This window comes from Halorubrum sp. ASP1 (assembly GCF_005435135.1).
Classification (GTDB): domain Archaea; phylum Halobacteriota; class Halobacteria; order Halobacteriales; family Haloferacaceae; genus Halorubrum; species Halorubrum tropicale.
In genome coordinates, this window is the sequence record NZ_SGUA01000012.1 from 1 (window position 1) to 87,177 (window position 87,177).

Sequence of the window (87,177 nt, forward strand, 5' to 3'; positions counted from 1 at the left end):
CCCCGGCCATCGCGCGGTCGCGGCCCTGCGCCTCGAGGACGCGCTCGACCGGACGGTCGCCCGCGGCGGCGGGCCGGCGTGGGTCGACGGCGAGATATACGCCCGGATCGCCGACGAGAGCCAGACGCGGCTGGTCCGCCTCGAGACGGACGGCACCGTCGAGCGCGTCTTCGAGGCGCAGGGCCGCGACCGCGCGATGGCCGGGGTCGACGTGGCCGACGACGGGTCGACGGCGGTCGTCGTCCTCTCCGACCCGACCGAGGGCACCGACCTGTACGCGGTCGACGTCGACGACCTCGACGCGGCCACGGAGCCCGACTCCTTCCGGCGGCTCACCCGCGTCAACGAGTCGCTCGTCGACGAGTTCGCGGTCCCGGAGGCGCGGCGCGTCGAGTGGGAGTCCGACGGCTGGACGCTCGACGGCGTGCTCTACCACGACCCCGAGATCGACCCCGAGTCCGGCGACCACCCGCTCGTGGTGGCCATCCACGGCGGGCCCATGTCGTACGACGAGCCCGTCTTCAGCTTCGGTCACGCGGCGCTGACGAGCCGGGGCTACCTCGTCTTCCGCCCGAACTACCGCGGCGGCACCTCGCGCGGCCGCGAGTTCACCGCCGAGCTCACCGGCAAGTGGGGCACCGCGGAGGTCGACGACATCGCCGCGGGCGTCGAGTCGCTCGCGGACCGCGGCTGGGTCGACCCCGACCGCGTGTTCGGCCACGGCTTCTCGTACGGCGGCATCGCGCAGGGGTTCCTGGTCACGCAGGAGCCGGACCTCTTCGCCGCCGCGGCGCCGGAACACGGGATCTACGACATCCGGTCGGCGTTCGGCACGGACGACACGCACGTCTGGATGGAGGCGGAGTTCGGGCTCCCGTGGGAGAACCCCGAGGCGTTCGACGCGTCGACCGCGATCCTCGACGCCGGGAACATCGAGACGCCGCTGCTCGTCATGGCCGGCGGCGAGGACTGGCGCTGTCCCCCGTCGCAGTCGGAGCAGCTGTACGTCGCCGCCCGCAAGCAGGGGGTCGACGCAGAGCTGGTCGTCTACCCGGACGAACACCACAACATCGGCGACCCCGACCGCGCGATCCATCGGCTGGAGAAGATCCTCGACTGGTACGAGGCCCACGACCCGGCGGTCGAGGCCGAGTCCAGGGACTGAGCCGCGCCGTCGGCTTCTCGGGGGCGGCCGTGGGCCGCCTCAGTGCTCGACGAACTCGACCAGCACGCCGCCCGTCGAGCGCGGGTGACAGAAGGCGACCTCGTGGCCCCACGCGCCGGGGCGCGGCTCCTCGTCGACGAGGTCGATGCCGAGGTCGCGGGCGTCGTCGAGCGCGGCCGGGAGGTCGTCGACCGCGAGCGCGACGTGGTGAACGCCGGGTCCCTCGCGGTCGAGGTAGTCCGCGATAGTCCCGCCGGCGTCCGGTTCGAGCAGCTCGAAGTAGCCGCCGCCGTCGAGTTCGAGGAAGACGACGCGCATCCCGTCGAACGTTTCCTCGTGAGCGACCGGGGCGTCGACCAGGCCGCCGAACAGGTCCGCGAGCGCCGTGGCGTCCCGCGTCGCGACGCCGACGTGATCGAAGCGCATACCCGACCGTCGCGGCGCGCGGACATAAATGGCCCCGGGCGGCGCGACCGAGCGGGAACGCGGTCGGGAGACGTGGGCGACTGTCGGTCCCGGCAGCCCGGTCGACCGATGGAAAGTGTTGGGTAGCTCCAGTGACAACGGGCGGCAGAGCCATCCCGTGAGCGACCAGAACCCCGACACGGCCTTAGAGCAGAAGACGTCGCGGACGATCCTCGACTCGATCCTCGACAGCGCCGTCCACGAGATGAACCGCGAGCGGTCCGGGCTGCTGCTCTCCGGGCTGTCCGCCGGGCTCGACATCGGGTTCGGTCCCCTCCTGATGGCCGTCGTACTGACGCTGTCGCCGGGCGGATACGGCGACCTCGGGACCGAGCTGCTGCTGGCGACCGTCTACTCCGTCGGGTTCGTCTTCGTCATCCTCGGTCGGTCGGAGCTGTTCACGGAACACACCATGCTCGCCGTGATCCCCGTGATGGACGGGCAGGCCTCGCTCGGCCAGCTGGGCCGCCTCTGGGGGCTGGTGTACGTCGGGAACCTGATCGGCGGCCTGTCGTTCGCCCTGCTCGCGACCCTGTTGACGCCCGGGCTCGGCGTCGTCGAGGCCGCGGCGTTCGAGGAGATCGCGCTCAAGCTGGTCACCCACGACCTCACGTGGCTGTTCGTCGGCGGCGTGTTCGCCGGGTGGCTGATGGGGCTGCTGGCGTGGCTGATCACGGCCGCCCAGGAGACGACCGGTCGCCTGCTGCTCGTCTTCATCGTCACCGGTACCATCGGGGTGCTCCACCTGCCGCACTCGATCGCGGGCAACGTGGAGGTGCTGTTCGGGCTGTTCTCCTCGCCCGCGATATCGATCGCCGACTACCTCTCGTTCCTCGCGCTCGCGACCGTCGGCAACGCGGTCGGCGGCGGGGTCTTCGTCGCGGCGCTGAAGTACGGCCACGTCGTCAGGGGCGCGGACTGAGCGCGCCGCCGGGGGCGGCTCGGAACCGTCGCCGCCGCCTTCCCGCTCACCGCCCGGGCTTGTACTCGCCGAACTCGTCGCGGAGCACGTCAGATATCTCCTGGACCGTCGCGTACGCCTTCACCGCGTCGACGACGTGGGGCATCACGTTCTCGGACCCCTGCGCGGCCTCGCGGAGCCCCGCGAGCGCCTCGTCGACCGCGTCGTCGTCGCGCTCGGCCTTCACCCCGTTCAGCCGGTCGCGCTGGTTCTGCTCCTGCTCGGGGTCGACCTCTTCCAAGTCCATTTCCGGCTCCTCGTCGACCTCGAACTCGTTGACGCCGACGATGATCCGCTCGCCCTCCTCGATCTCCCGCTGGCGCTCGAAGGCAACGTCCTGGATCTGCCGCTGGACCCAGCCGCTCTCGACGGCCTCTAACATCCCGCCGCGGCGGTCGACCTCTTCGAGGATCTCGAACGCCTCCTCCTCGATCCCGTCGGTGAGGTCCTCGACGTAGTACGAGCCCGCGAGCGGGTCGATCGTGTCGGCCGCACCGGACTCGTGGGCGAGGATCTGCTGCGTGCGGAGCGCGGTGCGCACGGACTTCTCGGTCGGGAGCGCGAGCGCCTCGTCTTTCCCGTTCGTGTGGAGGCTCTGGGTGCCGCCGAGGACCGCCGCGAGCGCCTGATACGAGACGCGGACGACGTTGTTCTCGATCTGCTGGGCGGTGAGCGTCGACCCGCCGGTCTGGGTGTGGAACTTCAGCTGCTTCGACTTGGGGTTCTCCGCGCCGAAGCGCTCGTCCATGATCTGCGCCCACATCCGCCGTGCGGCGCGGAACTTCGCGGCCTCCTCGAAGATGTTGTTGTGGGCGTTGAAGAAGAAGGAGAGCTGCGGGGCGAACTCGTCGACGTCGAGGCCCGCGTCGAGGGCGGCCTCGACGTACTCGATGCCGTCGCCGAGGGTGAAGGCGATCTCCTGGGCCGCGGTCGAGCCGGCCTCGCGGATGTGGTAGCCGGAGATGGAGATGGTGTTGAACTTCGGCGTCTCGGCCGCGCAGAACTCGAAGATGTCCGTGATCAGCCGCATCGACTGCTTCGGCGGGTAGATGTAGAGGTTCCGCGCGATGTACTCCTTCATGATGTCGTTCTGGATGGTCCCCCGGAGCTGGTCGCGCGGGACACCCTGCTTGTCGCCCATCGCGACGTACATCGCGAGGAGGACGGCCGCCGGGGCGTTGATCGTCATCGACGTGGAGACCTCGTCGAGCGGGATGGAGTCGAAGACGGTCTCGAAGTCGTCCAACGTGTCGATGGCGACGCCCGACCGCCCGACCTCCCCCTCGGCCATCGCGGCGTCGGAGTCGTATCCCATCTGCGTCGGGAGGTCGAACGCCATCGACAGGCCCGACGAGCCCTCGTCGATGAGGTAGCGGAAGCGCTCGTTCGTCTCGGCGGCGGTGCCCATCCCGGCGTACTGGCGCATCGTCCACAGCCGCCCCCGGTGCATGGTCGAGTAGACGCCGCGGGTGTACGGCTCCTCCCCGGGGTAACCGAGGTCCTCCCGGTAGTCCACGTCGACGTCGGCGGGCGTGTACAGCGGGTCGACCTCCTGGCCCCCGGTGTCGGTGGTGAACGTCTCCTCCCGCTCGCCGAACCGGTCGACAGTGTCGCCGTAGGTCCCGTCCTCCCACGACTCCTTGGCCTCCCGGATCGCGGCGAGTTCCTCAGGATCGTACATTATTCAACCGGTCGACCGAGCGGGACTTAACAGTTTTCAGGGTCGCCAAGCGCCCGGGCCGGGCTCGGCCCGGCCGGCCCGCCGGTCCGATTTAAGTTTCACGCGTCCGAGACGGCGGTATGGACGTGCTCACCGACCCCGCGCGTCGGTTCTTGGCCGCGACGGCGCCGGAACACACCGAGACGCAGGCGGAGATGGCCGACCTCGCCGACGAGTGGGGCTTCCCGATCATCGGGCCGGAGGCGGGGGCGGTCCTCCGCCTGCTCGCGCGACTGACGGACGCCGACCGCGCCTTCGAGTTCGGCTCCGGCTTCGGCTACTCCGCCACCTGGTTCCTCCGTGGCGGCGCCGGGCACGTGGTGTGTACCGAGTTCGACGCAGACGAGGCCGAACGCGGCGTCTCGTTCGCCGCCGAGGGCGGGTACGCCGACCGCGTCACCTTCGAGGTCGGGGACGCGATGGAGACCGTCGACCGCTACGACGGCCCCTTCGACGTGGTGCTGATCGATCACCAGAAGGAGCGGTACGCGGACGCCTACCGGGCCGTCCTCTCGAAGGTCCGGTCCGGCGGCGTGGTCGTCGCCGACAACATCGCCCGGGGCCCGATCGACTTCGGCGACCTCGTCGACCACTTCGAGGCCGGCGAGCCGCTCCCGGACGCCGCCGTCGACGCCCAGACGCGCGGCGTCGGCGAGTACGTGGGGACCGTCCGCTCGGACGACGCCGTGGAGACGGCGGTCCTCCCCGTCGGCTCCGGCATTTCTGTTTCGACGGTCGTCCGATGAAACCGAGCGAAACGGTTATCATGTCGAGTAGAAAACAACTACGCAGATGAGTCAAGCGGACGGAGCCGGCGGCGACGAGGGGGGACGAGGGGCGTCGCTCGTACGCGTCCTCGTGGTCGACGGCGAACCGGCGTTCGCCGAGACGGCGGCCTCGCGGCTCGAAGCGCGCGACGACCGGTTCGAGGCGGTCACGGTCGAGGGCGCCGAGTCGGCGCTGGACGCGCTGTCGTCGGCGTCGTTCCACTGCGTGGTCTCCGGGTACGAGCTGCCCGAGGCCGACGGCGTCGGGCTGTTAGAGACGGTCCGCGACCGCCACGGCGACGTGCCGTTCGTGCTCTTCACCGGGTCGGGGTCGGAGGCGGTCGCCAGCGACGCCGTCTCGGCCGGCGTCGACGAGTACGTCCGACGGGACGAGCCGGCGGACGAGTTCGCGCGGCTCGCGAGCGCGGTCGCGGACGCGGTCTCCGAGGCGCGCGGCGGTCGCCGCCTGGCCGCGCACCTGGAGCGCACCAGCGACGCGTTCTGTCAGGTCGACCCGGAGTGGCGGCTGACCTACCTCAACGAGCGGGCCGCGGGGTTCGTCGAGCGCGACGCGGACGCGCTGCTCGGCGAGCGGATCTGGGAGCTGTTCCCGGAGGTCGCAGGCACCGAGGCGGAGGCGGCGCTCCGCGAGGTCGTCGAGACCGGCGAGGCGACCGAGTTCGAGCACCACGTCGACCGCCTCGACGCGGAGCTCGCGGTGAACGCCTACCCGACCGCCGACGGGCTGGCGTTGTACTTCCGCGACGTGACGGAGCGCCGGGAGCGCGAGCGGGAGCTCCGGGAGGTCTCGGAGCGGCTCCAGCTTGCCGTCGAAGGGGCCGACGTCGGCGTCTGGGACTGGAACGTGCGGACGGACGAAGTCCGGTTCGACGACCGGTGGGCGGGGATGCTCGGCCACGACATCGACGAGATCGACTTCGACCTGTCGACGTGGGAGGACCGCGTCCACCCCGACGACATCGACGACGCCTGGGACGCCATCGAGGCGCACTTCGCCGGCGAGACCGACCCCTACCAGAGCGACTTCCGCATGCGGACCACGTCGGGCGACTGGAAGTGGATCCGCGACCGGGGCCGCGTCGTGGAGCGGACCGAGGACGGCGAGCCCCTCCGGGCCGTCGGGATCCACATCGACGTCACCGAAGAGAAGGAGCGCGAGCGCGAGCTCGAACGCTACCGCCGCATCGTCGACGAGCTGCCGGAGTCGGTGTGTATCTACGACGCCGACGGCCGCATCGCGCTCGCGAACGACCACATCGCCGACGTGTTCGGCACCGACCCGGAGTCGCTCGTCGGCCGCGAGAGCCGCCTCGTCGAGCGCATACAGGCGGCCGACGGCGACAAGTACGGCGAACTCGTCGAGGGCGAGCGCGACTCGCTGACCGGGACGGTCGAAGTCGACCTCCCGGACGAGCCCGCTGCGATCGTCGACTACGGGCTGACACGGCTCGTCATCGACGGGGAGTTCGACGGGGTGCTCGGCATCTCCCGCAACGTCACCGCCGAGCGGCGCCGACAGCGTCGGCTCGAACGCACCTCCGCGCGCCTGGAGGCCCTCTTCGAGCGCTCGCCGGACATGGTCGACATCCACGACGAAGCGGGGTCGATCGTCGACGCCAACCGCGCGATGACCGACGCGCTCGGGTACGACCGCGAGGAGATAGTCGGGATGGACGTGTGGGAGGTCGACGCCGAACTCGACCCCGAGGAGGGGGTTCGGCTCTGGGAGGGCCTGGAGGTGGACGAGACGGTCCGACTGGAGACGACGTTCGCCCGCGCCGACGGCTCGACGTTCCCCGCCGAGGTCCACGTGCGGCGCATCGACGTCCAGGGCGAGGACCGGTTCCTGGCGAGCAGCCGCGACATCTCCGAGCGGAAGGCGTACGAGCGCCGCATCGAGCGGGAGAACGAGCGGCTCGACGAGTTCGCGAACATCGTCTCGCACGACCTCCGGAACCCGCTCAACGTCCTCTCGGGGTACCTCCGGCTCGCGCGCGAGACGGGGACCGACTCCTACTTCGACCGCTGCGAGCGCGCGCTCGACGAGATGGAGCGGCTGATCGAGGACGTGCTCGCGCTCGCCAAGCAGGGCGAGGCGGTCGGGTCGTTCGACCCCGTCAACCTCGGCGACCTAGCCGCCGGGTACAGCGACGACGCCTTCGGATCGGCGGACGGCGAGGACCCGTTCGGCGACGACGCGGCCGGCGGGGACGAGCCGGACGCGCCGGTCGAGGTCGTGGTGGAGGCCGACGGGGAGATATGCGCCGACCCGGGCCGGGTCCGGCAGCTCCTCGGGAACCTGTATCGAAACGCCGCCGAACACGGCGGGCAGCGCGTCGTCGTCGGCGACCTCCCGGACGGGTTCTACGTCGAGGACGACGGCCCCGGGATCGACGCCGACGAGCGGGACCGGGTGTTCGAGAGCGGCTACACCACCTCCGAGACGGGCACCGGCTTCGGGCTCTCCATCGTCCAGCGCATCGCCGAGGCGCACGGCTGGGAGGTGGCCGTGACGGAGGGGGAACGCGGGGGCGCTCGGTTCGAGTTCACCGGGCTCGACCGCCCGGGGGCGGACGCGGACGGGCCCGCGCCGCCCGCCGACCCCTCGGGCCCGGTCGCCGAAGAGGCGGAGCCGCGGGACTGAGCGGGCGGGGACGGTCGAAAAAAAGCGGGCGTCGACGCGGGAGTCCGGCCTCAGAACGCGCCGGGGTAGACGCTGACGTCGGCGTGGAGCTCCTCGCGGAGCGCGCTGTGGACGTGGCAGATGCCCTCGGCGCGCTCGGCGATGTCGGCGGCGGTCTCGTCGTCGAGGTCGGCCTCGACGTGGACGTCGAAGGCGATCGATTCGAGGTCGTCCTCGTCGTCGAGGTCGGCGCTCGCGTCGATCTGGATCTTGCCGAGGTCCTCCTCGCCGCGCTGGCTCCCGCCGACGCGGAGCGCCGGGAGGTAACAGGAGGCGTACGTCGCGACGAGCGTCGCGTTCGGGTTCGGGCCCGTCTCGTCGGTGGCGTCGATCTGGAGGTCGAACTCGCCGACCTGGCTGGTGCTGGCGTACCCTTCCTCGGAAACCGTGGACGTCTCGATGTCTGCCATAGTCGACCGACCCTTCGTCCTCCCGCCGCTAAAGGCTGCCGACACGGGACGTGAGTGCCGGGGGACGGACGGGGTCGATACAGCGCGGTCGCGTCGCTCCGGACGGGAACGCTGCGAAAAATGGCGGAATCACCGGTGGGGTCGTCGCCCCCTCAGTCGAGCGTGTACGTCTCGTCGCCCTCTAAGACGACGGGTTCGGCGGCGGCGCCCGCGGCCGTCACCTCGTTGACGAACTCGCGGGTCTCGATCTCGATCGGCCCGAACGAGTCGTAGTGCATCGGGAAGACGACGTCGGCGCCCACCCAGTCGGCGGCGATGCCGGCGCCCGCGGGCCCCATGGTGAAGTGGTCGCCGGCGGGCAGGGCGGCGGCGTCCGGTTCGAGGTACGGGGCGATCACGTCGACCATCTCGGACATCAAGCCCGTGTCGCCGGCGTGGTAGAACGTGGTACAGTCGGGGTCCGACTCCTGGGTCGGCTTCTTGTCGCCGACGACGAATCCGGTCGGCATGCCGGCGGAGTAGTCGGGGTCGTTCTCGATGCCGTTCGAGTGGTCCGCGCGGACCATCGTCACCCACGCGTCGCCGCACTCGGCGGTGCCGCCGATGTTCATGCCGCCGGCCGGGAGCGTGTGCTCGTGGCCGAAGTTCTCCTGGACGTAGCCGGTCAGCTCCGGGGTTGCGACCACCGTCGCGTCCGGGAACTCGGCGGCGTCGCCGATGTGGTCCGCGTGTCCGTGGGTCAGGAGGAGGTAGTCGGGGTCGAGGTCCGCGGGGTCGACGTCGGTCTTCGGGTTGTCGAAGAACGGGTCGATGAGCAGCTCCGTGTCCTCGACGACGACGTGCCACGTGGAGTGGCCGTGCCAGGTGAGTTCCATAGTCCGTTCCGTACGTCTCGGCGCGTCGTAATAAAACTCGACGCCGCGGAGGCCGTCGCCCGTCGGCGAAAGCGATTAACCGGAACGGACGCGAACGTCCGGTAGATGCCCTCCCAGACCAGCGAGCCCGGCGGCCCGCCGCCCGCCTGCCCCGCCTGCGGCGAGGCGGTGCCGGACGGGGCGAGCTTCTGCCCCGACTGCGGCGCCGACCTCGACGGCGCCGCGGGCCCCGCGTACTGCGCCGACTGCGGCGCGGCGTTCGACGACGACGACCGGTTCTGTTCGAACTGCGGCGCGTCGCGGTCCGGCGGCGAATCCGCGGCGTCCGAGCGGTCGAGCGGCCGGTCGAAGCGGTCGGACGACCGGTCCACGTCGCGCTCGACCTCGTCGCCGGACGAGAGCGAGCGCGCTTTCCGCCGCCGCGTCCAGGACCACCTCGACGCCGGGTGGGACATCGAACAGGACGCCGGCGACCGGGTGATCCTCGTCGACAGGGGAATCGGCTCCGTCGGCGTCCACGTCCTCCTGTTCCTCTTCACCAGCGGGATCGGGAACCTGCTGTACGGCTGGTGGCACTACTCCAAGCTGGCCGAGCGACGGCGGCTCGTGCGCGGCGACGAGACGCGCGCTCGCCTTCCGTCGAGCGTGGAGAGCGGGGGGACGGTCGAAACCGTCTCCGCGTACCTCCTGAGCGGGTTACTGCTGCTGATCGGCGGCTGGATCGCGTTCCTCTCGTTCGAGTCCGGCACCCCGCCGGTGGCGCTGGTCGGGCTCGCGTTCGCCCTGCTCGGGGCGGGGGCCGCGCCGGCCGTGAGGCGCCGCCTCGGTCGACGGCACGGACTCACCGATTTCGGCCGGCAGCGGACGGTCGATCACCGGGTCGTCCGACCCCCGGAGTCCGTCGACGAGTCCTGCGTCGTCTGCGGCGAGGCGTTCGAGCGCGGCCTCGTCAGGCGTCGCCGCGACGAGACGGTCGTCGCCGGCGTGCCGGTCCGCACCCACGCGATCCGCCACAACCACTACTGTGCCGACTGCGCGCGCTCCGAGCTGTTCGGGGACCGCGTCGGGGCGCCGTCGCTCGACGAAGTAACGGGCGAGGCGGGGGAAGCCACCGACTCGCGCTTCGCCGACGAGGGCTCGGAGACGGACGCCGCGGACGAGGATACCACCGTCGACGCCGCGGACGGCGACGCGACGGACGCGGCGGCGACCGACTCGGTCCGCGAGGCGACCGACTCGACCGAGTGAGCCCGCGAGCACGCCCTGTCACGGTCGTCGCTTGCCTCTCCGGGAACGCTTTTCGGGGGGCCGCCCGTTCGGCCGCGTATGTACCGCGCACGGTTCCGCGACCCGGCCGGATCGATCCGCGAGGGCGAGTACGACCCGGCGACCGACACGGTCGCCTTCGGCGGCGAGGAGTACGCGCTCTCCGACCCCGACATCGACGTGCTCACGCCGACCGACCCGTCGAAGATCGTCTGTATCGGGCGCAACTACGCCGACCACGCCGAGGAGCTCGGCAACGACGTGCCCGACCGCCCGCTGCTCTTCCTCAAGCCGCCGAACGCGGTGGCGAGCCACGGCGACACCGTGACCGTCCCCGCCGGCAAGGACCGGATCGACTGGGAGGCGGAGCTCGCGGTCGTGATCGGCGAGCAGTGTAAGGCGGTCGACGCCGCCGACGCGATGGACGTCGTCGCCGGGTTCACCTGTATGAACGACGTGTCGAACCGCGACGACCAGAACCGCGAGCAGAACTGGGTGCGCGGGAAGGCGTTCGACGGCGCGGCGCCGCTGGGCCCGGTCCTCGCGACGCCCGACGAGGTGCCCACTGACGCGGGCGTCGAGCTCCGCGTCAACGGCGAGACGAAGCAGTCGAGCGACCGCGAGCACATGATCTTCGACGTGCCGACGCTGATCGAGGAGATCACGACGTACCTCACGCTCGAACCCGGCGACGCGATCGCGACGGGCACCCCCGAGGGGGTCGGCGCGCTCGCCGACGGCGACACCGTCGAGGTCGAGGTCGAGGGCGTCGGTACGCTGGAACACGACGTTCGCATCCCCTGACCGGCGCGCCGTTCTGACACCCACGTTTCCGCGTCTCGGTACCACACCGCGTTTCCGGTGAACGCTTATGTGCGAGCCCGCGGAGTCGGAGGTATGGAGACCAGTTCGTTCGTCGACGGCTGCTGACGGTACCGCCGCGGCGCGACGCGGCCGCCCCGTCCGCGAAGCGGGGTCGGTCGCCCGCGCCGCAGCACAGCGACCGGAGCGCGAGACGCTCCCCTCTCCGGGCCGACGCGAGCGCCCGACCGAATGTCACGAGACGACGCCACGACGAACGAGACCGCCGAATCGATCGACACCTCCCCTCTCGACCCCGCCGATCCCGACGCGACCCCCGCCGTCGTCGCGGCCCGGTCCGAGGGCGAGCCGCCTGACACGGCGGAGATCCGGGACCTCGCCGCCGCGGCCGGCTACGCGGTCGTCGGCGAGGTCACACAGCGGCGCCGCGAGGACCCGACCTACGACCTCGGCCGCGGGAAGGCAGAGGAGCTGATGCGGCTCGCGGCCGACGCGGGCGCCGAGGCGGTGATCTACGACGGGGGGCTGTCACCGGGACAGACGTTCTCGCTCGGCGACCTGCTGCCGTCCGGGACCGCGGTGATCGACCGCCCGCGCCTCGCGTTGGAGCTGTTCGCCGACGCCGCCGACTCGCGCGCGGCCGACCGTCAGCTGGAGCTGGCGCGGCTGCGCTACGAGCTCCCCCGGCTCCGGGAGGCGGTCGCCCGCGACGCGAGCGAGGACGTGCGCCTCCAGCCGGAGGGCGACAGCCGCGTGCTCGACGTCGAGAAGCGGATCGAGTCGGCCGAGCGCGCGCTCGACGAGATAGCCGACGACCGGGCGGCCCGACGGGCGGAGCGCCGCGACGCCGGGTTCGACCTCGTCGCGCTCGCGGGGTACACGAACGCCGGGAAGTCGACGCTGGCCCGCCGGCTCGCCGACGAGGTCGACGACCCCGAGTTCGGCGACGGGGGCGGGCCTCGTGACGCCGACCGCGACGACAACGGCGAGGGCGACCCGGCCGAGGGCGACGGGCCGCTCACGGTCGCGGACCGGCCGTTCGAGACGCTCTCGACGATGACGCGCCGGGCGACGGTCGGCGGGCGGCGCGCCCTCGTCACCGACACCGTCGGCCTCCTCGACGGGCTCCCCCTCGAGGCGGTGCGCTCGTTCCGGACGACCATCGACGCGGTCCGAGCGGCCGACTGCGCGGTGCTCGTCGTCGACGCGAGCGACGACCGTGCCGACCTCCGCCGGAAGCTCACGGCGTCGCTGTCGGCGATCGAGGCGACCGACGGGCCCGTGATCCCCGTGCTGTCGAAGGCCGACGAGGTCGGAGCGGACGGGCTCGCGGCCGCGGTCGAGGCCTACGAGGACGCGGTCGCCGACCTGGACCCCCGGGACGCCCCCGTCGTCGACGCGCTCCGCCCGCCGGTCCCGGTCAGCGTCCGCGACGGGACCGGGCTCGCCGACCTCGCGGACGCGGTGGCCGACGCGCTGCCGACGGCGACCGCGACGGTCGAGGCGCCCAACGGCGGCGCCGCCCAGGCCGCGCTCTCGTGGGCGTACGACCGCGGCGTGGTCGCGGGCGTCGACTACGGGAGCGAGACCGTCGCCGTGGAGCTCGCGGGGCGCCCCGACGTGGTCGCCGAGGCGGAGCGGCGGTTCGCCGACGGCCGGTCGTCGTGAACCGCGGGGCGGCCCCGTCGCGAGCCCTCGACCGCCAAGACCACGCTTAAGCCCGCCGGTCCCCGACCCGGTGACATGGAACCACGGGATCTCTCCGATCACTCGCCGTACGTGCCCGGGCGGGGCGTCGAGGAGGTCGCCCGCGATCGCGGGCTCGACCCCGACGACCTCATCAAGCTCTCCTCGAACGAGAACCCGCACGGGCCGAGCCCGGCGGCCGTCGAGGCGATCCGCGAGCACGCCGACCGCGTGAACCAGTACCCGAAGTCCTCGCACACGGACCTCACCGCACGGATCGCCGAGAAGTGGGGCGTCGACGACGGGCAGGTGTGGGTGTCGCCCGGCGCCGACGGCTCGATCGACTACCTCTCGCGGGCCGCCTTAGAGCCCGGCGACGAGGTGCTGGTGCCGAGCCCCGGCTTCGCCTACTACGCGATGTCCTCGCGGTACCACCACGGCGAGGTGACGGAGTACGAGCTCTCCCCGGCCGACGGGTTCGCGCAGGACGCCGAGACGGTGCTGTCCGCCTACGGCGGCGAGCGGATCGTCTACCTCACCTCGCCGCACAACCCCTCCGGCTCGACGATCCCGCTGGACGAGGTCGAGGCGGTCGCCGACGCGACCGCCGAGGAGACGCTCGTCGTCGTCGACGAGGCGTACGGGGAGTTCACCGACGTGGACAGCGCGATCCCGCTCGCCGACGAGCGCGACGACGTGGCGGTCCTCCGCACCTTCTCGAAGGCGTACGGCCTCGCCGGGCTCCGGATCGGCTACGGCGTCGTCCCGGAGGCGTGGGGCGAGGCGTACGCCCGCGTCAACACGCCGTTCGCGGCCAACGAGCTGGCCTGCCGCGCCGCGCTCGCCGCGCTCGACGACGAGGGGCACGTCGAGAAGTCCGTCGAGTCCGCGCGCTGGGCCCGCGAGTACATCGCGGACGAGCTCGACGCGCCCACCGTCGACTCCGCGGGGAACTTCGTCCTCGCCGCGGTCGGCGACGGCGAGCGCGTCGCCGAGGCCGCTCAGGAGCGCGGCGTCATCGTCCGCGACTGCACCTCGTTCGGCCTCCCGGAGCACGTCCGCGTCTCCACGGGGACGCGCGAGGAGACCCGCGAGGCGGTCGCCCTCCTCAACGAGACGCTGGCGGACCTCGAACTCGGTGTCAGCGCGTGAGCGACGACGCTGAGGCCGCGGCGCGGGCCGACGCGGAGGAGAGAACCGACCGCGGCCGGGCCGACCGCGTCGCCGTCACGGGCACCCCCGGAACCGGCAAGTCGACCGCGACGGCGCTCTTAGAGGACGAGTACGACGTGATCCACCTCAACGAGCGGATCAAGTCGGACGACGACCTCTGGACCGAGCGCGACGCCGACCGCGACACGCTCGTCGCCGACCTCGACGCGGTCCGCGATCACCTCGGCGACTGGACCGGCGTCCTCGACTCCCACCTCGCGCACCGGTTCGACGTCGACCGCGTCGTCGTGTTGCGCTGTCGCCCGGAGGCGATCGAGTCCCGCCTCGCCGAGCGCGGCGAGTCGTCGGAGACGGCCGCCGAAAACGCGGAGAGCGAGGCGCTCGACGTGATCCTCTCCGAGGCCGTGGCGGAACACGGCGCGGAGAACGTCTACGAGGTCGACGCGACCGACCGCGAGCCCGCGGCGGTCGCCGACGCGATCCGCGCGGCGGTCGAGGGCGAGCGCGAGCCGAGCGCCGGCACCGTGGACTTCATCGATTATATATGAGCCGGCCGCGAGCGTCGAGACGGTAGATGACCCTCGACCAGTACCGCTCGGTGGCGGACCGCCTGCTCGGCCCGTGGGTGTCGGCGGCCGACAGGCTCGGCCTCTCGCCCGACCAAGTGAGCGTGATCGCCTTCCTCGTCGCGGTGGGGGCCGCCGCCGCCTTCGCCCTCGGGTCGGCGCCCCTGTACGCGACCGGCGCGCTGCTCGTCCTCCTCAACGGCTGGCTCGACGTCGTCGACGGCGCGCTCGCGCGGCACCAGGGCGTCGCCTCCGACGGCGGCGACTTCCTCGACCACGTCCTCGACCGCTACGCCGACGTGGCGATCATCGCCGGGCTCACGGCGGGCGTCGAGGCGTACGCGCTCGGCTTCGCCGCGGTCACGGGCGTCCTCCTCACCTCGTACCTCGGCACGCAGATCCAGGCGGTCGGCATCGGCCGCGAGTACGGCGGGCTCCTCGGCCGGGCCGACCGCCTCGCGCTCGCCGGGATCGTCGGCGTGGTCGCCGCGGTCTACTCCGCGCCGATCGTCGCCGGACTGAACGTCGTCGGCCTGCTGCTCGCGCTGTTCGCCGCGGTCGGCCACCTCACCGCGGTCCAGCGGTTCCTCGGCGCCTGGCGGGACCTGTAACCGGCCCCGCGACGAACTCGTCGTAGCCGTCGAACAGGTCCTCGTCGTCGGCGCCGAAGGGCGACGGGAAGCCCGGCATACTCGAGTCCTGTCACCCCGTCGGGGGACCCTTGACCCCGCAGATGTTCGGGCCGTCGCGGCCGGTCGGCCCTCAGCCGCTCTCGTCCGCTTCCGAGCGCAGGTCCCGCGCCTCTGCCTGAGCGCTGTCGACGGCGTCGCGGACGATACGACGGCCGCCGTCGGCCGCCTCGATCACCGTCTCGCCGCCGTCGGTCGCTGTGATCCCCCTCCGTAGACGCGCCACGCAACGAGGGAACGATTTAAAAGCGTCCGGTCGGAACGAGGGGTATGCCCACTTTCGAGCTGAACCTCTCGGACGACGTGTACGCGGAGTTTCAGCAGCTGGCGGACGAGGAGTTCGTCTCCGAGGAGCAGGCCGCGGAGGACCTGATCGCGTCCGGTATCGAGGCGTACAACGTGAGCGTGGTCGACGAGGAGCCCCGCGACGAGATGCTCGACGGCGCCGAGAACAACATGTTCGACACCGCGGAGGACCCGGGCAGCATCGAGGACGACCGCCTCTGAGGCGGCACGGGGCTCTCGCGGCTCGCCTTTCTCCGGCTCAGTACTTCGTCCCGAGCAGCCGGTTCGCCGACAGCGTCGCCAGCCCCAGCGCCATCACGCCCGCGAGCAGCCCGAACGCGACGGGCCACCCGGCGGCGTCCGAGACGGCGCCGACGACGACGCTGCCGGTGGCGCCCGTCACCATGTAGGCGGTCCGGACGAGCCCGAAGCCGGCGCCCCGCTCGGCGTCGGACAGCAGGTCCATGAACCGCGACTGGATCGGCGCGCCCCACGACATCGCGAGGCCGACGAGGCCAACGGCCGGGACCGACACGAGGAGGCCCAGGTCGAGCGTCGCGGCCGCGGCGAGGGCCCCGTAGCCGACGACGCCGGCGCCCATCGTCACCATCGCCGTGGCGTCGCGTCCGATCCGGTCGGACACCGAGCCGGTCACCGGCTGGGTGCCGCCGTGGACGAGGAAGTACGCGGAGAACAGCAGCGCCGACAGCGCGCTCGACAGGCCGGTCCCGACCTCGAGGAACGTCGGGAGGAACGAGGCGGTCGCCTGCCACGTGAACGCCCCCATCGTCGCGAGCGCGGTCGTGTAGAGGATCCGCGGCCGCGAGAGCAGTTCGACGAGCGGGCCGACGGCGAACCGCTCGCCGATCGGCTGGTCCGGCCGGAGGGGTTCGGTCGGTCGGACCCGCCACGCGAACAGGACGAAGACGGGGACCGCCACCGCGGCGCCGAGGAGCACGCCGGCGCGCCAGCCGTACCGCGACCCGACGAGCGCGGCGGCGGGCGGCGCGGCGAGCCCCGCGAGCGGGCCGCCGGCGACGTGGACGCCGATGGCGCGGCCCGTGTCGTCGAACTGCCGGGTGAGGAACGTCGTCGCGACCGAGTAGTGGAGGCCCGCGCCGACGCCGAGCGCGGCTGCGAACAGCCCGAAGGCGAGCATCGAGGGCGACGCGGCGAGGAGGACGGAGGCGACCGCGGTGGCGCCGACGGCGGCGAGGATGACGCGGCGCTCGCCGTAGCGGTCGCCGAGGACGCCGGAGGGGAACTGCGCCAGCGCGTAGGTGAGCCACATCCCGCTCAAGGCGAGCCCGACCGTGCCGTTCGTCACGCCGAACCGGGCAGTGATCTCCGGGACGAGCGGGCTCACGACGAGCCGCGCCACCATCGTCCCGGTGAACGCGAGCGTACAGAGCGCGAGCGCCGTGTGTTCGTACCGCCAGTTCACGGTCGCCGTACCGGGTACGGGTCAAAGCGGCTTCCGATCGCGGTCAGACGGGCCGGATGTCGCGCGACGCCGGCGGCGGTCCGGGACGCCCCCCGGCGCCCAGCAACGGTTCACTCCGCGACGAACTCGATCGGGTAGTCGGTGAGGTTCTCGTACCCGTCCTCGGTGACGACGACGAGGTCCTCGATCCGGACGCCGCCGACAGCGGGGTCGTAGAGGCCGGGCTCGACGGTGATCACGTGGCCCGGCTCCAACTCCTCGCCACCGCTCGCGAGCCGCGGCGACTCGTGGACGTCGAGGCCGATCCCGTGCCCGGTCGAGTGGATGAACCCGGTCTCGGTCTCGGGGTCCGTGCGGAACGTCGGCTCGCCGGCCTCCTCGTACACCTCGCAGGCGGCGGCGTGGACCTCCTCGCCCGTGGCGCCCGGCTCGACCGCGTCCAGCGCGGCGCCCAGCGCGCGCTCGGTGAGGTCGTACCACTCGCGGAGGGTCTCGCTCGGCTCGCCGACGCAGAACGTCCGCGTCATGTCGGCGTTGTACTTCGACGCCTTCGAGCGCGGGAAGATGTCGACGATGATCGCCTCGTCCGCGCGGAGCGGGCCGGAGCCGCGGTCGTGCGGGTCGGCGGCCTGCGCGCCGCCGGCGACGATCGTCTCGTCGAGCGCGCAGCCGTGGCGCAGCAGCGTCACCTCTATCTCCTCGGTCACGCGCTCGCTGGTGAGCGGCTCGCCGTCGCGGAGGAGGACGCCCGCCTCCGCGTCGTCGCCCTCGCCCGCCACGTCGGCGCCGGCGATCAGCTCCTCGGCGGCCCGCATCGCGGCCTCGTTCGCCTTCTGCGCGTCGCGGATCGCGTCGACCTCGTCGTCGGTCTTCACGGCGCGGACCGCTTGGAGCCGGTCGTCGGCGTCGACCGCGACCTCGATCCCGCGGTCGCGGAGGGCGTCCGCGGTACCGACCGGGCCGCGCGGCGGCATCGAGACGGACTCGACGCCCTTGTCGCGGACGAACGCCGCGTACATGTCGTTGCGCTCCTCGCGCCCGCCGTACTCGTAGTCGTAGTCGGCGTGGCGTTCGACGGTGTCGGCCGCCGCCTCCGTCGTCGCCCGGCCGTACTCCAGCCCGCTGACGAGGACGTGGACCTCGCCGTCGGCGTAGAGGGTGAGGAACGGGTCGGGGCCGGTGAACCCGGAGAGGTACAGCTGGTTGGCGTCCTCCTGCGAGGCGTCGAGGAGGTAGCCGTCGGTGTCGAGGTCCGCGAGGCGGTCGTCGAGCCGCGTTCGGTTCATAGGCGTGCTGCTCGCGCGACGCCCAAAGCGGTTGTCCTCGCGGAACCGATCGCCGCTCCGCCCGCGGCCCGTGAGAAGACATATCCCGCTCGCTCGGGAACGCCGGAGCGAGATGGCGACCGACGGCAGAACGACGGTCGGCTCGCTGGTGTCGCTCCCGGCGGGGTGGTTCCCCGTCGCCGCCGCCTGCGGGGCCGGCGCGGCGCTGCTCGGACTCGGGCTCACGCGGGTCGGACTCGCGGTCGCCGGCGTGTCGCCGGGGGACTCGGCGGTCGCCCGGTGGATGGTCGGGGGACCGGTCTCGGCGGTCGAGGGGTCGATCTGGTTCCTCTTCGACGCGCACTGGGTCCGGACGCGGACGGGTCCCGGGCTGTCGGACCTCGTCGTCTTCGGGCGCCCGCTGATACAGGCCGACGCCGCGCTGTGGCCGCTCCGGGCCGTCCCGCTCGTCGTCGCCCTCGGCGGCGCGGCCACCGTCCGATACCTCGGCGTCGGCGACACGCTCGCCGGCGCCGTGACCGGCGCGGGCACGGCGCTCGGGTACCTCCCGGCGATGCTCGCGCTGCGGGCGCTCTCCCGCGTGCCGCTCACGCGCCACGCGTCCGACGGGCGGGTACCGATCTCCGACGCCGACGGGATCCCGGCCTCGGAGGCGGCCGGCGTCGCCGCCGGCCCCGACCTCGCCTCGAGCGTCGCGCTGGTGACCGGGCTGGCCGTGATCCTCGGCTCCCTCGCCGGCGCCGTCGCGGCCGCCGCGACCGGGGAGTGACCGGCGGGCCGGCGGCCTCGAACGCCGCCCCGTCCGGCGCGAAACGCCTATATACCAACTCCCGCGTTCGCGCCGTCGATCGCGCTTCCAGCGCGGGTCAGTCGGTCCCGTCGAGAATTCCGAATTGTACAGGGTTCTACACGCCGTTTTCGGCCGTGTCCTCGCGACGCCAGATACGCGAACATTTAAGTGCGTCGGTCACTTACCCGAAGGTGAGGAAACCACCGAGACCCGTCTCTCGGTTTCGTTGTTCCCTCCACGCACCAAACCAATGAGCGAGAACCTTCGAACGTACACGACCGAGAACGTCGACGACGAGAGCGAGACCGAGTCGACGACCGAAGACGAGGAGCTGCGGTGCCCCGAGTGCGGCGGGCAGTTAGCGACCGACACGGAGCACGGCGAGACCGTCTGCGTCGACTGCGGGCTCGTCGTCGAGGAGGACGAGATCGACCGCGGGCCGGAGTGGCGCGCGTTCGACTCCAAGGAGAAGGACAACAAGTCGCGCGTCGGCGCCCCGACGACGAACATGATGCACGACAAGGGGCTCTCGACGAACATCGGCTGGCAGGACAAAGACGCCTACGGCAAGTCGCTGTCCAGCCGCCAGCGCGAGAAGATGCAGCGGCTGCGGACCTGGAACGAGCGCTTCCGCACCCGCGACTCCAAGGAGCGCAACCTCAAGCAGGCGCTCGGCGAGATCGACCGGATGGCGAGCGCGCTCGGGCTCCCGGACAACGTCCGCGAGACCGCGTCGGTCATCTACCGCCGCGCGCTCGACGAGGACCTCCTCCCCGGCCGCTCCATCGAGGGCGTCTCCACCGCCTCGCTGTACGCCGCCGCCCGGCAGGCGGGGACGCCGCGAAGCCTCGACGAGATCGCGGGGGTCTCCCGGGTCGAGAAGGACGAGATCGCCCGGACGTACCGCTACGTCGTTCGCGAGCTCAAGCTGGAGATCCAGCCCGCCGACCCCGAGAGCTACGTGCCCCGGTTCGCCTCCGACCTCGGCCTCTCCGACGAGGCCGAGCGCCGGGCCCGCAGCCTGCTCGACACGGCGAAGGAGCAGGGGATCCACTCCGGCAAGTCGCCGGTCGGGCTCGCCGCGGCCGCCGTCTACGCCGCCTCGCTGCTCGTCAACGAGAAGGTGACCCAGAGCGAGGTCAGCGAGGTCGCGAACATCAGCGAGGTCACCATCCGGAACCGTTACCACGAGCTCCTCGAGGCCGAGGACTCGGTCGCGCTGAACTGACGCCGCCGCTGCGCGGCCGCCCGTCGCCGCGTTCGAAGGACGCTCGCCGGTTCACCCGCTTTCTTCGCCGTCCCAGTACCCCACGTCGTCGCCGATCCGGTAGTACCCCGACAGCGACCGTTCGGCGTCGCCCCCGGGCGGCAGCTCGTAGAGGCTACGGCCGAGGTCCGCGCCGCCCGCCGCGGCGTCCGGCCGCTTCCGTCGCCACGCGGCGTCGTCCGCGTCGGTCGTCGTCCACGACAGGTCGTCCGCGTCGAACGGCGGCATATCTAACGGTCACGCCGGACCCTCAATGGCGTTCGCGTCGCCGGAGCGGAGTCGGCCTCGCGCCGGGAGCCGAAACCGCGAAGGCGACGCGTCGCCACCCGGAACCATGGAGACGACTCGCCACTTCACGGCGACGACCTACATCGTCAACGACGGGGCGACCGCCCTTCACGAGCACGAGCGGCTGGGGATCACGCTGCCGCCCGGGGGCCACGTCGACCGCGACGAGCTGCCGCACGAGGCCGCGCGGCGCGAGGTCCGCGAGGAGACGGGGCTGACCCCCGAGCTGGTCGCGACGGAGTCGGCGATCACGGGCCCGAACACTCGGGGGCTCCCGGAGCCGGCCCACCTCATGCTCCACGACATCAACGTCCACGAGGACGGGTCGGTGGGCCATCAGCACGTCGACCACCTCTACTACGCCCGCGTCGACTCGCGGGAGATCGCCCCCGACGGCGACGACGAGGTGGACCCGGCGCGCTGGCGCTGGTACACCGCCGCGGAGCTGGCGGCGAGCGACCTCCCGGACGACGTCGTCGACCTCGGCCGCGAGGCTATCGCCGCCGTCGGCACGGACTGACCGGGCCGGGCGTCGCGCCGAGACGTCCGGCCCGCCGTCGAGCGGTTCGGTCCGCCGCGCGCGGCGTCAGACGGCCGTCTCACGCTCCGGAAGGTATTTGAGTCGGTGTTGGCGACGTAAACGCAAGGATGGACGCACAGCGACGGGAAGCGATCGCCGAGTGGGACGACCGCTCGTTCTCCGACGGGTTCGCGGGCCTCCGGCGGGTCGTCGACGACGGGTTCTCGGGGGCGGCGACCGACGGGACCGGATGGCTGTTCCTCGTCGACGGGCGCGTCGTCGGCGTCGTCGACGCGGCGCTCGACGCCTTCGCCGAGGCCTCCGGGACCGTCTATCGGGCCCCGGACGACGCGCTCCCCGTGCTCTTCGCCATGCAGGAGCTCGGCGGCGAGCCGCGGGCGAAGTACTACACCAAGGACACGCCGCTGGACGAGGCCGACCGCAAGCTCTCGCAGGGGGGATTCACCGGGTACATCGAGCTCTCGGAGAACGTCCTCTCCGGCGACTACTACGTCGCCTACACCGGCGGCGAGTCGATGGCGGCGGCGTACGTCGGCAACGCCCGGCGGCTGGAGACGGGCGACGACGCGTTCGACCTCGCCGCCGACGAGGTCGGGATCTACACGGTGTACGAGGTCGACCTCGACGTCCGGCCGCTCCCGGACGGCGACGGCGCGGGCGAGTCCGGCGCGGCCGCCGGATCCGACGCGGCGAGCGACGAGGCCGACGAATTGACCGACGAGCCGGCGAGCCCCGGGGCCGCCCCCGAGGCCGACGAAACCGACGATCAATCCGAGGCCCCCGGCGAGCCCGGCGACGACGGCGGGCGGGAAGACGGGCCGTCTCCGACGAACCGCTCGGACGAACCGAACGGCGTCAACGTGCGCACCGCGGAGAGCGACCGCGACGGCGCGGACCCGAGCGACGGCGCCGACGAGACGGACGGGCCGGCGTCCGACGCCGTCCGGATCGGTGACGCCGACTCGGACGGCCGCGACGGCGCGGCGGGCGCCGACCGGACGGGACGGGCGCCGGCCGATTCCGACGGCGCGGCCGCGTCGGACGCGGGCGCAGCGGACGGCGACGCCCCGGACTCCGACGACGTGTTCTCCGAGGAGGCCGAGTGGCGTGAACAGAAGTCGATCCCGGCGCTCGACCCCTCCGAGGCCGGCGGCGAGCCGCGTTCCGGCGGGGGGCGGCGCGGGGCGTCGTCGCAGCGCTCCCGTTCGGCGAACGACCGCGCCCGGACCGGGCGGAGCGGATCGGACGCGAACGGCGGCTCGCCCTCGCCGCGCGCCACCGAGACGCCGTCGTCGACCCCGTCGGCGGTGTCGAAGCGCGAGGCGGCGGCCGACGCCGACCCCGAGCGGGTGCGGAAGCTCGAGGCGGCCTTGGAGGAGACGGAGACGGAGCGACAGTCGCTCGCCGACGAGCGCGACCGCCTGGCGGCCGAGCGCGACGAGATCGAGTCGGAGCGCGACGAGCTGGCCGAGGCGGTCGACCGGCTCGAGTCCGAGGTCGAGGACCTCCGCGAGGAGCGCGACCGGCTCCGGGACGAGCTCTCGAACGCCAGGGAGCGGCTCCCGGACGCGGAGCGGACGCTCACGCCGGGCGAGGCGCGCGAGGGGACCAACCTGTTCATCAGGTACGACTCGAAGGAGGGCACGACGCTCGCCGACGCCCACGAGGGCGCCGCCGACCGGGAGGCGCTCCGCGAGAACCTCCGGGTCGAACACCACACGAGCTTCGAGACCGACGGCCTCGCGGTCGACGGCCGACCGTTCGAGGAGTTCCTCCAAGACACCATCGAGTACGGGTTCACCCGCTGGCTCGTCGAAGACCTCCCGTTCGAGGTCCGCGGCACCGGCAACGAGGGGACGCTCCGCGACCTCTACGACGCGCTCCCCGAGGTCGACCGCGCCGAGATCGGCGGGACGGTGTCGATCGCGATCCGGGAGGGGGGCGAGGAGACCCGCGAGCAGCGGGCGTTCGACCTCGTGTTGCGCGACCGGATGGGCCACCCGCTGTTCGTCGCGGACCTGAACGACAGCCGGGACCCGACCGCGGAGGGGACGCTGGAGTCGCTCGTCGAGAACGGGCGCGACATCGCGGCGTCGAACGAGACGTTCGCGGGGGCGTTCGCGGTGACGGAGAGCTTCTTCGAGCCGGGGGCCCTAGAGACAGCGAGCGACGCGGTCGGCGGGGGCCTGTTCAGCCGGTCGAAGCGCGCGAGCTTCGTGAAGCTCTCGCGCAAGCAGGGGTATCACCTGTGTCTCGTGGAGGCGCGCGACGGCGGGTTCCACATGACGGTCCCCGACCTGTAACCGCGGGGAAAGCGTCGGGAGTAGCTCGCGGAGAACGGAAGCGCGGCAGGTGCGTCGGCGGGCGAAATCGAAGTTCCGATCAGTTCTCGAGCTCGGCGGCGTCGTCGATCCGCATGGACCCGAGCTTATCGACGGTCTCGTCGAGCTTCTCGTCGAGCTCGTCGACGAACTCGTGCGTACGCTCCGTGGTGATGGCGCCCTGACTGGACGGCTCGATGAGGTTCTCCTCCTCGAGGACGCGCAGCGAGTACCGGACCTTGTGGTGCGGGTAGCCGGTCTCGTTCGACATCTTCACGATGCCGATCGGCTCGTTTTCGATGACCATCCGCAGGACCTGGAGGTGACGTTCCAGCATGTCTACCTCCTTCTCTAGTCGATCTATCATGGCACATGTTAACTCGTCATGCCCCCGTTTAAAAGTTGCTGTCGACGGCCGCGGAGGCCCGCTCAGATCGCACGCTTTCACGTGGGAGTAATTAACGTGTTCGATCGCGGCGCGGCTGCGGAGAACACGCACGGTCCGAGCGCGAACGGTAACACCGATCGCGAACGATGCGGGGAGTAAATACACAAACAAGCGTATTCTCTCTGATATACGGGCTTTTCGATCCACATTTGTGGTAGTCTCACGGTCACAGACCGTAATCTGTTTTACCCCTCGCGGGGAATCGGCAGGTCGTATGACACTCACCATCGTCGGCTCCCAGCTCGGCGACGAGGGCAAGGGCGCCCTCGTCGACCGGTGGGGAGGGGACGCGGACGTCGTAGTCCGTTATCAGGGCGGCGACAACGCCGGCCACACCGTCGTCGAAGGCGGCGCGGAGTACAAGCTCTCCCTGGTTCCCAGCGGCGCGGTCCGGGGAACGGTCGGAGTCTTGGGCAACGGCTGCGTCGTCAACCCGCGCACGCTGTTCACCGAGATCGACGACCTGCGCGAGCGGGGGCTCGACCCCGACGTGCGCGTCGCCCGCCGGGCGCACGTCATCATGCCGTACCACCGCGTGCTCGACGGCATCGAGGAGGAGGTGAAGGCCGACGACGACGCCGGCGACGAGGTCGGCACGACCGGGCGCGGCATCGGCCCGACCTACGAGGACAAGGCCGGCCGCCGCGGGATCCGGGTCGCGGACCTGCTCGATCCCGACGCGCTCCGCGAGAAGCTCGACTACGTCGTCCCGCAGAAGCGCGCGCTCGTCGAGGACGTGTACGGGATCGGCCTCGCCGCCGACGACCGCGCCGAGGCCTTCGACGTCGACGCGCTCCACGAGGAGTTCGCCGCGATCGGCGAGCGCCTCGCCGACGAGGGGATGACCGTCAACTGCTCGGACTTCCTCCACCGCCGCCGCGAGGCGGGCGACGCGATCGTCTTCGAGGGCGCGCAGGGGACCCACATCGACGTCGACCACGGGAACTACCCGTTCGTCACCTCCTCGAACCCGACGGCCGGCGCCGCCGCGGTCGGCTCCGGCGTCGGCGTCACGACCGTCGGCGACGGCGAGGTCGTCGGGATCGTGAAGGCGTACCTCTCGCGCGTCGGCGAGGGCCCGCTCCCGACCGAACTCGACGGCGACGCCGACGAGGAGACGCTCGCCGACGAGATCAGGGAGAAGGGCGGCGAGTTCGGCACCGTCACCGGGCGCCCGCGCCGGATCGGCTGGCTCGACCTCCCGATGCTCCGGCACTCCGCGCGCGTCTCCGGATTCACCGGCGTCGCCGTCAATCACGTCGACGTGCTCGCCGGTCTCGACGAGCTGAAGGTCTGTACGGGCTACGAGCTCGACGGAACGGAGCTCGACACCGTGCCGACCACCACCGACCGGTGGGGGCGGTGCGAGCCGATCTACGAGACGCTCGACACGTGGGAGCCGTTCGACTCGGCCGCGGTCGCCGAGGCGGGCTACGACGCCCTCCCCGAGGCCGCCCGCGAGTACTTGGAACTGCTCGCCGACGAGATCGACACCCCGGTGTACGCCGTCGGCGTCGGTCCCGACCGCGAGGAGACGGTCGAGCTGACGAACCCGTTCGACGAGTAGCTCGGTCGCCGGCACCGCCTCCGTCGCCTCGCGCCGAAGCCGTTTTCAGTTCCGCGACGCCCAGTCGTCGGTATGTCGCAGCCCTCCAGCGGTCCCGCCGCCCCCGACCCGCCGGACACGCTCGTCGAACGTGTCGCCTCGCAGCTCCCCCGGGTGCTCCCGCTCGCGCTGGTTCCGCTCGCGACGGCGCTGCTGCGCGCTCGGGACCTCGTCGCGACGGGGCGAACGAACGGGTTCTCCCTGCGCGCGTCGTTCCCGGTGTACCGGTACGACCTCTGGAGCTTCGTCGACGCGCCCCGCGGCGGCGGGGTGACGGTGTCGCTCCCGTACGGGTCGCTCGACCCCCTGCCGCTCCTCGTCCCCGTGATCGGCGCGTACGTCGTCGTCTCCGGCGCGCTCAGCGCGGGGTACTTCGGGAGCGTCGCGGCCGCGATCACGACCGGCCGGTACGACTTCGTCGCGGCCGTCCGCCGGTTCGGCGTCCGGTTCGTCCTCCTCGAAGCGCTCGTCGTCGTCGCGCTCGGGGGTCTCTTCATCCCGCTGCTCCTCTTCCCGCCGCTGTTCGTGGTCGCGGTGTTGGCGGCGCTCGTCGTCTCCTACCTGTACTTCCCGACCGCCTACGTCCTCACGCTGGAGGACAGAGACATCGCGTCGGCGGCGCGGCGGGCCCGGGCGCTCGTCGACGACCACCGACCGCTCGGGTTCTTCCTCGCCGTCGCGGTCGTCACGGCGGTCTGTTCGGTCCCCGTGAGCCTGCTCGCGCACGCCGGTCCGGGCGGCGCGGTCGCGGCCGCGGTCGCCGCCGCGCCGCTCGGACTCGCGTTCAACGTCGCGACCGCGCTGAAGGTCGCCGAGATGGCCGGGACGGAGACCGTCGAGTGAGCGACGAGGGCGGGTCTCGGCGCTTACTGCGGGTCGACGTCGTTCAGCGCCGTCAGGTCCTCGTCGGTCAGCGACAGCTCCGCAGCGGCGAGGTTGGATTCGAGGTGCTCGACGCTCGACGTGCCCGGGATCGGAAGCGTCACGTCGGAGTGGTCGAGCAGCCACGCGAGCGACACCTGCTGGGGCGTGGCGTCCCGCCGCTCGGCGACCTCGTCGAGCACCGGCCCGGCCTCGTCGTCGTCGACGGCGTACATCGGACCCCACGGGATGAATCCGACGCCGTGGTCCTCGCAGGCGGCCAGCACGTCCTCGTCGTCGCGGTGGCCGACGTTGTAGCGGTTCTGGACGGTGGCGACGTCGACGATCTCCAGCGCCGTCTCCAGCTGCTCGACGGTGACGTTCGAGAGGCCGACGTGCGCGACCTGCCCGGCGTCTTTCATCTCCGCGAACGCGTGGACCGAGTCCTCGAAGTCGGTGTCGGGGTCCGGACGGTGGTACTGATAGAGGTCGATCGTGTCCGTCCCGAGCCGGTCGAGGCTACACAGCACCTGATTCTTCAGGAAGTCCGGGTCGCCGTGGGGGAGCCACTCGCCCTCGCGGTTGCGGAGCAGCCCGGCCTTCGAGGCGACGACCACGTCGTCGGGGTCGCCGAGCGCCTCGCCGATCAGCCGCTCGGAGACGCCCGGCCCGTAGGAGTCGGCGGTGTCGACGAAGTCGACGCCGCGGTCGACCGCCCGCCGGAGCACCGCCTTCGCCGCCTCCTCGTCGTCGGGGCGCCCGATGATGTCCTCGCCGGTGACCCACATCGCGCCGAAGCCGAGCCGGTTGACCGGGAGCTCGCCGCCGATGTCGAACGTCTCGCTCCTGCCGGTGGTGTCTGAAGCCATGGGCGGCGGTTCGCGTGCCATTCGGAAAGCGGTGAGGGTGCCGGAAACGGACGCGCCGTGACGGCGTCGGGCGCCGCCCCGGGACTCGCCCGTGTTGCGTCCGTCGCTACTCATAAACCGCCCCCGCGCGATCGTCGGGTATGGACGCCGAGCGCGAGGTACTCGACGTGTTGGCGCGGAACGCCCGCGAGGACATCGACGACATCGCGGCCCAGACGGGCCTCGACGCGGCGGCGGTAGCGGACGCGATCGACGCGCTGGAGGCGGACAACGTCGTCCACGGCTACCAAGCCGTGGTCGACTGGGACCGCGTCGAGGAGGGGAAGATCCGCGCCGTCGTCGAGATCAACGTCGAGCTCGACCGCGAGACGGGGTACGAGCAGGTGGCCGACCGGATCGCGAAGTTCCCCGCGGTCGACGCCTTACACCTCGTCTCCGGCGACTACGACTTCGCCGTCGAGGTGCTCGGCGAGACGATGCAGGACGTCTCCGAGTTCATCTCCGAGCAGGTCGCGCCGATGCCCGAGGTCACCCAGACGGTGACCCACTACATCATGGAGACGTACAAGGACGGCGGGATCCGGTTCGAGGACGGCGACGACGACGACCGCCTCTCCGTGTCGCCATGAGGCTCTCGAACCGCGCGCGCACCCTCCCGGAGTCGGGGATCCGGAAGTTCTTCGAGCTCGCGGAGGCGCGCGACGACGTCATCTCGCTGGGGGTCGGCGAGCCCGACTTCTCGGCGCCGTGGGCCGCCCGCACCGCCGCGATCGACTCGCTGGAGCGGGGCAAGACCTCCTACACCGCGAACCGCGGCATGGCCGCGCTCCGCGAGCGGATCGCCGCGCACCACGAGCGCTACGACCAGTCGTACCAGCCCGAGTCGGAGGTGCTCGTCACGACCGGCGCGAGCGAGGCGGTCGACCTCGCCTTCCGGGCGCTGGTCGACCCCGGCGACACCGTCGCGGTCCACGAGCCGACGTACATCTCCTACGGCCCGGGGATCGAGCTGGCGGGCGGCGAGCGGCTGACGGTCCCGACGCGCGCCGCGGACGACTTCGCGCTCACCCGGGAGTCGCTGGCGGCCGCGGGCGCCGCCGAGGCCGACCTGCTCGTGCTCTGTTACCCGAACAACCCGACCGGCGCGACGATGACCGACGAGCAGCTCGCCGAGGTGGCGGCGTTCTGTCGGGACGAGGACCTCCGCGTCGTCGCCGACGAGATATACGCCGCGCTCACCTACGGGACCGACCATGCCTCGATCGTCACGCAGCCGGGGATGCGCGAGCGCACCGTCGTCGTCAACGGGTTCTCGAAGGCGTACGCGATGACCGGGCTCCGCCTCGGGTACGCGCTGGGCCCGACCGACGCGATCGACGCGATGAACCGGATCCACCAGTACACGATGCTGTCGGCGCCGACGACGCCGCAGTACGCCGCGGTCGAGGCCTTGGACCGCTGCGACGACGAGGTCGCGGAGATGGTCGAGGAGTACAACCGCCGCCGCCGCCTCGTGGTCTCCCGGTTCAACGAGATGGGCCTCGACACGTTCGAACCGGGGGGCGCGTTCTACGCGTTCCCCGAGTGCGGCGGCGACGACGAGGCGTTCGCCGAGGCGTTGCTGGAGGCCGAGGGCGTTGCCGTCGTCCCGGGATCCGTCTTCGGCGCGGGCGGCGAGGGCCACCTGCGCGTCTCGTACGCCACCTCGATGCGCGAACTGAAGGAGGCGACCGACCGGATCGCCGCGTTCGTCGAGGGTCGCTGACCCCGCAACGCGGCTCCGGGCACGAGTCGGTCGCCGCGGTCTCTCCGTGCCCCTGCGAACCTAAACGAACAACTCTTCGCAGATTGTTCCACGTTCGCTAACGATTATCACGCTCGATCCTGATAGTCCGCGTATGGAGTTCCAGCTAACGGACGAGCAGAAGCAGCTGCGCGAGGAGGTCCGGAAGTTCGCCGACGAGGAGATCCGACCGGTCGCGACCGAATACGACGTCGAGGAGTCGTACCCGCACGAGGTCATGGACGAGGCGGCCGACATGGGGCTGCTCGCGCCGCACGTCCCGGTCGAGTACGGCGGGATCGGCTACTCGTCGCTGGAGAACGCCATCCTCACCGAGGAGCTGTTCGCGGCCGACCCCGGCATCGGGCTCTGTATCTCCAGCGCCGGCTTCGGCGCGGAGGCGCTCATGGAGTTCGGCACGGAAGCGCAGAAGGAGCGCGTCCTCCCCGAGGTGACCGCGGGCGACGCGGTGATGGGCTCGGCCATCTCGGAGCCGCAGGCGGGCTCGGACGTGACGAGCGTCGCCACCCGCGCGGAGAAGGACGGCGACGAGTGGGTGATCAACGGCTCGAAGATGTGGATCACGAACGGCACCGTCGCGGACTACTTCGTCGTCGTCTGCGAGACGGACCCGGACATCGACGACCGCTACTCGGGCTACTCGCAGATCCTCGTCGAGGGCGACCGCGACGGGCTCACCCGCGATAAGATAACCGGCAAGCTCGGGATCCGCGCGAGCGACACCGCCGAGCTGCGCTTCGACGACGTGCGCGTCCCGGAGGAGAACCTCATCGGCCAGCGCGGGATGGGCTTTTTACAGCTCATGCAGTTCTTCGACGAGACCCGCACCGCGGTCGCCGCGCAGAGCGTCGGCATCGCCCGCGGCGCCGCCGAGCGGGCGCTGGAGTACGCCGAGGAGCGCGAGCAGTTCGGGCGCTCCATCTCCGACTTCCAAGCGATCAAACACAAGCTCGCGGAGATGCACACCAACACCGAGGCCGCGCGCTGGCTCACCTACCGCTCGGCGTGGGCGGTCGACAACGAGGCCGGCGACCTCACCGCGCTCGCGTCGATGGCCAAGGAGTTCGCCTCCAGGACCGCGGTCGAGGTCGCCGACGAGGCGGTTCAGATCCACGGCGGCGCCGGCTTCGTCAACGACCACGACGTCGAGCGGCTCTACCGCGACGCGAAGATCACCCAGATCTACGAGGGCACCACGGAGATCCAGAAGAACATCGTCGCCCGCGAGCTGCTCGACGAGGGGATGTAGCCTATCGTCGGAGCGCCCCCCACCGGATCGGTATGTAAAAGCGACGAGGGTCCGTACCGTCCCGTATGGGCGAGGAGGCGAACGCCGACGTGGACGCCGACGGGGCGGCCGAGGCCCCCCGCGATCAGGACCCCGAAGAGCGGCTCAAGCGCCAGCGCGACGACTTACGGCTGCTGAACCAGGTGATGCGCCACGACATCCGCAACGACCTCCAGCTCGTCGGGGCGTACGCCGAGCTGCTCGACGACCACGTCGACGAGGAGGGGGAGAAGTACTTAGACGTGATCAAGCGCAACACCCAGAGCGCCGTCTCGCTCACGACGACGGTCCGCGACCTCGCGGAGGTGATGCTCCGCGAGGACGCCGAGCCGAGCCGAGTCACGCTCGACCGGGTCCTCTCGCAGCAGGTGGAGGAGGTCCGGTCGGGGTACTCGGAGGCCGTCTTCACCGTCGAGGGGTCGTACCCCGAGGTGGAGGTCGTCGGCGACGAGATGCTGAGCTCCGTGTTCCGCAACCTCTTGCGGAACGCGGTCCAGCACAACGACAAGACGCCGCCGACGGTGGCGGTGTCCGCGTCCGTCGACGAGGCCGCGGGCGTCGCCGAGGTCCGAGTCGCCGACAACGGGCCGGGCGTCCCCAAGGACCAGCGCGACGAGATATTCGGGAAGGGAGAGAAGGGGCTCGACAGCCCGGGCGCGGGGATCGGGCTGTACCTCGTGCGGTCGCTCGTCGAGACCTACGGGGGCGACGTGTGGGTCGAGGACAACGACCCCGAGGGCGCCGTCTTCGTCGTCAGGCTCCCGCTGTGTGAGTCCTGACGGCGACGCGGAGCGCCCCGTGGGTCTCGCCTCCTCCCGCCGCGCTTACTCCTCGTCGTACTCCATCGCGACCGAGTTGATGCAGAAGCGCTTCCCAGTCGGCTCCGGGCCGTCGTCGAACACGTGTCCGAGGTGGGAGTCGCAGTTCGCGCACCGGACCTCGGTGCGGCGCATCCCGTGGCTGGTGTCGACGTGCGTCGTCACGGAGTCCTCCTCGGCGGCGTAGAAGGCCGGCCACCCGCAGCCGGACTCGTACTTCGTCTCCGCCTCGAAGAGGACGGTGCCGCAGGCGCGACAGCGGTACTCCCCGTCGTCGGGCTGGTGGTCGACGTACTCGCCGGAGAACTTCGCCTCCGTGCCGCTCTCGCGGAGCACGCGGTACTCCTCCTCGGAGAGTCGCTCGCGCCACTCGTCGTCCGTCAGCTCGCTCGGGTCCCGCTCGTCGGTCTCGCTCATACCACCGATACGGACCCCACGGGCAAGGGGGTTGCGGCGGTCGGGCGGCGAAGGCGGCGCCTCGACGCCGCCGCAACCGGTTTCCCGCTCGGGCCGGATCGGTCGACATGGCGCGCGAAGTCACGCACGAGGAGCGGGGCCCGGCGGTTCTCGACGACGAGGACAAGGGCGACGACGGCCTGATCTACGTCTGTCGGTGCGGCCTGTCGGACTCGAAGCCGCTCTGTGACGGGTCCCACAGGGCGACGGCCGACGAGGCGGACGGCGTCGTCTACAAGTACGCGGACGACGACCCCGACGGCGAGCGGCGGGAGATAGCGGGCATCGACTACGAGGACGAGTAGCGCGGGGCGCCGTCGAGGACGGCGGTCGCGCCTACAGCACGCCCATCTCCCCGAGCCGCTCGGGGAGGTAGGTGTCGGTGACGAAGTCGAGCCCGCGGCTCGCGAGCGACTGCTGCTCGGACTTCTTCCCGATGTCGAGCTGGAGCTCGATCTGTTCCTCCCAGTAGTCGGTCTGGAAGCGCGGGTCCTCTAACTCCGATTCGAGGGCGTTGATGTCGGAGTCGGAGAGCGGGTCCGAGGGGAGGTCGTACTCGACGATGTCCTCGGGCTGGATCCCGATGAACCGCGCCTCGGGCGTCGCGAGGTACTTCGAGAGGTGCGCGGACTTGATCGAGCCGTACGCCACGGAGCCGTAGATCCGGTACGACCACGGGTCGCCGTCGGTGAACACAACGACCGGGAGGTCGAGCTCGTCGCGGAAGCGCTTCGTCAGCCGCCGCGTGGCGCGCGCCGGCTGCCCGCCGAGGTGGACGACGAGGGCGTCGTGTTCCTCGTCGAACCCGTTCTCGACGAGCCGGTCGCGCATGCCGCCGGTCTCCACGCAGAGGACGAACTCGGCGTCGTTGTCGAGGAACTCGATGGTGTCGGGGTTGTTGGGGATCTGGTAGCCGCCCTGTCCCACGTCGAGCTGGCAGTGGATCTCGCGGTCGCCGCGGTTGGTCTGCTCGCGGATCTCCAGCGGGCCCATCACCTTCGCGCCCGACTCCTCCGGGCGCATGTGGAAGTCCTCGCGGGTGACGCCCGTGACGATTTCGAGGTCCTCCACGAGGTCGTTCGACTCGTCCTGCGAGGAGAACTGCGCCTCGTCGTTGTCCCACGACTCGGAGAGGTAGTACAGCTCACGCAGCGTCGACGAGCGGTCGTCGTCGAGCTGGTTCGCGAGGAACTCGATGGTGTAGGCGGCCTTCAACAGCTTGCGCGCGCCTCGCACCGAGTTCGCGCTGCGCGTCGACGTGCGGTCGCCGTAGGTCCAGACCCCGCTCTCGTCGTCGTACTCGATGTTGCTCTTCGTCCGCGTGGGGAGCGTCATCTCCGGGATCGACCCAGACGCGAACTGGTCGTAGAAGTCCGCCGCCAGGTCGATCAGCTCGTCTCGTGCGTCGCTTTCTGTCGTCATTTAGGCGTTCACCGTCAGTTTCTCCGTCTCCACGCCGCCGACGCTGACCTCGAACTCCGCGTCGCCGTCGACCGCGTACGTCAGTTCCCGCTCGTCGCCCGAGGGCACCTCGGGCTTCCACTGAACGAACCACTCGCCGTCCATGTCCACCGCCGTCCCGTCCGAGAGGTCGGTCGGCTCGGTCGAGACGATGTCCGTGATCTCCAGCCGCTCGTTCACGTCGGAGTGGTTCTCGACGACGAGCGTCACCGTTTCGCCGTTCACCTCGCGCTCGACGCTCACGTTGTTCATGATCCGCGCCAGGGCCCCGTCGATGTCGGGGCGCGGTCGGCCCGTGACCTCCGAGACCTTGTCGGCCATCTCGGGGAGGATCCGACCCAGCACGTCCTGTTTCTCCCGGCGCTGTTGCATCGAGCGCCGCTTGCTGAGGTACGACTTCAGCTCGCGGGCGGCCTCACGCACCGCGAGCTCTATCTCGTCTTCGATCTCCGGGACGTTCGCGAGCGCGTCCTTCGACTCGCTCGTGAACGGAACGTTGGTGGAGGCGACGTGAACGCTGATGACGGCCGGTCCGTTCGGCATCCCGGAGCCGCCGGGCTGGTCGAGCCCGTAGTTCCGCCACCCGATCCCCTTTATCACGTCCGTCGTCGCGCAGGCGCCGCGCTGGTAGACGAGCGGGACGCGGTTCGCGAACCGGAGCAGCTCCACCGAGCCGTCCGACGGGATATCCCCGCCGTAGGCGATGCCGGCCTCGACGATGAACGGGTCGCCGCCGTGGACGTCGGCGTCTCGGGTCGCGGCCGCGTAGAAGTCCGCGTCGTACTCCTTCCGGAGCCCGGCCTCGACCAGCTCCGCCGTGATCGGCGCGAGGCAGTCGGTCGGGGGGGCGAGGATGTCCGTGGTCCGCATCGCCTCCAGCAGGTCGGCTGCGGCGTCGCGGTCGCCCGCGATCGCCGTCACCTTCGGCGGGTCGTCCGGCACCGTCCGCGCCCGCGACCAGAACGCCTCGACCACGTTCTCGCGCGCGGTCTCGCCGAAGGTCGCGTCGCGCTGCTCGGCGACGAACGACGCCGCGTCCGCGACGAGCCGTTCGAGGTCGTCGCGGGTGATCCGGAACGCCTCGCCGTCGAGGTTCTCGAACCGGCGCGCGAGCGCCTCCGCCATCGCCTGGACCGCCGCGTCGTCCTTCCGCGTCGACGTCGCCTCGTCGACGAGCGCGTACACGTCGGGGACGAGCGGCGACTCCGCATCGCCGTCCGACCCGCCGTCGTCCGCCTCGTCGCCGAGTCCGGTGACCGCTCGCCACGCGGCGTCGACCGCGTTCTCGCGGACGGTTCCGCCGAACGTCTTGCCGGTGTCGTCCGCGACGGTCTCGGCGGTGTTGTCGACGATCTCGGCGACCTCGGACCGTGCGACCCGGTCGTTGTTCCCCGCCGTCTCGGCGACGCCCTCGGCGAAGGCGGTCGTCGCCGCCTCGCCCTTGTTCGCGACGGCCGCCGAGACCGCGGCCGCGACGTCGCGGTCGTCGTGGGCGCGCGGCGGCGACCAGGCGAGCTCTCGACCGTAGTACACGTCGCGGAAGTTGCCGATCACGCTGTCGGCGGTCTTCTTGCCGACCCGGGTGAACTCCTCCTGGAGGAACCCGGAGACGGAGTACGACTCGGTCGCCTCCAGCATCTTGATCAGCGTCCCGAGCTCGACGCCGTGCGGGTGCGGGCGGATCTCGTTCGTCTCCGCCGGCAGCTCGTCGGTCGCGCGCTCGAACTTCATCGGCTCGTCGAGCCCCGGCTCGCGGAGTTCGAGCCGCGCGTGCGGGTTGACGACCGCGGTGTGTTTCACGTAGTCGTGGAGCTGCTGGCGGGCGCGCATGTTCGCCTCCATCTCCAGCTCGATCCGGGTGCCGTGGGGGCGGTCCCACGTCGTCTCCTCGTCGGCCTGGATCTCCGGCTCGTTCGTGTCCGTGTCGATGATGAGCTCGAAGTACTGCGCCCGCGACTGGCCCTTCGGGCGCGAGGTGATCTTCGCCGGCTGACCGGAGGTCAGCTGCGAGTAGAGCACGGCCGCCGAGATGCCGATCCCCTGCTGCCCGCGCGACTGCTCGCGCGCGTGGAACCGGCTGCCGTACAGGAGCTTCCCGAACACCTTCGGGAGCTGTTCCTTCGTGATTCCCGGCCCGTTGTCCTCGATGACGAGCCGGTAGTAGTCGCTCACCTCCTCTATCTCGATGTAGATGTCGGGGAGGACGCCGGCCTCCTCGGTCGCGTCGAGGGCGTTGTCGACCGCCTCCTTGACGGCGGTGACGAGCCCGCGGGCGCCCGAGTCGAACCCGAGCATGTGTTTGTTCTTCTCGAAGAACTCGGCGATGGAGATCTCGCGCTGGCCCTCGGCCAGCTCCTCCGCGATCCCCTCCTCGTCGCCGATCGTCGACTGGAAGGACGTCATTCGGTATCCCTCCCTTCCCCCGAGGCACCTAAAAACGCACCGGCGGCGCAGTGGAAGTGGAGCCCGGCGTCAGACGCCGTCTCCTCCGGGTGTGTGGGTCGCTCTCGCGGAGGGGATCCGGGCGCCGCGAACCGCTCCCGCCGACGACGCCCGCTACGGCCCGCCCGTCGTTACTTTGAAATAATTTAAAATTATTTATCTGTGTGGCGCGGTGACGTGTTACGTGGTGACGACCGTGCCGGGAGGGAGTACACAGATGACCGACGACGACGCGAACGGCGAGGCGAATCGGGCGCGAAGCGCGGCGCTACCGCCGGCCGCGAACCGACGAGCGGTGCTCCGGGGCGTGGCCGCGACCGGCGCCGCCGCTATCTTGGGGTCGGGAACCGTCGCGGGCGACCCCGGACGGGGGCGAGGGAACGACCCGGACGGGGCGCCCGGCGGCGGGTTCCCGCCGAAGGGGATCACGACCTACGGGCGGAGCGTCGACCTCGGAAACGGGTCGGTCAGGCCGTTCACGACCGAGACGCCGTCGGGCGAGCCGAAGTACCACGGCGTGGAGTTCGAGCGGGCGGCGCTGGAGGGGCTTCCGAGCGCCGACGCGCTCGCGGCGGCCGACAACCGGGCCGAGACCGACAAGTACCGCACCGGCGGCCAGGCGACCGAGGTCCACTTCAAGCAGTCGCTCCAGTTCTTCGTCCCGTTCCCGGACGCGGCGGAGACCCCGTTCACGTTCCTGGGGCTCAACTGGAACCCGGGCGGGCACTTCGGCGGCGCGGGCGCGTGGCTGAAGCCGCACTTCGACGTTCATTTCCACATGCTCGACCCGGCGAGAATCGACGCCGTCGAGGGGCCGCGACTTCCGCCGTACGACACCGGGAACGGAGAGTACGAACCCGGTACCCCGCAGCCGGACTTCGACGGAGAGGTGACGGAGACGAACTTCGACTACGCCCAGCTTCCGGAGGGGTACGCGCGGTCGCCGCAGCCGGTCGCCGACCAGCGCTACATCACGGACATGGGCGAGCACACGGCCCCCGCGGACGCGCCGGAGCTCCCCGACGCTCCGGGCGAGCCGGGCGACCCCGACGCCTTCGACAACACGCTCATCCAGGGGTTCGTCGGCGACGCCGACTCGTCGCGGCTGGCGTTCGTCGAGCCGATGGTCACGCGCGAGTTCCTCCGGGACGCCGACGGAAACGAGACGTACGAGGTCCCGCAGCCGGATGTGTACCCGCACGAGCAGCGGCATCCGACCCAGTACGGGGTCCGCGACGTACCCTCGAAGGACGCGGTCGCTGTGATGTTGAGCGGGTTCGAGCCGGTCTGATCGCGGAGCCGCCACTCGTTCGTTTCAGAGCGTCGCCCGTAGGCGTCGGTTCGCCCGCCGACAGGTTTCTCACTGCGACGCCCCATTCTCGATCCATGACGGACTGGACGGCCGACGAGATGCCGCGACTGGACGGGAAGACGGTGGTCGTCACCGGCGCGAACAGCGGGCTCGGCTACGCGGGCACGCGAGAGTTCGCCGCGAAGGGCGCGACCGTCGTGATGGCGTGTCGGAGCGTCGAGCGCGCCGAGGACGCGGCCGACGAGATCCGGTCCGAGGTCCGGGGAAGCCTCGACGGCGACCTCGACGTCCGCGAGTGCGACCTCGCCTCGCTCGACTCGGTGCGGGCGTTCGCGGAGGGGCTGGCGGACGACTACGACGCCGTCGACGCCCTCTGTAACAACGCCGGCGTGATGGCCATCCCGCGGAGCGAGACCGAGGACGGGTTCGAGACGCAGTTCGGCGTCAACCACCTCGGCCACTTCGCGCTCACGGGGCGGCTGTTCGACCTCCTCGCCGACGCCGAGGGAATCGGCGGCGACGCGCGCGTCGTCACCCAGTCGTCCGGTGCCCACGAGCAGGGCGAGATGGACTTCTCCGACCTCAACTGGGAGCGCTCCTACGGGAAGTGGCGGGCGTACGGGCGCAGCAAGCTCGCGAACCTGCTGTTCGCCTACGAGCTCCAGCGCCGCCTCGACGCGGCCGACGACGAGGGGGACGGTCCGGGGATCCGCAGCGTCGCCTGCCACCCGGGTTACACGGACACGAACCTCCAGCTGCGCACCGCCGAGGAGAGCGGGAACCCCCTGATGAAGGTCGGGATGAAGGCCGCGAACGCGGTGCTGGGCCAAGACGCCGACGTCGGGGTCGAGCCGATGCTGTACGCGGCGACGGCCGACGTCGACGGCGGCGCCTACGTCGAACCCGGCGGGCTGATGAACATGCGCGGGCACCCGACCGTGGGGCGCTCGAACGACGCCTCCTACGACCGCGACGACGCCCGGGAGCTCTGGGCGTACTCGACCGAGGCGACCGGCGTCGAGTACCCGTTGTAGGCGGTCGTCGAGCGTCGCCGCAACCGGCGCGGTCCCCGCGCACCGGTCCGTGGCGTCAGTGAAGCGTCCCCTCCCGGACGTGTGCGTCGTGCGCGAACAGCGCGTACCCTACGTCGACCGCGCGGTGTCCGGTCTCGGCGGCGATGTCGCGGATGGGTTCGATCATCGTCACGTAATCGTCGGCGTCGAACGACTCCTTCCGGCCCTCGAGGTAGCCGAGCCGCTCTAACGACGCCCAGACGCGCGTGTCGACGACGGCGTGGCGGTCGCCGTCGAGCGCCGCGAGCACGCACGAGGCGGTCGGCGCCTTGAAGCCGGCGAGACCGGTGATCAGGTGGATCGTCGAGAAGTCACCGTCCACGGCGCGGGCGTTCCGCGTCACCTCGCGGCACCGGGACTCGGGGTTCTTCTCGACGTGATAGGCGCTCCGAGTCGAGGACTCGTAGGCGATCTCGTACAGCTGCTCGCGCGTGAGGTGTCCCTGCGACCGGTACGCCTCGCCGAACTCCGCTAAGCGCTCCGGGAGGACGCCCTGGGTCTCGGCGTAGCGGTCGAGGTTCTCGGCGACGAACGCGTCGCGGTCGGCGGGCTCCATGGCCGGCGATTCGGGTCCGGCGACCAAAACGGCGGCGCCGCGGCTCGCGGTGATGATATACGGGGAACGCGTTTCGAGAGCTGTCCGAGTTCGTCGGTAGCGGATGCCGCGACCGAGCTACAGCCGAGTGAGGTTCGTCGCGCGCGGACCCTTGTCCGCCTCCTCGATCTCGAACTCTACCTCCTGTCCCTCCTCGAGGTCCGGGCCGCCGACGTCTTCCATGTGGAAGAACACGTCCTCGTCAGCGTCGTCAGTCTCGATGAATCCGTAGCCGCCGGTGTCGTTGAAGAAGTCGACCTTGCCTGTCGCCATCGCGTCCTAACTCTCTCCCGACGTGGTCATAAGTGTTGTGTGCTGCGGCAGACCGCAGTCACACGCGCTGTGGCGCGCGTATTCGGCCCATACGAAGGTCTCCGCCGCTCGATCGGCGGCGCTCGAGTGACGAGGCTCACTCGCGGACCGCGACCTCGTCGCCGACGCGGATCGTCTCCCCGCGGTGGCGTTCCGGGATCCGCGCGATGGTCGTCAGCGAGTAGTAGTGGTCGAACGCGTCCGCCTCGGCCCACTCGGGGAACGTCGCCTCGCGGCGCCGCACGAACCGCTCGCGGAACTCGGGGGTCGGCTCGCCGGTGTCGGGATCGCGTTCGGGGACGACGCACCGCCCGCACGGCGTCACGCCCTCGACGCGGACGCCGCCTATCTCGAACGCCGGCGCCCCCTCGCCGACGAACCGGTCCTCCCAGAACGCCGGGACGCCCGAGACCTCCACGTTCGCCCGGAGCCGGCGACGCGCGCCGTCGACGGTCACCCCGTCGAACCACGACGCGACCGCCTCCAGCGTCGCGGTGCTGACGACCGACGGGCCCATGTCCCGGCGGTCGACGTACCCGAGCGACTCGTCCCGCCTGAGCCGGAGGTCCGCGTCGAAGAAGTCGCCGAACCACGCTGCGGCGCGGGCCGGCTCAGCCTCCAGATCGAACCGCCGAACGGCCCCGTCGGGCGTCTCGACCCGCAGCGCGCCCGACTCGGGGTCGAAGTCGGTCGCGAGGTCGTGGACCCGGTCGGTCCGCTTCCCGTTGACGACATCGCCGTCGGCGTCGAACAGCGCGAACTCGCGGTCGCGTTCCAGCGTCCCGCCGTCGAGGACCCGTGCGGCCTCGACGTCGACCCCGTCTAACCCCTTCACCGGAAACACCGTGAGTCGCTCCACGCGAGCCATACCTCGGGGAGGGGCGCCGCGTCCAATAGCCTTCCGTCGACCGCGGTTTCGAAGACTCGCTCCCCCGCGGAGGCGGCGTCGTTCCGCTCGATCCCGGGCTCGGCGGATCTCGATCAGGCTCACGGCACCGAGATCGCTTTCGATCCGAAGAAATCGGCCGCTCGAACCTTTGGTTTCGAAGTGGAAAACGCACTAAGGGTGTAGCCCGTAAGACTACCCAAGATGAGCACCAGGACCACCCACCTCGACATCACGGGGATGAGCTGCGCCAACTGCTCGGCGAGCGTGTCCGACGCCGTGGGGTCGCTCGACGGCGTCTCGCGGGCGGACGCGAACTACGCGACCGACGAGGCGACGGTCGAGTACGACCCCGAGGCGACCTCGCTCGCCGCAATCTACGACGCGATCGAGTCGGCGGGCTACGGCGCGGTGGCCGAGACGGCGACCGTGGCGATCACCGACATGACGTGCGCGAACTGCGCGGACGCCAACCGCGACGCCTTGGAGTCCGTGCCCGGCGTCGTCGAGGCCGACGTGAACTACGCGACCGACGAGGCGCAGGTGCGGTACAACCCCGCCGAGACCTCGCTGTCGGCGCTGTACGACGCCGTCGAGGACGCGGGCTACTCCCCGGTCCGAGAGGGCGACGGCGAGACGGCCGACGGCGAAGGCGAGGGATCGGGCGAGAGCGCGCGGGACGCCGCGCGAAACGCCGAGATCCGCAAACAGCTCCGGCTGACGCTGTTCGGCGCCGCGCTGTCCGCGCCCCTCCTCTTTTTCATGGTCGACAAGCTGCTCCTCGGTGGCGCGGTGGTGCCCGACCGCATCTTCGGCGTCAGAGCCGTATGGGCCCAGTTCGCGCTCGCGACGCCGGTACAGGTCGTGCTCGGCCGGCCCTTCTACGTGAACTCCTACAAGGCGCTCGTCACGAACGGCCGCGCCAACATGGACGTGCTGATCGCCTTGGGCTCGACGACGGCGTACGTCTACTCCGTCGCCGTCCTCCTCGACCTGGTCGCCGGGAGCGTCTACTTCGACACGGCGGCGCTCATCCTCGTCTTCATCACCCTCGGCAACTACCTCGAAGCCCGCTCGAAGGGGCAGGCCGGCGAGGCGCTCCGGAAGCTGCTGGAGATGGAGGCCGACACCGCCACCCTCGTCGACGGGGACGGGACCGAACGCGAGGTGCCGATCGAGGAGGTCGAGGTCGGCGACCGCATGAAGGTCCGCCCCGGCGAGCAGGTCCCGACCGACGGCGTCGTGGTCGAGGGCCAGTCCGCCGTCGACGAGTCGATGGTGACCGGCGAGTCCGTCCCCGTCGAGAAGTCGGAGGGCGACGAGGTCGTCGGCTCCACCATCAACGAGAACGGGCTCCTCGTGGTCGAGGCGACGAAGGTCGGCGCCGACACCGCGCTCCAGCAGATCGTCCAGACCGTCAAGGAGGCGCAGTCCCGTCAGCCCGACATCCAGAACCTCGCGGACCGGATCTCCGCGTACTTCGTGCCCGCGGTCATCGCGAACGCGCTGCTGTGGGGCGTCGTCTGGTTCCTCTTCCCCGAGGCGCTCGCCGGGTTCGTCGACCGGCTCCCGCTGTGGGGCCAGGTCGCCGGCGGCCCCGTCGGCGGGACCGTCTCGACGTTCGAGTTCGCGGTCGTCGTCTTCGCCTCGTCGGTCCTGATCGCCTGCCCCTGCGCGCTGGGGCTCGCGACGCCGGCCGCGACGATGGTCGGGACCACCATCGGCGCGCAACACGGCGTCCTGTTCAAGGGCGGCGACGTGCTCGAGCGCGCGAAGGACGTCGACACCGTCGTGTTCGACAAGACGGGGACGCTCACGGCTGGCGAGATGGAACTCACCGACGTGGTCGCCGTCGGTGACGACGGCGGGACCGTCGCCGACGGCGGGACCGTCGCCGAGCGCGGCGACGCGGCGGACGAGGGCTCGGCGGCCGGTGGCGGCGCCGAGGCCCCCGAGGACGAGGTCCTCCGGCTCGCCGCGAGCGCGGAGCGCGGCAGCGAACACCCGCTCGCCCGCGCCATCGTCGAGGGCGCCGAGTCGCGCGGCCTCGACCTCGCCGACCCCGAGGAGTTCGAGAACGTACCCGGACACGGCGTGCGAGCGACCGTGGACGGGGACGAGGTGCTGGTCGGCAACCGGAAGCTGCTGCGGGACGCCGGCGTCGACGCCGCGCCCGCCGCGGAGACGATGGAGCGGCTCGAACGCGAGGGCAAGACGGCGATGCTCGTCGCCCGCCTGCCCGCCGGCGACGAGGACGGGGAACTCCTCGGCGTCGTCGCCGACGCGGACACGGTGAAGCCGAGCGCGGAGCGCGCGGTCGGCCAGCTCCGCGAGCGCGGCGTCGACGTGATGATGATCACGGGCGACAACGAACGCACCGCCCGCGCCGTGGCCGAGCGGGTCGGGATCGACCCCGACAACGTCCGCGCGGGTGTCCTCCCCGAAGACAAGTCCGACGCCGTCGAGGCGATCCAGGCGGACGGCCGCCGGGCGATGATGGTCGGCGACGGCGTCAACGACGCGCCCGCGCTGGCGGTCGCGTACGTCGGCACCGCCATCGGCTCCGGGACCGACGTGGCCATCGAGGCCGCGGACGTGACGCTGATGCGCGACGACCCGCTCGACGTGGTGAAGGCGATCCGCGTCTCGGACGCGACGCTCCAGAAGATCAAACAGAACCTCGTGTGGGCGCTCGGCTACAACACCGCGATGATCCCGCTCGCGTCGCTCGGGCTGCTCCAGCCGGTCCTCGCGGCCGGGGCGATGGCGGTCTCGTCGGTGTCCGTGCTCACGAACAGCCTCCTGTTCCGCCGGTACGACCCCGAGGGCGACTACCGGCTCCTCGGGTTCCTCCGCCGCTGACCGGCGCCGAACGGCGCTTTCCTCCCCCGCGCGGCGTCCCGAAGCCCCAAGGCGGGGCGGCGCATATGCCGCGACATGGCCACCCTCCTCGTCGTCGGCGGCAGCGGCTTCATCGGGCGCGACGTCTGCCGGTTCGCGGTCCGCGACGGCCACGAGGTCCGCAGCGTCTCGCGGAGCGGCCGCCCCGACGTCGACGCCGAGTGGGCGGACGCCGTCTCGTGGACGAGCGCCGACCTCTTTCGCCCGAACGCCTGGCGCGACCGCCTCGACGGCGTCGACGCCGTGGTCCACGCGGTCGGGACGCTCACCGAGTCGCCGAGCGACGGGGTCACCTTCGAACGGGTCAACGGCGACGCGGCCGTCCTGACGGCGCTGGAGGCGGAACGCGCCGGCGTCGACGCCTTCGTCTTCCTCTCCGCGGCGGCGAAGCCCCCCGGCGTGCGGAGCGCCTACCTGACGGCGAAGCGCCGCGCCGAGTCGTCCATCGCGGACCTCGACCTCGACGTCGTGACGCTCCGCCCGGGCCCGGTGTACGGCGAGGGACAGCCGCACCTCCCGGGCGTCGCCGACCGCGTGCTCCGGTTCCTCGCGAGCGCGCGGCCGATCGCTTCGCGGCTGGGCGAGGCGCGGCCGCTGGCCGTCGGCACGGTCGCCCGGGCGTCGTACCGCGCCGCGCTGGACCCGGACGAGCGGCTGCTCGACGTGTCGGACATCCGTGAACTCGCCGGGTGACGCGCGGGTGACGCGACCCGAGCGTCGCCGAGCGCCCCCGCTACCGGGCGCTGCGCTCCTTGGCTACCTCCAGCGAGATGAAGAAGCCGAAGTACGCCGGGATCCCCGCGAGCATGAACATGTACAGCACCCACCGCGGGGCCGTCGGAAAGGCGAAGTCGTACAGCAGCGACGCGAGCCCCACCCACGCGAGCGCGAACAGCAGGTCCTGCGCCATGCCGGTGCCGTTCTCGCTGAGCACCGTCCGGGCGCGGTCGGCGACGCTCGGGTCGGTCTCGTCGTTCGGCGTCTCCGCGGCGTCCGAGTCGGGCATGGATAGAGTGTGCGTGAAGGGGTACGTCGGCCTTGCGGAATCGCGCGGGGCCGTCCGCGCGACGAAGCGGTTCTCGGTCCGGGAGAGGCGGTCCCGGCGCGGCGACCTCAGTCTTCTTCGAGGTAGTCGACGACGAGGACGGGGACGTGCGTCGAGCGCAGCGTGCGCTCGGTGACGCTGCCGAGCAGCGCGCGGCGCACGCCGGCCCGGCCGTGACTGCCCATCACGATGAGGTCGATACCGTGCTCCTCTGCGTAGTCGCCGATCACCTTGTGCGGGCGACCGCCGGAGACGTGCTCGACGACGTCGACCGCGCGCTCACCGGCGCGGTCGGCGACGGCGCCGGTCGCCTCGTCGGCCCGCTCCTTCAGCTCGCCCATCTCGTCGAACCGACCCTGCTTGAGCCGGTCGACCTGTTCGGTGCCGAGGCTGAAGTTCACGGAGTCGATGTCGACCACGTACAGCGCGTGGACCTCCGCGTCGTACCGCTCGGCCAGGTCGAGCGCGTGGTCGACCGCGGCCTCCGCGACGTCGCTACCGTCCGTGGGCACGAGGATGCGTTCGTACATCACCGCTCCCCCTCCGTGGTGTCGTCGGGGGCAGCGCCGTCCACTGCGCGGTCACCCTCGGCGGCCGCGTCGTCCACTGCGCGGTCACCCTCGGCGGCCGCGTCGTCCACTGCGCGGCCGCCATCGGTCGCCACGTCCTCGCCGCCGTCCGCGGCGACGACGTCCTCGGCGGTCTCCTGTTGCCCCATCGGCTCGGGGCTGTGACACTGCCGGACGATCCGCTTCGTCTCGAGCGACGGCTCGTCCGTGGCCATCGAGACGACGATGGTAACGACGAACACGATCGGGAGCGTGATGAGCGCAGAGCCGATGGCGGGCATCCACGTCGCGAGCCCCGTCGACAGCGGCGCCTCCAGCGAGCCGATGTACGTCGGGACGATCTGGTTGATCATCGGGATCGCCCAGAGCGTCAGCCCGGTCGTCATCCCGGCGAGCGCGCCCTGCCGGTTGGCGTTCTCCCACCACATGCCGAGGAAGAACATCGGGAACAGCACGGAGCCGGCGAGCGAGAACGCGTAACCCACGAGCGCCGCGATCGACGAGGCGGGGTTGAGCGCTGCCAGCGTCGTCAGCGCGCCCAGGGCGACGATCGAGAGGCGGCCGACGAGGATCTGCTGGCGCTGCGTCGCGTCCTCGTTGATGATGTTCGTGTAGATGTCGTGGCTGATCGCCGACGAGCCGGCGATGAACAGCCCCGCGACCGTCGCGATGGCCGCGGCGATACCGCCCGCCGCGACGATGCCGACGAACCACTCCGGCAGCCCGGACAGCTGCGCCGCCAGCACGACGATGACCTCGCTGGCCGCGCTCGTCATGCCGGGGTCGCCGTACGTGGCGCCGACGTTCTGCGAGTAGAGGTCGGTGCCGAACGCCGCGAACGCGGGCGCGCTCCAGTAGAGGATACAGATGAAGAACAGCCCCCAGACCGTCGACCAGCGGGCCGTCCGCTCGCTCTCGACCGTGTAGAACCGGACGAGCACGTGCGGGAGCCCACACGTGCCGACGATGAGCGAGAACGTCGTCGCGACCCAGAGGTAGTAGCTCGACCCGGCGAACGGCTCGGAGAACTCGCTGCCGAGCTGGCTGATCAGCGCGCCGTACTCCAGCTGCGGCAGCACCGTGGAGTAGCCGTTCGTGTAGCCGACGACGAACAGCCCGACGACGAACGCGAGGATGAGGATGACGTACTGGACCGCCTGATTCTTCGTGGCGCCCAGCATGCCGGACAGCGTCAGGTAGCCGACGGTGACGACCATCATCGCGACGACCATCACCTGGTACCCGTCGAGGCCCGGGATGAGCCCCCCGTAGTTGCCGAAGATGTACAGGCCGACCAGCGCCATCCCCTTCGCCTGCCCGATGGCGTAGACGAAGCCGATGAGGAACGTCGTCACCGCCGCGATGGCGCGCGCGGTGTCGGAGTTGAACCGGTCGCCGACGAAGTCGGGCGCGGTGTACTTCCCGAACCGGCGCAGCTGCGCCGCGAGGAAGATGAGGAGGATGAAGTAGCCCGTCGTCCAGCCGACGACGAACACCAGCCCGTAGAAGCCCGCCAGCGCGATCGACGCCGCCATCCCGAGGTACGACGCCGCGGACATCCAGTTCGCGCCGATCGCCATCCCGTTCTCGACGTTCCCGATGGACCGGCCGGCGACCCACATGTCGTCGGTGTCGGCCACGCGGAAGACGAACCCGATCGTCAGGAACAGCCCCAGCATCCCGATCACGAGCAGCGCCGGCCCGATTTTGAACGAGATGTCGAGCGCCTCGGGGAGGAGTTCGCTCTGAAGGGGCAGCGAGCCCGCCGTCATTCGTCGACCCCTCCGTCGGTCGCCGCGACGTCATCGTGCTCGATGCCGTACTTCTCGTCCAGCGCGTCCCGCTTTCGCGAGTACCAGAACGCCAGGACGAGGGCGCTGGTCGGCGCGCCGAACGCGACGAGGAAGTAGTGGAGCGGGAACTGTAAGATCGGCATCGTCTGCGTCATCACGCCGGGCGCGAGGTTCGTCAGGGTCACCGGCCCCCACACCGCGAGGACCCAGATCGCGAACCCCGTCCAGACGATGCGGAGGTGATCGCGCATGTACGGCGTGCTCGGGTTCAGGATGTTCACTTCCGCCCCGAGGTAGTCGGTGTTGCTGTGCGCCTGTGCGGCTCCCGACGTCGCGACGCCGCCGTCGGTGGCAGCGTCGCCGGTCGCGCTGCCGCCGTCGGTGGCTGCTTCGCCGGCCGCGCGGCCACTATCGGTGACCGCGTCGCCTTCTTCGCGTGAGGTATTATCTGTCATGTTTTGGTCCGTTGTGAGCTTGTCTGTGTGGTTTTTTCGTGATGGTTTCCGTCGTGCGGTCCGCCGTGGTCGCGGACGGAACAAACGGAAAACGGCTCGCCGAGCGCTACTCGGCGTCGGCCTTCTTCTGGATCTCCTCGACGATCTCGGGGTTCCGAAGCGTGCTGGTGTTGCCGAGCTCCTCGCCGTCGGCGATGTTCTCGAGCAGGCGCCGCATGATCTTGCCGGACCGAGTCTTCGGCAGGTCCGGCGTGAACACGACCTGTTCGGGGCGGGCGATCGGCCCGATGGCGTCCTCAACGCCGGCGACGATCGCCTCGCGGAGCTCGTCGGTGCCCTCGTAGCCGTCCTCCGTGGTCACGTAGGCGTACACCGCCTCGCCTTTGATTTCGTGGTCGCCGCCGACCACTGCGGCTTCGGCGACGCCCTCGACGCCGACGATCGCGGACTCGATCTCCATCGTCCCCAGCCGGTGGCCGGAGACGTTGAGCACGTCGTCGACGCGGCCGAGGACGGTGATGTAGCCGTCGTCGTCGATCTTCGCCCCGTCCTCCGGGAAGTACACCCAGTCGTCGGGGTCGTCGCTGTCGGTGTCGGAGTACTCGGCCCAGTACTCCTCGATGTAGCGCTCGTCGTTGTTGTACAGCGTCCGGAGCATGCCGGGCCACGGCTTCTGTACCGTGAGGTAGCCGGCCTTGCCGGGATCCACCTCGTCGCCGAGCGTGTCGAGGATCTGGACGTCGAGCCCCGGCAGCGGCGGCCCCGCGGCGCCGGGCTTCATGTCCTTGACGCCGGGCAGCGTCGTCACCATCATCCCGCCGGTCTCGGTCTGCCACCACGTGTCGACGACGGGGCACTCCTCGTCGCCGATGTGCTGGTAGTACCACTTCCAGGCGCGCGGGTTGATCGGCTCGCCGACCGTGCCGAGCAGGCGCAGCGAGGAGAGGTCGTGGCGGTCCGGGTACTCAGCGCCCCACTTCATGAACGCGCGGATCGCGGTGGGCGCGGTGTACAGCTGGGTCGCCTCGTGCTCCTCGACGATCTCCCAGAGCCGGTCGCGCTCCGGGTGGTCGGGCGTGCCCTCGTACATCATCGTCGTCGTCCCGAGCGCCAACGGTCCGTAGACGATGTACGAGTGGCCGGTGATCCAGCCGATGTCGGCCGAGCAGAAGTACGTGTCATCCGGCTCGATGTCGAGGACCGACTGCGAGGTCCACGACACCCACGAGAGGTAGCCGCCGGTCGTGTGTTTCACGCCCTTCGGCTGCCCCGTCGTGCCCGAGGTGTACATCAGGAACAGCATGTCCTCGGCGTCGCGGGTGACCGGCTCGACCTCGGCGCCCTCGTGGTCGGCCACGAGGTCGTCGTAGTCGACCTGGTCGTCGCCGAGGTCGTGGCCGAAGCCGTCGCCGTTCGGCCCCAGCCGGTCGACGACGACCGTGGTCGTGTCGTGCTCGACGCCCGCGAGCCCCTCGTTCGCCTTGTCGAGGTGGTCGAGCGGGTCGCCGCGGCGGTAGTAACCGTCGCAGGTGACGAGGAACTCCGACTCCGCGGCGTTCATCCGCGTCGCGAGCGCGTCGGCCGAGAACCCGGCGAACACGACGCTGTGCGGCGCGCCGATGCGCGCACACGCCAGCATCGCGATCGGCAGCTCCGGGATCATCGGCATGTACATCGTGACCACGTCGTCCTCCTCGACGCCCTGCTCCCGAAGGGCGGCCGCGAACTCGTTGACCTCGCGGTGGAGTTCCGCGTACGTGTACGTGCGGTCGTCCTCGTCGACGGGCTCGCCGACCCACTCGATGGCGGCCTCGTCGCCGCGCTCGTCGAGGTGTCGGTCGAGGCAGTTCGCCGACGCGTTCAGCTCGCCGCCCGTGAACCACTCGTAGAATGGGGGGTTGCTGTCGTCGAGCACTTGGTCGTAGTCGGTTTCCCACTCCAGCAGGTCGGCGGCCGTCTCCCAGCACTCGGGCCAGTTCTCCTCGAACTCCTCGTATATCTCCGGGTCGGACACATTCGCCTGCTCGACGAACGACTCCGACGGCTCGAACACCTCTTGCTCCGCTAATCTCGCTTCCAGTTGGCCGTCTCCCTCTGTCATGGTACGGTCGTATCCAACCAATATCGGCATATAAACGCTGACGCTAAATACGAAAAATCGTGAAGGATTCCGCCCCGGAAGCGCGGGGCTCGCACCGTCGGACCCCCTCGCGACCCGGGCGCCGACCGCTCACTCGCCGGGCGGGGTCGCCCGCCCGTCGTCCCTCCGGGTCGGCCGGTCGGCCTCGTCCTCGAAGACGCCGTCGAGGAGGGCCCGCTGGGCCTTCCGGAGGTGGTTGTGGAACGTCGGCGACGAGACGCCCATCGCGTCGGCCACCTCCTCGGCCGTGCTCCCGCGCGGCCAGTCGAAGTAGCCACCGTGGTACGCCGCCGACAGCGCCGCCCACTGCCGGTCGGTGAAGCGGTCCGCGACCCCGTCCCGCAGCGCCGACTCCGTGCGCGGCGAGCGCGCGACCGACTCCTTGCTCGCGAGCCTGACGTCAGCGAACCGGTCGCGGAGCCCGTCCGCGACCGGGCGGACGTTCGTTCCCTCGGGGAAGTCGGCGACGACGCGGACCCGCCCTTCGGCGGCGGACGCGTCGCGCACGGTCGCGCCGTGGTCGACGAGCGCCCTGACCAGCGACCCGTCCGCGAGCCGGACCGACGCCGAACAGCCCTCTTCGCGGGTCTCAATCACCCGGAAGTCGGAGACGCCCGGCGACGCCTCGACGGCCGTCGCGACGTCCTGCGGGCGGGCCCCCTCGACGGAGAGGTACGCGCGGGACACGTCGTCGTCGACGTCGACCGTCGACGCCAACTCGATCCGACAGCCGAGGCGGTCGCTCGCCCGGGCGAGGAACGCACCGTCGTCGCCGGTGTGGAACTCGACCTCGGTGACCGCGTCGGAGTGGAGCAGTTCCCGCCACCGCTCGGCGGTGATCGCGCGGCCGAGGCAGCCGCCGAGGGCGGCGAGCGCGCGGCGCTCCGACTCGTCGACCGCGTCGCCGTCGGCCGCGACGGCGCAGAGCGCGCCGTGAATCGCGCCGTCGGAGGCCGCCGGCACCGCCACCGCGGGCCGTCCGTCGGTCTCCTGGCGACCGTCGGTCGTCGCCGGCGCGCCGTCCGTGACGGCGTCCAGCCACGGACCGGCGGCGGCGACGCCGCGGTCCGCGAGCGCCTCGCGGTCGACGCCGGCCGCGGCGGTCACGTCCGCCCGCCCGCCGCCGACCGCGCGGCGGACGACCCACGCCTCGGCCCAGCGGTCGGCGTCGACCAGCCCCTCGACGACGGCCGCGGCGGGGGCGGCCGCCCCCGGGTCTGCGAGCGCCTCGAACCCCGGTAACGCGGTCGTTCCGCCCCGTTCCGCGCTCCCGTCGTCGGACCGCCCGTCGCCGGCGATGGCGGTCGCGAGGGCCTCCCCGTCGAGCGGGTCGAGGTACGGGTCGAGGGTGCCGAGCGACTCCCAGCCGCCGGCGTCGCGGACGGCCCGCGGGTCGACGCCGCGGTCGACGAGCTGGCGCCGGGCGAACGTCTTCCGGAGGGCGCTCGGGGTGACCCGCTCGTCGACCGCGCCGTCGGTGAGGCCCGCCGCCCGCGCCGCTGTCTCGCTCACGATCATCTGGACGCGCCGCGGCGAGACGTCGACGTACGACTCGTCGTCGGCGAGCTCCTGGCTCGTCGCGTACCGGTCGAGGTCGGCGGCCAGCGAGGCCGGTACCACGGTCTCGCGGTCGATCTGTTCCCCGCCGAGCGCGGTCGACCCGGCGTCCCCGCCCTCGTCGCCGTCCGCCGCGGGCACCGCGAGGAGGCGCGCGCCCGCGACCGAGTCCGGCTCGCGCAGGTGGCGCGGGGCGACGCGGGTGATCTCCTCGGTCCGGAGGCCGGCCTCGCCCGCCAGCCTGACGACGAGCGCCGCGCGATACGTCTCCGCGGCGGTGACGAGCGCGTCGTAGGCGTCCGCGTCGAGGCCGTCCACCATTTGTTTCGGAACTCAACAAGCAGCCGAAACAAAACTGTTCCGGAAGTCGGTCTTTCTTGTCGGTCTCGACCGTATATCCTCGGAACCCCCGTCGCATGAAGACAAACAGCGGAATGATTAGTTTCGTTTCTTTGTTGTATTCCGAAACTACGTCCGCCGGTCACCCGGAGGGACTCACGCCCCAGGCGACGCGGTCCCACAGGCGCTCGTAGCCGTAGTACGTGAGCGTCTTCACGGCGTTCGTCACGAGGCCGATGCTCGCCGCCTGACCGACGTCGCCGACGACGAGCCACGCGACCGCGACCGTGATCGTCACCATCAGCGCCCGGTAGCACAGCGTCTTGACCACCGCGCGGCGACGGGCGTGGACCGCGTCCGCCGCGAAGACGTTCGTTCCCATACCCTCGATACGGACCCCACCGGCAAGTAACCACGACACGCTTCATAGCCGAAAAAGAGAAACCGCTATCAGTTTCTCGTCTCTCGGACGGTCGACTCGATCTCCCCCACGACCTCCGGGTTTCGCAGCGCGCTCACGTCGCCGAACTCCTCGCCGCGGGCGATGTCCTCCAGCAGCCGCCGCATGATCTTCCCGGAACGCGTCTTGGGGAGCTCCGGCGTGAACACGATCCGGTCGGGGCGGGCCACGTCGCCGACGGCGCTCGCCACCCGGTCCGCGATGGCGTCGCGCAGGCGCTCGCCGGGCTCGACGCCGCTCTTCGTCGTCACGTACGCGACGATCCGGCCGTCGTCGTCGCCGACGACCGCCGCCTCGGTCACGCCCTCGGCGTCGACGATCGCCGCCTCGAGTTCGCCCGTGTTGAACCGCTGCGCACGGACGTTGATCACGTCGTCGACGCGCCCGAGGATCGTGACGTAGCCGTCCTCGTCGACGGCCGCGCCGTCGCCGGTGCGGTAGCGCCAGCCGTCCTCGCCGTTCAGCCAGTACTCGCGCAGGTAGCGCTCGTCGCCCTCGCGGAGCCCGCGCAGCATGCCGGGCCACGGCGAGGCGATGGTGAGGTAGCCCGACTCGCCGGGGTCGGCCGGGTCGCCGTCCTCGTCGACGACGCGGGCGTCGATCCCGGGCAGCGGCGGGCCGACCTTCCCCGGCTTCATCGGCGTGACCCCGGGCAGCGTGGCGAGCGCGATGGCGCCGGTCTCGGTCTGCCACCAGGTGTCGACGACCGGCGCGTCGCCGCCGCCGACGTGGTCGCGGTACCAGCGCCACGCCTTCGGCGTGATCGACTCGCCGACCGTGCCGAGCAGGCGGATCGACGAGAGGTCGTGGGACTCGGGGTACTCCGCGCCCCACTTCATGAACGACCGGATCGCGGTCGGCGAGGTGTAGAAGACGCTCACCGCGTTGCGCTCGATCAGGTCCCAGACGCGGTCCCGGTCCGGGTAGTCGGGCGAGCCCTCGTACAGCACGGTGGTCGTCCCGGTCGCGAGGGGGCCGTACACGCCGTAGGAGTGGCCCGTGATCCAGCCGATGTCGGCCGCGCACCAGTAGGTGTCGTCGGGCCGCACGTCCAGGACCGTCCGCGTCGTCCACGCGACGTGCGCGAGGTACCCGCCCGTCGCGTGCTCGACCCCCTTCGGCCGCCCGGTCGTCCCCGAGGTGTACATCACGAACAGCAGGTCGGTCGCGTCGCGGGCCACGGGCTCGACCGTCTCGCCGTCGTGCGCGGCCACGAGCGCGTCGTACTCGTGCTCGTCGTCGCCCAGCGAGACGGCGAGCTCGTCGCCGAGGCGGTCGACCACGACCGCGGCCGACAGCTCGCTCTCGGCGCGGATCCGGGCGTTGTCCGCCTTCGACTTCTGGTTGAAGGCGTCCTCGCGGCGGTAGTAGCCGTCGCAGGTGACCAGGTACTCGGAGTCGGCGGCGTCGATCCGCGTTGCGAGCGCCTCCGCGGACAGCCCCGCGAAGACGACGTTGTGCGGCGCGCCGATCCGCGCGCACGCCAGCATCGCGATCGGGAGCTCCGGGATCATCGGCAGGTACAGCGTGACCACGTCGTCCTCCTCGACGCCGAGGTCGCGGAGGCCGGCCGCGAGGGCGTTCACCTCGCGGTGGAGGTCGAGGTAGGTGTACGACCGCCGCTCGCCCCGCTTCCCGAACCAGCGGATCGCGAGCTGGTTCCGGCGGTCGTCGAGGTGGCGGTCGACGCAGTTCGCCGACGCGTTCAGCTTCCCGCCGGTGAACCACTCGTAGAAGGGCGGCTCGGAGTCGTCGAGGACGGCGTCGTACTCCCGGTCCCACGTCAGGAGGTCGGCCGCCTCGCGCCACGCCTCGGGGCCCTCCCGGTCGAACCGCTCGTACACCGAGGGGTCGTTCGCGGCGGCCTCGTTCCGGAAGTCGGCCGGCGGCGGGACGGCGTCCCCGTCGCCGTCGACGAGTCCCTCCTCGTTCCCGGAGTCGTCCATGACATCGTATGGCCGGCGGAGACTCGTATACTTTGTCCGCGCCTTCGCCGAGCGACAGCCGATCGCAGCTGGCCGTCGACCGCCGCCGGGCGGTCGCGGTCAGGCCGACTCCTCGGCGGGCGGCGCCGAGACCTCGGCCGCCTTCGCCCGGGCGCGGGCGACGATCGAGGGCTTCGCCTCGAAGTCCACGGTCACCTGGTCGCCCGCGTACGTCTCCTCGGCGACGTACCCATGGTCGTGGACCCACGAGACGAGGCTCATCGCGTCGTCGGAGACGGGGAGCACGAGTCGCTCGCGCTCCCAGTCCGGCAGTTCGTCCTCGACGCGGTCCCGGAGCTCGGCGACGCCGGCGCCCGTCTTCGCCGAGACGGCGATCGGGTCCGGCGCCACGCCCGAGAGCGCGGCGCGCTTCTCCGCCAGCTCGCCGGGCGCCAGCCGGTCGACCTTGTTGAACACGGTGACGACCGGCGCCTCGTTGCGCTCGTAGAGGGTGTCGTGGCTCGTGACGAGCTTCTCGCGCATCTCCGCGACCGGCTCGCTCGCGTCGACGACGAGCAGCACGAGGTCGGCCCGGTAGACGGAGTCGAGCGTCGACTCGAAGGACTCGACCAGCCAGTGGGGGAGGTCCGAGATGAACCCGACCGTGTCGGTGAGGAGGACGTCGCGCTTCTCCATCTCGGCCCGGCGGGTCGTGGTGCCGAGCGTCGTGAACAGCATGTCCTGCGACTCGGCGGTGGTGTCGAGGTCGCGGTGTCGGTCGTCGTTCTCGTCGACCGCCAGCTCGTCGGCGAGCCGGCGCATCAGCGTCGACTTCCCGGCGTTGGTGTACCCGGCGAGCGCGACCAGCTCGAAGCCGGAGTCGCGGCGCTGCTCGCGGCGCGCCTCCTCCTTCTCCGCGATCGATTCGAGCTCGTCGCGGATCTCCGATATCTGCCGTTTGATGTCGCGCTCGACGCTCTCGTCGTACTCGCCGAGCCCCATGAACCCGGGCCGCTCGTCGCGCTTCGCGAGGCTCGCCTTCGCCTCCGCGCGCGGCAGCTCGTAGCGGAGCTCCGCGAGCTCGACCTGGAGCTGTGCCTTCCGAGTGTTGGCGCGCTGGCCGAATATCTCCAGGATGAGCGTGAACCGGTCGACGACCTCGACGCCCTCGGGGAGCACCCCGCCGATGTTGAACGTCTGGTACGGCCCCACGTCGTTGTCGACGATGACCGCCTCGGCGTCGGTCCGGCGGACCAGGTCGCGCAGCTCCGCGACCTTCCCCTCGCCGAACATGAACGCGGCGTCCTCGGTGCGCGTCTGGGTGAGCTCGCCTGCCACCTCGTACCCCGCGGCGGCCGCGAGCTGCGATATCTCCGCGAGGTCGGCCTCGCCCGAGTCGACGCGCTTGGCGACGATCGCGCGGCGGCTCCCGGTCGGCGCCTCGGCCTCGCCGTCCGCGTTCCCGGCGCTCCCGCTCATAACAGGAGTTCGCGCGCGGCGTACGCGGCGTGGTGTGCTGCCTGCACTGTCTCGCGCTCGCCTATGCTCTCGACGTATTTAAACTCGGGCTGGAAGCTCAGCCCGACGCGGGCCGCCGGCTCCTCGTAGAACTCGCCGCCCTCGGCCACGACCGGTCCCTCCGGCGGCGTCGGGAGGTCGCCGACCGCCTCCGCGGCGAGCGCGACGGTCGCCTCCAGCGTCGGGCCCTCGCGCGCCGCGGCGAAGCCCATCCCCTCGACCGACCGGATCCGCGAGGAGTCGATCCGCGCGTGGACCGCGGCCGCGACCATCAGGTACTCGCCGCCCTCCTCGTGGCGGCCGCTGATGTCCACGCCGACGACCTCAGGGGCGGGCGCCGTCCACCACGGTTCGACCGGCTCGGGTTCGCGGGGCGGCTGCTCGTGCGTCCATGGTCCGCCGTAGGTCGCCCGCCGAATTGAACGTTTCCGTGCGGGCTCCGAACGGGCCGTCCACCCGCGTCGGCGGAGCCGGCGGCCCGTTACGCCCGTAGCTCGTCGACGACGGCCGCGATCCGGTCGATCGCTTCGTCCACGTCCGCCTCGTCGACGTCGAGGTGCGTGGTGAACCGCGTCGCGTAGTCGTCGAACTCGACGCAGCCGACGCCGGCCTCCTTACAGGCCGCGTAGAGCGACTCGGCCGGGATCCCGGGCGCCTCCGTGTTCGCGACGACGATGTTGGTGTCGGGCGCGGGCGCGTCGACGCCGTCGAGCGCGTCCAGCCCGGCCGCGAGCCGCTCCGCGTTGGCGTGGTCCTCGGCGAGGCGGTCGACGTTCTCCAGCGCGCGGAGCGCGGGCGCGGCGATCATGCCCGCCTGGCGCATCCCGCCGCCGAACAGCTTGCGGACGCGGCGGGCGTCCTCGACGAACGCCTCGTCGCCGGCGAGGATCGATCCGACCGGCGCGCCGAGCCCCTTCGAGAGGCAGAAGGTGACGCTGTCGACGGGGGCGACGACCTCGCTCGCGTCGACGCCGAGCGCGACCGCGGCGTTGAACACGCGCGCGCCGTCGAGGTGGACCGGCACGTCGGCCTCGCGGGCGACCTCGGCCGCGTCGGCGATCCGCTCGACCGGGACGGCGACCCCGCCGCGGTAGTTGTGGGTGTTCTCTAAGGAGAGCAGCCCCGTTCCGGGGCGGTGGAGGTCCTCGTCGACGAGCCCCTCGCGGACCGCGTCCGGGGTCGGAACGCAGCGCTCGCCGGCGTCGATCGTCCGCGTCTGGACGCCCGAGAGCTTGGCGGCGCCGGCCAGCTCCCAGCGGTAGATGTGCGACTCGCGCTCCAGGAGGAGCTCCTGGCCCGGCTCCGTGTGCGCGTGGACCGCGATCTGGTTCGCCATCGTCCCGGAAGGGACGTACAGCGCCGCCTCCGTGCCGACCGCCTCTGCCGCGCGCCGTTCGAGCTCGTTGACCGTCGGGTCGTCGCGGTACACGTCGTCGCCGACCTCGGCGGTCGCGGCCGCCTCGCGCATCTCTTCCGAGGGCGCCGTGACGGTGTCGGACCGCAGGTCGATGAAGTCGTCGTCGGACATCCGTTACCCGCCCTACCGCGGCGGCGGGCATATATCCCGCGCTCGGCGACCCGCCGCGGCGACGAGTGAATTCCCGCGGCTCCGCGCGGCGAGCGAGGGGTTCCGAGTTCGGTCCCTTCTTAACGTGCGCGCCCGATCCGTGACGCATGGCAACGGAAGCCGCACCAGACGACGCAGCGAACGCACCGGACGCCTACGACGCCCTCCTCGACCGCGTCGAGCGGTGGAACGCGGTCGGCAGCGCCTCCGGCGTCCTCGGCTGGGACCAGCAGGTGATGATGCCCGAGGGCGGCACGCCAGCGCGCTCGAAGCAGCTCTCGGCGCTCTCCTCCGTCCACCACGACATGGTCACCGACGACGAGACGGGCGAGCTGCTCGACGAGCTCAACGACGCCGACCTCACCGACGAGCAGGCGGCGGTCGTCCGCGAGGTCCGCCGCGAGTACGAGCGCGCCGACGCCGTCCCGGTCGAACTGGTCGAGGAGATATCCGAGACCGGCTCCGAGGCGCTCCAAGCCTGGGAGGAGGCGAAGGCCGAGGACGACTTCGAGACGTTCGCGCCGTACCTGGAGAAGCACGTCGAGCTGAAACGCGAGTACGCCGAGCACATCGACCCCGACCGCGACCCCTACGAGGTCCTCTTCGAGGAGTTCGAGCCGTGCCTCTCGATGGAGCGCGCGGAGTCGATCCTCACGGAGCTCCGCGAGGCGCTCGTCCCGATGATCGAGGACATCCGCGCGTCCGACGTGGAGCTCGCGGTCGACACCTTCGAGGGGACCTTCTCGGAGGACGAGCAGGAGGCGCTCTCCCGCGACGCGCTCGAACTCGTCGGCTACGACTTCGACCGCGGCCGCCTCGACGTCTCCTCGCACCCGTTCACCGCCGGCAATCAGTTCGACTGCCGCGTGACGACCCGGTTCGACGAGGAGGACCCGCTCGGCGCGGTCGGCTCGACCATCCACGAGTTCGGCCACGCGCAGTACAACCTCGGACTCCCCCAGGAGCACTTCGGCACGCCGCTTGGCGAGTCGCGCGACCTCTCGGTCCACGAGTCGCAGTCGCGCCTCTGGGAGAACCACGTCGGGCGCAGCGAGGCGTTCTGGCAGGAGTTCCTCCCCGTCTTCCAGGAGCACTTCCCGCAGACCGAGGAGGCCAGCGTTCGGGACGCGTACGAGGCGTTCAACCAGGTGTACGAGGACAACCTCATCCGCGTCGAGGCCGACGAGCTCACCTACCACCTCCACATCGTGATCCGGTTCGAGATCGAGCGCGACCTGATCCGCGGCGACCTCGACGTCGAGGACGTGCCCGAGGTCTGGAACGACAAGTACGAGGAGTACCTCGGCATCCGCCCCGACACCGACAGCGAGGGCTGCCTCCAAGACATCCACTGGAGCCACGGCAACTTCGGCTACTTCCCCACCTACTCGCTCGGATCCGTGATGGCCGCCCAGCTGTTCGAGGCCGCCGAGGCGGACATCGACGACCTCGACGCCAAGATCGCCGACGGCGAGTTCGGCGACCTCCACGACTGGCTCGGCGAGAACGTCCACCGACACGGCTCTCGCTACGAGACGAACGAGCTCGTGAAGCGCGCGACCGGCGAGGACTTCTCGGCGGACGCCTTCCTCGACTACGTCGACGAGAAGTACGGCGAGCTGTACGGGATCTGAACCGGAAGACAGGTCGTCCGTCCCCGTTTTTACGAGAGCACCTGGACCAGCGACAGCGCCGCGAGCGGCACGTGGAACGCCGCGTGCGCGACCATCGCCGCCTCGAGGCTGCGCCGCCAGTAGAGCCACCCGAACGCGACCCCGGCGACCGCGTTCAACAAGACTGTCCGCGCGATCAGCGCCGGCGTCAGCCCCACCGCCTGCGCCAGCGCCGGGAGGTGGCCGACGCCGAACAGCACCGCCGAGACCCCGATCGCGGCCCACGCGACCCCCGGTCCGGGCGCGTCGCCGTGGCGGCCGGCGAGGACCCAGCCGCCGAGCGCGAGCGCGGACATGAGCCCGAACCGGAGCAGCAGCTCCTCCGTGACCCCGCCGTAGAGGAACCGGACCGGCGCGTACGCGAGCACGTTGACGACCGTCGGCCGCCCCGCGCCGATCGCCGACCCCGGCAGGTCGCGCGCGACGAGCGGCGCCAGCGCGACGTCGAGCGCGATCACGACCAGGCTCCCGGCGACGCCGACCGCGGCGGCGAGTCCGGCCTCGCCGCGGACCCGTCCGAGCGCCTCGGCGTCGCCGCCCGCGCGGTCGAGGAGGTGCGAGCGCAGGCGGGCCCGCGGGGCCGCGTAGGCACCGACCAGACACGCGACGACGAGCAGCAGGAGCGGGTTGACTCCGGTGAGGACGGCGAGGAGCGGGCGGGACAGCCCCGGCGGGACGGCGGCCGGCGGGGTCGTGCGGTAGACGTACCACACGAGCGCGGCGACGCCGGGGAGGCCGGCCAGGAGCGCGACGCCGAACCGAGCGCGGAGGGACGAACTGGGTGTCGAGGCCATGCTCGGAGCGACGCCTCACGACGAGATAACGGTTCGGCAGCGTCTCAGCGCGCCCGACTGCGGGCGCGTCTGCCGCGCGACGCTCCCGCTATCCGAGTCGGAAGCCGGTCATCAGGACGATCAGCGCGAGCATCATCGCGCCCTCGAACAGCCCGACGACGAGGTTCTTCTTCTCGATCGATTCCAGTCGGTCGGCGTCCGGGTCGGGCGAGACCGTCTCGTAGTACGCGCTGAGGTGGAGCCGGTGGGGGACCGCCAGCCCGAACGCGAACAGCCCCCAGCCCAGGCCGAGCGCGAGCCCCGACCACGTCCCGCCGAAGCCGTACCCGAGCCCGATGTCGGGCGTCAACAGGACCGTCCCCGACAGCACCGTCGTCAGCGAGAAGCCGACGAGGAAGAACACCGCCTTCGGGATCAGCGTCCTGTTCACCGCGGCCGCGGCCGCCTCGTCGAGGCCGCCGAGCGTCGGGCCGATGACCGCGGGGAAGATCAGCGCGAACCCGAACCACACCGCGCCGGCCGCGACGTGCGTGTAGAAGAGTAGTTCGGTGCTTCCCAGCGCGAGGCTCGCGGCGAAGAAGGCCAGCGGCACGAGGAGGCTCCCGGCCGCGAACGCCGGGTTCGCGGCGTCCGCGAGGTGTTGAACCCGATCGATGCACCCCTGTTCGGCGACGCGACGGTTCCCCTCGTTAGCAACTGCCATGAGGTAAGATCACATGCCGACGGAAAATGATTTGTGGTCGATGCGATTCCGGCCCCGGGACTCGACGGCTACTTCTCGATGATGCTCTCCTCGACGGCCTCGCCGAAGTGGCGCGCCACGTCCTCGTAGAAGACGAGCGCCTCGTCGCCGGGCTCGACCTCGGTGACCGCCTTCCGGCCCTCGCTCGTGGCTATCTTCACGGTCTCGGCGTTCTGGATGAGCGTCTCGATACGATCGGTACCGTCGTCGGTCTCGATCTCCGCCTGGATCCGGAACATCGGGCGCTTCTCGATCTTCACCCGACCGACCACCGCCTCGCGGGTGTGCCCGTCGGTGTCGACAACCTGGACCTCGTCGCCGCTCGACAGTTCCGCGAGGTAGTTGGTGCCGCCCTCGGGGTCGCGGACGTACGCGTGGACCGCGCCCGCGTTCACGCGGAACGGGCGCGACTCGACGTACGGCGACTCCGCGGTCTCCGCGTGGACGAAGAACAGCCCCCGCGACATCGAGCCGACCAACATCCCCTCGCTGTCGTCCATCAGCGACCCGGTGTCGATACAGACGCGGTCCGCCATCCCGGTCTGTTCGATCTCTGTCACCTCGGCGTGTCGGAGGTCGAGCGTCTCGCGGTCGGCCGCGTCGCGGGCCTCGACCGCGCCGCGGATCTCGTCGGGGGAGTCGGAATCGAGGAGGACGCCGTCGGCGCCGATCTCCAGGGTCTCGAAGGCGGTCCGGGCCTCCGCGGCGGTCGTCGCGCCCGCGACGAGGTGGGTCTCCTCGCCGACGCGGGCGATGAGGTTCTCCAAGGGGATGATCGACCAGTCCTCGCCGACGACCACGGTGTAGTCGGCGTCGTCGGCCGCGGCCTCGGCGAACGCCTCGTACTCCGTGCCGAGGACGCGGACGTACGCCCCCTGCGCGCGATCGTCGCGGCGGCGCAGCGTGGTCAGGTCGGCCGACCCGGAGAGGTCGTCGGGCATGTCGATCGTCCCGTCGCCCTCGCCGCCCTTCCCGACGAAGTACGCGTCCGCTTCCGCGTCGCTCTCGGCGTCGTCGATCACGTCGGCGTCCGACCGGAACGCCGCGACGTTCACGTCGCCCAGCTCCCGGACGCGCCCGACGTCGCCCTCGTCGACGAGGACCCAGTCCGCCCCGGCCTCGATGGCGGCCGTGACCCGTCGCTTGCGCGCCTCCCAGTCGCCGACCGCGCCGTCGGCTTTGACCCAGACCGTGCGTGTCATTACCGACACCTCACGGCGCGCCGGCTTGAAAACTGCGAAATGAGCAGTCGCGTGCGCCCGTCCGCGGCCCCGCGACCGCGGGGGCGGACCTCAGGCCTCGACGAACCCGCCCGCCCGCAGCGCCTCCTCGACGCCCGCGTCGTCGTGGACCACCGCGGAGACCGCGCGGGCGATCCCCTCGGGGTCGTCGTGCTGGAATATCGACCGCCCCATCGAGACGCCCGCCGCCTCGCCGTCCATCGCGCCGCGGACCATCTCGACGGTCTCGCGGTCGGTCCCCTTCGAGCCGCCGGCGATGACCACCGGGAGGCGGGTCGACTCCGTGACGCGCTCGAAGGAGTCGCCGTCGCCGGAGTAGCCGGTCTTCACCACGTCGGCGCCCAGTTCCTCGGCGAGCCGGACGGCGTGGCCGAGCGCCTCCGGATCGCTCTCGTCGACGCCGGGACCGCGCGCGTACGCCATCGCGAGGACGGGGAGCCCGAGCCGCTCGGCGTCGGCGGTCAGCTCCGCGAGCTCCTCGATCTGGTCCGGCTCGTGGTCGGAGCCGACGTTGATGTGAAAAGAGACGGCGTCGGCGCCCGCGCGGACCGCGTCCTCCGCGGTGCCGGTGACGCGCTTGTCGCTCTCGTCCGGCCCGATCGTCGTCGACCCGTTGAGGTGGACGATGTAGCCGGCGTCGTTCTTGTTTTCGTGGACGCGGGGCGCGATGCCCCGCTGCGTGAGGACGGCGTCCGCGCCGCCGCTCGTGACGCCGTCGATCGTCGACTCGATGTCGACGAGCCCCTGGACGGCGCCCATCGTGATCCCGTGGTCCATCGGGACGATGAGGTATCGGTCGTTCGTGGAGATGCGGTCGAGTCGTGCCGAGAGTCCTGCTGTCATTGTGAGGCGAATGTTGTGTGAGAGTGTGGCAATCGGAGGTAAGTCGGTTTCGTTCGGGGAGGTATTGGTCCGGTTCTGGTCAGGCGGACTCGGCCGCCGTCGTCCGCGAGCGGTACCCGCGCTCGGCGCCCTCGGTCAGCTCGCGGGAGAGCGCCTCCAGCCGGTCGGCGACCTCGTCGGTCGACAGGTCCTCGGCGACGCCCTCGGCGACCACGTCGACGAGCGCCGAGCCGACGATGATCCCGTCGGCGCCGCCCGCGACGATGCGCTCCGCGTGCTCGCCCGTCGAGATGCCGAACCCGACCGCCTTCGGCACGTCGTACTCGCGGAGCCGGTCGAGGCTCTCGGTCGTCTGGTCGGAGACGTCGTCGCGGGCGCCGGTCGTCCCCAGCCGCGCCTGGACGTAGACGTAGCCGGAGACGTTCTCCATCATGCGGTCCAGCCGGTCGCCGCGCGTCGTCGGCGCGACGATGAAGACGAGGTCGAGCCCGAACTCGTCGCACGCCTCGCGCAGCGGGTCCGCCTCCTCGGCCGGGAGGTCCGGGACGACGAGCCCCTCGATCCCCGCGGCCGCCGCCCGCTCGACGAACGGCCGGGGGCCGGTCTCGTCGCCGTACTGGTAGATGAGGTTGTAGTACGTCATACACACCGGGGCGGCGTCGACGTCGAGATCCTCCGCGAACGCGAAGAAGCGCTCGGGCGTCATCCCCGCGTCGAGCGCGCGGACGAGCGCCTCCTGGATCGTCGACCCCTCGGCGATCGGCTCGGAGAAGGGGAGGCCGAGCTCGATCACGTCGGCGCCGCCCCGGTCGAGCGCCTCGACGTACGCCTTCGACGACTCGTAGTCGGGGTCGCCGACGACGAGGTACGGGACGTAGGCGGGACCGTCCGCGAACGCCGCGGCGATCTCGTCGGAGTTGCCCGTCTCCGCCATTCAGATTCCCCCCGTGAACATCGACATGTCCGGCGCGTTGGGCACGTCGCGCTGGTCGGTCTCCTCGATGGCGGCGTCGAGGTCCTTGTCGCCGCGGCCGGAGACGTTGACGACGACGCGCTCGCCCAGTTCCTCGTGGTGCTCCTCCAAGTAGCCGAACGCGTGGGCGGTCTCTAACGCGGGAATGATCCCCTCCGTGTTCGAGAGCCGGTGGAACCCCTCCAAGGCGGCGTCGTCGTCGACGGCGACCGGGTCGACGCGGCCCTGGTCGACGAGGTACGCGAGCTCCGGCCCGACGCCGGCGTAGTCGAGCCCGGAGGAGACGGAGTGGCTCTCCATGATCTGCCCGTCGGAGTCCTGAAGCAGTTTCGTCCGCGCACCGTGGAGGACGCCCTCCTCGCCGGCGTACAGCGACGCGGAGTTGGGCGCGACGCCCGCCTCCTCGTCGACTTCGAGCGTGGAGCCGCCGGCCTCCACGGCGTGGAGCGCGACCGACTCGTCGTCGACGAAGTCGGCGAACGTCCCCATCGTGTTCGAGCCGCCGCCCGCGCAGGCGACCACGTTGGTGGGGAGCCCGCCGGTCTTCTCGATCGTCTGCCGGCGGGCCTCCTCGGAGATGACCGCTTGGAAGTCGCGGACCATCACCGGGAATGGATGCGGGCCGACGATGGAGCCGATCACGTAGTGGGTGTCCTCGACGGTCGCCGCCCAGTCGCGCATCGTCTCGGAGATGGCCTCCTTCAGCGTGCCGCGCCCGGTGGTGACGGGCTTGACCTCCGAGCCGTTGAGCTTCATCCGGAACACGTTGGGACGCTGGCGGTTGATGTCGCGCTCGCCCATGTAGATCGTACAGGGCATGTCGAGGTGCGCCGCCGCCATCGCGGTCGCGGTGCCGTGCTGGCCGGCGCCGGTCTCCGCGATGATGCGCTCTTTGCCCATGTACTTCGCGAGCAGCACCTGCCCGAGCGCGTTGTTCAGCTTGTGGGCGCCGCCGTGGAGCAGGTCCTCGCGCTTGAGGTACACCTCGGTGTCGTAGCGCTCCGAGAGCCGGCCGGCCCGCTGGAGCGGGGTCGGGCGCCCGCCGAAGTCCGCGAGGCGCTCGCGGAACTCGTCCATGAACCCGTCCTCGTTGTTCAGCACGTAGCGCTCGTAGGCGTCGGCCAGTTCCTCTATCGCCGGCATCAACGCCTCCGGGACGTACTGACCGCCGTAGCGGCCGAACTTCCCGTCGTCGCGGCCGCGCTCGCGGCCGGGGCGTCGCGAAAGCTCTCCAACCTCGCTCGTCGATGATTCGGTTTCGCTCATGTGGGTGTCTCCGTGGTGTCGGTCGCGTCGCGGGGTGTCGGGTCCGCGTCCTCGTCCGCCTCCGCCCGCGTCAGTTCGCGCGTGTTCGCTTCCACGTCGCCGTCCATGATCGCGCTGCCGACGAGCAGGGCGTCGGCGCCCGCCGCCCGCATCCGGCGCGCGTCGGTCGGGCCCTCGATCCCGCTCTCGGCGATCAGCGTCACCTCGTCCGGGACGTGGGGCGCCACGGACTCGAAGGTTCCGAGGTCGACGACCAGCTCGGCGAGGTCGCGGTTGTTCACGCCGACCGTCGTCGCGCCCGCGTCGAGCGCGCGCTCCAGCTCGTCGCGGTCGTGGACCTCGACGAGCACCTGGAAGCCGCGGTCGCGGGCGGCGGCGAGCAGGTCGGGGAGGTCGTCGCCGACGAACCGGGCGATCAGGAGGACCACGTCGCTCTCGACGGCGTCAAGCTGCGCCTCCTCGACGACGAAGTCCTTGCGCAGCACCGGCACGTCGACGGCCTCGCGGACCCGCCGGAGCGTGTCGACGCTCCCGCCGAAGTGCTCCGGCTCGGTGAGCACGCTCAGCGCGGCCGCCCCGCCGGCGACCATCCCCTCGGCGAGCGCGACGGGGTCGTCCTCGCGGCTGCCCTCGATCGTCGGGCTCGTCGGCTTCACCTCGGCGATCACCGGGACGCGCCCGTCGGCCTCGGCCCGCTCGAACGCGGCCGCGAGGTCGCGGGGCGAGACCGAGGCGGTGTCGCCCGCCCTCGCCGCCGCGTCCGCGCGCTCCCGTGCGGCGGACAGGATCGACCTGACCGCCGGCGCCAGCTCGTCTGGATCGTCCATTACTATACACTAATGTACGTATCTGTTCATAAGGCTTGCGGGGGCCCGGCCGACCCGATTAGCCTCCGGGCGAGGGGACGACTCGGTCAGACGGGGGGATGTTTTAAGTAATCGACCCGACCAGTGAAGAGTATGAGCATGGCGGGCACCTCGGGCGTCTTCGCCCGGGAGTTCGACCAGATCGGCCGGACCGTTCAGGTCGGGTTCGCCGGCGGTCGCGTCATCTCGGTGTCGTTCCCCGCCGAACCGCCGGGAGACGCCGACGGCGACCACGACCTCCTCGACCGGATCGGCGCGTACCTCGGCGGCGAGCGCGACGAGTTCACCGAGGTGGCGCTCGGTCTCACGGTCCCGACCGACCAGCGCGAGGCGCTGGAGGCGCTCCGCAACGTCCCGTACGGTGAGGAGGTTTCGGTGAGCCGCCTCGCCCGGCTCGCCGGGTTCGACCCCGACGACGCCGACGACGTGGCGACCGTGAGGGGCGCGCTGAACGACAACCCCGTCCCCGTGTTCCTCCCGGACCACCGGGTGAGCGGCGGGCCGTACGCGACGCCCGGCGAGATCCGGCGCGCGCTCCGCCGCGTCGAAGGCCTGTAGGCGGGACGACGCCGCCGCGGACGGCCGATCAGATCTCGAAGTCGGGCGTGTCGAACGCGCCCTCGTCGGCGTCGACGTCGTAGCGTTCGATCCCGGTGAGCGCCAGGTCTAGCGTGGCCTCGGCGTCCCATCGCCCCGTGTTGATGACCAGGTCGTAGATGGACCGGTCGTTCAGGTCGATGTCGTAGTAGGACTTGTAGCGCTGCTCCTCGATGACCTCGCGCACCTGCATCTCAGAGGTCATCTCCTCGCGGTCGGCCGTGCGGTCCGCGCGGACCTCGTCGGGCGCGTCGAGCCAGATCCGGATGTCGGCGCGGTTGCCGGCGATCCAGCCCGCGAGCCGCGACTCCAGCACGAACGCCTTGTTCGCGGTCCCCCACTTCTCGGCGATCCGGCGGAGCCGGCGGTCGAGCGCGCGGTCGATCTCCTCGGACTCGCCGGTCTCGGCGATGAGCTGGGAGAGGCTCATCTCCCGTTCGGCGGCGACCTCGCGGAACAGTTCGCCCCCGGAGACGTAGCCGCAGTCGAGCGACTCGGCGATGCCCTCGACGAGGGTCGTGGCCCCGCAGCCCGGCGGGCCGGAGACGGTGACGAACAGGTTCCGGTCGATCCGTCGGTCGGGCTCCGGCGAGGTGCCGCTCATGCGTGTGGCGCCACGGAAGGCGGTCGGATAAACGGGTCGGTTCCGCGAATTTCCGCGGGGCCGACGTATGTGGGGTCGGTTCCGCGAATTTCCGCGGCCCCGACGCAACCGATTTCCCTCCCCGAGCCCTCGTGATCGCCGTGAGCGAGACCACGGACCGCGGCGACGAGGCGGCCGCGCGCGCCCTCCTCCGCGACGCGGTCGAGCGCGGTGCGATCGCGGACCCCGACTTCGACCCGGACGCGGTCCCGATCGCCGACGCCGACGTGCTCGCGCGGCTCTCGCCGCCGGTCCGGCGCTGGTGGGTCGAGCGGTTCGGCGCGTACGTCGGCGAGAACGGCGGGTTCTTCACGCCGCCGCAGCGCGAGGCGATCCCTCGCGTCGACGACGGGGAGAACTGCCTCGTCGCGGCGCCGACGGGCAGCGGGAAGACGCTGGCCTCGTTCCTCGCGGTGCTCGACGACCTCTTCGCGCGCGACCGCGCCGACGACCTCGACAACGCCGTCTACTGCCTGTACGTCTCGCCGCTGAAGTCGCTCGCGAACGACATCGAGCGCAACCTGGAGACTCCCTTGGAGGGGATCGGGGAGGCGGTCGCCGCGGCCGAGAGGGACGACGGGGCGGGGGACGCCGAGGCGTACGATCCGGGCGTCAGGCAGGCGATCCGCCACGGCGACACCTCGAAGGCGGACCGGCAGGCGATGCTCTCCGAGACGCCCCACGTCCTCAACACCACGCCGGAGACGCTGGCGATCCTGCTCAACTCGCCGAAGTTCAAGGAGAAGCTCCGCACCGTCGAGTACGTGATCGTCGACGAGATCCACTCGCTGGCCGCGAACAAGCGCGGCACGCACCTCGCGGTGTCGCTAGAGCGGCTGACCGAGTTGACGCGGAACGGAGACCGGGGAGGCGACGCCGGGATCGCGCGGATCGGCTGCTCGGCGACCGTCGAACCGCTCGACGGGATCGCCTCGTTCCTCGTCGGGCGCGAGCGCGTCGCCGGCGAGGTCGGCGACGCCGACGGGTTCGAGACGCGGCCCTGCGAGGTGGTCGACGCCCGGTTCGCCCGCGAGTTCGACCTCGAACTCCGGACGCCGGCCGCCGACCTGATCCACACGCCGCGGTCGGCGGTGACCGACCGCTTCTACGAGTCGCTTCACGACCTGATCGAGTCCCACGAGAACACGCTGGTGTTCACGAACTCCCGCTCGGGCGCAGAGCGCACCCTCCAGGAGCTCCGGGGGCGGTTCGACTACGACGAGTCGGACTCCGGCTGCCACCACGGGAGCCTCGGCGAGGCGCAGCGCACCCGCGTCGAGGAGGGGCTGAAGTCGGGCGAGCTGGACGTGGTCACGACCTCGACGAGCCTGGAGTTGGGAATCGACATGCCGCACCTCGATCTCGTCGTCCAGGTGGGCTCGCCGAAGTCCGTCGCCGCGCTGCTCCAGCGCGTCGGCCGCGCGGGCCACAGCCCGGGCGAGACCGTCGAGGGCCGGGTGTTCGCCCTGGACCGCGACGAGCTGATCGAGTGCGCCGCGCTGCTCGCGCGCGCCGAGGACGGGTTCGTCGACCGCGTGTTCCCGCCCGAGGGCGCGTACGACGTGGCGGCACAGCACGTCTACGGGATGGCCATAAACCGGATCCGCCCCGACCGCGAGGTCCGCGAGGTACTGCGCCGGGCGCACCCGTACCGCGGCTTCGACGACGCCGCGTACGAGCGGCTGTTCCGGTACCTCACGGGCGACTACGACGGACTGGAGGAGAAGAACGTCTACCCGAAGGTGTGGCGCGACGCCAACGACCCGCCCGACGGCGAGCACCACCACCCCGCGTACCCGGTCGGCGAGACGCTCGTCGGGAAGCGCGGGCGGCTCGCGCGGGTCATCTACATGACGAACGTGGGAACGATCCCCGACTCGTTCACCTGCGACGTGTTCACGCGCGACGACGAGTGGGTCGGCACCCTCGACGAGTCGTACCTCGACACGCTGGAGTCGGGCGACGTGTTCGCCTTGGGCGGCGAGCGGTTCGCGTTCCGCTACCGCCGCGGCTCGAAGGTGTACGTCGACCACACGAGCGAGCGCCCGACCGTGCCGTCGTGGTTCGCCGAGCGACTGCCCCTCTCGGCGGACCTCGCCCGCGAGGTCCTCGACTTCCAGGCCGAACTCCTCGACCGCCTGACGGGGGACGGCGCGAACGCCGGCCCGGCGGCGGTCCGGGCGTGGCTCCGACAGTTCCCCCTCGACGGGAACGCGGTCCGCGCGCTCGCCCGCATGTACGACGAGCAGGTACGGTACGCGGGCGCGGACTCTGTCTCGACGCCCGACCGCCTCGTCGTCGAGGAGGAGCTCGACCGGAGCGAGTACAAGCGGCGCTTCTACGTCCACTCGATCTACGGCCGCCGGTTCAACGACGGGCTCTCGCGGCTCGTCGCGGCCGCGGTCGCGAACCGCACCGACGCCAACGTCGCGGTGGCGGTCGCCGACCGCGGCTTCTCGCTCGCGCTCCCGCTGAACCGGAAGGTCGACGTGGCGGGGATACTGGCCGACCTCGACCCGGAGACGGTCCGCGAGGACCTGCGCGAGGCGGTTCAGGGGACGGACCTGCTCCAGCGCTACTTCCGGATCAACGCAGGGCGCGCGCTCCTGATCCTGAAGCGGTACAAGGGGTACGAGAAGTCGGCCGCGGAACAGCAGGTCTCCGCCGAGATGCTGCTGTCGTTCGCGGCCGACTTAGAGGAGTTCGCCGTCTTAGAGGAGACGTACCGGGAGCTGCTGGAGGACCGGCTCGACGTCGACGGCATCCGCGAGGCGGTCGACCGGATCGCCGCCGGCGACCTCGCGGTCGAACACCGCGTCGTCGACTCGCCCAGCCCGCTCGCGTTCGGGCTCGCGACGCTGGTCGACTCCGACACCGTCATCGCCGACGACGAGTCCGCGGTCCTCCGCGAGTTCCACGCCCGCGTGATGGAGGAGATCGGCGAGACCCCGCGGAGCGCCGCGGCCGAGGGAGAAGGCGGAGGCGACCCCGACGCCGGACCGCCCGCGGACGGGAAACCGGACTGAGATGACGGTCCCCGATCCCCCCGCCGTCCCGCCCGCCAGGCTCCGCCGACGGTTCGCCGGGGCCGTGGCGCTCGGCGCGCTCGGGCTGGCCGCGCTGTGGCGCCCGCTCGGCACGGCTTGGGTCCTCGCCGCGGTCGTTCCCGGCGCGTACCTCGCCGCGTACGCGCGCGGCAACCTCGCGGCGAACCGCACGCCCGACGGTGAGGCACCGGACCCGCGGCTCGGCCCGGCGAACGCGATCACGCTGTTCCGCGGCTGGCTCGCCGTCGTCCTCGCGGGCGCGGCGGTCGCGCCGGCGCCGAGTCCGTGGCTCCCCGCCGCCCTCTTCGTCGGCGCGGTGGGCCTCGACGCGGTCGACGGCGCTGTCGCCCGCCGCACCCGCGAGACGGCCCTCGGCGCGCGCCTCGACGGGGCCACCGACGCGTTGGCCGTGCTCGTCGGCGCCGCGGTCGCCGTCGCGCTCGGCGCGCTCCCCGCGTGGTACCTCCTCGCCGGCGGCGTCTGGTACGCCTACGCCGGGTCGCTGTGGCGGCGCCGGCGACGCGGGGCACCGGTGTACGAGCTGCCGCCCAGCCGGGTTCGGCCGTTCGTGGGCACCGCGCAGTTCGCCGTGGTCGCGCTCGCGCTCCTCCCGAACGTCGGCCGCGGGGGCGGGAGGGCCCTCCTGACCGCGTTCGCGGCGGTCGCGCTGGCGGCGCTCCTGGCGAGCTTCGCCAGAGACTGGGCGGCCGCGACGGGGCGACTCGGCCGCGACGACCCGCCGACCGCGGCCGGGCGAGGCGGCGAGTGAGGCGGTGAGCGAACGGTCCGAACCGGGCGGGGGCGGGACCGGTTCGCGGCGTCGAGGAGTGAACGGCGAGCCGCGGTCGCGCGCTACGACTCTCTTGAGAGCAGGACCGCCAGGACGGCGATCAACGCGACCTGCGCGACCTTGTCGACGGCGCCGTACACCCCGACGTCGGCCGGGAACGAGTACGTCCCGGTGACGAAGTTGATCACGTACCAGAGGACGATCTGACCGCCGGTGAACGGGATCCCGACGGCGTACATCAGCCGGCGCCGGTACCCGGCGACTATCGCCGCCACGCCCGCGCCGAAGCCGAGGGTCGCGACGAAAAAGGAGATCCCCAGCGCGCCCCCGACCAGAACCCCGAGGACGGCGTGGACGATCCCGGACACGGTCGCGGCGATGATCCCGACCCAGTGGAGCGTGGTCAGCGATTCGACGTCGGCGCCCGCGTCGGAGTGTGCCATGGATACGCCACGCACGGCCTCCGCCGGCTTATGTTTACTCCCCGGCGGGCGCGACCGCGACGGGCGACTCCGCTCGGTCGGGCGGTCGTCGCCGGCGGGGCTTTATATTTGATCGGCACATGCGATCGGTAATGTCGACTCCTCTCGGCCGTCGGCCGCGGACGGGTGAGTCCGCGTGAGCGACGGCGCCGTCCACCGCGCGGTGGAGTTCACCGCCCCCGAGCGCGTCGAGGTCGTCCCGGTCGACGACCCCGCCCCGGCCCCCGACGAGGTGGTCGTCTCCGCGTCCGTCTCGGCGGTGAGCGCGGGGTCCGAGCTGCTCGCGTACCGCGGGGATCTCGACCCCGAGACCGTCGCGGACGAGGAGCTCTCCTCGCTCGACGGCGACCTCTCGTACCCGCTCCGCTACGGCTACGCGGTCGTCGGGCGGGTGACCGCGGTCGGCGAGGCGGTCGACCCGTCGTGGCGCGACCGCACCGTCTTCGCGTTCAACCCCCACGAGAGCCGGTTCGCCGTCTCCCCGGACGCGCTCATCCCGGTCCCGGACGGGATCGACCCGGAGACCGCGACGCTGTTCGCGAACGCGGAGACGGCGGTGACGCTGACGCTCGACGCGGCCCCCCGGCTCGGCGAGCGCGTCGCGGTGTTCGGGCAGGGCGTCGTGGGGCTGCTCACGACCGCCCTCCTGGCACGGAGCGGCGCGGAGACCGTGGTCGCGGTCGAACCGAAGGACCGGCGGCGCGGGCTCGCGGCCGAGTTCGGCGCCGACGCCGTCGTCGACCCGACCCGATACGACGGGCGCGCCGGCGTCGTCGACGCCGTCCGCGACCGCACCGGGGGCGTCGACCTCGCGGTCGAGGTCTCGGGGCGGCCCGAGACGCTGGAGACGGCCGTCGAGACGACGCGGTTCGACGGCCGCGTCCTCGTGGGGTCGTGGTACGGCACCAAGCGCGCCGACCTCGGCTTCGGCGACCACTTCCACCGCGGGCGGGTCACCGTCCGGAGCAGCCAGGTCACGACCATCGCGCCGGAACTCCGGGGTCGTTGGGACCGGGAGCGCCGCCGCGAGACCGCCTGGCGCCAGCTCCGGCGACTTCACGGCGAGCTGGGCGTCACCGAACGGCTCGTCACGGACCGCGTCCCGGTCGACCGCGCGCCGAGCGCGTACCAGCGCCTCGCCGACGAGGGCGAAGCGACCCTCCAACTCCTCTTCACCTACCCATGTACGAACTGACCGTCTCCGAGACGTTCGTCGCACAGCACTACCTCACCGTCCCGAACCCGCCGGCCGGCGAGGCGGAGCTCCACTCGCACACCTTCACCGCGGAGGCGACGTTCCGCGGCCCGGAGCTCGGCGAGTACGGCTACCTGCTCGACATCGACCTCGCGCTCGACGCCCTGGCCGACGCGGCCGACCGCTACCGGGACGAGACGCTCAACGAGCACTTGGAGGGCAACCCCAGCGCCGAGCGGCTGGCCCGGGCGCTGTTCGACGCCCTCGCGACGGTGGACGCCCCGGCCGCGACCCGGCTGACCGTGACCGTCCGCGAGGACGACGCCGCGAGCGTCTCCTACGCCGGCGAACTGCGGTGACGCCCCGATGCGCGTCGCCCTCGTGCTGGCCGGCGACATCGAGTCCGAGTCCGGCGGCTTCTACTACGACCGGCGGCTCCGCGACCGGCTCCGCGGGCGCGGCCACGGCGTCGAGGTGGTCTCGCTGCCTCGGGGGTCCTACCGGGAACGCCTCGCGCCGAACCTCCGTGCGGGCCGGCTCGCAGACCGCCTCGCCGAGTTCGACGTGGTCGTCGAGGACGGGCTGGCGCACCCCTCCGTGCTGTGCGCCAACCGCCGGCTCGACGCGCCGACCGTCGCGCTCGTCCACATGATCGCGTGGCGTGCGCGGGCGGCGCAGGGGACGCCGGACGGCGGACGGGGGCCCCTCGACCGCGCGCGCTCGGCGCTCGGTCGCCGCGGAGTGGCGGCCGTCGAGCGCCGGTTCCTCCGCGGCGTCGACGCCGCGGTGTACAACGCCGAGACGACCCGTCGGAACGCGGCCGTGCTCGGCGGCCCGGCCAGGAGCGCGGTCGCCCCGCCGGCCGGCGACCGGTTCGAGCCCGTGACCTCCGCGTCCGAGATCCGCGAGCGCGCCCGGTCCGGTCCGCTGGAGGTGACCTTCCTCGGGAACGTCGTCCCGCGGAAGGGGCTCGAAGCGCTCGTCGACGGCCTCGCCAGGCTGGACGGTCGCGACGTGGACTGGCGGCTGACGGTCGTCGGGGACCGGACGGTCGCGCCGGACCACGCCGAGGCCGTCGCGGAGTCGGTCGCCGCGGCCGGGATCGGCGACCGCGTCGGCTTCGCCGGCCGCCTCGACGACGAGGCGGTCGCGGCGCGGCTCCGCGAGAGCCACGTCCTGGCGGTCCCGTCGCGGTACGAGCCGTTCGGCATGGTGTACCTGGAGGCGATGGGATTCGGCTGCGTGCCGCTGGCGACGACCGCGGGCGGCGCGAGCGAGTTCGTCCGGGACGGCGAGTCGGGCGTCCTCGTGCCCCCCGGCGACCCGCGCGCCGTGGCCGCGGCCCTCCGCGACCTCGACGACCGCGACCGGCTGGCGGCCATGGGGACCGCCGCCCGCCGCGACTACGAGGCGCGGCCGGGGTGGCCGGAGACGCTCGACCGCGTCGTCGACTTCCTGGAGGCCGAGGCCGGACGGCGGACGGGGGGCCCGGATCGGGGAGGTGACGCGGCGTGACCGACCACGCGACGTACCTCGACGCGAAGCGCGCCCTCGACGACCGCTCGCTGAACCGGACGGTCCTCGACCGCTTCGCCGCCGAGCTCCCGCCCGAGCCCGAGGTGCTCGAAGTCGGCGCGGGCACGGCGACGATGGTCGAGCGCCTCGTCGACTGGGGCGTGATCGACGCCGGCCGGTGGGTCGCGGTCGACGCCCGCGAGGACGCCCTGTCGGCGGGCGAAGCGCGGATCGGCGGCGCGGTCGGCGACGTCGCCGTCGAGTTCCGCGTCGCGGACGCCTTCGACGTCGCGAGCGAGGCGGCGGCCGCCGGCGAGCGGTTCGACGCGGTCGTCGGCTGCGCGTTCTTCGACGTGGTCGACGCCGCCCCCGCGGTCGACGCCCTCGCCGAGGTCGCCCCCGTCGCGTACGCGCCGATCACCTACGACGGCGAGACGCGGTTCGCGCCCCCGGACCCGGACGACGAGGCCGTCCTCGACCGCTATCACCGCCACATGCGGGAGTTCCGCCCCGGCGGCCCCGACGGGGCGGCGGCGCTGGCCCAGCAGGCGACCGCGATCGCCGAGGGGCCCTCCCCGTGGGAGATCGAACCCCCCTACGAGTCGGGCGAGCGGACCGTACTCGCGCACCTGCTCGACACGGTGGAGGCGGCCGTCGGCGAGACCGGCTACGACGCGAGCGACTGGGCGGCCAGACGCCGCCGGGCGCTCGACGACGAGCGCCTGCGCTACGAGGCCGCGAACCGCGACCTGCTGGTGCGGTTGGAGTGAGCGCCCCGGCGGTCCCGGTTCACGGCCCGAACGGCTCCCCCGGAACCGGGTCCGGGAGCCCCTCGAGCACCAGGGTCGTGTAGTGGAGGAACACCGCCAGCGCGGCGAGCGAGAGGAGCAGCAGGAACAGCAGGATCAGCCGCTCGTCGCTGCGGACGACCGCGGCGGTGTCCGCGAGGAACCTCGTCCGCGCGCGACGGCCGGTCATCGTCCATTGTTGCGCTCGCGGGCGGTTAAAAGTAGCCGCCGCAGTCCGGGTGCGACCGGCGCCTGCGGCCCTCTCCCGCTCCGTCAGTCGTCCGACGGCGACGGGCGGGTCCGGCCGAGGGGCTCGCCGTCGACGGGCTCGTCCGGGTTCGCGTCCACGGCGGCCTCCGAGAGGCCGAGCTGCGCGTCGACGTCCACGTCCTCGCGCACGTGGACGGTCCCGCGGTGGACCGCGATGGCGTCCGCGAGGTGGAGCCGGACCGCGTCGAGCAGGACCTCGGCCTCGAGGGGCTGCCCCCGCCGCTTGATCTCGTCGACGTCGGCGCCCGGGGGCACGTCGAAGGCGCGCTGAGCGATGACCGGCCCCTGGTCGAGGTCGGTCGTGACGTAGTGGGCCGTGACGCCCGCGACCCGGACGCCGGCGTCCTTGGCCTGCCGGTACGCCTCCGCGCCGGGGAACGCCGGCAGCAGCGAGGGGTGGACGTTGACGATCCGCCCCTCGTACCGGAAGACGACCTCGGGCGAGAGGATGCGCATGTACCGCGCCAAGGCGATGAGGTCCACGTCGTACTCGGCCAGCAGGTCGAGCAGACGCTCCTCGTCGGTGTTGCCGTTGCCGTCGCCCACGTCGTAGAACGGCTTGTCGTAGCGCTCCGCGAGCGACCGGAGGTCGCCGCGGTTGCCGATGACGACCGGGATCTCGGCCTCGCTGTCCTCGGCCAGCTCGCCCCGCGCCTCCGCCTCCAACAGCGCCTCGGGCGCGTGGGTCTCCTTGGTGACGAGCAGCGCGACGCGCCGCGCGTCGCGATCGCTCGGGAACCGTACTTGGATGTCGACGTCGAGCTCGCGGCCCAGCTCGGCGAGCGCGCGGCGGAGCTCGCCGCGCGATGTCTCCATCTCCGCGGTGTCGACGCGGGTCGTCATCCGGAAGACGCCCTCGCGGACCGCCTGGTCTAAGTCCTCGATGTTGATTCCGCGCTCGAACAGCAGGGAGGTGACCCGCGCGATGAGTCCGGTCTTGTCTCCTCCGACGACCGTGATTTCGGTCAGTTCGCGGGTCATGCGACGATCACCTCCGCGGGTTCGAGCGGCTGCATACACCCTTCACAACAGCCGGAGGGGTTTGCCCCTTTCGCTCGGTGCCGTCCCTGCCTCCCGCACGAACGACCGCAACATATCCACGAATATGCGCATAAGCGTCGTTCCAAAACGGTTTTTACACACGACCCCGCACCAACAGGTATGACCGCGTACACGGCGACGGTGACGATCCGGCTAAAGCGGGGCGTCCTCGACCCGGAGGCCGAGACGACCCAGCAGGCCCTCGAACGGCTCGGGTTCGAGCTGTCCGACCTCCGCTCGGCGGACCGCTTCGAGGTCGACCTCGACGCAGCCGACGCCGACGAGGCGGCCGACCGCGCCGACGAGATGGCCGAGCGGCTGCTCGCGAACCCCACGATCCACGACTACGACGTGGCGGTCGCGGAGCGATGACGGCCGACAAGGCGAGGTGGGCGGCGTGACGGTCGCCGTCGTCCAGTTCGGCGGCTCGAACTGCGACCGCGACGCCGTCCGCGCCTTAGATCACCTCGGCGTCGACGCCGAGCGCGTCTGGTACGACGACGGCCTCCCCGCCGACCCCGACGGGGTCGTCCTCCCCGGCGGGTTCTCCTACGGCGATTACCTCCGCGCCGGCGCGATGGCCGCCCGCGACCCGATCATGAACGAAGTCCGCGACGCCGCCGACGCCGGCGTCCCCGTGATCGGCATCTGTAACGGCGCGCAGATCGGCTCGGAGTCGGGGCTGACGCCCGGCGCGTTCACCACGAACGCCTCCGCGCGGTTCCAGTGCGAGCCGGTCCGCCTGCGCGTCGAGCGCGCCGATACCCCCTGGACCGCCGCCTACGACGAGGGACAGGTCATCGAGGTCCCCATCGCGCACGGCGAGGGGCGCTTCGAGATAAGCGAGGCGGCCCACGCCGACCTCGTCGCCGAGGACCGCGTCCTCTTCCGCTACTGCGACGCCGACGGGAACGTCACGGACGCCGCCAATCCGAACGGCTCGACCGACAACGTCGCCGGCGTCCTCGGCGAGCGCGAGACGGTGGCCGTGCTGATGCCGCACCCCGAGCGCGCCACACTCCCCGACCTCGGGCGCAGCACCGACGGCGCCGGAATCCTGCGCGCGTTCGCCTAACTGTCGCCTTTTTGCCGCCGGCCGCCGAACCGACACGCATGCGAGCGCGACACATCGATCACGTCAACCTCCGGATCCCGGAAGACGGCGCCGACGAGGCCCGCGAGTTCTACGGCGAGCAACTCGGGTTCGGCGTCGAGGACGCGCTGTACGCGGCCGACGAGAAGCCCTTCTTCGACGTGCGGCTCTCGGCGACCGCGGTGATCCACCTCTGGCCGACCGAGGAGTTCGAGGCGCCGACGAAGACGAACTACGACCACGTCGCGGTCGTCGTGGAGGAGTCGGTCGACGAGATTGAACGCGAGCTGGCGGACGCGGGCGCCGCGGTCGAGAAGACGCTCGACTCGCCGCTGGGCGCGACCGGCGAGGCCGGCGCGGTGTACGTCAGGGACCCGTTCGGCTACCGGGTGGAGCTGAAAACGCGGGTGTGATAGCCCGGGGACGACGACCGATCGACCCCCGCCCCGAACCCGTTCGCCCCGCCGAGCAACCCTCGCCCCGACGCGGTCGTTTAAGAGTCCCGAGCGACAGGGTCGCGTATGAGCGAACAGCAGCCGAGGTCCGACGACGACGAGCGGCGCCGTCGCCGGGAGGACGCGGACCGATTCGCCGGGAAGAAGGACGGTGACCTGCGGAGCCGCGAGGTGACCGAGGGACCTGACAAGGCGCCGCACCGCGCGATGTTCCGCGCGATGGGGTTCGACGACGAGGACCTCTCCTCGCCCATCGTCGGCGTCCCGAACCCGGCGGCCGACATCACGCCGTGTAACGTCCACCTCGACGACGTGGCCGACGCCGCGCTCGACGGCATCGACGCCGCGGGCGGGATGCCGATCGAGTTCGGCACGATCACGATTAGCGACGCCATCTCGATGGGGACGGAGGGGATGAAGGCGAGCCTGATCTCGCGGGAGGTCATCGCCGACTCGGTCGAGCTGGTCTCCTTCGGCGAGCGGATGGACGCGCTGGTGACGGTCGCGGGCTGCGACAAGAACCTCCCCGGGATGATGATGGCCGCGATCCGGACGGACCTGCCGAGCGTCTTCCTCTACGGCGGCTCGATCATGCCCGGGCAGCACGACGGCCGCGACGTGACGATCGTCCAGGTGTTCGAGGGCGTCGGCACGTACGCGCAGGGCGACATGGACGCCGACGAGCTCGACGACCTGGAACGCCACGCCTGTCCCGGCGCGGGCTCGTGCGGCGGGATGTTCACCGCGAACACGATGGCGTCGCTCTCGGAGGCGCTCGGGCTGGCGCCGCTCGGGTCGGCCTCGCCGCCCGCCGAGGACGAGGCGCGCTACGCGGTCGCCGAGCGCGCCGGCGAGCTGGCGATGGACTGTATCGAGAACGACCGCCGGCCCTCCGACATCCTCTCGCGGGAGTCGTTCGAGAACGCCATCGCGGCCCAGACCGCGATGGGCGGTTCGACGAACGCCGTCCTCCACCTGCTCGCCTTGGCGGGCGAGGCCGACGTCGACCTCTCGATCGAGGACTTCGACGAGATCTCGCGGCGCACGCCGAAGATCGCGAACCTCCAGCCCGGCGGGACGCGCGTGATGAACGACCTCCACGAGGTCGGCGGCGTGCCGGTCGTGCTCCGCCGCCTGCTGGAGGCGGACCTGCTCCACGGCGACGCGATGACGGTGACGGGCAACACCCTCGCCGAGGAGATCGCGGCGCTGGAGGAGCGCGGCGAGCTCCCGGACGAGTCGGACATCGAGGCCGACTTCCTCTATCCCGTCGACGACCCGAAGGAGGAGGAGGGCGCGATCAAGATCCTCGACGGCAACCTCGCGCCGGACGGCTCGGTGCTGAAGGTGACCGGCGACGACGAGTTCTACCACGAGGGGCCGGCCCGCGTGTTCGAGAACGAGGAGGACGCGATGGAGTACGTCCAGTCGGGCGGGATCGAGTCCGGCGACGTGATCGTCATCCGCAACGAGGGCCCCCGCGGCGGCCCCGGGATGCGCGAGATGCTCGGGGTCACCGCCGCGGTCGTCGGCGCGGGCCACGAGGACGACGTGGCGCTGCTCACCGACGGCCGCTTCTCGGGCGGCACCCGCGGCCCGATGATCGGCCACGTCGCGCCCGAGGCCGCCGTCGGCGGCCCGATCGGCCTGATCGAGGACGGCGACCACGTCACCGTCGACATCCCCGAGCGCGACCTCACCGTCGACCTCTCCGACGAGGAGCTGGAGGCGCGCCGCGAGGAGTGGGAGGCGCCCGAGCCGCCCTACGAGGGGGGCATCCTCGCGAAGTACGGCCGGGACTTCGCCTCCGCCGCCGCCGGCGCGGTGACGAACCCGCGGCTCACGCGGGACTGATCGCGCCGCCGCCCACCGACCGCGCCGGACCCTCCGTCAGCGGACGAGCACCACGGGCACCGGGGCGCGCTTGGAGACGGTCTCGGCGACGTTACCGACGAGGAACCGGCGCGTCGCACGCCCGCGGTCCGCGCCGTGGGCCCCGATCACGACCGTGTCGTACCCCTCCGCCCGGTCGACGATGTTCCGCGCCGGGTGGCCGACGCCGACGACCGTGTCGACCTCGCGGCCGCGGTCGGTCGCCAGTGCGCGGGCGCGCTCGAAGACGCCCTCCGCGCGCTCCGCGGCCGCCGCCTCGAAGTCGTCCGCGAGCGCGAGCGACGCGGCCTCGCCCATCATCATCGACGGCGCGCCGACGACGTGAACCACGGTGACGTCGGCGTCCGGGAAGTTCTCCAAGGCGTATTCGAGGGCCCGCTCGGCGTGGTCCGAGTCGTCCATCGGCACAAGGATGCGGTCTATCATACCCGATCTACGCCGCGCACCCTCCTAACTGCTCCCGTCAGCGCGGCGTCGTCAGGCGACTCCCGGCAAGAGGACGAAGAACGCGTACGCCAGCGCGGTCGACACCGACGGGCCGATGATCCACATCGAGACGTACTTCAGGACCGCCCGGGGGTTGAACAGGTCGCCCGCGTTCAACACCGCCGCCGGCTCCGCCTCCCCGATCGGCGACGACTGCCGTCCCTCGGTGTCGCCGACGGTGATCGCGCCGGTGACGATCTCGTTGTCGCCGGTGTCGCGCGTGACCGCCTGCCGGACCGTGACCGGGCGCGTCGCCCGCCCCCAGCCGATGCCGACGATCGTCATCACCGTGCCCATGACGAGGCTGATCGGGATGCCGATCCACGAGAGGACCGTCGTGATCGTCGAGGCCGTGGTCATCACGAACAGCGCGGCGAGGAGTGGGATGTCGCTGAGCTCGCCGCCGACCGACTCCATCGTGCGGCGGGCGATCGTGAACCCGCCGAGCCCGATCGCGAGCGTCGCGAGCAGGATCGCGGTGTCGTCGGGGAGCCCGCCGACCCCGCTGACGAGCGGCGCGGCGGCGTTCGGGACGTTGCTCGCACCGGCGCTGAACGCCATGTAACAGCCGATGACCAGAACCACGACCGTGCTGACGAGCTCCGAGTACGTCGTGTTGGGTCCGAGCGCGACCGTGGGTACGGCCCCGTCGCGGTCGAGTCGGAGCAGCAGGCCGGGGGACTTCTCGATGCGAACGCGCCGGTTCACGGCCGGGTAGACGTACCGGCCGATGACGACCCCGATCCAGAAGCCGATGATCGGCGTCACGATCCACCAGGAGACGGTCCGGGTGATCGTGGCGTAGTTGAGCGTGTCGGTCGCCAGCCCGAGCCCCGCGATAGCGCCAACGGTCGTCATCGAGGTCGGCACCGGGACGCCGAAGACGTTCGCGATAAGGATCCCGAACCCGATGAAAAACAGGACGGCGACGCCGGCCGACAGCGAGAGCTCGGTCGTGATGATCCCGCCGCTGAGCGTGTCCATCACGTTTCGTCCCACCGTCCACCCCCCGAGGAACACGAACACCGTCATCAGCGCGGCCGCGGTCGTCTTCTTCAGGATGCCGGCGCCCACCGGCGGCCCCCACGCGATGCCGGTCGAGGAGCCGCCGATGTTGAAGCCGACGAACACCGAGGCGACGATACCGACAGCGAGCAGCGTCTCGACCATCTCCTGCGCCTACCGGCATCGGTGGCAAATACCTGTCGCCATCGGGGAGCGGACGGCTGCGAGACGGACGGCGAACGGCGAGAGAGAGAGAGACGAAGCGGACCCGCGGGAACCGGACTGCGGAGTCGACGGGCGCGCTCCCGGCCGGTGGCGGAGCTCGGGGTTCGGCGCCGCTTACCGGCGCTCTCCCCCGTCGGTCCGAGCCGTCGTGACCGACTCGGCGCACCAGACGTTGCTCCGGCGACCCGCGCGGGACAGCTCCATCCGCACGACGGACCCGACCGGGAGGTCCGCGACCCGCTCGCGGGCGTCCTCGTCCGCATAGTCGACGATGTGGAACGTCTCGTTGCGGGGATGGGCACGTACCGTGGTACATTCGTGATCGTTCTGTGCGGAAATGACGGTGTACGCGTTCGATTGTGACATCTTATACCGTTATTGCTGGACACCGTACTTCAAGCCTCCGTATATTCACTACGGACGTGAGGGAAGTCGTAATATCGATATAAGGTCCTGAATTTTGACTACGATCGCCGAAGAGTGTCGATGATTCGCGGACGATCGTTTCGAACAGGCGATCACGAGCGGCCCGGTCGCTGACGGACCGTCACGGGGGACGACCGGCGACTGACGAGGGCGAACCGCGAGCGCGCGGATCACCATACCTATTTCCGACGACGGCGAAGGCCGGTCATGGACCGAGGCGAGGGGCCGGACCCCGAGACGACCGCCGAGGGCGTCGCGAGCGCGGACGCCGAGACGGATCCGGACGCCGGCGGCGTGGCGCTGTTCGTCGACGGCCCGAACGTGCTGCGCGAGGAGTTCGACGTGGACTTAGACGACGTGCGACTGGCCGCCGAGGCGGAGGGGCCGCTGGTGACGACCCGGCTGTACCTCGACGAGCACGCGACGCCGGGGCTGATCCAGGCCGCGGAGGCCCGCGGCTTCGAGGTCGTGATCACGAGCGGCGACGTGGACGTGAAGCTCGCGGTCGACGCCGCGCGGTTCGCCGCGGAGGGCCGGATGGAGACGCTCGCGATCGCCTCCCGCGACACGGACTTCAAGCCGGTCGTCGAGACCGCGAACGGCTACGGGATCCGGACGCTCGCCATCGCGCCCGGCGAGTTCGGCCGGTCGGACGCCCTCCGCAACGCGGCGAACGGCTCCGTGACGCTCGACGGCGACGAGGTCGACGCGACCGAGGCCCCGGACGATACGGGAAGCGAACCGACCTGGCACCGGTAGCGATCGAGCGACGCAGACGGCGACCGTTCACGGGAGAGAGAGCGACGGGGGTGAACGCGCCTTCGGAGCCCTCACAGAACTCCTTACCGCCGGCTTCCCCGCCGAACCCGACCGAGCAACAGCGCCCCGACGCCCCCGGCCAGTCCCGCGATACCGACGAGGACGACGCCGGTCGCGACCCCGCCGTAGCGCGCGACCGCCGCCTCGACGCCCACCCGTATCCAGCCGAGGTTCGGCACCGCGAACAGCGCCTTCCCGGCGATCCACTCGTCGGGGACGACGGGCGCGATGCCCGCGCTCTGGTCGTACAGCTCGTTCGCGTCGCCGTAGGTGACGTACCCGTCGTACGGCGCCGGGCACGTCGCCAGATCCGCGCAGTCCGCGGCGAGGAGCGCCGGGTCGGCCCGCTCCGTCCAGTCCTCGCCGGCGTCGACCGCGAACGCCAACCGGTGGAACACCGGTCTCCCGTCCGCCCCCGGGACGGTGTAGACGACGACGTCGCCCGTCCCGCCGAGCCGCGCCGGCGCGTTCGGGTCGGCAGCGGTCGAGAGGTCGCCCCACGGCGCGCGGTCGGCCGCCGTCACGACGACGAGGTCCCCGCGCTCGACCCCGGGCGCCATGCTGCCGCTCTCGACCGCGACGAAGGGCGGCCAGGTCCCGACGAGCGCGAACAGGAGGACCGCGGCGACCACGACGGCGACCGCGGGTGCGATCGGACCGGTCCGGTCGGGGCGACGGCTGCTCACGCCGGAGCGAGGGGCCGGCGACCGCTTGAGGCTGTCGGCCGAGTCGACGACGGGCGCGACCGCGGCGGGGGCCGCCGCCGACGCGGACCGCCGATGTCACAAAGCCTTAGGTTCGTCCCGGAGAGGTGCGAGTATGACCGATCGCCTCCCTCCGCTCCACGACGCCCACGACGAGCGCGGCGCCAAGTTCACCGACTTCGGCGGCTGGCAGATGCCCGTCGAGTTCGACTCGATCCGGACCGAGCACGCCGCGGTCCGCGAGTCGGTCGGCGTCTTCGACGTGTCGCACATGGGCGAGATCGAGGTGTCCGGCCCGGACGCGACCGAGCTGCTGAACCGGCTCACGACGAACGACGTGCGCGCGCTCGACCCCGGCGACTCGCAGTACGCCGCGATCACGAACGAGGACGGCGTGATGCTCGACGACACGGTCGTCTACCGGCTCCCCGACGGGACCGCGGCCGGCGAGGGGGCCGCGTCGCTCGCGGACCTCGACGCGACCCGCGACGGCGACCTCGACGCCCCGAGCGGCGACCCCGCGTACCTCTTCGTGCCGAACGCCGGCCACGACGGGCAGATGTACGACCGCTGGACCGCGCACCGCGACGAGTGGGACCTCGACGCGACCGTCGCGAACGCCACCGACGACTGGGCGATGCTCGCAGTCCAGGGCCCCGACGCGGCCGACGCGCTCGACGAGGCGACGCCGGGGGACCGGGTCGTCGGCCTCTCGAAGTTCGAGGCGGCGGCCGCGGCGGTGGCCGGCACGGAGAGCTGGGTCGCGCGCACCGGTTACACCGGCGAGGACGGCTTCGAAGTGATGTGTCCGGCCGACGCCGCCGAGTCCGTCTGGGCGGCGTTCGCCGACGCGCCGCTGGAGGCGCAGCCGTGCGGGCTCGGCGCCCGCGACACGCTCCGCACCGAGATGGGCTACCTGCTGTCGGGACAGGACTTCGACCCGGAGAGCGAACCCCGGACGCCGTACGAGGCCCGGATCGGCTTCGTCGTCGAGCTCGACACGGAGTTCGTCGGCCGCGACGCCTTGGAGGCCCAGAAAGAGGAGGGAGTCGACGAGAAGTTCGTCGGCGTCCGCCTCCGCGAGCGCGGCGTCCCCAGGAACGGATACGCCGTCACCGACGGCGACCTCACCCGCGTCGGGAAGCTCACCTCCGGGACGATGAGCCCGACGCTCGACGAGCCCATCGGCTTGGGCTACCTCCACGAGTCGTACGCCGACGCCGGCACCGAGGTGAGCGTCGTCGTACGCGGCGACGAGAAGCGCGCCGAGGTCGTGGTCCCGCCGTTCCTCGACCGCTGAGGGTTGTCACCAAGGCCCGAGCAACGCTCATACGAGCGGCCCGAGAAGCGCCGGTATGGCGCCCACCGATCCCGCCAGCGACGCGACTGGGGTACCGGATTCGGACCTCGCCGTCGCGCGAGCGGCCGATCCCCGGCCGATCGAGGAGGTCGCGGCCGACCTCGGGCTCTCCGCCGACGGCGTCGAGCGGCGCGGCGACGGCGTCGCGAAGGTCACGCACGCGGCGGTCCGCGACGCCGTGGGCGACGGGCCGCGCGCGCCCGGGGGCGCGGCGGCGTCGGCCGGGACGACCGTCCTCGTGACCGGCATGTCGCCGACGCCGAAGGGCGAGGGGAAGACCGTCACCACCGTCGGACTCGGGCAGGGGCTCGCCGCGCTGGGCGAGCGGGCCGCGGTCGCGGTCCGGGAGCCGTCGCTCGGCCCGGTCTTCGGGGTCAAGGGCGGCGCGGCCGGCGGGGGCCGGTCGCAGGTGCTCCCGATGGAGGCGATCAACCTCCACTTCACCGGCGACATCCACGCGCTGACCGCGGCGCACAACCTCCTCGCGGCCGCGCTCGACAACCACCTTCATCAGGGCAACGACGCGGAGGTAGACGCGCGACGGGTCGACTGGCCGCGCGCGCTCGACGTCAACGACCGCGCGCTCCGCGAGACGGTCGTCGGCCTCGGCGGGACCGCGAGCGGCGTCCCGCGCGAAGACGAGTTCGTGATCACCGCCGCCTCGGAGCTGACGGCCGTCCTCGGGCTCGCGACCGACCTGGATGACCTGAAGGCGCGGATCGGTCGGATCGTGCTCGCGGCCGACGCCGACGGCGAGCCCGTCACGCCGGACGACCTCGGGGTGACCGGCGCCGCGGCCGCGCTGCTCAGGGACGCCTTCCGGCCGAACCTCGTCCAGACGGTCGAGGGGGTCCCGGCGTTCGTCCACGGCGGCCCCTTCGCGAACATCGCGCACGGGACGAACACCCTCGTCGCGGACCGGGTCGGCGCCGCGCTCGCCGACTACCTCGTCACGGAGGCCGGGTTCGGCGCCGACCTCGGGGCGGAGAAGTTCGGGAACATCGTCGCGCGTCAGGGCGTGGTCCCCGACGCTGCCGTCGTGGTCGCCACCGTCCGCGGCGCGAAGCGCCACGGGCTGGAGATGTGGCCGACCGACTTCGACGCCCTCGCGGACCCGGCCCCCGAGGCGGTCCGGGCCGGCGTCGCCAACGTCGCGAAGCACGTCTCGATCGCCGAGTCGTTCGGGGTCCCGACGGTCGCCGCGATCAACGTGTTCGCGGACGACACCGAGGCCGAACTCGCCGCGCTGGAAGCCGGCCTCGAAGAGCGCGGGATCCCGGTCGCGCGCTCGACGGCCCACCGCGACGGCGGCGCGGGCGCTACCGACCTGGCCGAACTCGTGCGCGATCGCGCCGGGACGGGGTCGTTCGAACCCCTGTACGACGCCGACGCGCCGATCCGCGAGAAGATAGCGACGGTCGCGCGCGAGGTGTACGGCGCCGCGGGCGTCGAGTACGTCGACGGCGCGGCCGACGACGTCGAGCGCGTCGAGCGCTGGGGGTACGGCGACCTCCCGGTCTGCCTCTCGAAGACCCCGTACTCGCTGTCCGACGACCCCGCCCGGACCGGCGTGCCCGAGGGGTGGACACTCACCGTCCGCGAGGTGACGCCCTCGGCGGGGGCCGGCTTCGTCGTCGCGAAGACCGCCGACGTGATGACGATGCCGGGGCTGCCCGCGGAGCCGGCCGCCGAGGACATCGACGTGGACGCCGACGGCGACGTGAGCGGGCTGTTCTGACCGACGGTCGGGCTCCGGTCCGACGCCGCCCGCCGCTCACTCGCCGCCCACCGGTCACCCGCCCGCGACTCACTCGCTGACCTGCTCCTTCCGCTTCTCGACGACCTCGACGTCCGAGATCCGCGTGTCGGGATATCCGCCGTCGGCGTCCTTCTCGGCCGCCTTCACCATGTCCCAGACGGTGTTCAGCCCGGTCGTGACGCCCTCTAACGCCTCCATCTCGCAGCCCGTCTTCCCGGTGGTCTCGACCGCGACGGTGAGTTCGATCCGGTCGTCGCCCACCGCGAACTCGGTGTCGACGTTCGTGATCGGGATCTGGTGGCACATCGGGATCGTCTCCCAGGTGTGTTTCACGGCCTGGACGGCGCCGATCCGGGCGGTCGCGAGCACGTCGCCCTTCTCGACCGCGTCGGCCTCGACCGCGTGGATCGTCTCCGGGGTCAGCCGGATCTCGCCGCGCGCGACCGCGCGTCGACTGCTGTCGGGCTTCGCGCCCACGTCGACCATCTGGACGTCGCCCGCGTCGTCGGTGTGGGTCAGCGCGTCCGCGCCGGCGGGGTCCGCGCTCGCGCCGTCGCCCGCCGCGCCGTCGCCGGGTCCGCCGTCACTCATTACGCATCGCCTCCGGCAGCCGGTCGGGTAAGTCCGTCGCCACCAGGCCGGCGCCGTTCGCGTCGGCCGCGGCGTCGCCCGCGCGCCCGACGACGTACGCGCCGACCGCGGCCGCTCGGAACGGGTCCGCGACCGCCGCCAGCGCGCCGACCGTCCCCGCCAGCACGTCGCCGGTCCCGCCGACGGTCATGCCCGGGTTGCCGGTGCGGTTCAGCCGCACGCCGTCGGCGTCGGCGACCACGTCGACCGCGCCCTTCACGAGCAGGACGTGGCCCAGGTCCGCGGCGAACTCCCGGACCAGTTCGGCGCGCTCGTCGGGTTCAGGCGCCGTCTCGCCGCCCATGCCGACCAGTTCGCCCTGGTGCGGGGTACAGATCAGGTCGGCGTCCGTGTCGACCTCGGGGACGACGCGGAGCGCGTCGGCGTCGACGACCGCTCGCCCCTCGTAGGCCGTCAGGAACTCGCGGACGAACTCGCGGGTCCCGTCGCCGTCTCCCAGTCCGGGGCCGAGGACGACGACGTCGTTCTCGGCCGCGAGCGACGCGACCCGGTCCGCGTGCGACGAGCCGACCCGATCGCCGGGGAGCGGCCGGACGATGAGGTTCGGCGAGAAGCTCTGGACCGCGTCCGCGATCGATTCCGGACACGCCACCCGGGCGAGGTCCGCGCCCGCCCGGAGCGCGGCGAGCGCAGACAGCGTCGGCGCGCCGGTGTACGGCCCGCCGCCGACCACCAGCACCTCGCCGTTGTCGCCCTTGTGCGAGTCGGGGTCGCGGTCGAGGCCGAGGAGGTCTCCCGGGCCCGTGTACCGCTCCGCGGCGGCCGGGATCCCGATGTCGGCGACCGTGACCGCGGCGTCGAGGGCTGCCAGCCCGGGCGTCCCGTCGTGGAACGTCACTACGCGGTCGGCGTCGACGGCGACCCCGCCCGGGCCCCCCGTCGGGTCGCCCGTGTCGGCGTCGATCCCGGATGGCACGTCGACCGCGATCACCGTCGCGTCGCTCGCGTTGATCGCGGCGGCCGCGGTCCGCTCCGGTTCGCGGAGCCCGCCGGATATCCCCGACCCGAGCATCGCATCGACGACCACGTCGGGGTCGTCGCCGTCGGGCGCGTTGAGGTCGAGGTCGCGCGAGTCGGTGACGGTCTCTCGGGGGACCGCCGCGTTTTCGAGCGCCGCCCAGTTCTCCCGCGCGATGTCGGTCCGGATCGTCTCGGGGCGGCCGAGCAGGTGGACCCGGACGGCGTACTCGGTCAGGAACCGCGCCGCGACGAGGGCGTCGCCGCCGTTGTTCCCGCGGCCGCAGACGAGCGCGACGGTCGCGCCCGGGTCCGCGACGGCCCGCACCTCGCGGGCGACCGCGTTGCCGGACGACTCCATCAGCTGTTTGCGCGGCACGCCGAGCGCCGCCGCGTTGGCGTCGACGGCCGCCATGCGATCGGTCGGTATCATGCCCGGCGGTTCGGGCGCCCGGGGATTAAGCGGGCGGGGTCCGGCGGGGCAGGTCTGGGCGGGGTCGGCCGTCGCCGGTCCGACCGGTCGGCTCGGGAAATGAAAATGTTGAAGCGGTCTGGTAGTGAATCCGGCGAATGACCGTGGTACTCGC

The 87,177-nt window shown here is 71.7% G+C and carries 85 protein-coding genes; 41 read left to right on the top strand and 44 right to left on the bottom strand.

Annotated features, from left to right (window positions below):
* Positions 1 to 1,165 (top strand): alpha/beta hydrolase family protein (locus EXE48_RS15145; protein WP_137711965.1); only part of this gene is annotated, 1,165 nt, incomplete at its 5' end.
* Between the two features lie 39 nt (positions 1,166 to 1,204).
* Here the strand turns inward: EXE48_RS15145 and mce are convergent.
* On the bottom strand, positions 1,205 to 1,591 hold the full coding sequence (gene mce / locus EXE48_RS15150) for a methylmalonyl-CoA epimerase (RefSeq protein WP_053771191.1): 387 nt from the start codon (positions 1,589 to 1,591) through the stop codon (positions 1,205 to 1,207).
* Positions 1,592 to 1,748: 157 nt separating this feature from the next.
* On the opposite strand from mce, the gene EXE48_RS15155 reads away from it, so the two are divergent.
* Positions 1,749 to 2,552 carry a formate/nitrite transporter family protein gene (locus EXE48_RS15155; RefSeq protein WP_137711966.1) on the top strand — a complete coding sequence of 268 codons (804 nt, stop codon included), beginning with the start codon at positions 1,749 to 1,751 and terminating at the stop codon, positions 2,550 to 2,552.
* A 46-nt stretch (positions 2,553 to 2,598) separates the two neighbouring features.
* Here the strand turns inward: EXE48_RS15155 and EXE48_RS15160 are convergent, their stop codons facing one another.
* On the bottom strand, positions 2,599 to 4,272 hold the full coding sequence (locus EXE48_RS15160) for an acyl-CoA mutase large subunit family protein (protein WP_053771193.1): 1,674 nt from the start codon (positions 4,270 to 4,272) through the stop codon (positions 2,599 to 2,601).
* Between the two features lie 119 nt (positions 4,273 to 4,391).
* On the opposite strand from EXE48_RS15160, the gene EXE48_RS15165 reads away from it, so the two are divergent.
* Positions 4,392 to 5,057, top strand: coding sequence for an O-methyltransferase (locus EXE48_RS15165; RefSeq protein ID WP_137711967.1), 666 nt, complete (start codon positions 4,392 to 4,394; stop codon positions 5,055 to 5,057).
* A gap of 46 nt (positions 5,058 to 5,103) precedes the next feature.
* On the top strand, positions 5,104 to 7,743 hold the full coding sequence (locus tag EXE48_RS15170) for a PAS domain S-box protein (protein WP_137711968.1): 2,640 nt from the start codon (positions 5,104 to 5,106) through the stop codon (positions 7,741 to 7,743).
* Positions 7,744 to 7,793: 50 nt separating this feature from the next.
* On the opposite strand, the gene EXE48_RS15175 is transcribed toward EXE48_RS15170, so the two are convergent.
* A complete protein-coding gene (locus tag EXE48_RS15175) occupies positions 7,794 to 8,192 on the bottom strand; it encodes an OsmC family protein (protein WP_053771196.1) in 399 nt (132 codons plus the stop codon).
* 152 nt (positions 8,193 to 8,344) lie between these two features.
* Complete coding sequence (locus EXE48_RS15180) at positions 8,345 to 9,067, bottom strand: metal-dependent hydrolase (RefSeq protein WP_121599371.1); 723 nt, start codon at positions 9,065 to 9,067, stop codon at positions 8,345 to 8,347.
* Positions 9,068 to 9,172: 105 nt separating this feature from the next.
* Here EXE48_RS15180 and EXE48_RS15185 point away from each other — a divergent pair, with 105 nt between their 5' ends.
* The 6 genes from EXE48_RS15185 (at position 9,173) to EXE48_RS15210 (ending at position 15,191) form a co-directional block, all read left to right on the top strand.
* Positions 9,173 to 10,315 (top strand): zinc ribbon domain-containing protein, encoded by a 1,143-nt coding sequence (locus tag EXE48_RS15185; protein WP_137711969.1) that lies wholly within the window; start codon positions 9,173 to 9,175, stop codon positions 10,313 to 10,315.
* A gap of 78 nt (positions 10,316 to 10,393) precedes the next feature.
* The gene (locus tag EXE48_RS15190) at positions 10,394 to 11,137 is read left to right on the top strand and encodes a fumarylacetoacetate hydrolase family protein (protein WP_137711970.1); all 744 of its coding nucleotides are present in this window, start codon (positions 10,394 to 10,396) and stop codon (positions 11,135 to 11,137) included.
* 249 nt (positions 11,138 to 11,386) lie between these two features.
* Positions 11,387 to 12,823, top strand: a complete 1,437-nt coding sequence (locus EXE48_RS15195; RefSeq protein WP_137711971.1) for an HflX-like GTP-binding protein — start codon at positions 11,387 to 11,389, stop codon at positions 12,821 to 12,823.
* A 75-nt stretch (positions 12,824 to 12,898) separates the two neighbouring features.
* Positions 12,899 to 13,993: a histidinol-phosphate transaminase gene (hisC, locus tag EXE48_RS15200; protein WP_137711972.1), complete on the top strand. Its 1,095-nt coding sequence runs from the start codon at positions 12,899 to 12,901 to the stop codon at positions 13,991 to 13,993.
* On the top strand, positions 13,990 to 14,562 hold the full coding sequence (locus EXE48_RS15205; protein ID WP_137711973.1) for an adenylate kinase family protein: 573 nt from the start codon (positions 13,990 to 13,992) through the stop codon (positions 14,560 to 14,562). The genes hisC and EXE48_RS15205 overlap by 4 nt, the downstream gene beginning before the upstream one ends.
* A gap of 26 nt (positions 14,563 to 14,588) precedes the next feature.
* Positions 14,589 to 15,191, top strand: a complete 603-nt coding sequence (locus EXE48_RS15210) for a CDP-alcohol phosphatidyltransferase family protein (protein ID WP_053771203.1) — start codon at positions 14,589 to 14,591, stop codon at positions 15,189 to 15,191.
* Positions 15,192 to 15,342: 151 nt separating this feature from the next.
* Here EXE48_RS15210 and EXE48_RS18505 read toward each other — a convergent pair whose 3' ends face one another.
* Entirely contained in the window at positions 15,343 to 15,495 is a 153-nt protein-coding gene (locus EXE48_RS18505) for a hypothetical protein (protein WP_158295139.1), read from the bottom strand.
* 44 nt (positions 15,496 to 15,539) lie between these two features.
* Here EXE48_RS18505 and EXE48_RS15215 point away from each other — a divergent pair, with 44 nt between their 5' ends.
* On the top strand, positions 15,540 to 15,776 hold the full coding sequence (locus EXE48_RS15215; protein WP_053771204.1) for a DUF7120 family protein: 237 nt from the start codon (positions 15,540 to 15,542) through the stop codon (positions 15,774 to 15,776).
* A 37-nt stretch (positions 15,777 to 15,813) separates the two neighbouring features.
* Here EXE48_RS15215 and EXE48_RS15220 read toward each other — a convergent pair whose 3' ends face one another.
* Together EXE48_RS15220 and EXE48_RS15225 are read right to left on the bottom strand one after the other, a co-directional pair.
* The gene (locus EXE48_RS15220) at positions 15,814 to 16,998 is read right to left on the bottom strand and encodes an MFS transporter (RefSeq protein ID WP_053771205.1); all 1,185 of its coding nucleotides are present in this window, start codon (positions 16,996 to 16,998) and stop codon (positions 15,814 to 15,816) included.
* Positions 16,999 to 17,108: 110 nt separating this feature from the next.
* Positions 17,109 to 18,284, bottom strand: coding sequence for a M24 family metallopeptidase (locus EXE48_RS15225; RefSeq protein ID WP_121599377.1), 1,176 nt, complete (start codon positions 18,282 to 18,284; stop codon positions 17,109 to 17,111).
* Positions 18,285 to 18,396: 112 nt separating this feature from the next.
* Here EXE48_RS15225 and EXE48_RS15230 point away from each other — a divergent pair, with 112 nt between their 5' ends.
* Together EXE48_RS15230 and EXE48_RS15235 are read left to right on the top strand one after the other, a co-directional pair.
* Positions 18,397 to 19,053, top strand: a complete 657-nt coding sequence (locus tag EXE48_RS15230; protein WP_053771207.1) for a DUF7978 family protein — start codon at positions 18,397 to 18,399, stop codon at positions 19,051 to 19,053.
* 271 nt (positions 19,054 to 19,324) lie between these two features.
* Complete coding sequence (locus EXE48_RS15235; protein ID WP_053771208.1) at positions 19,325 to 20,302, top strand: transcription initiation factor IIB; 978 nt, start codon at positions 19,325 to 19,327, stop codon at positions 20,300 to 20,302.
* A 51-nt stretch (positions 20,303 to 20,353) separates the two neighbouring features.
* Here the strand turns inward: EXE48_RS15235 and EXE48_RS15240 are convergent, their stop codons facing one another.
* Entirely contained in the window at positions 20,354 to 20,569 is a 216-nt protein-coding gene (locus tag EXE48_RS15240; RefSeq protein WP_137704319.1) for a hypothetical protein, read from the bottom strand.
* 106 nt (positions 20,570 to 20,675) lie between these two features.
* Here EXE48_RS15240 and EXE48_RS15245 point away from each other — a divergent pair, with 106 nt between their 5' ends.
* Both EXE48_RS15245 and EXE48_RS15250 read left to right on the top strand, forming a co-directional pair.
* Positions 20,676 to 21,149 (top strand): NUDIX hydrolase, encoded by a 474-nt coding sequence (locus EXE48_RS15245; RefSeq protein ID WP_053771210.1) that lies wholly within the window; start codon positions 20,676 to 20,678, stop codon positions 21,147 to 21,149.
* A 128-nt stretch (positions 21,150 to 21,277) separates the two neighbouring features.
* Positions 21,278 to 23,473 carry a DUF7527 domain-containing protein gene (locus tag EXE48_RS15250; protein WP_137711974.1) on the top strand — a complete coding sequence of 732 codons (2,196 nt, stop codon included), beginning with the start codon at positions 21,278 to 21,280 and terminating at the stop codon, positions 23,471 to 23,473.
* 79 nt (positions 23,474 to 23,552) lie between these two features.
* Here EXE48_RS15250 and EXE48_RS15255 read toward each other — a convergent pair whose 3' ends face one another.
* Positions 23,553 to 23,858, bottom strand: coding sequence for a hypothetical protein (locus EXE48_RS15255; protein WP_004045854.1), 306 nt, complete (start codon positions 23,856 to 23,858; stop codon positions 23,553 to 23,555).
* 295 nt (positions 23,859 to 24,153) lie between these two features.
* On the opposite strand from EXE48_RS15255, the gene EXE48_RS15260 reads away from it, so the two are divergent.
* Positions 24,154 to 25,506, top strand: coding sequence for an adenylosuccinate synthase (locus EXE48_RS15260; protein ID WP_137711975.1), 1,353 nt, complete (start codon positions 24,154 to 24,156; stop codon positions 25,504 to 25,506).
* 72 nt (positions 25,507 to 25,578) lie between these two features.
* Positions 25,579 to 26,388 carry a hypothetical protein gene (locus EXE48_RS15265; protein ID WP_053771213.1) on the top strand — a complete coding sequence of 270 codons (810 nt, stop codon included), beginning with the start codon at positions 25,579 to 25,581 and terminating at the stop codon, positions 26,386 to 26,388.
* A gap of 23 nt (positions 26,389 to 26,411) precedes the next feature.
* Here EXE48_RS15265 and EXE48_RS15270 read toward each other — a convergent pair whose 3' ends face one another.
* Complete coding sequence (locus tag EXE48_RS15270) at positions 26,412 to 27,275, bottom strand: aldo/keto reductase (protein ID WP_137711976.1); 864 nt, start codon at positions 27,273 to 27,275, stop codon at positions 26,412 to 26,414.
* 140 nt (positions 27,276 to 27,415) lie between these two features.
* On the opposite strand from EXE48_RS15270, the gene EXE48_RS15275 reads away from it, so the two are divergent.
* The 4 genes from EXE48_RS15275 to EXE48_RS15290 all read left to right on the top strand — a co-directional run bounded on the left by EXE48_RS15275 (position 27,416) and on the right by EXE48_RS15290 (position 31,146).
* On the top strand, positions 27,416 to 27,904 hold the full coding sequence (locus tag EXE48_RS15275; RefSeq protein ID WP_053771215.1) for an Lrp/AsnC family transcriptional regulator: 489 nt from the start codon (positions 27,416 to 27,418) through the stop codon (positions 27,902 to 27,904).
* Entirely contained in the window at positions 27,901 to 29,040 is a 1,140-nt protein-coding gene (locus EXE48_RS15280; RefSeq protein WP_053771216.1) for a pyridoxal phosphate-dependent aminotransferase, read from the top strand. The genes EXE48_RS15275 and EXE48_RS15280 overlap by 4 nt, the downstream gene beginning before the upstream one ends.
* Positions 29,041 to 29,173: 133 nt before the next feature.
* Positions 29,174 to 30,328, top strand: a complete 1,155-nt coding sequence (locus EXE48_RS15285; protein ID WP_137711977.1) for an acyl-CoA dehydrogenase family protein — start codon at positions 29,174 to 29,176, stop codon at positions 30,326 to 30,328.
* A gap of 65 nt (positions 30,329 to 30,393) precedes the next feature.
* Positions 30,394 to 31,146, top strand: a complete 753-nt coding sequence (locus EXE48_RS15290) for a sensor histidine kinase (RefSeq protein ID WP_137711978.1) — start codon at positions 30,394 to 30,396, stop codon at positions 31,144 to 31,146.
* 45 nt (positions 31,147 to 31,191) lie between these two features.
* Here EXE48_RS15290 and msrB read toward each other — a convergent pair whose 3' ends face one another.
* The gene (gene msrB / locus EXE48_RS15295) at positions 31,192 to 31,602 is read right to left on the bottom strand and encodes a peptide-methionine (R)-S-oxide reductase MsrB (protein WP_053771219.1); all 411 of its coding nucleotides are present in this window, start codon (positions 31,600 to 31,602) and stop codon (positions 31,192 to 31,194) included.
* A gap of 107 nt (positions 31,603 to 31,709) precedes the next feature.
* Here msrB and EXE48_RS15300 point away from each other — a divergent pair, with 107 nt between their 5' ends.
* The gene (locus tag EXE48_RS15300; protein WP_053771220.1) at positions 31,710 to 31,946 is read left to right on the top strand and encodes a CDGSH iron-sulfur domain-containing protein; all 237 of its coding nucleotides are present in this window, start codon (positions 31,710 to 31,712) and stop codon (positions 31,944 to 31,946) included.
* Between the two features lie 31 nt (positions 31,947 to 31,977).
* On the opposite strand, the gene EXE48_RS15305 is transcribed toward EXE48_RS15300, so the two are convergent.
* Positions 31,978 to 33,063, bottom strand: coding sequence for a DNA topoisomerase IV subunit A (locus EXE48_RS15305; protein WP_053771221.1), 1,086 nt, complete (start codon positions 33,061 to 33,063; stop codon positions 31,978 to 31,980).
* Positions 33,064 to 35,505: a DNA topoisomerase VI subunit B gene (locus EXE48_RS15310; protein ID WP_137711979.1), complete on the bottom strand. Its 2,442-nt coding sequence runs from the start codon at positions 35,503 to 35,505 to the stop codon at positions 33,064 to 33,066.
* Between the two features lie 256 nt (positions 35,506 to 35,761).
* Between EXE48_RS15310 and EXE48_RS15315 the strand changes: the two genes are divergently transcribed.
* Both EXE48_RS15315 and EXE48_RS15320 read left to right on the top strand, forming a co-directional pair.
* Positions 35,762 to 36,835, top strand: coding sequence for a hypothetical protein (locus EXE48_RS15315; protein WP_199236408.1), 1,074 nt, complete (start codon positions 35,762 to 35,764; stop codon positions 36,833 to 36,835).
* Between the two features lie 95 nt (positions 36,836 to 36,930).
* The gene (locus EXE48_RS15320; protein WP_077152263.1) at positions 36,931 to 37,890 is read left to right on the top strand and encodes an oxidoreductase; all 960 of its coding nucleotides are present in this window, start codon (positions 36,931 to 36,933) and stop codon (positions 37,888 to 37,890) included.
* 55 nt (positions 37,891 to 37,945) lie between these two features.
* On the opposite strand, the gene EXE48_RS15325 is transcribed toward EXE48_RS15320, so the two are convergent.
* From EXE48_RS15325 to EXE48_RS15335, 3 genes are all read right to left on the bottom strand, one after another.
* Complete coding sequence (locus tag EXE48_RS15325) at positions 37,946 to 38,485, bottom strand: hypothetical protein (RefSeq protein WP_053771223.1); 540 nt, start codon at positions 38,483 to 38,485, stop codon at positions 37,946 to 37,948.
* Positions 38,486 to 38,602: 117 nt separating this feature from the next.
* A complete protein-coding gene (locus EXE48_RS15330; protein WP_004045866.1) occupies positions 38,603 to 38,797 on the bottom strand; it encodes a cold-shock protein in 195 nt (64 codons plus the stop codon).
* A 136-nt stretch (positions 38,798 to 38,933) separates the two neighbouring features.
* Positions 38,934 to 39,704, bottom strand: a complete 771-nt coding sequence (locus EXE48_RS15335; protein ID WP_137704325.1) for an MOSC domain-containing protein — start codon at positions 39,702 to 39,704, stop codon at positions 38,934 to 38,936.
* A 222-nt stretch (positions 39,705 to 39,926) separates the two neighbouring features.
* Here EXE48_RS15335 and EXE48_RS15340 point away from each other — a divergent pair, with 222 nt between their 5' ends.
* Together EXE48_RS15340 and EXE48_RS15345 are read left to right on the top strand one after the other, a co-directional pair.
* Positions 39,927 to 42,584 carry a heavy metal translocating P-type ATPase gene (locus EXE48_RS15340; protein WP_137711980.1) on the top strand — a complete coding sequence of 886 codons (2,658 nt, stop codon included), beginning with the start codon at positions 39,927 to 39,929 and terminating at the stop codon, positions 42,582 to 42,584.
* A 75-nt stretch (positions 42,585 to 42,659) separates the two neighbouring features.
* Positions 42,660 to 43,316, top strand: a complete 657-nt coding sequence (locus tag EXE48_RS15345; RefSeq protein ID WP_137704327.1) for an NAD-dependent epimerase/dehydratase family protein — start codon at positions 42,660 to 42,662, stop codon at positions 43,314 to 43,316.
* Between the two features lie 40 nt (positions 43,317 to 43,356).
* Here the strand turns inward: EXE48_RS15345 and EXE48_RS15350 are convergent, their stop codons facing one another.
* The 11 genes from EXE48_RS15350 to EXE48_RS15400 all read right to left on the bottom strand — a co-directional run bounded on the left by EXE48_RS15350 (position 43,357) and on the right by EXE48_RS15400 (position 55,952).
* Positions 43,357 to 43,629, bottom strand: coding sequence for a DUF8119 family protein (locus EXE48_RS15350; protein ID WP_053771227.1), 273 nt, complete (start codon positions 43,627 to 43,629; stop codon positions 43,357 to 43,359).
* Between the two features lie 107 nt (positions 43,630 to 43,736).
* On the bottom strand, positions 43,737 to 44,198 hold the full coding sequence (locus EXE48_RS15355; RefSeq protein WP_053771228.1) for a universal stress protein: 462 nt from the start codon (positions 44,196 to 44,198) through the stop codon (positions 43,737 to 43,739).
* Positions 44,198 to 46,009, bottom strand: a complete 1,812-nt coding sequence (locus EXE48_RS15360; protein WP_121599395.1) for a VC_2705 family sodium/solute symporter — start codon at positions 46,007 to 46,009, stop codon at positions 44,198 to 44,200. The genes EXE48_RS15355 and EXE48_RS15360 overlap by 1 nt, the downstream gene beginning before the upstream one ends.
* A complete protein-coding gene (locus EXE48_RS15365; protein ID WP_053771230.1) occupies positions 46,006 to 46,485 on the bottom strand; it encodes a DUF4212 domain-containing protein in 480 nt (159 codons plus the stop codon). The genes EXE48_RS15360 and EXE48_RS15365 overlap by 4 nt, the downstream gene beginning before the upstream one ends.
* Positions 46,486 to 46,591: 106 nt before the next feature.
* Positions 46,592 to 48,586, bottom strand: coding sequence for an acetate--CoA ligase (acs, locus tag EXE48_RS15370; RefSeq protein ID WP_137711981.1), 1,995 nt, complete (start codon positions 48,584 to 48,586; stop codon positions 46,592 to 46,594).
* Positions 48,587 to 48,715: 129 nt separating this feature from the next.
* Entirely contained in the window at positions 48,716 to 50,503 is a 1,788-nt protein-coding gene (locus tag EXE48_RS15375; protein WP_137711982.1) for a bacterio-opsin activator domain-containing protein, read from the bottom strand.
* A gap of 160 nt (positions 50,504 to 50,663) precedes the next feature.
* On the bottom strand, positions 50,664 to 50,903 hold the full coding sequence (locus tag EXE48_RS15380) for a DUF2061 domain-containing protein (protein WP_053771233.1): 240 nt from the start codon (positions 50,901 to 50,903) through the stop codon (positions 50,664 to 50,666).
* Between the two features lie 68 nt (positions 50,904 to 50,971).
* Positions 50,972 to 52,927 carry an acetate--CoA ligase gene (gene acs / locus EXE48_RS15385; protein WP_053771234.1) on the bottom strand — a complete coding sequence of 652 codons (1,956 nt, stop codon included), beginning with the start codon at positions 52,925 to 52,927 and terminating at the stop codon, positions 50,972 to 50,974.
* A 99-nt stretch (positions 52,928 to 53,026) separates the two neighbouring features.
* Positions 53,027 to 54,385, bottom strand: coding sequence for a GTPase HflX (hflX, locus tag EXE48_RS15390; protein ID WP_053771235.1), 1,359 nt, complete (start codon positions 54,383 to 54,385; stop codon positions 53,027 to 53,029).
* Positions 54,382 to 54,738: a DUF2209 family protein gene (locus EXE48_RS15395; protein WP_077152264.1), complete on the bottom strand. Its 357-nt coding sequence runs from the start codon at positions 54,736 to 54,738 to the stop codon at positions 54,382 to 54,384. Before EXE48_RS15395 ends, hflX begins: the two co-directional genes overlap by 4 nt.
* A gap of 167 nt (positions 54,739 to 54,905) precedes the next feature.
* A complete protein-coding gene (locus tag EXE48_RS15400; RefSeq protein WP_137711983.1) occupies positions 54,906 to 55,952 on the bottom strand; it encodes a threonine aldolase family protein in 1,047 nt (348 codons plus the stop codon).
* 146 nt (positions 55,953 to 56,098) lie between these two features.
* On the opposite strand from EXE48_RS15400, the gene EXE48_RS15405 reads away from it, so the two are divergent.
* Positions 56,099 to 57,625 carry a carboxypeptidase M32 gene (locus EXE48_RS15405; RefSeq protein ID WP_137711984.1) on the top strand — a complete coding sequence of 509 codons (1,527 nt, stop codon included), beginning with the start codon at positions 56,099 to 56,101 and terminating at the stop codon, positions 57,623 to 57,625.
* A gap of 29 nt (positions 57,626 to 57,654) precedes the next feature.
* Here the strand turns inward: EXE48_RS15405 and EXE48_RS15410 are convergent, their stop codons facing one another.
* The 7 genes from EXE48_RS15410 to trpC form a co-directional block, all read right to left on the bottom strand.
* Complete coding sequence (locus EXE48_RS15410; RefSeq protein WP_053771238.1) at positions 57,655 to 58,458, bottom strand: CPBP family intramembrane glutamic endopeptidase; 804 nt, start codon at positions 58,456 to 58,458, stop codon at positions 57,655 to 57,657.
* Positions 58,459 to 58,546: 88 nt separating this feature from the next.
* The gene (locus EXE48_RS15415) at positions 58,547 to 59,161 is read right to left on the bottom strand and encodes a hypothetical protein (RefSeq protein WP_053771239.1); all 615 of its coding nucleotides are present in this window, start codon (positions 59,159 to 59,161) and stop codon (positions 58,547 to 58,549) included.
* A gap of 68 nt (positions 59,162 to 59,229) precedes the next feature.
* Entirely contained in the window at positions 59,230 to 60,402 is a 1,173-nt protein-coding gene (locus tag EXE48_RS15420; protein WP_053771240.1) for a 3-dehydroquinate synthase II, read from the bottom strand.
* 90 nt (positions 60,403 to 60,492) lie between these two features.
* Positions 60,493 to 61,284, bottom strand: a complete 792-nt coding sequence (locus EXE48_RS15425) for a 2-amino-3,7-dideoxy-D-threo-hept-6-ulosonate synthase (RefSeq protein ID WP_053771241.1) — start codon at positions 61,282 to 61,284, stop codon at positions 60,493 to 60,495.
* 79 nt (positions 61,285 to 61,363) lie between these two features.
* The gene (gene trpA / locus EXE48_RS15430; protein ID WP_053771242.1) at positions 61,364 to 62,218 is read right to left on the bottom strand and encodes a tryptophan synthase subunit alpha; all 855 of its coding nucleotides are present in this window, start codon (positions 62,216 to 62,218) and stop codon (positions 61,364 to 61,366) included.
* The gene (gene trpB / locus EXE48_RS15435; protein ID WP_137711985.1) at positions 62,219 to 63,523 is read right to left on the bottom strand and encodes a tryptophan synthase subunit beta; all 1,305 of its coding nucleotides are present in this window, start codon (positions 63,521 to 63,523) and stop codon (positions 62,219 to 62,221) included.
* Positions 63,520 to 64,350 (bottom strand): indole-3-glycerol phosphate synthase, encoded by an 831-nt coding sequence (gene trpC / locus EXE48_RS15440; RefSeq protein WP_137711986.1) that lies wholly within the window; start codon positions 64,348 to 64,350, stop codon positions 63,520 to 63,522. Before trpC ends, trpB begins: the two co-directional genes overlap by 4 nt.
* Before the next feature lie 132 nt (positions 64,351 to 64,482).
* Between trpC and EXE48_RS15445 the strand changes: the two genes are divergently transcribed.
* The gene (locus EXE48_RS15445; protein ID WP_053771245.1) at positions 64,483 to 64,947 is read left to right on the top strand and encodes an MGMT family protein; all 465 of its coding nucleotides are present in this window, start codon (positions 64,483 to 64,485) and stop codon (positions 64,945 to 64,947) included.
* A 28-nt stretch (positions 64,948 to 64,975) separates the two neighbouring features.
* Here the strand turns inward: EXE48_RS15445 and cmk are convergent, their stop codons facing one another.
* Complete coding sequence (gene cmk, locus EXE48_RS15450; protein WP_053771246.1) at positions 64,976 to 65,590, bottom strand: (d)CMP kinase; 615 nt, start codon at positions 65,588 to 65,590, stop codon at positions 64,976 to 64,978.
* A gap of 131 nt (positions 65,591 to 65,721) precedes the next feature.
* On the opposite strand from cmk, the gene EXE48_RS15455 reads away from it, so the two are divergent.
* Both EXE48_RS15455 and EXE48_RS15460 read left to right on the top strand, forming a co-directional pair.
* The gene (locus tag EXE48_RS15455) at positions 65,722 to 68,655 is read left to right on the top strand and encodes an ATP-dependent helicase (RefSeq protein WP_137704337.1); all 2,934 of its coding nucleotides are present in this window, start codon (positions 65,722 to 65,724) and stop codon (positions 68,653 to 68,655) included.
* Between the two features lies 1 nt (position 68,656).
* Complete coding sequence (locus EXE48_RS15460) at positions 68,657 to 69,445, top strand: CDP-alcohol phosphatidyltransferase family protein (protein WP_053771248.1); 789 nt, start codon at positions 68,657 to 68,659, stop codon at positions 69,443 to 69,445.
* Between the two features lie 83 nt (positions 69,446 to 69,528).
* Here the strand turns inward: EXE48_RS15460 and EXE48_RS15465 are convergent, their stop codons facing one another.
* Positions 69,529 to 69,909: a hypothetical protein gene (locus EXE48_RS15465; RefSeq protein WP_053771249.1), complete on the bottom strand. Its 381-nt coding sequence runs from the start codon at positions 69,907 to 69,909 to the stop codon at positions 69,529 to 69,531.
* Between the two features lie 175 nt (positions 69,910 to 70,084).
* On the opposite strand from EXE48_RS15465, the gene EXE48_RS15470 reads away from it, so the two are divergent.
* From EXE48_RS15470 to EXE48_RS15485, 4 genes are read left to right on the top strand one after another with little or no spacing between them, the layout of a single operon-like run.
* Complete coding sequence (locus EXE48_RS15470; protein ID WP_137711987.1) at positions 70,085 to 71,143, top strand: zinc-dependent alcohol dehydrogenase; 1,059 nt, start codon at positions 70,085 to 70,087, stop codon at positions 71,141 to 71,143.
* The gene (locus EXE48_RS15475) at positions 71,131 to 71,502 is read left to right on the top strand and encodes a 6-pyruvoyl trahydropterin synthase family protein (RefSeq protein ID WP_137711988.1); all 372 of its coding nucleotides are present in this window, start codon (positions 71,131 to 71,133) and stop codon (positions 71,500 to 71,502) included. Before EXE48_RS15470 ends, EXE48_RS15475 begins: the two co-directional genes overlap by 13 nt.
* Positions 71,503 to 71,509: 7 nt before the next feature.
* The gene (locus tag EXE48_RS15480) at positions 71,510 to 72,658 is read left to right on the top strand and encodes a glycosyltransferase family 4 protein (RefSeq protein ID WP_137711989.1); all 1,149 of its coding nucleotides are present in this window, start codon (positions 71,510 to 71,512) and stop codon (positions 72,656 to 72,658) included.
* Positions 72,655 to 73,428 carry a class I SAM-dependent methyltransferase gene (locus EXE48_RS15485; protein WP_137707705.1) on the top strand — a complete coding sequence of 258 codons (774 nt, stop codon included), beginning with the start codon at positions 72,655 to 72,657 and terminating at the stop codon, positions 73,426 to 73,428. Before EXE48_RS15480 ends, EXE48_RS15485 begins: the two co-directional genes overlap by 4 nt.
* A 19-nt stretch (positions 73,429 to 73,447) precedes the next feature.
* Here EXE48_RS15485 and EXE48_RS15490 read toward each other — a convergent pair whose 3' ends face one another.
* On the bottom strand, positions 73,448 to 73,636 hold the full coding sequence (locus tag EXE48_RS15490) for a hypothetical protein (protein WP_121599417.1): 189 nt from the start codon (positions 73,634 to 73,636) through the stop codon (positions 73,448 to 73,450).
* Positions 73,637 to 73,719: 83 nt separating this feature from the next.
* Positions 73,720 to 74,697 (bottom strand): formyltetrahydrofolate deformylase, encoded by a 978-nt coding sequence (locus EXE48_RS15495; RefSeq protein ID WP_053771255.1) that lies wholly within the window; start codon positions 74,695 to 74,697, stop codon positions 73,720 to 73,722.
* 180 nt (positions 74,698 to 74,877) lie between these two features.
* On the opposite strand from EXE48_RS15495, the gene purS reads away from it, so the two are divergent.
* From purS to ilvD, 4 genes are all read left to right on the top strand, one after another.
* Positions 74,878 to 75,129: a phosphoribosylformylglycinamidine synthase subunit PurS gene (gene purS, locus EXE48_RS15500; RefSeq protein WP_053771256.1), complete on the top strand. Its 252-nt coding sequence runs from the start codon at positions 74,878 to 74,880 to the stop codon at positions 75,127 to 75,129.
* Between the two features lie 25 nt (positions 75,130 to 75,154).
* On the top strand, positions 75,155 to 75,832 hold the full coding sequence (purQ, locus tag EXE48_RS15505) for a phosphoribosylformylglycinamidine synthase I (RefSeq protein ID WP_053771257.1): 678 nt from the start codon (positions 75,155 to 75,157) through the stop codon (positions 75,830 to 75,832).
* 38 nt (positions 75,833 to 75,870) lie between these two features.
* On the top strand, positions 75,871 to 76,263 hold the full coding sequence (locus EXE48_RS15510; protein ID WP_137711990.1) for a VOC family protein: 393 nt from the start codon (positions 75,871 to 75,873) through the stop codon (positions 76,261 to 76,263).
* 108 nt (positions 76,264 to 76,371) lie between these two features.
* Complete coding sequence (gene ilvD, locus EXE48_RS15515) at positions 76,372 to 78,159, top strand: dihydroxy-acid dehydratase (protein WP_137711991.1); 1,788 nt, start codon at positions 76,372 to 76,374, stop codon at positions 78,157 to 78,159.
* 36 nt (positions 78,160 to 78,195) lie between these two features.
* Here the strand turns inward: ilvD and EXE48_RS15520 are convergent, their stop codons facing one another.
* The 3 genes from EXE48_RS15520 to EXE48_RS15530 form a co-directional block, all read right to left on the bottom strand.
* Positions 78,196 to 78,624 carry a universal stress protein gene (locus EXE48_RS15520; protein ID WP_053771260.1) on the bottom strand — a complete coding sequence of 143 codons (429 nt, stop codon included), beginning with the start codon at positions 78,622 to 78,624 and terminating at the stop codon, positions 78,196 to 78,198.
* A gap of 51 nt (positions 78,625 to 78,675) precedes the next feature.
* Complete coding sequence (locus EXE48_RS15525; RefSeq protein ID WP_137711992.1) at positions 78,676 to 79,854, bottom strand: inorganic phosphate transporter; 1,179 nt, start codon at positions 79,852 to 79,854, stop codon at positions 78,676 to 78,678.
* A gap of 174 nt (positions 79,855 to 80,028) precedes the next feature.
* Entirely contained in the window at positions 80,029 to 80,280 is a 252-nt protein-coding gene (locus EXE48_RS15530; RefSeq protein ID WP_053771262.1) for a DUF7999 family protein, read from the bottom strand.
* A gap of 267 nt (positions 80,281 to 80,547) precedes the next feature.
* Between EXE48_RS15530 and EXE48_RS15535 the strand changes: the two genes are divergently transcribed.
* Complete coding sequence (locus EXE48_RS15535; protein WP_053771263.1) at positions 80,548 to 81,099, top strand: NYN domain-containing protein; 552 nt, start codon at positions 80,548 to 80,550, stop codon at positions 81,097 to 81,099.
* 83 nt (positions 81,100 to 81,182) lie between these two features.
* On the opposite strand, the gene EXE48_RS15540 is transcribed toward EXE48_RS15535, so the two are convergent.
* Entirely contained in the window at positions 81,183 to 81,845 is a 663-nt protein-coding gene (locus tag EXE48_RS15540; RefSeq protein ID WP_053771264.1) for a S26 family signal peptidase, read from the bottom strand.
* 133 nt (positions 81,846 to 81,978) lie between these two features.
* Here EXE48_RS15540 and EXE48_RS15545 point away from each other — a divergent pair, with 133 nt between their 5' ends.
* Both EXE48_RS15545 and EXE48_RS15550 read left to right on the top strand, forming a co-directional pair.
* Positions 81,979 to 83,163: a glycine cleavage system aminomethyltransferase GcvT gene (locus tag EXE48_RS15545; RefSeq protein WP_137711993.1), complete on the top strand. Its 1,185-nt coding sequence runs from the start codon at positions 81,979 to 81,981 to the stop codon at positions 83,161 to 83,163.
* Positions 83,164 to 83,218: 55 nt separating this feature from the next.
* Positions 83,219 to 84,961, top strand: a complete 1,743-nt coding sequence (locus EXE48_RS15550; protein WP_137711994.1) for a formate--tetrahydrofolate ligase — start codon at positions 83,219 to 83,221, stop codon at positions 84,959 to 84,961.
* 69 nt (positions 84,962 to 85,030) lie between these two features.
* On the opposite strand, the gene moaC is transcribed toward EXE48_RS15550, so the two are convergent.
* Positions 85,031 to 85,573, bottom strand: coding sequence for a cyclic pyranopterin monophosphate synthase MoaC (gene moaC, locus EXE48_RS15555; protein WP_137704346.1), 543 nt, complete (start codon positions 85,571 to 85,573; stop codon positions 85,031 to 85,033).
* Positions 85,566 to 87,023, bottom strand: coding sequence for an NAD(P)H-hydrate dehydratase (locus EXE48_RS15560; RefSeq protein WP_137711995.1), 1,458 nt, complete (start codon positions 87,021 to 87,023; stop codon positions 85,566 to 85,568). The genes moaC and EXE48_RS15560 overlap by 8 nt, the downstream gene beginning before the upstream one ends.
* Positions 87,024 to 87,177 lie beyond the last annotated feature (154 nt).

Bases quoted from the DNA above. Each gene is read 5' to 3' on its own strand.
- EXE48_RS15490 (WP_121599417.1), bottom strand. From the start codon at position 73,636: ATGACCGGCCGTCGCGCGCGGACGAGGTTCCTCGCGGACACCGCCGCG.
- EXE48_RS15560 (WP_137711995.1), bottom strand. From the start codon at position 87,023: ATGATACCGACCGATCGCATGGCGGCCGTCGACGCCAACGCGGCGGCG.
- acs (WP_137711981.1), bottom strand. From the start codon at position 48,586: ATGACAGAGGGAGACGGCCAACTGGAAGCGAGATTAGCGGAGCAAGAG.
- EXE48_RS15190 (WP_137711970.1), top strand. From the start codon at position 10,394: ATGTACCGCGCACGGTTCCGCGACCCGGCCGGATCGATCCGCGAGGGC.
- EXE48_RS15170 (WP_137711968.1), top strand. From the start codon at position 5,104: ATGAGTCAAGCGGACGGAGCCGGCGGCGACGAGGGGGGACGAGGGGCG.
- EXE48_RS15350 (WP_053771227.1), bottom strand. From the start codon at position 43,629: ATGCCCGACTCGGACGCCGCGGAGACGCCGAACGACGAGACCGACCCG.
- EXE48_RS15210 (WP_053771203.1), top strand. From the start codon at position 14,589: ATGACCCTCGACCAGTACCGCTCGGTGGCGGACCGCCTGCTCGGCCCG.
- EXE48_RS15525 (WP_137711992.1), bottom strand. From the start codon at position 79,854: ATGGTCGAGACGCTGCTCGCTGTCGGTATCGTCGCCTCGGTGTTCGTC.
- EXE48_RS15235 (WP_053771208.1), top strand. From the start codon at position 19,325: ATGAGCGAGAACCTTCGAACGTACACGACCGAGAACGTCGACGACGAG.
- EXE48_RS15425 (WP_053771241.1), bottom strand. From the start codon at position 61,284: ATGACAGCAGGACTCTCGGCACGACTCGACCGCATCTCCACGAACGAC.
- EXE48_RS15285 (WP_137711977.1), top strand. From the start codon at position 29,174: ATGGAGTTCCAGCTAACGGACGAGCAGAAGCAGCTGCGCGAGGAGGTC.
- EXE48_RS15215 (WP_053771204.1), top strand. From the start codon at position 15,540: ATGCCCACTTTCGAGCTGAACCTCTCGGACGACGTGTACGCGGAGTTT.
- EXE48_RS15260 (WP_137711975.1), top strand. From the start codon at position 24,154: ATGACACTCACCATCGTCGGCTCCCAGCTCGGCGACGAGGGCAAGGGC.
- EXE48_RS15475 (WP_137711988.1), top strand. From the start codon at position 71,131: ATGTACGAACTGACCGTCTCCGAGACGTTCGTCGCACAGCACTACCTC.
- EXE48_RS15270 (WP_137711976.1), bottom strand. From the start codon at position 27,275: ATGGCTTCAGACACCACCGGCAGGAGCGAGACGTTCGACATCGGCGGC.
- EXE48_RS15410 (WP_053771238.1), bottom strand. From the start codon at position 58,458: ATGGCCTCGACACCCAGTTCGTCCCTCCGCGCTCGGTTCGGCGTCGCG.
- EXE48_RS15265 (WP_053771213.1), top strand. From the start codon at position 25,579: ATGTCGCAGCCCTCCAGCGGTCCCGCCGCCCCCGACCCGCCGGACACG.
- EXE48_RS15405 (WP_137711984.1), top strand. From the start codon at position 56,099: ATGGCAACGGAAGCCGCACCAGACGACGCAGCGAACGCACCGGACGCC.
- EXE48_RS15185 (WP_137711969.1), top strand. From the start codon at position 9,173: ATGCCCTCCCAGACCAGCGAGCCCGGCGGCCCGCCGCCCGCCTGCCCC.
- ilvD (WP_137711991.1), top strand. From the start codon at position 76,372: ATGAGCGAACAGCAGCCGAGGTCCGACGACGACGAGCGGCGCCGTCGC.
- EXE48_RS15280 (WP_053771216.1), top strand. From the start codon at position 27,901: ATGAGGCTCTCGAACCGCGCGCGCACCCTCCCGGAGTCGGGGATCCGG.
- moaC (WP_137704346.1), bottom strand. From the start codon at position 85,573: ATGAGTGACGGCGGACCCGGCGACGGCGCGGCGGGCGACGGCGCGAGC.
- EXE48_RS15545 (WP_137711993.1), top strand. From the start codon at position 81,979: ATGACCGATCGCCTCCCTCCGCTCCACGACGCCCACGACGAGCGCGGC.
- EXE48_RS15180 (WP_121599371.1), bottom strand. From the start codon at position 9,067: ATGGAACTCACCTGGCACGGCCACTCCACGTGGCACGTCGTCGTCGAG.
- EXE48_RS15315 (WP_199236408.1), top strand. From the start codon at position 35,762: ATGACCGACGACGACGCGAACGGCGAGGCGAATCGGGCGCGAAGCGCG.
- EXE48_RS15225 (WP_121599377.1), bottom strand. From the start codon at position 18,284: ATGAACCGAACGCGGCTCGACGACCGCCTCGCGGACCTCGACACCGAC.
- EXE48_RS15250 (WP_137711974.1), top strand. From the start codon at position 21,278: ATGGACGCACAGCGACGGGAAGCGATCGCCGAGTGGGACGACCGCTCG.
- EXE48_RS15495 (WP_053771255.1), bottom strand. From the start codon at position 74,697: ATGACCCGCGAACTGACCGAAATCACGGTCGTCGGAGGAGACAAGACC.
- purS (WP_053771256.1), top strand. From the start codon at position 74,878: ATGACCGCGTACACGGCGACGGTGACGATCCGGCTAAAGCGGGGCGTC.
- EXE48_RS15465 (WP_053771249.1), bottom strand. From the start codon at position 69,909: ATGGCACACTCCGACGCGGGCGCCGACGTCGAATCGCTGACCACGCTC.
- EXE48_RS15245 (WP_053771210.1), top strand. From the start codon at position 20,676: ATGGAGACGACTCGCCACTTCACGGCGACGACCTACATCGTCAACGAC.
- mce (WP_053771191.1), bottom strand. From the start codon at position 1,591: ATGCGCTTCGATCACGTCGGCGTCGCGACGCGGGACGCCACGGCGCTC.
- EXE48_RS15320 (WP_077152263.1), top strand. From the start codon at position 36,931: ATGACGGACTGGACGGCCGACGAGATGCCGCGACTGGACGGGAAGACG.
- EXE48_RS15325 (WP_053771223.1), bottom strand. From the start codon at position 38,485: ATGGAGCCCGCCGACCGCGACGCGTTCGTCGCCGAGAACCTCGACCGC.
- EXE48_RS15360 (WP_121599395.1), bottom strand. From the start codon at position 46,009: ATGACGGCGGGCTCGCTGCCCCTTCAGAGCGAACTCCTCCCCGAGGCG.
- EXE48_RS15305 (WP_053771221.1), bottom strand. From the start codon at position 33,063: ATGACGACAGAAAGCGACGCACGAGACGAGCTGATCGACCTGGCGGCG.
- EXE48_RS15335 (WP_137704325.1), bottom strand. From the start codon at position 39,704: ATGGCTCGCGTGGAGCGACTCACGGTGTTTCCGGTGAAGGGGTTAGAC.
- EXE48_RS15160 (WP_053771193.1), bottom strand. From the start codon at position 4,272: ATGTACGATCCTGAGGAACTCGCCGCGATCCGGGAGGCCAAGGAGTCG.
- EXE48_RS15240 (WP_137704319.1), bottom strand. From the start codon at position 20,569: ATGCCGCCGTTCGACGCGGACGACCTGTCGTGGACGACGACCGACGCG.
- EXE48_RS15535 (WP_053771263.1), top strand. From the start codon at position 80,548: ATGGACCGAGGCGAGGGGCCGGACCCCGAGACGACCGCCGAGGGCGTC.
- EXE48_RS15445 (WP_053771245.1), top strand. From the start codon at position 64,483: ATGAGCATGGCGGGCACCTCGGGCGTCTTCGCCCGGGAGTTCGACCAG.
- acs (WP_053771234.1), bottom strand. From the start codon at position 52,927: ATGGACGACTCCGGGAACGAGGAGGGACTCGTCGACGGCGACGGGGAC.
- EXE48_RS15195 (WP_137711971.1), top strand. From the start codon at position 11,387: ATGTCACGAGACGACGCCACGACGAACGAGACCGCCGAATCGATCGAC.
- EXE48_RS15290 (WP_137711978.1), top strand. From the start codon at position 30,394: ATGGGCGAGGAGGCGAACGCCGACGTGGACGCCGACGGGGCGGCCGAG.
- EXE48_RS15400 (WP_137711983.1), bottom strand. From the start codon at position 55,952: ATGTCCGACGACGACTTCATCGACCTGCGGTCCGACACCGTCACGGCG.
- EXE48_RS15380 (WP_053771233.1), bottom strand. From the start codon at position 50,903: ATGGGAACGAACGTCTTCGCGGCGGACGCGGTCCACGCCCGTCGCCGC.
- EXE48_RS15300 (WP_053771220.1), top strand. From the start codon at position 31,710: ATGGCGCGCGAAGTCACGCACGAGGAGCGGGGCCCGGCGGTTCTCGAC.
- EXE48_RS15415 (WP_053771239.1), bottom strand. From the start codon at position 59,161: ATGGCAGTTGCTAACGAGGGGAACCGTCGCGTCGCCGAACAGGGGTGC.
- msrB (WP_053771219.1), bottom strand. From the start codon at position 31,602: ATGAGCGAGACCGACGAGCGGGACCCGAGCGAGCTGACGGACGACGAG.
- EXE48_RS15355 (WP_053771228.1), bottom strand. From the start codon at position 44,198: ATGTACGAACGCATCCTCGTGCCCACGGACGGTAGCGACGTCGCGGAG.
- EXE48_RS15345 (WP_137704327.1), top strand. From the start codon at position 42,660: ATGGCCACCCTCCTCGTCGTCGGCGGCAGCGGCTTCATCGGGCGCGAC.
- EXE48_RS15175 (WP_053771196.1), bottom strand. From the start codon at position 8,192: ATGGCAGACATCGAGACGTCCACGGTTTCCGAGGAAGGGTACGCCAGC.
- EXE48_RS15530 (WP_053771262.1), bottom strand. From the start codon at position 80,280: ATGTCACAATCGAACGCGTACACCGTCATTTCCGCACAGAACGATCAC.
- EXE48_RS15165 (WP_137711967.1), top strand. From the start codon at position 4,392: ATGGACGTGCTCACCGACCCCGCGCGTCGGTTCTTGGCCGCGACGGCG.
- trpC (WP_137711986.1), bottom strand. From the start codon at position 64,350: ATGGACGATCCAGACGAGCTGGCGCCGGCGGTCAGGTCGATCCTGTCC.
- EXE48_RS15255 (WP_004045854.1), bottom strand. From the start codon at position 23,858: ATGATAGATCGACTAGAGAAGGAGGTAGACATGCTGGAACGTCACCTC.
- EXE48_RS15520 (WP_053771260.1), bottom strand. From the start codon at position 78,624: ATGATAGACCGCATCCTTGTGCCGATGGACGACTCGGACCACGCCGAG.
- EXE48_RS15420 (WP_053771240.1), bottom strand. From the start codon at position 60,402: ATGACACGCACGGTCTGGGTCAAAGCCGACGGCGCGGTCGGCGACTGG.
- EXE48_RS15310 (WP_137711979.1), bottom strand. From the start codon at position 35,505: ATGACGTCCTTCCAGTCGACGATCGGCGACGAGGAGGGGATCGCGGAG.
- EXE48_RS15550 (WP_137711994.1), top strand. From the start codon at position 83,219: ATGGCGCCCACCGATCCCGCCAGCGACGCGACTGGGGTACCGGATTCG.
- EXE48_RS15480 (WP_137711989.1), top strand. From the start codon at position 71,510: ATGCGCGTCGCCCTCGTGCTGGCCGGCGACATCGAGTCCGAGTCCGGC.
- EXE48_RS15365 (WP_053771230.1), bottom strand. From the start codon at position 46,485: ATGACAGATAATACCTCACGCGAAGAAGGCGACGCGGTCACCGATAGT.
- EXE48_RS15460 (WP_053771248.1), top strand. From the start codon at position 68,657: ATGACGGTCCCCGATCCCCCCGCCGTCCCGCCCGCCAGGCTCCGCCGA.
- EXE48_RS15340 (WP_137711980.1), top strand. From the start codon at position 39,927: ATGAGCACCAGGACCACCCACCTCGACATCACGGGGATGAGCTGCGCC.
- EXE48_RS15375 (WP_137711982.1), bottom strand. From the start codon at position 50,503: ATGGTGGACGGCCTCGACGCGGACGCCTACGACGCGCTCGTCACCGCC.
- trpB (WP_137711985.1), bottom strand. From the start codon at position 63,523: ATGAGCGAAACCGAATCATCGACGAGCGAGGTTGGAGAGCTTTCGCGA.
- hflX (WP_053771235.1), bottom strand. From the start codon at position 54,385: ATGAGCGGGAGCGCCGGGAACGCGGACGGCGAGGCCGAGGCGCCGACC.
- hisC (WP_137711972.1), top strand. From the start codon at position 12,899: ATGGAACCACGGGATCTCTCCGATCACTCGCCGTACGTGCCCGGGCGG.
- EXE48_RS15230 (WP_053771207.1), top strand. From the start codon at position 18,397: ATGGCGACCGACGGCAGAACGACGGTCGGCTCGCTGGTGTCGCTCCCG.
- trpA (WP_053771242.1), bottom strand. From the start codon at position 62,218: ATGGCGGAGACGGGCAACTCCGACGAGATCGCCGCGGCGTTCGCGGAC.
- EXE48_RS15510 (WP_137711990.1), top strand. From the start codon at position 75,871: ATGCGAGCGCGACACATCGATCACGTCAACCTCCGGATCCCGGAAGAC.
- EXE48_RS15275 (WP_053771215.1), top strand. From the start codon at position 27,416: ATGGACGCCGAGCGCGAGGTACTCGACGTGTTGGCGCGGAACGCCCGC.
- EXE48_RS15330 (WP_004045866.1), bottom strand. From the start codon at position 38,797: ATGGCGACAGGCAAGGTCGACTTCTTCAACGACACCGGCGGCTACGGA.
- cmk (WP_053771246.1), bottom strand. From the start codon at position 65,590: ATGAGCGGCACCTCGCCGGAGCCCGACCGACGGATCGACCGGAACCTG.